The organism is Desulfosarcina widdelii (genome assembly GCF_009688965.1).
In the GTDB taxonomy this organism is placed as follows: domain Bacteria; phylum Desulfobacterota; class Desulfobacteria; order Desulfobacterales; family Desulfosarcinaceae; genus Desulfosarcina; species Desulfosarcina widdelii.
Map to the genome: position 1 here is coordinate 4,778,405 of NZ_AP021875.1, position 115,343 is coordinate 4,893,747.

A 115,343-nucleotide genomic window follows, 5' to 3' on the forward strand; every position below is an offset into this window, starting at 1 on the left:
TGGCCGGCGAAACCGGCAACCCCATTTACAAACTGATGTTTAACGATTTTTCAGTAATGTTCGCCACCCTGGCCGCAGCCTACTTTTCCAGGTTCCAGGCACGCGCCGCATCACGCAGCTATTACCGGGAACTTGCGGCAGCCATACCGGTCGGTGGAAAGCGAGTAGAGGCGGTGGTGATGGCGGCTATGGAAGAAAGTGTGACCCTTTGGAAAAGAATCGGTCGGGAAGAGGGATGATCGATCTGGCCAAGAATTGGGATGTGATCGTCGTCGGCGGCGGGATCACGGGTGCCGGTATTTTCCGGGAGGCCGTGCGTGCGGGCCTGAAGACGCTGCTGCTGGAACAGCGGGATTTTGCCTGGGGGACTTCGAGTCGCTCCTCCAAGCTGGTTCATGGCGGGCTTCGCTATTTAAAAGAGGGCCGGTTTTTCCTGACCCGCGATGCGGTCCGCGAACGCGAGCGGCTGCTTGTCGAGGCCAAGGGGCTGGTGACGCCCATGGGCTTTCTGGTTCCCGTCTACAAAAATCGCGGGCCGGGCCGCTGGACCCTGGAAGCCGGACTGTCGATTTACGATTTGATTGCCAAGCGGCGACAGCACAGCTATCTGGGTGTGGACGAATTTGTTAAATTGGCACCCCATATCGACCGCAAAGAGTTGGTCGGGGGCTTTCAATTTTTCGATGCCCAGGTGGACGATGCCCGTTTGGTGCTGCGCCTGCTTTTCGAGGCGTCGGCCGACGGCGGTACGGCCATGAATTATGCCCGTGTGATCGCATTAGGGCGCGATGAAAGCGGCCATGTCAACGGCGTAACCGCCGAAGATACCCATACCCACCAAACCGTATCCCTTTCGGCCAAGGTGGTCATCAACGCCACTGGCTGTTGGGCCGAGCGGCTGCATCCCTCTCCCCAAAAGAATCTGCATCTGCGCCCCCTGCGGGGAAGCCACCTGATTTTCCCGGCCCATGTATTGCCCGTGGAACAGGCCATCAGTTATGTTCACCCGGACGACGGCCGGGCCGTTTTCATTGTTCCCTGGGAAGGGGCCGTGATCGCCGGAACCACCGATCTGGACCATGACGACAGCCTCTCTTTCGAACCGCGGATTACCGAACAGGAAGTGGCGTATCTGCTGGAGGGCCTGCAGGCCCTGTTCCCGGCCCTGGACGTGTCGGCCCGGGATTGCATCGCCACGATTGCCGGTGTCCGGCCGGTGCTCAGCGAAGGAAAACGCGATCCTTCGGAAGAGTCCCGGGAACATGTCGTCTGGGTGGACAAGGGGCTGGTGACCATTACCGGCGGAAAGCTGACCACTTTTCGTCAACTGGCGCACGATGCCCTGAAGGCCGCCAAGCCGTTTTTAGGGGCCGAGGTAACATTCGACGAAGACGCGCCGGTGTTTGCAACCATGCAGCCCCGGCCTGAATCGCCGGTTCCGGTTCCGGACGACCAATGGGCATCGCTATACGGGCGCTATGGAGATTCCGCCGCTAAAATCGTTACTCAAGCGTCGCCGGCAACTTTGGAATCGGTACCTAACACAAATACCCTGTGGGCCGAAATCGTTCATGCAGCCTCTCGGGAAAAGATTGTGCATCTATCCGATTTGCTGCTGCGGCGAGTGCGGATCGGCCTGCTGACCGACCAGGGAGGGCGTGCTCATCTGGATCGAATCCGGCACCTGTGCGCTCCGCAACTGAATTGGGACGCCGCCCGATGGCGAAAAGAAATTCGAAATTACCGTGAAGTCTGGCAATTCGCCCACGGCATGCCCGGCCGTCATGCCGTGTCCCGGGGGCGGGTGAAATCTTTTTTTTACCGGCTTGGCTCGCGTTTGCGGGAACGTATGATTTGAAACGATGACTGAAAAAGACCTTCTCCTTTCCATCGACAATGGCACCCAGAGCCTCAAGGCCCTGGTCTTCGATGCCTGCGGCAATCTGCTGGCCAAAGAACAGGTGCTGTTCACCCCCTATTTTTCGGACCGGCCCGGTTGGGCGGAGCAGGACCCCTTCGTGTTTTGGAGTGCTTTGTGCCGGGCGTGCCAAGGACTTCTTGCCGATTCGGGAATCGAAAAATCGCGGCTCGCCGGGGTTTCGGTGACCACCCAGCGGGGAACGGTGGTCAACCTGGATAAGGAAGGCCAGCCGCTCAGGCCGGCCATTTTATGGCTGGATCAACGCAAATGCCACGGTCAGCCGCCTTTGGGGGGGGCTTGGGGCCTGCTGTTCAAAGTGGCCCGCTTAACCGACACCCTGACCTATTTCCAATCCGAGGTCGAAGCATCCTGGATCGCCAGAAACCAGCCCGATGTCTGGTCCCGCACCCATAAATTCCTCCTGCTTTCAGGGTACCTCAACTATCGGCTGACCGGCCGCTATGTGGATTCCGTCGGGAGTCAGGTGGGTTATCTGCCTTTCGACTACAAGCGCCTGCGCTGGGCCCGATCCTGGGACTGGAAATGGCGCTGTGTCCCAGTGCGACCGGCGCAGCTTCCGCAACTGGTCCCGCCGGGGCAAATCTTGGGGGCGGTCAGCCGGACCGCCAGCCGGGAAACGGGAATTCCCGAGGGCCTGCCGGTGGTGGCCGCTGCAGCGGACAAGGCATGTGAAGTGATCGGTTCCGGCAGCCTCGATCCATCGGTGGGCTGTCTGAGCTACGGCACCACCGCCACGGTCAACATCACGCATCGGCGCTACATCGAGCCCATTCCGTTGCTGCCGGCCTATCCCAGCGCCATCCCCGGATTCCATGCGGTGGAGGTCCAGGTATTTCGCGGGTTCTGGATGGTCAACTGGTTCAAGGAGGAGTTCGGCCTTCCGGAACAACTGGCGGCGGAAAAAACCGGGGTTGCACCGGAAGACCTGTTCGAAAACCTGATCGAAGACGTTCCTCCCGGCTCTCTCGGTCTCATGCTCCAGCCGTTCTGGACACCCGGCATCCGAAAGCCGGGACCCGAGGCCAAAGGGGCCGTGATCGGTTTCGGCGACATTCATACCCGCGCCCACCTGTACCGCTCCATTCTGGAGGGACTGGCCTATGCCCTGCGGGAAGGCAAGGAGCGCATCGAGCAGCGCAGCAAGATACCCATTTGCAGCTTGCGTGTGTCCGGCGGCGGCAGCCAGAGCGATCTGGCCATGCAGTTGACGGCGGACGTTTTTGGCCTGCCCACCACCCGGCCCCATCTTTATGAAACGTCCGGACTGGGGGCCGCCATCGACAGCGCCGTCGGACTGGGATTGCATCCGGATTTCGAGACCGCCGTAGCCGCCATGACCCATACCGGGGATCGATTCGAGCCCGATGCTTCCAACCATAAGCTCTACGATGCGCTGTACCGCAAGGTTTACAAACGGATGTATCGCCGCCTGCAGCCGCTTTACCAGAAAATTCGTGAAATTACAGGATACCCCGAATAGCCTGCCGATGCACCGTCCCAGAATATCAGGCTTTTTACTCAAGCGCCCATGATAAAATAGTTTCCATCCGGAAATAGGAAAATTTGGTCGAGATCGAGGCGCACGACCAATTTTAGCTCGGGTTTTACCGCAGACATAGGGTTGATATTTCGAGGATAAAATTTTTCGCGCAACGAAGATGTCGGGCAAATTGGCCATTCCCGGATGAGCACTTAGAACTTGATTCCCCCGGTTGCCTTACCTATGATGGCGAGGATTCACCAAACCGTTCCAGACCCCATTGAGCGGGAACCGCCATCATGCTTAAAGAACTGCTGATCAAAAATTTTGCCATTATCGACGACCTGAGCATTCGTTTCGGGGATGGACTGACCGTGTTGAGCGGTGAAACCGGTGCCGGAAAATCGATCGTCATCAATGCGGTCAACCTGCTTTTGGGCGCCCGGGCCAGTGCTAAAATGATCCGCGACGGTTTCGAGACCGCCGAGTTGTCCGCATTTTTCGAAGTGCCGGAGAATTCTCCCGCAGCAGGCGTTATGGGTGAAAACGGCTACGCGCCCGAAGACGGCCTGATGGTGCGCCGGGTCATCTCCAGAAATGATCGCCATCGTATTTACATCAACGACCGCATGGCCACCATGCAGATGCTGGCCGCCATTACGGAGAACCTGGCCAGCATTTCCGGCCAGCACGCCAGCCAGGGACTGCTGAAAGAGGAATCCCACCTGGCTATTTTAGATCGATTCGGCGGGCTGCTGCCGCAAGTCCATCGGGTTTCGGAGCTTTACGGCGAAATGGTGCCGCTGTGCCAGTCTCTGGATGACCTGGTGGGCAGAAAAGAGAATCAGGAAAAAGAGATGGAGCTGCTGCGGTACCAGGCAGCCGAAATCGCCGACGCCGATATCGGGATCGGCGAGGACGAGTCTCTAGAAAAAGAGCGCCTGCGGCTTAAAAATGCGGTGTTTTTGCATCAGGCCGTATTTTCTGCTATCGAATCCCTTTACGGTGCTGACGGCGCCATCCTGGAGCAGCTCGGTGAAGTCCGCAAGCAGTTGGAAAAGGCCGCCGATCTGGATGAGGGGGTGGCGCCGGCAGTCCAGGGAATTGCCGACGGCCTTTTTGCCTTGGAGGACGTGACCGAAACGTTGCGTTCCTATCTGGGAACCCTGGATACCGAATCGGAAAGTCTCGACGCGGTGGAGAGCCGCCTGGATCTGATCAATCGATTGAAACGAAAATACGGTGGATCGTTGGAGGCGCTTTTCCGGAAACGGGATGCCATCGACGCTGAACTGGCGGCGATTGCCGACATCGACGGTGAAATCCAGCGGATACAGACGGCGCTGAAGGCATCCCACGACCAGTTGACCGACTGTGCCCGGAAGCTGTCATCCGAGCGCCAGAGGGTGGCCCGCCGCTTTGCCAAATCCGTCGAGAAGGAACTGGCCGGCTTGAAGATGGCCGGCACCCGTTTCGATGTCGAATTCTCCCGGACTCCCTGCGGCAGGCAAACCTCTCCCTGGCTTTGTGCCGATGGTCACCTGTTGTCGGCTGCCGGCATCGATCAGGCGGTTTTTATGATCGCCCCCAATGTGGGCGAGTCTTTGAAGCCGTTGACCGCGATTGCCTCGGGTGGGGAGCTTTCCCGGGTGGTTCTGGCGCTGAAGGCCATCCTGGCGGAAACGGATGCGGTGGGGACGGTGATTTTTGACGAGGTGGATGCGGGCATCGGCGGCGCCGTGGCCGAAACGGTGGGGAAAAAATTGAATGCCTTGGCCGACAAACACCAGTTGATCTGCATTACCCATCTTCCCCAGATCGCCCGTTTCGGCGGCCAACACTATTTTATTGAAAAAAGCGTGAAGAAGGGTCGGACGACCACCACCATCCGGCCGATGGACAAGGAAGAGCGCATCCGAGAGATTGCCCGCATGCTGGGCGGGGAGACGATTACGCCGACAGCGCTGGAGCATGCTAGGTCTATGATGACGGCGTCGTAAAAAGTCCGATATCCGCGTTACGCTTCATCCATCGTCATTGCGGATTACATCCAGGTACGCTGCCTGCGGCACCAGCGATAGCGCTATTATCGGGACTCGCAAGCCTTGATCTCGAACTTTTTACGACGCCGTCTGGAATGAGACTTGTGAGTTTGTCAATGAGGCTTGACAATACAGCCATTGTGATCAAAGTTTAGAAACTTTTATAAGGAGAAGGCAATGCCCATATACGAATTCAAATGCCAGGACTGTGATGAATATATGGAAATCCTGGTCATGAACAAGCAGGATGAAGTGGAAATGGTATGCTCGAAATGCGGCTCCGGAAATCTGGAGCGGATTCTTTCTTCCACCAATCACGCCATTGCCGGGGGTGGAGCCGGAAAGCCCGCCCAATCCGGCGTAAGCTCCCAGACCCGGACTTGCAGTTCGGGGTCATGCACCACCTACACCATTCCCGGACCGGCGTAGGGTTACCCGCAGTGAAAAAACCGTTGTTAATCGTTTTTACGTTGCTTTCGGTGCTGGCTGCGGCGAGTGTTGCGCAGGCCGAACGGATGAGCGTCAAGGCCGATATCGCCAACGTTCGTTCGGGACCGAACACCAGCGATGCGGTCATCTGGCAGGTGGAGAAGTATCATCCCCTGAACGTGGTGCGCAGCCAGGGGGACTGGTGTCTGTTCGAGGATTTCGAAGGGGATCGTGGGTGGATTCACCGCTCGTTGCTCGTCGCGACCAAAACCGTAATCGTCAAGAAAAACAAATGCAATGTCCGTTCGGGACCGGGCACCGGCAACGCAATCCTTTTTACCGTGGACAAGGGCGTTCCCTTTAAGGTGCTCGAAGAGAAAGGAAAATGGCTGCATGTAATTCACGCCGACGGCGACAAGGGGTGGATTCACCGGTCACTGCTATGGTAAAGAGCCGAACGAAAAAGGAAAAGATTTGAAATCGCAGCAGGGAAAAACACGCATCGTCGGTTTGGGTTCCGCGCTGGTGGATATTCTGGTTCACGAAAGCGATGATTTCGTTAGCCGCATCGGGTATCCCAAGGGCGGCATGACCCTGGTGGATATGGAGGAACTGGAAAGAATTCTTTCGCAGCTATCCGCAGCCCCGGTCCAGGTTCCCGGTGGCTCGGCATGCAACACGGCGGTTGGTGTCGGCTGCCTGGGAGGCCACGCCCGTTTTGTCGGTAAACGGGGCAATGACGATCCAGGGCTTTTTTTCCAGGAGGCCCTGGTGCAGCGGGGGGTGGAGCCGGTTTTGCTGCCATCTGCGTTGCCTACCGGCAGGGTACTGTCCATTATCACGCCTGACGCCCAGCGAACTATGATCACCTATCTGGGCGCGTCGGCAGATACCCGGCCCGATGAGATTATCGAAGATCATTTTGCAGGAAGCGCCGTCGTTCACGTGGAGGGGTATATGTTGTTCAACCCCGATTTGATGACGGCGTCTCTGTCTGCTGCCAAAGCGGCCGGCTCGCTGATTTCGTTGGACCTGGCCAGTTTTACCGTTGTCGAGCAGTCCCGGGATCTTTTAAATGAACTCATCGAAAAGTATGTGGATATTCTTATCGCCAACGAAGACGAGGCCCTGGCCTACACCGGCGAAGAGGACGAGTTGAAAGCGCTGGACCGATTGGCCCGGCATGTCGAGATTGCCGTACTGAAAGTCGGCGCAAGGGGCAGCTTTATTCAGGAGTCCGGCCGGGTCTACCGCATCGCTGCCCAGGGCTCCAACGGGGCCATCGACACCACCGGCGCCGGAGACCTCTGGGCATCCGGTTTCCTATACGGCATGGTAAACGGTTTCGACCATGATAAAAGTGGCCGAATTGCTTCCGCATGCGGATATGAAGTCTGTCAGGTGGTCGGTGCCGATATCTCCGCCGACGGTTGGATGCGAATCAGGAAAAAATTGGAGGGATAATGGCCAAAGTGACCGTAACACGCAAACAGTTATTGAAAGAACCGGATCAGTTTATCACTTTTTCGGGCAAGTTGATCGCTTTCGGGCGATCCCATCTGAAAACGATTCTAATCGGCGCCGGGGTTTTTCTGGCCTTGATAGTGGCTGCCGCAGTGGTTGGCCAGATTTCCAACCGTAACGAGAGCAAAGCTTCCCGGATGGTCGAACAGGCGTTGGCCAAATATTCGGCTGCTCTGCGGGATACCGATGCCAAGACGGCTTATGACCGGGCGAAAGACGATTTTGCGGAGATTTTCAATCGATACGGATCCAAAAGCGCGGCAAAAATCGCACGGATCGTATATGGCGATATCAGTTACAATGCAGGAGACGCCGAAACCGCCATTGCCATGTACTCGCAGGCCCTGGATGACTTGGGCGACGCTTCGTCACTGAAAAATATCGTGCTCAGCGGTTTGGGGCATGCCTACCTGCTCAAAGGTTCACACGCCGATGCCATTCGCTGTTTTGAACAGCTTTCCCGGGACGAGGAAATGACGATGAAACGCGGCGCGCTGTTAAACCTGGCCTGGCTTTATGACAAAGCCGGCGAAAAGGAAAAGAGCAGAGCCAGTTATGAAGCCCTTTTGGCTGATTTCCCCAACACGATGTACGGGGACCTGGTAAGAGAAAAAATCAACAGTTGACGGTAATTGACAGATAACGAAGAAGCTTACGGGGCAGACAACAAAGTGCGGCAAACGGAATCCGGCTTGCTCGGTTTCGTTTTTAGAAAAATCCGGGACTTCATCTTCCTTTTATTTTCTCCAACAATTTATATTTCTTGATTTTTTGATTCAGGCCGCTTTTGCCGATGCCCAATAGCTCCGCCGCGTGGGCCTGTACGTAATTGGCTTTTTTCAGGGCCCGGATAATCATGTTTCTTTCCACCAGGGCCAGGGTGTCGTAAAGATTGGCATCCAGGGGGATGCCGTCCATATGCAGGGTACTGTGGGCGTTGTCGACGAAGTCCTTGGGCAGATCCGAAACCTGCACGATTGCTTCGGGACTCATTACGATCGCACGCTCGATGACATTCTCCAGTTCGCGCACGTTCCCCGGCCAATCGTACTCGTAAAACAGCCGCTCCACCTCCCGGTCGATTCCGGTTACGGGTGGCTCCGTGTTGCGTTCTTCGCTGTATTTACCGATGAAGTGGCTCACCAGTGGCCGGATATCCTCCAGCCTTTCACGCAGTGGCGGAAGGGTGATGGGGACGACATTGAGCCGATAGAACAGGTCTTCCCGGAATGAACCCCTGGCCACCTCTTCCTTCAGGGATTTGTTGGTAGCTGCAATCAGGCGGATGTTTACCGATACCGGTTTGACACCGCCGACCCGTTCGATTACACGCTCCTGGAGAACACGAAGCAGTTTCACCTGCAAGTCCAAAGAAAGCTCGCCGATTTCATCCAAAAACAGGGTCCCGCTGTCCGCGATTTCAAAGCGCCCTTTTTTCATGGACACCGCACCGGTAAAGGCCCCCTTTTCATGGCCGAACAGCTCGCTTTCCAACAGGGTTTCGGTCAGGGCGGAGCAATTTACGGCCACAAAGGGTTTGTCTTTTCTGGGACTGTTGACGTGCAGAGCCCTGGCCACCAGTTCCTTTCCCGTTCCGCTGGCACCCTGGATGAGTACCGTCGCCGAGGCCGGGGCGACCTTGCGGATGACCTGGAAAACATTCCGCATGGCTTTGCTTTTCCCGATGATATTGTGAAAACTGTAGCGATCTTCCACGGCGCTTCGAAGTTCGCGGTTTTCTTTGACCACGCGGTACATGGAAACGGCCTTGTTGACATACAGGACGAGCTGTTCATTGTCGAAAGGCTTGAGAATGTAAGTGTAGGCCCCTTTCTGCATGGCCTCCACCGCTTTTTCGACAGTGCCGTGGGCGGTCATCATGATCACCGGCAGATCCGAATCCTGCTTCTTGATGCATTCGAGAAGGGCAATACCATCCATGGCGGGCATCTTCATATCGGTAAGCACCAGATCCACGTCGGACCGGGATAGAATGTCCAGCGATTCGGGACCGCTGTTGGCGGTAAGGGTTTCAAAACCGGCATCTTCGAGCACGGCCGAAAGAATCAGGGTATAGTTTTTTTCGTCGTCAACGATAAGGATGGTTTCCATTACGACCTCTATTTATCCAACGGGAATTTGACTGTAACCCGAGCGCCTTTTTCTTTACGGTTGTCAACGCGAATCTTGCCGTCATGGGATTCGATGATATTTCTGACAATGCCCAATCCCAGTCCGGTTCCTTTCTCCTTGGTGGTAAAAAAGGGGTCCCAGACTTTTTCCATGACCTGAGGCGGTACGCCGCCGCCTTCGTCTTCGATCAATACCCAAATAGCCTTGTCTTCCTTTTCGATGGTTACCTCAATGACACCACCGTCTGGCATGGCCTGCATTCCATTGATCAGCAAGTTAAGAAAAGCTTGGTAGAGCATGTCCCCGTCAGCCATGATTTCGGGAATTTCGTCAGCGAAAGCTGTTTTGATGCTGTAGCCATTCTTAATTATCTGAGGCTCGAGGAACTGGATATTTTTCGTGATTATCCGATCGATTCTGCAAGGAGTGCGGTTGGGGGGCGTGGGCCGTGCGTAGTTTAAAAAGTCCGTGATGATGTTGTTCAGCCTTCGCGCTTCGGCAACAATGATATCGGCGATGGCGTTGAGCGCATCTTCGGGATCCATCTTTTTCTTCAACAGCTCGGCCGAACTGCTGATAATGCCCAGCGGATTCCTGATCTCATGGGAAACCCCGGCAACCATTTCTCCCAACGAGGAAAGGTGTTTGGATTTGGCCAGTTGATCCTTGAGGCGCAAGCGCTCGATGGCCCGCTTTTCGATAATCCCCTCGCCTCGCTTGACCACATAAATCAAGGTCAGCAGCAAAATTCCCATCACGATGCTGATGGTGGCGATAACCAGCACCTGGTATTTGAATATTTTACGGTAATCGAGGGACAAATCCTGTCTGATTTCTATTACACCTAATACCGGTCCGGAAATTGGAGACAGCGGACGCTCTGCCCGCAGCGGCGCAAAGGTGACAATTTTGATCTCTTTGGGGATGCCCAGAAAAATCTCCCACAGCGTCCCGCTTTGAACCAGTTTGGAGGTCGATTTTCCTTCCAGTGCATTGTTGTAGGAGCTGCCGCCCAGATTCTCGACTCCCACCAGTTCCGACGAGAAACTATAGGCTATGATGTCGTTTTTGCTATAGATATTGACCATTTCGACATTGAAGCTGTGCAGTGTGCTGCGAACGACACTGTCCATCCGCTCAAACTGCTCCTGATTCCTCAATTCAATTTTCCCATATTTCAGTCCCACGGGCAGGATAAACTGTAAAAAGACCTGGTGGTTCAGGTTTTCGATGAGCAGCAGCGCGTATTCCTCGCTTTTCTGGTATTGCATTGCGCGTACCCAGTGGGTGTTGAGCACGGAAAGGATGATGGTGCCGATGAAAATGACGATCAGACTGGTAAAAGTAAAGTATTTTACCAATCGAAACGGTTTGGCCCGCTCTGCTGGTTTTAGATTTTTCATAATGGGATTAAAGTTTACGATATCTATGCCGATTTGTAAAAATATCAAATGCTGACAATGCCATGGCATATAAAAAAACTCGAATGGCATGTCAATTGACCATTTAAGCATCGAATTGTCAAAAAAAGAAAGCGGATCACCATTGATTTTTACTCAGGTCTTTCGACGAGAGCAACCAGGTGCCCCTTAAGCACCAAAATGAAAAACCCGGGACCGTAGCCGGAAAAGATAAAAGGCCCCTGACACAAGATAAGGGTAATTATGAATAGGGTTCCACAATATAGCTTAAATAAACAAAATTATATATAAAAGTTGTATAATTTTGCTTGACAACGGTCTTTTTTATGTCTTGAATCATATGAAACGGTCAGCATCCCGGTTTAAAAATGTGTAGAATCTTCTTTGACAAGCGGACACTGTGATTGCTTTTTTGATTCCCACAAGACGATGGTTCAAATGGTGAAGAATTCATTAAAAGAAATAAGAGAATCCCTTCTGATGAGTAAATCGGAACTGGCGAGAGAAGCAAACGTATCTCCCATAACGATCACAAGGATTGAAGAGGGAAAACCGTGTCGGCTGGAAACCAAAAGAAAGATTTTGTTGGCTTTGGGTTACGGCCTTTCAGATAGTAAAAAAATTTTTGGTGAATAAAGAGCTGATCATGTTATTTGGAAAAAAAGACCGACTCATAGGCCTTGACATTGGATCCCGCAGTATCAAAGCAGCGGAAATTTCCGAAACCAAAAAGGGGAAGACCCTTGAACGGTTCGGAATTATCGACATTGCTCCCGGCCTGATTGAAGATGGCGCCATCAACAACGCGGAGCAGGTTTCCGATACAATTCGGCAGTTATTTAAAAATTACGGCATTAAAGGCAGTAATGTGGCGCTCTCTGTTGGCGGTTACTCGGTGATCGTAAAAAAAATCAATGTCCAGTCCATGTCGGAAGATCAACTTCAAGATACTATCAGTTTTGAAGCGGAACAATACATTCCCTTTGACATCGCGGATGTCAATCTGGATTTCCAAATCCTCGGCGAGAATGAAAGCAACCCCAACCAGATGAGCGTATTGCTGGTTGCCGCCAAAAAAGAGATGGTTAATGACTATGTCAATCTTGCCCAGATGGCCGGGTTGACCCCATGTGTCATCGATGTGGACGCGTTTGCCCTGCAGAATATTTACGAATTCAATGCCACTCCGGAAAAAAATGAAAATATCGCTCTGATCGACATCGGTGCAAGTAAAACCTCATTGAACATTCTAAAAGGCCAGACTTCCGTTTTCATGCGAGATGTATCGTTGGGTTGCGGCCAGATCAACCAGAAAATTTCCTCGTTGATCGACTGTTCGATAGAAGAAGCTGAGCAGATCAAGTTTGGAGAACAGTCCGAGAAAATTACAGCCGGAGACCTTTCGGACATCATTTCCTCCGTTGTTTCGGACTGGTGTACGGAAATCAGGCGGGCCCTGGATTTTTTCTATTCGACTTATCCGGACGACCAGATCAAAAGGATAATTCTCAGCGGTGGCGGTGGTAACATTAAGGAATTCAGGCAATTGCTGTCTGTGGAAACCTCGGCCGAAGTTGCGACAATCAATCCCTTTGAAGGGTTTTACATAGATGAGAATCGGTTTGATGTGGAATTTCTAAAACGGATTGCTCCCCAGGCATCGATTAGCATGGGGCTGGCAACGAGAAAAGTTGATGATAAATGATACGCATTAATTTACTCCCATTTCGAGCCGCACGGAAAAAAGAAGATATCAGGCGACAAGTATCCGTGTTTGTGTTGTCACTGGTTATGGTGCTGATCGTTGCCGGTTGGTGCAGCTATTATTTGTCCGGCAAGATAAAAGCGCTGAACAAACAGATTCAGAGCACCCAGGAACAAGTCAACAAGTACAATAAAATCAACCAAGAGATTGCTGATATCAAGAAAAAGCTGGAGCTTTTAAACAAGAAGATCGATGTCATTAAAACCCTGGACATCACCCGCAAGGCCCCTGTCGAGTTGCTCGACGACATGTCCCGATTGATCGTGGAAAAACGAATGTGGTATACTGACTTAACCGAAAAAGGGGGGCAGGTAACCGTTGTGGGAATCGCCTTGGACAATCCTACTGTCGCGGAATTCATGACGCGATTGGAAAAGTCCAAAAGCTATCAAGATATCAGATTGGTTTCCATTAACAAAAACGATTCCATCAAGGGATTGGCCCTGAAAACATTCAGAATCAAATTTTCGAAGTCGCTTCCAAAGACACAACCTAAACAGGTATCGAAGAAATGAAGAAGGGTACAGCGGTTTCAACCGAAAAAGTCAATCCGGTTTTTGAGAAGCTTGAGCAGCTTACCAAAATACAGCGAATCGGAATATGGATCGGCGTCCTGGTCCTGATTGTGGCGGCATTCGTTTACTTTTCCTACCTTCCAAATTTCAAGCAAATCGATAAGCTCAGAAATAAACTGGCAAAAATTGAAAAACAGCTTGAAGTTGCCAAAAAGAATGCACGGGAATTAAATGCATTCAGAAAAAAAATGCAGGAAGCTGAAGATCAATTCAAAATTGTGATGCAGGCCCTGCCCGAAAAAGAGGAAATTCCAACACTGCTTACCGGGATATCCAGAGCGGGGAAAGACGCGGGCTTGGAATTCATATTGTTTCAACCCAAGCCGGAGAGAAAAAAAGACTTCTATGCGGAGATTCCCGTAGCGATCAAGGTGATCGGCGGTTATCATGGGGTGGCCACGTTTTTCGAAAATGTCGCTGAATTGAACCGAATCGTCAACATCAGGGATGTGCACATGGTCCCGGATAAAGGTAGCGAGAAGCTGCTTACCAATTGTTCGGCGGTCACCTATAAATTTCTTGAAGAGTCCGAGCAACCAAAAAAGAAAAGTAGAAAATCCAAGAGGAAGAAGAAGTAAAGCCATGCGAATGCAAAATAGACAATCATTTAGTTTTGTTCTTCTTTTTCTGATGATATTTTTTCTCTCCTGGGGGTGTGGAGGGAAAGAAGAACCAGCCAAAGCTCCGGTGGTCAGTAAGAAAATTGCCGTCAAGAGCAAGGATCAAGCACAGAAAGAAGGCGAAACCGTAAAAACGGAGACTTCCGCGAAAAAGCCGGAGAAGGCTATGGTCGGGCAGGAGGGTCAGGCAACAACGCGCATCTATGACCCCAAGCAACGCATCGATCCGTTTGCACCGGTTTTCGGGACCAAAAAAGAAGATACCGAATCGAAAGAAAGAAAACGAAAAAAACGGATTCCGCAAACGCCGCTGGAACGAATCAGCCTGGATCAGTTGAAACTGGTGGCCATTATTCGGGCCTCGACAGGTAATCGTGCCCTTGTTGAAGATGCCATGGGTAAGGGATATATCATCCGAAACGGGACCTATATTGGCCTGAATTCAGGGATGGTTACCCAGATCAATGCCAACAGCGTGATTGTTGAAGAAGAGGTTGAAAACCTTAAAGGGGATTTTGTTCTTCAAAGCACCGAAATAAAACTTCAGAAACCAGCTGGAGAGTGATATGCACAACTTCAGGATCAAGCTTTCAAAAAAATTGGCACTTGTTTTTTGTGTTGGATTGGTTGTTGCCTTTACCTATGCAGGATGTGCAACCCAGCAATCTGGTTCTAAAGCAGGTGCGACCGGTGTTGATTCTTCTCAGGCATTGGAGATAACTTCCGTTGAAGTGTCTGAAACGTCCGATTCAATGGCGGTGGTCATCGACGGACCTGACCCGTTGACCTACACGTCGGTGAAACAGCCGGCGCCTCTGGGAGTAATTCTCTATTTTCCCAATACCCGTCTGAATGTTTCACAAACCGACATGCAGTCTAACGGTGATCCCATCGTATCGGTTCATGCCGGCCAAATCGAAACCCAACAGACCACCACAAGGATTGAAATCCTGCTGAATACGGATGTTCCCTATAATGTGGTGCAAAATGGAACTTCTTTGGCCGTTCGTTTTGATAAGCGTTCGGTTGCTTCAACCGAGGCCGAAACCAAGGCGACTGAAAAATCCGCTTTGACAACCCAAGAAGACGATGCCACATCTTCACCCGTGTTGGTGTCGTCAGGAGCCAGTTCGACTCAAGCTTCAGGTGTTTATCAGGGCACGGGCATACCGATTGGAAAAGAAGATCAGATATGGGTGAATCGAATTGATTTCCTGGGAGAAACCGGAGGCCGGTCCACATTGTCCATCGAAACGACGGCCAAGGTCGATTACAAGATAGAGAAAGTGTCCGACAAACTTCTCGAGCTGCGTTTGATGAATGCCAACATTGCTGAATTCAGACAGCGCCCGCTGATTACCACTCGCTTTGAAAGCGCCGTCAATCGGATTATGCCCATTCAGCTGCCTTCCATGAAGGATTTTTCACTGTTTTCCATCGAATTGAGAGAGCCTGTACCCTATTACACCGAGCAGGTTGGCGCATTGCTGCTGGTTCACTTCGACGCCTCTTCCATACCGCCTGCGCCTGCTGATGAAAGCAATCTGCCGGACTGGAAAAAAGCCCTTGTAGAAACCGTGGGGCCGGCGGATGTGGTGGCCTCTTATTCTTCAGGATCGGAAAAAAACAGTAAAATCAATACTCCCGGGGAGGCTTTGACCGGGGGAGACCGGCCCGATACCGCCGAATCGGAAGATCTGCTTTTAGAGGCCGACCAGGCCATGGTGCTAACAAAGAAGGTGAAAAAATACACCGGTGAAAAGATCGCGCTGGATTTTTTCCAGACAGACATCAAAAATGTCTTCCGGATTCTGCGGGAGGTCAGCGGAAAAAACTTTGCGATTGACAAGGATGTCCAAGGAAAAGTTACCCTTACGCTGGACAAACCTGTTCCCTGGGATCAGGTCATGGATCTGGTGCTGCGGATGAACCAGCTGGGCATGGTGGTTGAGGGTGATATTGTAAGAATTGCGACCCTGGCAACCCTTAAAAAAGAGAACGATCTCCGCAAGGCGCAAATTGCCGCCATGCAGAAGGAAAAAGAGCAGATCAAGGCACTGGAGCCGCTGCAAACGCGTTACATTCCGATCAGTTATTCGGATGCTGCCAAAGAGGTGGTTCCCCACTTGCAAAGTATTGTTACAAAAGATCGCGGGTCGGTTACCGTTGATACGAAAAACAATCAGATTATCATCACGGACACCGCTGAAAAAATCGCCCAGGCAGAAAAGATCGCCAGACAGATCGACAAGGTCACCTCTCAGGTGGTGATCGAAGCCCGAGTCGTTGAGATCACCGAAAGTTATTCGAGGGATCTGGGATTCACATGGTCGGGAGATGTGGGGCCCATTGCACTTAACGACAAGGTTTCTCTCGGTGGATCCGTGGCCATGAATTACCCCGCCTCTTCGACTAGCGGTATCGGGTTCAGCCTTACTCGCGTTCTGGATACTCCATTTGCCTTGGATGCAGAGCTTTCCGCAATCGAATCCAACGGAAACGGCAAGATCCTTTCAGCCCCCAAAATTGTTACGCTCAACAATAAAAAAGCGACAATCAAGCAGGGTCAGGAAATCGGCTATCTGGAGAGGGATTCAGCGGGCGGGTCCTCCGTAAAGTTCAAAGATGTGGATTTGCTTCTCGAAGTTACCCCCCATGTGACTCCTGACAACCGCATTTCTCTAACGATATTGCTGAAAAAAAACGATGTTACCGATTTTGTAGATGGGGGCCCCGTTATTTCCACCAACGAGGCCAACACCCAGCTTCTGGTCAACGATGGCGATACGATCGTGATTGGCGGCATCATTAAATCCTCGGAAACCAAAACAAAGACAGCTTTTCCGGGCCTTCACAAGATTCCGGTGCTTGGGTGGTTGTTCCAAAATAATATCGATGATAAAGACGATAACGAATTGCTGATTTTTCTGAATCCAAAAATTGTTCAACTGGAACAGCGTTCATCAGAATTATAACTGTATTTTCAAATGACACTTTTCGTCAGGTAATTCAGGAGATCATTTCACAACGACTCGCTTGACTTTCTGCAAAAATACTGAAGCCGGAGGCCGGATGATTGACATCCGAACTCCGGCTTCAGTTTTTTACCTTGCTGCCCCTAAAATCCTAACCCCCGTAAAGAACCGCCAAAATGGTGGCCTGGCCGCTGGCGGCGGCAATCAAGTGAGGTGTGGTGGACAGGTAGTAGGCGCTGTCCCCGGGCTCCAGATTGAAATGATCGTCTCCGATGTCCAGTGAAACCGCTCCTTCCAGCACATAGATAAACTCCTCACCGTCATGGACGGAGCGCTGCTGGTCCGGCGCTTCCTCCAATTGGACAATCAGGGATTCCATGTGGCGGCCTTTTACTTCCGGGGCCAAGCTTCGGTAGGTGTAGGCCTGTTTTTTTCCCTTCTGGGAGGTGGATCGGGAGACGATTTTCTGGTCTCCCTTACGGGTGATGGCATATAGTTTTTCGCCCACCCCGGAAACCAGGCGGCCGAAAGCGCTGTCCAAGGCTTTTGACAGCTTGATGGCCGTGCCCAACTGGGGTTGGACTTCGCAGTTTTCGATACTGGCGAGCAGTTCCACCTCGAAACCGGTCATGTGGGACAACTCATCCAGGGAGATGCCCTTGGACTCGCGGATGGTCTTGATGCGCTGCCCGATGTCTTCGCGTTCGCCCTCCGATGAGGCACAACTGTCGGTAGATTTGTCGATTCGACCGGTAAGATCTTCGAAGTAATCCACGTTAATGTGGGGTTTTTTCCCGCTTGTTTCCATGGTAATGCTCCTGCTATTGATTTTTTTATTCTTTGACAGCGGCGTAAAAAGTCCGATATCTGCGAACCGTGTTCATCCCTCGTCACTATGGAGTACCCATAAGTACAACCCGTTACTCGGGAACCGCAAGCCTTGATCTCGAACCTTTTACGACGCTGAAACGATTTTTTGTGTGTTCAACTTCTTGTCAGGGCCGATAGCGCTCCGGCAGTACGGCCTTTCCTCCCCATTCGGCAGGAACGTTCTGACCGGCAGATTCGCCGAATTTTTCCTTGATTTTTTTCAACCCCGGCCGGGCAAATTTCAGATGCCCCTCCTTGAGGGTACGGCCGTTGATTACCGCCTCGCTACGCAGCCGGTGGCCCACGGTGCGTTCCAACTGGCGTCCCAGCCACAGCACCCGGTCCACATTGTATCCGTGCTCGATGCCCATCTCATCGATCTGCACGAGCATATCTTCCAGGCATGTCAGCCCCACATAGCGGGGGTCCTCGTAGTAATACTCGCCCGTGCCGGGCACCGGGCAATCGTCCAGGAAATTGGCCGGCTGACCGCCCAGACCGCCCAGGGTGCCCTCAAAATGGCAGATGCCGGCTTGCAGGGCGGCCAGCACAGAAGCCGAGGCCACCCGCTTGGTTTCATGGAAATGCGCAATATGCACGGAAGTATCCGGAATCTCGTCCAGAATCATGGAAAAGTAGCGGTAGACTTCCGGTGCCGATGCGCTGCCGTCGTGGTCGGCGTGCTCAATGTCCGTTGCGCCGATCTCCAGCCATCGCTTGGTGAACTCCACGGCATCCTTGAGTTCGGTTGCTCCGGCAATGGGGCTGCCCCAGATGGTGCTGACGGTGCCGCACATTTTCAAACCGGCATCCCGACATTTACGGATGGCGCTTTCGCACTCTTTCCAGTACGCGGGCAAGGTGGTCCCGGAATTGGCGAAATGGTGTTCTTCCTCGGTGGAAACCATCATCAGACAACGGTCCGGCCCCACGCCCTTTTTGGCCAGTTCGATGGCCCGATCCACGGACGGCTCGCGAATGGTTACCGCCGTGATGGTGATTTCGTCCGGGTCGACGCCCCGTTTTTTGCAGCGGGCCTTGAATCGGTCGCTGCGCAAGTGGGCCAGCACCTCCTCGGCGTCGCTGAACTGGGGCATCAGGTAGGGATTGCCCAGGTTGGTCACCTCGATATTCCTGCAGCCGGCAAAAATCATTTCTTCCGCGTAGAAAATCTTGGCCCGGGTGGAGACGAATTTTTCCAGGTGCTGGAACCCATCCCGAACGGTGATGTCCCCCAAGGTCACTTTCTTAGGCATTCGCGGAAAGATTTTCCAGTAGTCGTATTCGGTCATGATATCCTCCTTTTTATAATCCCTTGTAAACCGGTTTGCGCTTTTCCCGAAATGCGGCCAGGCCTTCAAGGCGATCTTCGGTGGGTATGCAGACCCAGTAGGCGTTGGATTCGATGGCCAGACCGGTGGAAAGGTCCGTTTCCATGCCGTAGTTGATGGCGTACTTGGCCTGTTCGATGGCCACGGGGCCGGTTTCGCAGATCTCGGCAGCCATCTCGCGGCAGGTGGCGATGAGGTCTTCGGGCTTACAGATCTTGTTCACCAGGCCAATCTCAAGGGCTTCGTCCGCGCCGATCCGTTTTCCGGTAAAGATCAGTTCCTTGGCTTTGCCTTTGCCCACCAGACGCGGCAGACGCTGGGTGCCCCCGGCGCCGGGGATGATGGCCAAGCGGGTTTCGGTTAGTCCCATGGTAGCGTTCTGCGAGGCAATGCGGATATCCGAAGCCAGGGCCAGTTCCGTGCCTCCGCCTAAGGCCACACCGTTGACCGCGGCGATCACCGGCTTGTTGAGCTGTTCAATTTCGGTAAAGAGGTTGCGAATGGTATAGATGTATTCCTTTACCTGAATGGGCGACAGGGTCGCTCTTTCTTTCAGATCGGCTCCGGAGCAGAAGGCCCGATCGCCGCTGCCCGTGACGATTACGACCCGCACGTCCGGGTCGAAACGGATTTCGGCGATCTTGGCTTTGAGGGCGTGCAGCAGGGCAAAGTTGAAGGAATTCATCACTTCGGGCCGGTTCAGCGTGATTACGGATACGCCTTCCTGCTGTTCGCTGAGCAAAATGGATTCGTTCATACGATTCTCCTTTATGGTCCCGATTCCTGGCGGTCAGCAGCCGATGTATCGGGAAATGACGAGGCGCTGAACCTCGGAGGTGCCTTCGCCGATGTCCAGCAGCTTTTGATCGCGGTAGAACCGTTCCACGTCGTATTCCTTCATCAGTCCGTAGCCGCCGTGAATCTGTACGGCGTGGTTGGCCACACGGCCCATGAGTTCGGAACAGTAGAGCTTGGCCATGGCGGCTTCCTTTTCGAACGGCCGTTTTCGGTCCCTGAGCCAGCAGGCTTTGTAAAGCAGGTTGCGGCCGCACTCGATCTCCATGGCGCTGTCGGCCAGCTTGAAGGCCACGGCCTGAAATTTGGAGATGGGTTGGCCGAACTGCTCGCGCTTCTGGGCGTATTTGAGGGCCGTGTCGTAGGCCCCCTGGGCGCCGCCCAATCCCATGGCCCCGATGGAAAGGCGGCCGCCGTCCAGGGTCTGAAGCATTTGATGGAATCCGTCCCCCTGACGTCCCAGAATGTTTTCTGCCGGAACCCGCACGTCGTCGAAATAGAGTTCGGCCGTGTTGGAGGCGCGCCACATCATCTTTTTTTTCATGGGGACGGCTTTGAAGCCCTTGGTGCCGCTTTCAACGATAAAGCAGGTATATTCGGGTTTGCCGTTGGCGCGGGTGCCCGTAATGGCCTGCACGGTTACCCCCAGGGTCATTTCGCTGGCTGCGTTGGTGATGAAAATTTTGGAGCCGTTGATCACCCATTCGTTGCCGTCGCGCACCGCAGTGGTTTTGGAACCGCCGGCATCGGAGCCGGCGGTGGGTTCGGTAAGGCCGAATCCCCACAAGGCCTCACCGGAGCAAAGTTTGGGAAGATATTTTTTTTTCTGCTCTTCATTGCCGAAGTAATACAGCGGTCCGATGCCCAGCGAGTTGCCAGCGGCAATGGTGGCCGCCTGGGATCCGTCTACCCGGGCGATCTCCTCTACGGCGATGATGTAGGAGATGTAGTCCATGGCCTGGCCTTCGTAGGCTTCCGACACGAACATGCCAAACAGACCGATTTCCCCCATTTTGCGGGTGAGGTCGGTCGAAAATTCCTCCGCCTCGTCCAGATCCAGAGCCACCGGCGCAATTTCACTCTGGGCGAACTTGCGCACCTCCTTGCGAATCATTTCCTGTTCTTTGGTCAAGTCAAAATCCACAACGGCCTCCTTTCGGTCTCAAGGGATGTCGGTTTTTCCCTGTTTCAGCCCGGTTATGATGAACGTTTCGTAGATGTCGGCGATCTCCCCCACCTTCAGGCGGCCGCCAGGGTTGTACCAGGTGGCACCGGCCGTGCAAAGTGTAAGAATGGCATAGGAGAGGATTTTTACGTCAACGTCGGCAAAGACGCCTTCTGCGGTTCCCTGCCGGATGAGGTCCTGGAAAATCGTTTCGTACTCGTCCCTTTTTTTAACGATGGCGCGATAGTGTTCGGAGGTGAGGCCCCGCAGTTCGCTGTTGGCGATGAAGTTCTCCTTCTGCCGTTCCAGATGAAAACGGACATGGCTGCGCACCGCCGTTCGCATACGCTGTTCCACGCCCGCCACCGCGGCCAGACGGTCCTTCAGATAGGTGGTCAAATCGTCCATGGTGGACTTGAGAATGTGGTAAAGCAGGTCTTCCTTGCTGGCATAGTGATAGTAGATGCTGGCCTTCTGGATGCCGCTGCCCCTGGCGATGTCGCTGATGCTGGTGGCAAAGTACCCCTTTTTGAAAAAAAGATTTATGGATACGGATTTGATGGTCGCTTTCATGTCGGTCATGGGGGCGGCTCCCGTGATGACGGGCATCGATTGACGGTAATCCGCGACGGATAGCGCAGTAGTGAGTTTACCGACCGGTCGTTAGGCAGTCTCTTTTTACGTGCCGGGCTTCCGGTTGTCAAGCCAAAAATCCATTTGAACGGGCAAAATTGTTGGTGATTCGGCCCGTCTTTTTGTGTATCATGCCAATCATGGACGAAAAGCAGAAAAAACATCGCGTTTTCAAGGAAAAGGGAAAAATTGGACAGGTGACGCACTGGGATCTGGATTACCTGTCCAGGGAAGAAATCAATGATCTCTATGTGCAAAAGCGAGAGAAAAATCACCGGGAATCGCATCCGGAACATCGGTCCGGCGGCAAAAAACTGGCGTTGATGCTCATCGGGATGGGGCTTGCTTTGCTGGCAGGCGCGCTTTTTCTGGCATCCCGGCTCTGATGGAACGATGAATCGAAAGTTCGAGACAGGAGAGAAACGATGATGGATGTTTTGTTCCAGCCCATTACGATCAACCAGCTTGAGATAAAAAACCGGATCTACCTGCCCGCCATGCATCTGGGCATGGCCGCCGATTACCAGGTGACCGATCAGTTGACGGCCTTTTATGCCGAACGCGCCAAAGGCGGTGCGGGCATGATCTGTGTGGGCTATGCCACCGTTGACGAGTTGTCCGGCAACACCCAGAATATCGGCGCCCACGAGGACAGCTTTATCCCCGGTCTGAGCCGGCTGGCCGAAGCCATCAAGGGCAACGGCGCCCGCAGCGCCGTCCAGCTCAACCACGCCGGCCGCTATAACTTCTCTTTTTTTTTGAACGGAAAGCAGCCCGTTGCGCCTTCACCGGTGGCGTCGCGGATGACCCGGGAAACCCCCAGGGAAATGACCCTGGACGAGATTCAGGCGACCGTCGAGGCCTTTGCCGCAGCCGCCGGCCGTGTCAAGGCCGCCGGTTTCGATTCGATCGAAGTGCTCAGCGGGACCGGGTACCTGATCAGCGAATTTCTGTCCCCGCTCACCAACCAGCGGTCCGACCGGTATGGCGGCAGCCTCGAAAACCGGATGCGGTTCGGTTTGGAAATCATGGCCGCCATACGCCGTGTTGTGGGCGACGAGTATCCATTGATCGTGCGCATGAACGGCAACGATTTCATGCCTGGTGGCAACGGTTCGGCGGAATTGCGGGAATATGCCAAGGCCCTGGCCGCCGGTCCCGTCGACGCCCTTTGCATCAACGTGGGCTGGCATGAAGCGCGGGTCCCACAGATTGTCGCCGCCGTGCCGCGTGGGGTGTTTGCCTATCTGGCCAGAGGGATCCGGGAGCTTGTGGATGTGCCGGTGATCGCCAGCCACCGCATCAACGACCCGGCCACGGCCCGTGAGATGATCGCCGACGGCATGTGCGACATGGTGGCCATGGGGCGCAGCCTGATTGCCGATCCCTATCTGCCGGAAAAGGCCAAGTCAGGCCGGGAGGCGGACATCGTTCATTGCATTGCCTGTGCCCAGGGATGTTTCGATCATCTGTTTCAACTCAAGCATGTGGAATGCATGTGCAACCCCCGGGCTGGACACGAAAACGAGCTCGTGGCAGAGAAGGCGGTTCAACCGAAGAATATCATGGTCGTCGGCGGCGGCGCCGCCGGCATGAGTGCTGCGCTGGCCGCTCACAGTCGGGGCCATCGGGTGACGATCCATGAGCGTTCCAGCCGTTTGGGCGGTCAGCTTTATCTCGCAGCAGCCCCTCCCGGAAGAGAGGAATTCGCCTGTCTGGCCCGGGATCTGGCCCGGCAGGTTACACTGGCGAAAATTCCCGTGGTGCTCAATTGCGAGGCCGACGCCGCCTTGATCGAAGAAAAGGCTCCCGAAGGCGTCATTCTGGCTACGGGCGCTGCTCCCCTGGCTCCGCCGATTCCCGGCAGCGACCAGCCCCACGTCGTTCAGGCCTGGGATGTGCTGGCGGACCGGGCCCTTACCGGAAGACGGGTGGCCATCATCGGCGGAGGTGCCGTCGGCGTGGAGACGGCGCTTTTTCTGGCCGAAAAAGGTACCCTATCCGGAGAAGGCCTCAAATTTTTACTGGTGAACCGCGCCGAGGATCCGGAGACCCTTTTTCAGATGGCCACGCGGGGCACCAAGGAAGTGATCCTGGTGGAAATGTTGGACAAGGTTGGCAAGGATATCGGTAAGTCCACCCGTTGGGGAATGATGCAAGACCTCTCGAGAATCGGCGTAACCACCGTTACCCAGACCACGGTGGTCGCCATCACGGCCGACGGGCTCGAAGTGGAAAAGGACGGCAAACGGGAAACGATTGCCGCGGACAGCGTAGTCATCGCTGCCGGTTCCGGTTCAAACAATCCCCTCCAACCGGTGGTGGAAGAGAAAAATATCGCCTTTCAGGTCGTCGGGGATGCCGGCAGGGTGGGCCTGGCCTTTGATGCGGTGCATCAGGGGTATAAGGCGGGCATGACGATATAAGTCATTGTTTATTGCGGTTCCAGCACCTCGCGAACCGCATGGGCAATGGATTCCATGGTCAGGGGTTTCATCAGAACGCGGCGAATACCGATGGATTGGGCCCGCTGGGGGTCGAACACTTCGGAGAACCCTGTGCATACGATGATGGGGGTGCTCGGCCGGATCTCCAGCATTTGACGGGCCATCTTGTCGCCGGTCAGACCGGGCATGTTGTAGTCCGTCACCACCAGATCGAACCGAAAGGGATCTGTTTTGAAGGTTTCCAGGGCTACGGTGCTTCCGACGACAGCGGTTACCCGATAGCCGAGACGCCGCAGCATCTCCCTGCCGATTTCGACCAGGTCCTTTTCGTCATCCACCAGCAGGATATGTTCGTTACCGCGCGGTATGCTGATCGGCTTTGCACCGTTTTCCGAGGCATCGTCTCCGGATACCGGTAAAAATACAGTAACGGTCGTGCCTTTACCCACGACGCTGTCCACAGCGATTTCTCCGCGATGGCTTTTCACGATACCGTGAACCACTGCCAGCCCCAAACCGGTTCCCTTGCCCTTTTCTTTGGTGGTAAAATACGGATCGAAAATTCGTTCGAGAATCGCCGGACTGATGCCTGTTCCCGTGTCGGAAACGACAAGCCTGACGTATGAACCCGGCTCCAGGTTCAAGGCGCCGACATCTTCGGCTTCCCCAATGGCTCTCTGTTCCAGGGAGACGCTCAGAATGCCGCCGGTTTCCAGCATGGCATGATAGGCATTGGTACACAGGTTCATGATAATTTGATGGATCTGGGTCGGATCGCCCATAACGGCGCGGTCCGCTTTGATTTTGGACTGAACCCGGATATCGGCCGGCAGGGAAGTCTGCAAGAGCTTGAGGACTTCTTTGACAATGGGAGAAACTTTGACCGGCGCCTGAAGCTGCTCCTGCATGCGACTGAAGGAAAGAATCTGTTCCACCAGGGCCTTGGCCCGGAGACCGGCATGGTGGATGGCTTTGAGTTTGGGATAAAGCGGGTGAGCGGTATCGTCGACATCCTGCATGCCCAGTTCGGAATAACCCAGCACGGCGCTTAAAATGTTGTTGAAGTCGTGGGCGATGCCGCCGGCAAGGGTGCCCAGGGCTTCCATTTTTTGGGCTTGTCTGAGCTGCCGTTCCAGTTTTTTCTTGTCTTCTTCGGCGCGAATCTGATCGGAAAGATCGATCAGGCTTTCAATAAAGCATTCCCGACCCTCCAGCGTCGTCCGCGAAACGGTTTTGAGCACCGGTACCCGACTGCCGTCGGCCGCGATCAAGAAGCGTTCCGATTGGTCCATCTCTTTGACCGAGGTCATGGGGCAGTTTTCTTCCTCTGAAGGGCAGAGCACTTCATGACAGATCTTGCCCCTGATCGATTCGGGATCGCTGCCCACCATGGCGGCGGCAGAGGGATTTACATAAACCAATTTATGGGTTTCGACGTCCACGATAATGATGCCGGTAGGAAGGGTATCCAGAATTTTTCGAAAACGGGAGGCATTTTCCCGAATCTCTTCGGCGGCTCGAACTGCTCGCAATGCTTCGCAACTGTATGACGCCAGGATCGTTCCGATTTCCCGGTCCTGGTCCAGGAAGGGCGCCGGTGTTTTGCTGTGCAGGGCCATGATGCCGGCAACACCGCCGAACTCATCGGGCAGGGGAAACAAAAGGGCCGAGCCATCCGTGTAGCCGTGCCAGCCACTGCCGTTCACCGTTTCGTCTTCGGCAATGTCATTTTCTAAAATGGGCTGGTTGCCGGCAATAGCCCGCTGGAAAAGCGATTTTTCCGGCAGGGGGAACGGAATGAATTCTGCTGCATGGCCGGGGTCCAGCGTGTGGATCAGCCGCAGACCGTTTTCTTCCTTGAGGTAAATGCTCCCTCCGGCAGCCAGCATGTGCTCCCCGAACGCTTCCAGCAGCTTGCCTCCGAATTCAACGACGTCGCTGCAGAAAGACAGGGATCGGGTCGTATCCACAATGTGACGCAGCCGGGCGTTGATCTGGGAAAGGTTCATGTTGGCCTGCCCCAGTTCGGCCGTTCGTTCTTCCACCAGTTGCTCCAGACGCAGCCGATAGGCCTGGTTCTCCTTCTTGAGCCGGGCTTTTTCCAGGGCCGCTTCCACTGCGTGGGTAAGCATGGAAAGATCCTGGATGGGTTTGAGGAGGTAATCCCAGGCCCCGCAGTGCAGCGCCTCAACGGCATCGTTGATCATGCCTGTGCCGGAGGCGACGATCAGCGGTGTCAACGGCGATTGCCGATTGATGGTTTCCAACACCTGGATTCCATCGACTTCAGGCATGCGCAGATCCACTATAACCAGATCCGGCTGTTCGTTTTGATAGATGTCCAAACCTTCACGCCCATTTTCTGCGGTTAAAATGTCGTACCCGCAGTCTTCCAGATGGGCACTGAAACTGTCGCGAATGGCTTTTTCGTCGTCGATAACCAGAATACGCGAAGATTTCATTAATTCATCCTTCCTGATAATGGGGCTTCACGGCATCCGGGCTCATGATTTTCCGGCTTTCGGCAGGCGGATGACGAATCGGGTACCACCGCCATCGACTGCATGGGCGTCCATTTTCCCGCCGTGGTTTTCCGTGACGATAAAATAAGAGACCGACAAACCCAGGCCCGTACCTTTGCCAACCGATTTGGTGGTGAAAAACGGCTCGAAGATCCTGCGGCGGGTCATTTCTTCGATACCCGGCCCGTTGTCCTCGATCTCCAGGCACACCCACCGATTCTCCTGGTGAACGCGCAGAACAAATGCAGGCGGACGCTTCTTTTCCGGCTGGGAGGCCATGGCCTCGGCGCCGTTTTTCAGAATATTCAAAAATACCTGCTGCAGTTTGCTGGCCTCGCACGGAACTTCGGGCACATTTGGATCATATTCCCGAATAATTTCTATTTGTTTAAAATCATATTGTTTTTTCATATCGTAATCGGTGCGGGCCAGATCGACTGTTCGATCCAAGAGGACAGCGAGGTCGTGACTGGAGACGACCCGATCGCTTTTGCGGGCGAAGCTGAGCATGTTCTTTACGATGGCCGCAGCCCGGTCTCCGGACTCGCGGATGTTTTCCAGCATGTTGGGCAGTTTGCGCAGCTCCATGTACTGCCTTATGGCTGTCATCGTTACTCCGGCTGTTTCGGCTGCCTTCCTGTTGGCCGGAAGATCGCCCAGCAGGCGATTTTCCAAAACGGCGGTGTTTTGAAGGATGCCGGCCAAAGGGTTGTTGATTTCATGGGCCATGCCCGCAGCCAGACCGCCCACGGAAAGCATTTTTTCGCTCTGAATCATCATCTCTTCCAACCGTACCCGCTCGGTTACGTCGTCAACGCGGATCACCGCGCCATCGACGCCATTGGCAACCAAAGGAAAAACGGTCACGTCCTCAAATCGGATTTCACTGTGCTGACGGCGCGGTATTTTTGGATCGTGGATCACCTGGCGATTCCGGATCGCGGTTTGGATGCGGGCCACTTCATCGATAAGAAAGGGAAACACATCGGCCAAAGGCTGTGCGTGCGCCTTTTCGAAGGGCATCCCCGTGACCCGTTCGGCCTGTTTGTTCCACTGGGTCACCCGACCGTCGGTATCGACGCCGATGAGTACCGACGGCATGGAATCGATGATGTTGGACAGGTAGTTGCGCAGCTGCCGCATTTCCTCCACGGCCTTTTTACGCTCGGTGATGTCCTGATAGGTACCCAGCACACCGATAATTTTTTCCTGGCTGTCGCGCATGGGCACCTTGCTGGTCTGCAGCCACCGGGATTTTCCGATGGGCAAAGGCCACTGTTTTTCGATATTGAGACGGGGCTGTCCCGTTTTCATGACGGCCTGATCGTTCTTACGAAAGACGGTGGCCAGGTCGGACGGAATCCATTCAAAGTCGTCTCTGCCGATCACTTCCTCGGGATTGGAAAACCCGGCATCTTCGGCAAACGGTCGGTTGCAACCCAAATAGCGCAGATCTGTATCCTTCCAGAAAACCCGTACCGGGATGGTATCGAGCACCAGCCGCAGCATGCGGTTGGCATCCGTCAGGGCTTCTTCGGCCCGCTTCCGTTCGCTGATGTCCAGAAAGGAACCGATGCTGGTCTGGGTGCCGGGAATCAGCCGCACCTTGAGCAGGGTCGGTATGACATTGCCCTGCCGATCGATCAGGCTGCATTCATACTGGCTCGGGGTATTGAGCGAGTCTTTTCTGCGATTGAAGTGGTAGACTTTTAAACGCTCGACGTCCTTGGGCGCGATGAGTTGGGTCCAGCTCATTTTACCCTCGATTTCGATGCGGTCATAACCGACCATTTGGGCAAATTCCCGGTTGACCATGGACAATGTTGTATCCGCCTCGCTGAGCACTGTTCCGGTGCCGGTGTTTTCGAACATCGCGCGATAGCGTTTTTCGCTGTCCTGGATGCGCGCTTCGGCCTCCCGCCGCGCGGTGATATCCGTCGCCAGGGCGACCACTGCCGGTTCTCCGAAGTCCTCGATATCGCAGGGGAGTTTGATCACCTCCAGCCATCGCGTAGCCCCGGAATGGTCCTGGAAGGGTTCTTCGCGAACGAACAGGGTACTGCCGCTGTCCATGGCCCGGCGGTCGTCAGCCAGATACCGGGCGACCTGATCCTTGTCGGGATGAATATCTGTCTGAAGCTTGCCGATCAGTTCCTCGACGGGCATGCGATAACGGTCCGCCACGGCCTGATTGACCATGAGAAAACGTCCCTCGGCATTTTTCGCGAAAATCATGGAGGGAACGATATCCATGATGCGCCGCAACATGCGTTCGTTGCGGCGCAGCTCTTCTTCGGCCTGTTTGAGGGCCGTGATATCGGTGTACATGGCCACCGCCCCGGTTTGGGTGCCGTCGAGCATGATGGGAGACCCGGCGACAATGACGTGAACTGTCCTGCCGTCTTTTCGATAACGCACCCCTTCGAAAGATTCGACGCGCTGGCCGGAAAGTACGGTCTGGACATTTTTTTCCACCTGCTGGCGGGCTTCCCGGCCTCCAACGAGATCGTCCAGTTTTTTGCCCAGGGCTTCGTCGCGGCGATAACCGAAAATTTTTTCCGCTCCGGGATTCCAGTCGAGCACCCGGTGGCGGGGATCAAGGGTGACGATGGCATCGGGGGCGTGATACAGCACCGATTCCAGAAAACCCCGTCGTTTCCTGATTTCTTCCTGAGCCTGTTTTTGTTCGGTCAGATCGATAATAAAGCCATCCAGGAAAAAATCTCCGTTGGGCAACTGCCGGGGTTTGGCCACCACACGATGCCAGTTGGGTCTGTCGGCGGTAATGTGCACCTGGATCACTTCATCTATCACCGAAGCATTTTCGATGGCCTCGACCTCGGCCCGGAATAAACGTTTTCGGTCTTTAGGAGCGATTTTATCAAAAAGTACATTTGCATCGGACAGAATTCGATCGACGGGTTCTCCGAAAAATTGCTCGGCATTGCCGGAGATATAGGTTGTTTTCCGAGTACCGTCCGGGGTGATGCGAGCTTGGAATAAGATGCCCCCGGGCAGGTTGTCGCTGAGGACCTGCAGCCGGTTCTCCATCTCCCGGGCGGATTGTTCGGCCAGTTTTTTTTCGGTGGTGACCTCCGCCAGAATGATGATCCCGCCGATGGTTCCCTTATGGGTCCGCCAGGGACGCAGAATTCGCCGCACCCATTCCACGGAACCATCCGGGCGGGTATAGGCCTCTTCCTCGTTTGTTATGGTCTCTCCATGAAGGCAGCGGTAATGTTGGGTTTTCCAGCGCTCGGGCAGAGGATCGAACACGTCGTAGTGATTGCGGCCAATGAGATCTTTATCGGGGAGCGCGAAATCGGTGATCCAACGGCGGCTGTAATGTAGATAGTTCATCTTCAGGTCGCACATGGCCACGGCCACCGGTGTGTAGGCGACAAAGAAGCGCAGCAGTTCTTCACGCGCTTTCAAGTCATCGAGTTTCTTACGCTGACCGGTAATGTCGTGGATGCTTTCGATGGCGCCGATCGGATTTCCATTGTCGTCACGAAGGGGACCGGCCACGTTCCTGAAAATCCCTTTTTTCAGCAAAGGATGACGATTCATGGTTTCCGAAACCAGCATATCGCCCCTGCGTTCCATATTCACATAATTTTGGGCCAAACGGTCATCCCAGTCGCTCACCAGATCGAGCATGACCGGTCGCCGCTCCCCGTAAAAAGGGAGGGCATATTCAAAATTTCCCTTTCCCAGCATGTCTTCGGCTTTGGTGCCTGTCAGTGTCTCCATGGCATGGTTCCAGGCGATGATCCGTTTTTCATGGTCGATGGCCATTATGGGGTCCGGAAAACAGTCGACGATCCGATGCATCTGCCAATTGTCTTTACGAAGCTCCGCGGCGGTTCTTTTCCACCTGCGTAGATCGATAAACAAGACGATGCCGAACAGCGCCAGTGCCGGCAGCACAATCAGGTTGAGCCAGAAGATAGCGGCGTTCATGGTTTACACCTTCCTTTTACAGCCTTGGGAGCATGCCGGCTGTGTTCACTCAGGCGGTCTTCGCAAACGGCAGGTCGATCCGGCGGTAACCGCCGGTCATAGGGCGTGAATCCAAAATGATACTATATCTTTATTGGCTGTTCAGGTCAAAAAGTTAAGCCTCTTCGGAAATATTTACGGTGGGGATTGGTGCCGGTTGGAAAAGGATCACGTGCGAATCCGTTGGACGGCGATCAAGGAGATCAACGCCATGGCGGAACCGGCAATAAAGGGAATGCGGTAATCGACGATCCACAAATATCCGCCGATGGCCGGTAGAAAGACTGCGGCGATGTGGTTGATGGTGAATCCCACGGCCATGGAGGGGGCCACGTCCCGCGGATCGCCCATTTTCTGGAAGAAGGTGTTGATGGCCATGCTGAAGTTAAAAAAAATATGGTCGAGGATATACAGGCCGCCGGCCACCCATTTGGAGTCGGTGGCGGCGTAGGCCAGAAAAATCACGATCAGGCTGGCGTACTCCAGGCTGAGGACCCGGCGTTCCCCGAAGCGGATGATAGCCCTGCCGATCAACGGGCTGAGAAAGAAATTGATGCTGTTGTTGACGACGAAAAGGATGGTTACGGCCTGCACCGAGTAGTTGAATTTCTGCACTAACAGAAGCACCGCAAAGGCGATGAATATCTGGCGGCGGGCGCCGGCCATCAAGGTGAGAAAATAGTAGAGCCAGTAGCGCTTGCGAAAGATCATGCGCTTGCGCTGGGAGACCATGCCGACAGCGGCCGGCTTGCGGGAAAAGCCCCACAGGGCGACGGCCGCGATGAGCCCTCCGATGATCACATACATGGTGGCAAAATCAAGCACGGCGGCCATGAAAAAAATGAACAGCCCGACGATGATGCTGGAGGCAGCCGAGATGCTGCGCAGCTTGCCAAACACCCAGGGCGAAGCATGCTTGTCGAAGTATTGCAACGTCAAGGACATATTGGTCGTTTCGTAGTAGTGAAACCCGAAACTCATCAACAGGGTCGTCAGGGCCAGTCCGACAAAAGAGGGGAAAAAGCCGGTGGCTGCAATACCCAGCCCCAGCATCAGGATGGAGAAGGCGGAGAGACGGTGTTCAGGGATGAGTCGGATGACAAAAATGGCCAGCAGGGCCAGAAATCCGGGAATTTCCCGGACAGACTGGATGATGCCGATTCCATCGCCATCCAGTCCGGCAACTTCCACGGCAAAATTGTTGAACAGGGTGGTCCAGGCCTGCAGGCCCACGGTCGAGGCGATGGTGAGCATCACCAGGTAGAGATACATGGGATTTTTCTTGACGTGTTCCATGGCAGCGGTGACCTCCTGCGGCTATCGGACCGGCAGCGGGTGGATCGATCTACCACCGATGGTGTCGGGTTGCAAGAATCGGTTGGCTCCTGAAGGATGTGGGTGTTTTATGGGGTTTCGGCGGGCCGATATGCAGCGACAATATTACCAGTGCGGGTTTCAAGCTCGACCCAGGCCTGGCGCAAGGCCACCAGTGCCCTTGCCAGGTTGCTCTGGGCGGTGGTCAGGTCTTTCTGGGCTTCATTGAGACGCACCAGAGAGCCCTGGCCGGCATTGTACTCCTTTTCTACAAGATCCCGCGTGCGTTGGACCAACGCCGCATTTTCCCGCTGAAGTTTTACTTGGGCCTGGGCGGAGGTCACCAGGGCTGCCGAGCTGCGAATGTCCGAGGCGGCGGAAAGGATTTTTTCTTCCAAATTTTTTTCCAATTCCACCTTGCGGTGGCGGGCTTCCCGAACCCTGGCGCGGGTCAGACCCCCGGCAAACAGGTTATAGGAAAGTCCGACCCGGACGCGGTTGCCGAAATCGTCCTGCCCGAATCCCGGATCATCGGTTCGTTCTCCTTCCAGACTGCCGGACAGTACGATCGAGGGGTAGTAATCGGACTGGGCGATCTTCACCTGTGCATCCACCTGTTTGACCTGCCAGCGCGCCTGCTGGATGTCCGGGCGACGGTCCATGGCCGTGGCAATCAGGTCTTCCACCAAAGGCTCGCTTAGCTCTGATTGCGTTTCCGGGTCCAGGCGGGCCAGGCCTACATGCGCCGGCAACCGGGAGTTGGGCAGCCCCAGCAGGGCTGCCAACCCATACAATGCGGTATTGTACTGATACTCCTCGTTGATTCGGCTGGTTTTGGCCTGATTCATGCGCACCTGGAAATTGAGCACATCGCTCAGCGAACCGGTTCCCACCCGTTCGCGGGCTTCGGCATCGTTGAGCTGCCGCTGGTTAAACCGTTCATCGGCCCTGGCGATGGCGATGTTCTCCAGCGCAAGCTGGGCAGAGAAATAAGAGAGCGCCACGGCGGAGATCAACAGACGCCGGGCATCGTTCAAGGCCGCCTTGCTGGACTGTTCGCCATGGCGTGCCGCTGCTGCTGTAAATTTGCGTTCGAATCCGTCAAACAGGGCCCAGGAGGCGGTCAGGTCGGCATTGTAGTACTCCTCGGGATCATCGATGGTGGCCAGGGGGTTCAGGAGTCGTGCCGTTGCGAGGTTCTCCTGGTAGGCATTTTCGGAAAGTTCGACCCGGGCGCCGCCGGCATTGGCATCGAGGCGGGGCCAATAGGCGGCACGGGCCTGGTCCACCTGTGCTTTGGCCTGGCGAACGCGGGCCGATGCGGCATCGAGACCTGGATTGTCCGCCAGCGCGATCTTAACGGCAGTGGCCAGATTCAGGATGTCGATGCGGCTCCAGTCCGTCGGTCCTTCGCTGTTGACCTCAGGATTTTCAGTGGCCGCTTCTATGGCCGGGCTAAACGCAAGAAAGAAACAGACAAGAACAATGGCCGGGCACAGGATGGTTTTTCTCATCATTTTCCTCATTGATCGATTTCCAGTCTCTATGGCATCGAAAGGTCGATGTTCTAATTTCTTGTGCTAATTGCAGACGTCCACGGACGGTGAGCAGGGACCTTTCGGTTCTTCGACCAGTGGATCGACATGTCGATTTCTGGCCGGCTCCACCTCCAGACGCCTGGGCCACCGGCCATGTCGAACACGATGCACGACCAGTCGCAGGTCGCTTAAAATGGCCAGCAGGCTGGGTATGAGAACCAGCGTAAGAACCGTGGCAAAAGCCACCCCTGCGGCAATGGAAAGCGCCATGGGAATGAGAAATTTGGCCTGAAAATCGGTTTCCATGATCAAGGGCGCCAGGCCGCCCACGGTGCTCAATGTGGTCAGGAAAATGGCCCGAAACCGCCGCACGCCTCCCTGCAGGATGGCATCGAAAAAAGGTATGCCGCAAGCCAGGTTCTCGTTGATGCGTTCGATCAGCACGATGGCGTCATTGACCACCACACCGGTTAGCGCCACCATACCGAACATGCTCATCATGGACAGATCGTACCCCAACAGCAGGTGACCGAGGACCGCCCCGATGATGCCGAAGGGCACCGTGAACATGATCACGAAGGGCTGGGCATAGGAGCGGAACATGGTGGCGATGATGATGAAGATGCCCAGGACTGCCAAGGGAAAACCGATTTCGAGGCTGCCGAAGGATTCGCGCATTTTTTTCTGTTCGCCCTGAAGGGCCACGTAGAGGTTAGGATAGCGGTTTTTCAATTCCGGAAAATAGTTGACCGACAGTTCGGCGAAGATTTCGTTGGCATTGGCTTTCTTGGTGTCCACGCCGGCACTTACCGCGACCCGGCGCATGCCGTCGGTACGGGTGATGGTCGAGTAGCCGGGGGCAAAGCTCACATCGGCCACGGACATGAGCGGCACCTCGAAACCGCCGGCGGTGCGGATGCGCACCTGTTCAAAGTCCGAGATCCGGCTGCGCTCGTCGGCCGTGTAGCGTACCTTGACGCGAACGTCATCGCGGCCGCGCTGCAACCGCAGGGCCTCGTCTCCGTAATAGCCGGCATAAACCTGCCGGGCCAGATCCTCCACGGTCAGGCCCAGGGTACGGGCTTCCGGTTTCAGGGCAAGGCGCATCTCGTTTTTGCCCGGCGAAAAGTCGCTGCGGATCTGGTAGACACCGTCGAATTGGCGCAGTCGGCTCATCAGGTCGTCGGCCGCGGCCAGAATGACGCTCATGTCATGACCCTGCAGCCATACCTCTATGGGATCGCCCGGCGGGCCGGCTTCCATGCCGGTAAAGGTCAAAGATTTGATTCCGGGCAGAATGCCGATCTCTTTTTCCCAGGCCACCATCAGGTCTTCGGAATGAATGCCGCGATGTTCGGAATCCAGCATAATCGCCTGCACCGATCCGTAGTTGGGGCCGATGTCGGGGATATCGCTCAGGGTCTGGCCCACCAGGGTCAGACGGTTTTTGACCAGGGGGTCTCCACTGCGCGTCGGATGGGTTTTCTCCAGACGCATCAGGGCCGCTTCGATCTGGGCGATGGCCCGCCGGGTGACATCCGGTGGCGTACCGCTGGGAAATTCAGCCGTCGCGGTCATGACGAATCCGTCCATCTTGGAGAAAACCTCGAATTTGATGATGCCGCTCTGCACCAGGCCGATCGTGAGCATCAAGACGGCCATAGCCGTAGCCAATGAGATGTAACGCCAGCGAAGGGCTTTGCTCAAAAATGGCATATAGATCCGGGCGACGAATTGCTCCATCCAGCGGGAGGTCGTTTCCTGGACCCGGGACAGCCGTCTTACCAGTCGATGCCCTCTGGCCGGGGATCGATTGGGATCGGGCAGGTGGCTCAAGTGGGCCGGAAGCAGGAACAGGCACTCCACCAGGGAGACCACCAGGCAGGCGATCACCACGGCCGGCAGGATGGAGATGAATTTGCCCATGATGCCGCCCACGTAAAACAGGGGAATGAAGGCCACGATGGTGGTCAGCACGGCGGCCACCACGGGCATGCCCACCTCGCTGACCCCGTCGACGGCGGCCTTCAGGGCGGGCTTGCCCTGTTTGCGATGCACGAAAATGGCTTCGCCCACGACGATGGCGTCGTCAACGACAATGCCCAGAACCATGATCAACCCGAAAAGCGAAATCATGTTGATGGTGCCGCCCATGCCCCAGAGGATCAACAAGGCGCCGGCGATGGAGATGGGAATGCCCATGCCGGCCCAGAAAGAGAGGCGGGTGTTCAAAAAGCACCACAGCAACAAAAAGACGATGGAAAGGCCGATGATGCCGTTTTTCAGGAGCAGATCGATGCGCTGGCGCAGCATCTCGGTGTTGTCGTAGAGCATCCGGATCTTAGCGCCTTCAGGCACCTGCTGCTGTTTTGCCGCAATGTAGGCGTTGACGGTCTTGGAAATTTCCAGGGCGTCTTCTTCGGGGGTTTTGTAGACGATTAAAAGCACCGCCGGTTCGCCGTCGATTGTGGCGGCAATGGGATCTTCGGTAAAACCGTCATTGATTTCGGCCAGGCGGTCCAGGGTGATCACATCGCCTTCCGGTCGGGCCAGGACCACGATGGAGGCCAGTTCCGCGCCGGTGTATTTCCGGCCCATGGTACGTACACGGATTTCCTCTTCGCGGGTGCGGATGGTGCCGCCGGCCAGGTTCAAGTTGCTGCGGCGCACCGCACCGGCCACATCGTCAAAGGTAAGTCCATACTCGCGCAACTTTTCTTCGGAAACCTCGATGGCAATTTCATAATCGCGCGCACCGAAGGTTTCCACCTGGGAGATATTGGGCAACTGCTGGATTTCGTCTTTTGTCTGTTCGGACCATTCCTTGATGCGGCGCTCGGACATGTCGCCGGACAGGTAGAGCAAGGCCACCACGTCCTTTAGCAGCAATTCGCTGATCACCGGTTTTTCCGCATCCGCCGGAAAGGTGGAGATGGCGTTGACCTTGGTGCGCACCCGCTCAAGCACATCGTCCACATCGTAGTCCTCGCGGACTTCGATGTTGGCCGAGCCCAACCCTTCAGACGATTCGGTGGTGTACTGCTTGATGCCCTCGAGACCTTCGATGGCCTCTTCGATCTTGCGGCTGATGCCTTCCTCCACCTCTTCCGGGTCTGCTCCGGGGTAGGGCACCGCAATGGTAATCATATCCAGGGAAAACTCCGGAAATGTCTCGCGGATCATGTTGGCTGTGGCGATGTAGCCGGCAACAAAGATCAGCACCAGTACGATATTGGCGAAGACCGTGTTGCGGGCAAAGGCGGCAAGCATCTGTTTCATGAGGTCGACTCCTTGTCAGCCGTGTCGACAAAATCCAGCAGGCTGTTTTCCAGGGGATCGATGAGCCGGGTGACGATCACCCTGTCGCCGGTGCCGATTCCCTGACTGACATAGACATGTTCTCCCTCGATACGTGCAACGGCCACGTCCACCGTCTTCAATCGGTTTTCGGCGGTTGCCAGGTAGGCCTTGTTCTCGAAGCTTACCGCCTGGCGGGGAAGCCGGACGACCTGCTTCATGGTCTGTCCGGGGATGTCGACCTGGCAGAACATTCCTTCCACAAGGGGAAGGGGGCTGCTGCCGCCGTTACCGGCCGCCTCGCCGGAAATCCTCACCGCCACCGTCAGGGTTCGCGTCTGCTGGTCGAATTTGACGATGCGGTGGAGCGTTCCCGTCCAGCGCGATCCGTTTTTGTCTTCGGTCCAGCGAATGGTGCAGACCACCGGTTGGAGTCCGGCGAACCAGGCCGTTGGAGCGCTGTCGCCGGAAGGCGCTTTAAACTGCAGCCACTTGCGGGCATCCCTGCTGTCCAGGGGGACCTGGATCTCCAGCAGGCTGTCGTCGGCCAGGGTCAGCACGTGCTGGCCGGGAGAGACAAACTGCCCGGTCTCCAGGGCTACCATCTTAATGCGGGCATCGAAGGGCGCTTTCACCGTGGCTCTGGACAGGTTGGCCGCAGCCACCGCAAGGCGGGCTTTTGCCGACACCAGACTGCTTTCAGCCTCTTTGATCTGAAGCGGATAGAGGCTTACCGCCTGTTCCATCTGGTCCGCCTGGTCCAAGGCGCTGTTGTAGCCTCGTTCGGCCTGATCCACGCCGGAGCGGGTGCCGACCCGGTCCACATCGTACAGGCGCTGGACCCGATCGAACTCGGTTTTGGCCAGCTGGGCGCTGCGCTGCAGGGTTTTCAACCGTTGGGTATCGATGGTTAGCTGCTTTTTCAGCCGCGCTACGGTATTCTGCCATTGAGAGACCCCCGCTTTGGCCTCCCGAAGGCCGGCTTCATAGTCGGCGGGGTCGATCCGAAACAGGATCTCGCCGGCGGGAATGACCTGTCCGGTTTTCAGATTGGGATGGACGTGGATCGCCTTGCCGGAAATTTCCGGTGCAAGGGCCACTTCGGTGACCACCCGGGCCTGCCCATAGCCGGTGATGACGACCGGATAATCCCTTGGCTTTGCGGTCAAGGTCTCTACCTTGATCGCCTGCTCTTCGCTTTTGGCCTCGGCAGGGGGCTGTTTCAGGCTGGCCAGTCCCTTCATTCCCACCCATCCGACCAGTAGAATCAGGGTGCAAACGACTATGCGGACCATGACATGTTTTTTCGGACGGTTGATTGCGTTGTTTCCCATTTTAATTGCCTTGCCTCAGGTTGAAAGATGGTTGTTTTTTTCCAATACGTCTTTGACCCGATCCAGCACTTCGCACCACATTTGAGTGGTTTTCGGCCCGACCGCCTCCACCAGCCTGACGAAAGCACCCAATACTTTTTCCTCGACCCGGCTGATCTCTTCAATGGCTTCCGTTGATACCCGGATGACGACTTTGCGCCGGTCCTCGCTGCTGGGCGTGCGGGTCAAAAGCCCCCGTTCCACCAGCCGGTCCACCATGGTGGACACCGAAGGCGGCGATACACTTAACAGGGCCGCCAACTGGGTTACCGATACCGCTTCGCGAACCCGGATCATCAGGACCATGTTCATCTGTGAGGAGGATAATTCGCCAAAACGGTGGTCGTCGCCTTCTGCCATGCAGGCTGCCGTGATGGTCTGCTGCACCAGGTCATGAACCTTCCGTCCGGTGGTGAAGATGTAGCGGGCGCTTGCCAGGGTATTTGGATCTGTCATCGATGCCTCCGTATTTTTCGCATCCATCCGGCTTTTTGGTTACAGATATCCGTTAGGAGGCTTCATAATAAGGAAAATAAAATATTTATCAAGTTAATATTTAGTTAGATTAATAATTTTTTGTCTGCATGGGAGCACAGGCAGAGGCTGTCGAATATTATTCTGCTATGATAATAATAGGATACAAATATTTTTCGAGGAATGCTTGGCAACCAGGTAACGAATTGTAACAAATCGTAGTGACTTGTTTTCGGTGCCGGGATTTGCCTTGGTTTTAATCTGGCTTGCGTGTTAAAGAAAGTTCATCGGGGGCCGATATTGTGGGAAACAGTTGCGTTCACCCTTACGATTTCCCGAATGGAAACCCTATGTCCCCGAACAAGAAGATGCCGCTGACGCTTTGCGTAACCAGCGGTAAAGGCGGTGTGGGCAAAACCAGCTTTACGGTCAATTTTGCCCTGGCCCTCGCCCGTAATGACAACCGCGTTCTCGTGGTGGACGGCGACATGGGGCTGGCCAATGTGGATGTGCTGCTTCGGCTGTCGGTCAAGCACAATATCCGGGACGCCCTGGAAAGCGGCGCCGACCCGCGCCAGGCACTGATTTTCGCACGCCCCAACCTGGCCGTTCTGCCGGGTGCCTCCGGTGTCCCGGAAATGGTGTCGCTGGGCGTCAAGCAGCAGGCCCGGCTGGCCGATTTCATCAAATCGGTCTCGGTGGATTTCGATTACGTCCTCATCGACACCGCTGCGGGCATTGGCTCTTCGGTATTGTGGTACAATCGGTATTCGGATCACAACATTTTTATTCTGAGTCCGGACCCCACCTCCATGACCGATGCTTATGCCCTGATCAAGCTTTTATCCAGGGATCACGGAATCGGCCGGTTCAACCTGGTACTCAATTTTGTCCGCGGCGCGCGCGAAGGCAGTCACACCGTGGATACGATCAAGCGGGTGACGCAGCGATTTCTCAACCTTGAGCTTGCCCACCTGGGCAGCATCCCGGAAGACAGGGCCGTCCGCCAGGCGGTGCTCGACCAGTTGCCATTCGTCGAGCAGACGCCGGGAAGCAAAGCGGCACGAGCCATCCACGAAATGGCGCAACGAGTTCATACATTGCTCTGATGATCATCGAACAAGCCATTCTTCTCCGCAGTCTCGCCCGATTCAGCGCTGGTTTTTGCGGGTTCGCGGTCATTGCTGCCGGATCGCAGGTGTTTGCCGCGAAAGGCGCAGGCGGTGGTGCGTCCACGAGTTTTTTCTGGATCGCCATCTGGCTCGCCGTGCTGATGGTCCTGGTTTTTCTGGGCTACCTGCGCCAGAATCGGATGGTTAAAAGCAAAACCGCCGAACTGCGGCGGGAGCTTTTCGAACGCCAGATGGCCGAAAAGGAACTGCTGGCATCGGAGCAGCACCTGCGGCAGTCGCTGACGGAAAAAGAGTCGCTGCTCAAAGAAATTCATCATCGGGTAAAAAACAACCTGCAGATCGTCTCCAGCCTGCTGTACCTGCAGGAAGAGTACATGCAGGATGCCAAAGGCGTGGAGATCCTGCGCGAAAGCCAGAACCGGGTCAAATCCATGGCCTTGATTCACGAGCAGCTATACGGCACGACGGATCTGGCGAAAATCGATTTTGGCCGCTACATTCAGGGGCTGGCCGCCAACCTGTTCGATGCCTATGGCATCGAGCCGGCCCGCATCCGACTCGACGTCCGCGCCGAAGATATCTTCTTGGGGGTGGACATGGCCGTGCCCTGCGGATTGATCATCAACGAACTGGTATCCAATGCGCTCAAGCACGCCTTTCCGTCCCGGAAAACAGGAATGATCGAGATTGCCGTTGCCACCCATAGCGGTGGCCGACTGGAGATTGTGGTGGCCGACGACGGCATTGGTCTGGCCGTTCCCCATGACGATGCGGAAAAAAGAACGTTGGGCTTGCGGCTCATTGACACGCTTGTTGCGCAGCTTGACGGCACAGTGGATGTTCAAACCGATCATGGCACCCGTTTCGGCATTATGCTGAACGCACCCGGGCAAACCAAAAAGGAGCAGTGAGATGACACCGGCGACGATTCTAGTGGTGGAAGATGAAGGTATTGTGGCGCAGGAGATCAAAAGCCGTCTGGAAAAATCCGGGTATACCGTATGCGCCGTCGCCCATGACGGGAAATCCGCCATCGCCCATGCCGGCGAGAAGAAGCCGGATCTGGTTCTCATGGACATCCGGCTCAAAGGGGAAATGGACGGCATTGAAGCAGCGGGAATCATCGGCGAGCGCTTCGGCATCCCCGTGGTCTACCTCACCGCCTACACGGACCCGGATACCCTGGAGCGGGCCAAGGTCAAGGATCCTTTCGGATACGTCGTCAAACCCTTCGAGACCCGCAGCCTGATCGTTTCCATCGAGATCGCCCTGCACCGCCACCGCAGCGAAGCTGAGCGCATTTACCGGGAAAAGCTCCAGGCCGTACTGGAAACCGCGGGGGCGATCTGCCATGAGATGAACCAGCCCATGATGGCCATCTCCGGCCACACGGAACTGCTCATGGATACCCTTGACCCTGGTGACCCTATCTACCTGAAAATCGAGAAGATCAAATCCCAGGTGGAGCGCATGAGCGCCATCACCCAGAAACTCATGGGCATCACCCGGTACGAAACCAAGGACTATGTCCAGGGCGAGCGTATCGTGGATATTGAAAAGTCGTCGTTTACTTTTGACTAATTGCCGTTGCGGCTTTTACGGGAACGTTCGTTCTGACGGTTGGCGGTCCGCAGCAGACGCAGCAGATGCCGATAATAATGGAAGCTGGCCAGAAAAAGGGCTCCGCCAATGGCTGTGTAGACAATGGCAAGCGCTGCCCTCGGAATCGGTGAGCGGCGCAGGGTGATGCCCAGGACGATCATGAAGGCGATGATCAGGTAGCTCTTCCAGGCCTGGAAGGCAAAGAAGCATCCTTTGTCGGACAACTGCCGCAGCCGTCGGATGTTTCTGCGGGCAATGCCGCTGAATCCCCATTGCAGGGCCGCAACAGCCACAACCAGTCCCACCAGTTCCAATTCGATACCCAGGACAAGGCCTTCGGTACTGAGCCAGTTCATCGCGGCGAAGCACATCGAAAGGCCGACGACACTCCACAACACGCCGCAGGCGGCAAACAGCCAGCACTTGGGGACATCCGGTTTCAGGCGCGCCAGGATCATGGCTGCCCCTTTCGAAAGGTGTTTACCATCCGCTCCAAAGTAAGATCCAGGTCCGCCGGATCGTATCCCAGGCGGTACGCCCGCTGGCTGTTCAGGGAAACATCCGGCGAGCGGGGTGCCGCCGCTGCCACTTCCCTGATTGAAACAGGGCGAATGTTGGCGTCCTTGCATTCCATAATCACCGCCAGGCGCCGTCCCATCTCGTAGCGGGAAATCCGGCGTCGGCCCCCCAGATTCAGGATCCCTGAGGTTTTCCCCATCACGGTGAGAATTCCGGCCGCTGCGCTTTGTCCATCCACCGGCGTCCGAAATTCATCCGCGAAAAGATTCATGGAAGTCCCCGTCTCAATGGCCTTGAGCATTTCAAAACTGAAGTTGCCTCGAAAACCGCCGGACAGGCCGATCATCAAGGGCAGCCTGCAGATCAACGCCTTGGGCCAGCAGGCCATCACGCGCTGTTCCGCTTCGACTTTCTGACGGCCGTAGGCGGCTATAGGCGTGGTTGCATCGTCTTCGGCGTATGGCGGACGGGTGCCGTCGAACACCAGGTCCGTGGAGGTGAACACAAAGGGAATCTTCCATCTTGCGCATTGGCCGGCCAGGCTTTCCGTTGCCGTGACATTGATCCGCCGGGCTTCGTCGATGTGGCGTTCACAGAAGGCGGGGTCGCTTGCCGCAGCGGCGTGGATTACGGCCTGAGGGCGAATGCGATCGAAAAGAGTGGCCATAACATCGCTGTCGGTCAAATCGCCCGTTACAGGGGTTGCGTCGTAAACAGTCACCCGATGTCGGCAGCCGACGCCGTAGACAGACCATTCGGAAGCGGCCAGACGGCAGAGGTGCCATCCGAGAAAGCCGCTGGCACCGGTGATCAGCAGTCGACGGGGATGATTACCTGCAGACGACATCGACCGCTTCACCCGCCAGCCACTGGTTGATGTAATGAACGGTTATCCGGGTGTCGCTTCCAGCTTGTCCGGCCAGGGATTCCAGACGATCCAGATTGTCCAGCACGATTTTGCGATTGCCCATCAGGGCGTAAATTTTCAGGCTGCGCTCAAGGCAGTCCAGGGCGCTCTCATTTTGGCCTGATCGCTCGTAAATATCAGCCATGGCCAAAAGGTCCGCGGCCATGCCACGGGAAAAGCCAGCCCCCCGATCCAGATCCAGGGCCTGTTGAAACAGGGCCATGGCCTTCTCGTCGTCACCGGAGCGCATCAACACCCTCGCCCGGGTAAAGCGAATCGTGGCCGCGGCCGGGGACTCTGCTTCGGCAGCGCTGGAATCGGCCTGGTCCAGCAGGGTCAACGCATCGTCATAGCGCATTTCCTTCATTGCCAGCACGGCCCGATGGTTGAAAAGCATGGTCGAGACTGAACCGCTTAGCGTGGAAATCAACTGCGCTTCGTCCAAAAGCGTCTCGGCCCCGGACAGGTCATCCGAATCGATGAGCAACGCGGCTTTGCCGGACAAGGCCCGGGCCGTTACCGTCTGGTCGTCGCAGCGCCTGGCAGCGGCAATGGCGGCATCGTAAAACAAAAGTGCATTTTCCCGGTTGTCTGCCAGTCGATGTAGATGGGCCAGGCCGATGAGGCTGCGGGCCACGCCTTGCGACTGGTCGTGAAGGCTGAAATGTTCGTAGGCCGTCTGAAAATGTTCCAGGGCTTTGCGGCTGCAGCCCCGATGATACCAGTACATCCCCAACTTCAATTCTCGATCTCCCTGACCGGAGCGGTCGACGGAAGTTGTTGTTTTAGTTGTGGCGGCGCAGGCCCAAATGCCCGTTGCGGCCAGCAGCAAGATTACTACAAGGATTTTTCTCATTGTTTGTTTTCCCATGAAATACCGGTTCCCTGAGATTGCGCTACAATTCGATTAACCGATAGTACAGCATTCCCCAATATTCGTGAAGTGCCATGGCGGAGGTATGCAGGGCCCCCGCATTGGGCAGCAGGTGCCGCGGGCCGTAGTAAGCGCCTTGCGCTCCCAAAAAATTGGCGGGAAACGGCGTGACCGGCAACTCGGAGGCCTCGAAGGCCATGCAGGCGCGTTTCAGGTGCGAGGCCGCGGTGAGTAAAATGGGTTTCGAAAATCCGCGCCGGCGGCAAATGGCGGCACTCAGGCGTGCGTTCTGGGCCGTATCCCGGGCCTTGTCTTCGATGATAATATGATTGTACGGCACGCCCAGATCCACCAGAAATCGTCGGACAATCGTGGCTTCGGCAGTCGAGTTATCTTCGTAAACCTTGCCGCCGGTGACGATAATGGGTAGTCGCAGCCGCCGGTAAAGCCTTACGGCGGTTACGATCCGGCCCATCATCGCCTGCGTTGGCGCCCCATTTCCGCTGAGATCCGGAACTTCTCCGATCACACCTCCGCCCAAGAGGATGATGACGTCGCCCGATGGGTGTTCGGGGAAAGAGAATTCCGACTCCAGTCCCTGCATCAGCCCGTTGGCTACCGGCGCAGTGGAAAGAGCCCAAAGAGCCAGGCCGATCAGAACATTGACCATGCCGATGCGCCAGCGTCGGCTGCGAATCAGCAGCAGGCCGATAATAATGATTGGTATGATGAAAATCCCCGGGGGAAGCAGGAAAGGCGCAACGATTTTTTTAACGGCGAACATCATCGCTCCCTTCAAGTGCGCAACACCCGTCCACAGCGGGTATTCTTTATGCAGGCGCCGTCGCTGACCACCTGACGTCCATTGATGAATACATGGCGGATGCCCTTCGGCCGGCCGGTTCCTTCAGGTGAAGTCGTGTCGTTGACGGTTTCCGGATCGAAAATGACCAGATCGGCAGCCTTTCCCGGAACAAGCGTACCCCGATCAACCAGCCCGAAGCGCCGGGCGCAGGCCCCGGTCATGCGAAAGACTGCATCCTCTATGGCAAAAAGCCTGCGTTCGCGGCAGCAGGTCCCCAGGATTTTAGGAAAGGTCCCCAATGCAGAGGGATTGGGAAGCCCTTGCCCCTTGATAATCGCATCGGTTTCGAAGAGACAGCAGGGATGTGCCAGTACCGCGTCCAGGACGGCTTCATTGCCGGGTTCTCCACTGTAAGCATGAAACAGCATGGTGGCCTTTCCTTCCGATGCGCGGCTCAAGTGGAGCAGGGCTTTGAACGGCGAAAGGTTCCATTGGCGTGCCACCTGATCCATGGTCATGCCGTTGAGGTGTTCCCATCCGGGGACGACGGCATCCAGGATCTGAAAATCGGGATAGGTAAAGCCCACCAGGCGGAAGCCGATTTCCAGTTCCAGCCGCAGGCGGGCCAGCAGCCAAGGATTTGAGAACCCGTGGGGAAGGGTTTTGAGAAACCAGGCGGGCAGCAGAACATCGATCAGGGTGTTCCCGGCGGTGAAAGGAAACGCGTCGATCATCACGTCTACACCTTCCGAACGGGCTTTGTCCACCATTTGCAAGGCTTGCCGGGCCGACGGCCAACTTTTTCTGCCGACGAAAATAAAGTGGGAAATCTGCAGCGTCGCCCCCGTTCGGCGGGCCACATCCAGCGTCTCCCGCAGGGCTTTCAGGTTGTGGGCTTCCCGGGTTGTAATCGGATAGACCGGAGATATCCGGCTGTAGGCTTTCATATGAACCGTGACCGGCTTCTGGGCTGCGGCGGCAGTCCTGCAGAAAGCGTCGATTTCTGCGTCCGGGGCATACATCCCCGGTTCGTAGCCCAACCCGAAGCTCAAACCGCAGGCTCCCTGATCGAGCGCATCCTCCAGGACCCGCTGGCAGCCCGTGAGTTCTTCGGCAGGCAGAGCGCCTTTTTTGTTTTCCGAAGCGGCCATGCGAATGGAGGCATGGCCGACCAATTGGGCCAGGTTTACGATGGGTTCGTTTTGTGCCACAGCGTCCAGAAAGTCGCCGACCGTTTGCCAGGCAAAAGGAAATTCCCGGCCGGTGAAAAGAATCGCCTCTTTTTGCCGTTGGCCCATGTTCTGCTGTGTTGGCGCAGGGGCGGGAGAAAAGCCGCAGTTGCCTCCCACCACAGTCGTCACACCCTGCTCCACCAGGCAGGCAAGGATGGAGGATTGGTCGGGCAGGGCCAGTATCCAGTCGGCATGGGCGTGCATGTCGATGAATCCGGGGCACAGGACCTGGCCTTCGGCATCTACGACGGTGTCTGCCTCGGGCAGGTTTTCCCGTGGCGTAAAAATATCCCGGATGCGGTCGCCGTCGGCCATCAGATGCCCGGCGTAAGCGGGCTTGCCGGTTCCGTCGATGATCGAAGCATTTTTCACCAGCAGCGTTGTCATTTTTGTCTCCCCGAGCCCTGTCGCGCGATTGCCATAGACACAGGGGTATTATACTGCATTTGAAAATACCCGGTCAAACAATGCTGGTAAAAGATTCAATGCGTTGACATCAGGCCTTGGCGTTTGGTATGAGGAAACAAGTATTCGAGAACTGTCTGAACGAAAGGCAATCACCGTGAACTGGCGTATGACCCTCGCCGCGGCGGCCGCAACGGACTCGGTCCCTTGACGGACGGCGCCAGCGAACCAATCGACTGAATCGCCGTACATCATTGGGCCGGACCCGACGCCGGCCCCGTTTGCTCAACCCCCCGGGCCGGATGGCCTCAGGGGGTTTTTTATTTCAGGACCGATGAAAAGGCTTTTTGTTAACCTGCGAGAAGGAGAAAACCATGACGGACGAAAAGACGATCCGATTCGCCGAACGCATGTCCCAACTGCCCCCCTACCTGTTCGGCATGATCAACAAAATGAAGATGGAGCGCCGCTGGAACGGGGAGGATGTCATCGACCTGGGCATGGGCAATCCGGTGGACCCGGCGCCGGAAACGGTCATCGAAAAGCTTTGTGACGTGGCTCAGGATCCCAAGACCCATCGCTACCCCGTGGCCGGCGGCATGCGCAACCTGCGTCGGGAAATCGCCCTTTATTATCAGCGCAACTATCAGGTGGATCTGGATTCGGAGAACGAGGTCATCTGCACCATTGGATCCAAAGAGGGCATTTCTCACCTTTGCCTGGCCCTGGTGGGGCCGGGAGATACGGTGCTGGTGGCGGCGCCGGCCTTTCCCATTCACGTATACGCCGCCGTTATCGCCGGCGCCAGCGTGATCCGGGTACCCATCGCTTCGGAGGACGAATTCGTCGCGCGCATCACCACCATGTGCGAGTCGTTGACCCCGGGGCCCCGGCTGCTGATGCTCAACTATCCCCACAACCCGACGGGAACCCTGGCCTCCAGGGACTTTTTCGCACAGATCGTGGACCTGGCCAAACGCTACAATTTCATGGTGGTCAACGATTTCGCCTATGCCCGCATCACCTTCGACGGCTACACGGCACCCAGTTTTCTCGAAGTCCCCGGCGCCATCGATGTCGGGGTGGAGTTCGGCTCCTTTTCCAAATCCTACAACATGGCCGGCTGGCGGGTGGGCTATTGCGTTGGGAACCCGAAAATCATCGAGGGACTGGGCCGCATCAAGGGATATTATGACTACGGCATCTTTTCCCCTATCCAGATTGCCGGCATCGTGGCCATGCGCGACTGCGAGGAAGACATCGCCGCCCAGGCCCAGCTCTACCAGAGCAGGAGGGATGTCATGTGCGAGGGGTTGGAACGCATGGGCTGGCCGGTGGAAAAGCCCAAAGCCGGTATGTTCGTGTGGGTGAAGATTCCGGAACCCTGGTGCCAAATGGGGTCGCTGAAGTTCGCCGTCGAGATGATGGAGCGGGCCAATGTGGCCGTGACCCCCGGTGCGGGCTTCGGCGAAGAGGGCGACGGCTACCTGCGGCTGGCCTTGGTGGAGAACGAAAACCGCATCCGCCAGGGGCTCAAACAGATGCGGCGGGTGCTTTCCGAGATGGAACCGGAGGTGGCGGCCGGTCAGTAATCGGTGTCGGTTTGGGTTGTCATTGGTGATAATAAGAATTTCTAATTATTACAGTTTTGTGTTGTTGACATGCGGATGTCTTATTCGTTATCCATAATTGCTCGCCAAAGATCCACCATTCCATCAGGTACCCACCATTCAACAAGGAGGCGTCCCATGCAACGCAAAACCACCGTAATATCGATTCTTGCCCTTGCTATGATCTTTTTTCTTTTTCCGCTGAACGCAGTCGGCCAGGAAGATTGTAAGGCGGTCTATGGCCAGGGAGACACCACCCTGCGCCTGGCCACCGGCAGCCCCGGCGAACTGGGGCTGGTGGAAGTTCTGGCCCGGGCCTTCAACGAGAACCATTCGGTGCGGCTGTGCTGGAAAAAAGCGGGATCGGGAAAATCGCTCAAGCTGCTTCAAGCGAAAGCCGTCGATGTCATCATGGTGCATGCCCCGGCAGCAGAAAAACAGGCCGTTGCGGACGGCTGGGCCATCAAACGCAGCCTGCTGGGCTCCAACGAGTTTTACATCGTCGGCCCCACGGCCGATCCGGCCGGCATTGCCGGTGCGAAAACGGCGGCCGATGCGTACAAGCGCATCGCAGATGCCCGATCGACCTTTTTCTCGCGGGGCGACAATTCCGGTACCCACAAAAAGGAGATGTTCATCTGGAAAACGGCCGGCATCCAACCGGCGGGTGACTGGTATCAAATCACCAAGACCTTCATGATGGCCACCTTGAAAATGGCCGATAAATCCAAGGGCTATTTCATGACGGACAGCAGCACCTGGGTGGCCGCCAAAAAGGAACTGGGCAACCTCAAGATTCTCTTCCGCGGCGATCCGGTGCTGATCAATACCTACCATGCCCTGTGCCAACCGGATGGTGCCACACCGGCCCAGCCCATGGCGGCCGCGTTTGTCGACTTCCTTGTATCTGATGAGGGGCAGCAGATCGTCCGCATGTACGGCGTGGACCGATACGGCGAGGGGCTTTACAACGATGCCGCCTACGCCAAGCAGTACGAGCACTGATGGTTGTGGGCGACTCGGTTCAAAATAGCACATGTTCTATGTGTTGGGTTTTTTGACCAATTATGGGCAGGGTTCATGTCAGGATGGGATTGTCGACCTTGATATCAAAAAAGGGAAAATTTGATGAACTCGTAAAAAGTGACTGGCTCGTCATGCCGGACTCGATCCGGTATCCAGAACGTATTGATACAAATGGATTCCGGCCTTCGCCGGAATGACGCTATATTGGCAGTTTCGATTTTTACGAGACTATCAAATTTGCCCGCCTCAATGTCAACTTATCAGGTCAAATTGACCTGATAATCAATGGTTAACCGAGAATATAGAAGAGAAATGCTATATTGTGGCATATTAAATAATGGAATCGTTGAAACGGCTCTTTGCTATCTGCCTGACAATATCTGGAATCAAATAAACGGGAAAATTGCAATTACTACGCTCAACAGCGACGCTTGTCGCTTAGCACAAAAAATCTGTAAACATGACGAAATAGTTGTCCTGTCTCCTTGGATATTTACCTACATACCAGCAGGAGCTTGCGAGGCTGATAGAGAATTTAGATATTTCATTTTCTGTATTTTACATGAAATTGCCCATGCTATCTTAAAACATTCTCCTCCTGAGGAGTTGTCGTCCAAAGAAAATGAGGAGCAAGAAGATGAAGCCGATAAATATGCAATAGAGTGGTTTAATAAATATGTATTGGAAAATGCCAGAAAAGGCTTAACCCAAATCAATATTGAAGAAATCAGAGAGATACAAGAAGAATATCAGAGAAAGACAGCACAGCTTATAAATTGGGGCTAACAATAAGTATAGGAGACCACCGGGGCCATAGCTCTTGGAAAGGTTTTTTAAAGGAGGTATTTTATCTGGTTTATTGTAGTCGGTGGAATGCCCCGGTGGCGACTGGACTTCAGCGCTGATTAGGTTCCACACCGCCCAACAATCCGGCCGTTAGGAAACATTTGGTTTTGAGGTCAAGGTCAGGCTTTAGGATCGAGGAGGATATATGATTTCACGTAATCTTGGAAAATCAGGTATTTCGGTATCGGCTGTTGGACTGGGCTGCATGGGTCTTTCCGAGTTTTACGGGCCGCCCGCCCAAGAGTCGGAAGCCATTCGTTTACTCCACCGGGCGGTAGACTTGGGCGTTACACACTTTGATACCGCGGAACTTTACGGTCAAGGGCGCAATGAGCAGTTACTGGGCAAGGCATTTGCCGGGCGCTGGGATCAGATCGTACTGGCCACCAAGTTTGGGCCCCAAAGGGATCCGGCTACGGGTGCCTTTTTAGGGGTGGATGGCTCTCCGGCCAATGTCCGCAGTTCCTGCGAAAAGAGTCTTCAGCGACTGGGTACGGACAGGATTGATCTTTACTATCTCCACCGTGTGGATCCATCGACTCCGATCGAAGAGACGGTGGGAGAGATGGCGAAGCTGGTTGAAGAAGGTAAAATCGGAGCAATCGGGTTGTCGGAGGCTTCGCCTGAGACGATTAGACGGGCAAGCACCGTTTTTCCCATTACCGCCCTTCAGACAGAGTATTCGATTTTCAGTCGGGATATCGAGCGGGACATTCTTCCCACCTGCTTGGAGCTGAACATTAGCCTGGTCGCTTATTCGCCCTTAGGCCGGGGAATGTTGACGGGCCGCTATAATTCGGCCAGCGAGCGGCCTACCAACGAGACGGATTTCCGTGCCCAGATGCAGCCTCGATTTAAGCCGGGCAATATCGAGGGCAACCTCAAACTGGTCGAGGCCATCAAGGAGATTGCTGCCCAACGGGGTTGCGTTGCAGCGCAGGTTGCTTTGGCCTGGGTATTGGGCCAGGGGGATCATGTCGTTGCTATTCCCGGCACGACCCGGCTCGCCAATCTGGAAACCAATTTGGGGGCGCTTGACTGCCGGCTTACCGATGAAGACCGCGGCGTGCTCAATAATCTGGCCGACAAGGTTCTGGGGGACCGGTACGATCCTGAAGGAATGGCGTCGGTCAATCAGTGAGCCTTGAGCCGTAGTCGCACCAGAGTAATCCATTGACATAAAAACAAATAGAATGTGGAAAAATGATTTTTGTAGACAAGCCATATATTTCTGATTTTTTAAGAAAAACAATTAAACAAAACGGATTTCCTGTTGTCAAAACGGAAATTGCAGAAAAACTTGGTTTCAATAACGGATTGAATATGCTTGATGAAGAGAAAGCGATTCAACAAGCAAAGTCCTCAGAAAATATCCTGATCTACACGACATCTGAAAACGCTATCGGATGGATTGCCAAACATTTGTCGTCCACAAAACTTCCCAAAAAAATCGAATTATTCAAAGACAAGGCAAAGTTCCGAACCCTGATCGAGCCAATGTATCCTGATTTCTATTTCAGAGAAATACAACTATATGAATTGGACGATTTGTCTTTGGAAAATATTCCTATGCCATTTATAATTAAACCTGCCGTTGGTTTTTTTAGCATGGGCGTATACAAAGTCACGGGCCCCGGAAAATGGGAGCAAGTAAAAGAAGCTATAAGAACGGAGGTGCACCGGGCCAAAGACTTATATCCAACGGAGGTTCTGAACACAAAGTCATTCATTATCGAACAGTGCATTGAAGGCGAAGAATTCGCAGTCGATGCCTATTTTGACGCTAAGGGTGACCCGGTTATTCTCAATATTCATAAACACATATTTTCTTCCAACGAAGATGTAAGTGATCGTGTCTATATTTCATCGAAAGAAATCATAGAAAACAATATTGACCAATTTTATGCATTCCTGAAGGAAATCGGGAGACTATCTGGTGTGAGAAATTTTCCTGTCCACGCTGAGATCAGACGGGATCGTAACGGTTCAGTATTGCCAATCGAGATCAATCCAATGAGATTTGGCGGCTGGTGTTCAACCGCCGATGCGGCCCACCTGGCCTATGGATTCAATCCTTATGTTCTTTATTTTTCACAAAAACGACCGGAATGGAAAGAAATTCTAAAAAATAAGGAAGGAAAACTTTACAGCATCGTTGTCCTTGACAATTCTACCGGAATAGAAGGAACTCAAATCGCTTCATTTGACTATGATCGATTGCTGTCCAATTTCGAAAAGCCACTTGAATTACGGAAAATCGATTACGAAGAATATCCTGTTTTCGGATTTTTGTTTACTGAAACAAAAGAGCAAAACATCTTCGAATTGGAAAGAGTCCTCAAATCGGATTTAAAAGAATTTATTACTGTCAGTGAATAAGATCTGTCTGCATCATCCGGCTTCAGGAGGACCAAATAGATATCTGGCGATTTCAGGTTATGGAAAAAATAAATACAAAACCCCAGTCAGGAATCGTTAAAGGAACTCCGAGAAATAAAGATAGCGTTCGGATGTTCATTGACGGCAGTACGCGGGCATACACGGCCCTCAGAACGGCCGCCATTGGATTGGGGACATATCAGCCCGGTTGGCGGTGGTCTTTGCATGCAGGGCCACAGACCGGCAAGGAATCGGAGAATCACATTGGCTATATCATCAGTGGCCGCATGATGGTTAGCGATACATCCGGGAATCAGGTTGAGATCGAGGCGGGATGTGCATTCGAAATCGAACCGGGGAGCGATGCTTGGGTGATCGGCGACGAGCCGTGCGTTGCGTTGGACTTCATACCCTTACATGATCCATCCGACCCGGCCGTTACGTGAAAGAGAATGCAGAATGAAAATCCATCATTTGAGAAGCGCCACCTGCATCATTGAGTCCAATAGGCATTTCGTACTCATCGACCCGATGCTTGGGGCTAAAGGCTCCATTCCTCCGTTCTCTTATATCCGTTATAAACCAAGAAGAAATCCACTGGTAGACCTGCCGCCGAATGCCGCTTCCATATTGGAAAAAGTTACCGACTGCCTGATTACCCACAGCCAGAAATTCGGTATCAAGGCGTTGCAGCATACCGACCACCTGGACATTTCGGGCGAGAAGTTCCTTCGTGAAAAAAACACACCTATTGCAACGCTTGCACGCGATGCAGAAGTATTGAAGAAATATGGTCTGAACATTCAAACCGAGTTGGAATATTGGAAACCGGAACCCCTGTTCGAGGGAGAGATTACAGCGATTCCCGCCCGGCATGGCCACAGCTGGATCCATAATTTCATGGCAAGCGGTGCCGGATATTTTCTCCAGTTTCCCGGTGAGCCATCCATCTACATCAGCGGCGATACGGTTTACACGGCCGATGTTGAGCGGGCGTTGACCGAACTCAAGCCGGACATTGCGATCATGGCGGCGGGAACCGCAACCCTGGACATCAGCAAACCGATCCTGATGGCGATGGATGAACTGCTTCAATTTGTTCGTACCGCTCCCGGAATAGTTATTGCGAATCACCTCGAAGCCCTGAACCACTGCCCAACCACCCGTGAACAATTGAAACAAGCGTTAAAAAACAACAACCTGCTTTCCAAGGCGCATATTCCCAATGATGGAGATGTGCTGACCTTTTAAAAAGAAAGGCTCCGATATGGGAAAAAAGCGTTTTGTGGATTTGAGCATCAGCATCGAGGCAGACCTTCCCAGCGACCCGCCCATGATGATTCCAAAGATCGACTACCTGACCCATGAAATGGGTGCCGAGCAGATGAAGCTGTTTTTTCCGGGTGTCGAAAAAAAAGATTTGCCCGGAGGTCTCGGTTGGGCCGTCGAGCAAATCACGCTTTATACGCATACCGGGACCCATCTGGATGCTCCGTATCACTACCATCCGACCATGGACAACGGGAAAAAGGCGCTGACCATTGACGAAATTCCGTTGGAGTGGTGTTTCAACGACGGAGTGCTGCTCGACTTTCGTCACAAAGCAGACGGAGAACGGATTACGGTCGAAGATGTCGAAAACGAGTTGGAACGCATCGGATATGAAATCAAACCGCTGGACATCGTTCTCGTCTGGACCGGTGCCGACGCTGCCTGGGGAACGGAGCAATATCTGGTCAAAGGGGCGGGGATGAGTCGTGAGAGTACTCTTTTTCTGACCAAAAAAGGGGTGAAGGTCGTGGGAATCGACACCTGGAGCTGGGATCGCCCCCTGCCGTTTCAGGCCGCAGACTTTCAGCAGTCGGGCGACGCCAAAGTGATCTGGGAGGCGCATTTCGCCGGCATCGATATTGGATACTGCCACATGGAGAAGATGGCCAACTTGTCGGCTATCGGCCGGCCGCATGGATTCAGCGTGTGCTGTTTTCCGGTCAAGATCAAAGGCGCCAGCGCGGGTTGGACGCGGCCGGTGGCGATTGTCGAAGAGTGATCGTCGTCTGAAAAAGGGTTGACAAGGTGATCGTCGAGTATTAATTATTGACCGACTGGTCGGTATTGGCGATCATTTTTACGTGATATAAAAAATTTTATAGACCCGAACAGGAAGCAGCTCGTGGCACGTAAAGCGGACCCCAATCGAAGGAAAGCGATTCTGGATGCAGCCGGGCAGATGTTTGCCCGCAAAGGATACGCAAATGCCCGGATCATCGAGGTGGCCGAAACCGCCTCGGTGGGCAAGGGCACTATCTACGAGTATTTTCGAAGCAAGGAAGATCTGTTTTTTGCGGTGTTCGAAGCGACCATGCAGGGCGCCGAAGATACCATTGCCGCCATAGCAACCGTGTCGGACGAACCCTTTTCGGAGCGAATGCGACAGCTATCGGACGGTATGATTCAATCCTGGCTCGGGCAGCTCGAGATGTATGCGCTCGTGATGGAGTTCTGGTCGGCCACGGCATCCTCGCCAAGCCGTAAGCGGTTCAAGGAGGCTTTCCAGAAAGGCTACCGCGATCTACGGATCGTTGTCGGGGATTTGATTGAAGCGGCCCAGGCCAATGGCGAGGTGTCGGCCGAAAGCGACGCCCAGGCCGTTGCCTCCGCCCTGATCGGTACCTGGGATGCCCTGCTGCTGCAAGCCTGGCTGGATCCGGATTTCGATGCCCTGGCCACTTCGCGTTTGTTTTTGAAGGTGGTGTTGCGAGGCTTGCAGCCGGCGACATCTTCCTGAATCGATGTAGTGATGGATTCTTCTGAAGTCAAAGGAGTTCATTAATGAGCACCCACCCAAACGGGGAGGTTGGTATGCGATGGGCATTGATTCTGATGGCAGCCGGATTTTTTCTGGCAACCCTTCCGGCACTGGCCCAGGACCCGCCGGATGCGGCCGCCATTATCGAAGCCGGTTTCAATCATTACCGGGGCAAGGCGTCCGAAGCCGAGGTTGAGATGATCATCCATCGTCCCACCTGGGAGCGAAGCATGCGCATGGTGGGTTGGACCAAAGGCACCGACAAAAGCCTGATCCGGATTACGGCCCCGGCCAAGGATGAAGGCAACGGTACCCTGAAAAACGGCCACGAGATGTGGACCTACAATCCCAAGGTCAATCGGGTGATCAAGCTGCCGCCGGCCCTGATGTCCCAGTCCTGGATGGGGTCGGATTTCTCCAACAACGACCTGGCCAAAAGCGACAGCATTCTCAACGATTACACCCACAGTCACATCGGCACCGAAACCCACGAAGGCCATACGGTCTACGTGATCAAGTCGATGCCCAAGCCGGCCGCGCCGGTGGTCTGGGGCATGCAGATTCTCAAGGTTCGGGACGACGATGTGCTGCTTTCCCAGGAGTACTTCGATGAGGACCTGGTGTCGGTCAAACTCATGACCGCCGATCAGATCCAGCCCATGGGTGGGCGTCTGTTTCCCAAAATCTGGAAGATGCACGAGACCGACCGGCCGGAAGAATACACCCTGTTGAACTATCATTCGGTGGCGTTTCTGGATGATCTGCCCGAGTCGACTTTCACCATCAACGCCCTGAAAACCTTAAACCGGAGGTAAGATGGTGCCCGTTGACGTCAAGATGGCCTGGCGCAATATCTGGCGCAACCCCCGCCGTACCCTGTTGACCATTGCGGCCATCGCCTTTGCCTGCGTACTGCTGGTCTTCATGCTGTCGTTTCAGTTCGGCAGCTACGACACCATGATCAACGCCTCGGTTAGGATCCACACCGGTCATTTGCAGGTTCAGGCGCGCGGCTACCAGGCCGATCAGAAGATCCGTCAGGTGATTGCCGATCCTCGGCCGGTCCAGCAGGCCCTGGATGCCATGCCGGAGGTGTTGGCCCATGCTCCCCGCGCCCGGGCCTTCGCGTTGGTCTCGTCGGCGGACCGGGCTTACGGGGTGATGGTCGAAGGAATTGTACCAGAGGCAGAGGCGCAAGTGTCGACCCTGCCGAAAATTATCCGCCAAGGGGAGTACCTGTCGGACGATCCGGTGGAGGAAGGGCTTCCCGACGCGCTGATCGGCAATCTACTGGCCCGCAACCTGAAAGTGGCGGTCGGCGATGAGTTGACTGTCCTGGGACAGGGCCGCGACGGTTCCATTGCCGCCACGGTGGTGCGCGTCCGGGGTATCTACAGTTCGGGCATGGACGATTTCGATCGCAGCGCCATTCAGATTCCGCTGGCGGATTTCCAGGCGATCTTTACTATGGACATGGCTGTTCACGAGATCGTGGTCGTGGGGCGCCGCCTGTCGGGCGCTCCCGTCATCAAGGCAGCCCTGCAGGACAAGTTGGCGGGCCTGGCGGCGAAAGCGGATCTGGTGGTGCTGGACTGGGAGGACCTGATGCCGGGGTTGCGGCAGGCCATCAACATGGACCTGGTCAGCGGCAGCATTTTCTACCTGATCCTGATCATGGTGGTCGCCTTCAGCATCCTGAACACGTTTCTGATGGCCATTTTCGAGCGTACCTACGAGTTTGGCGTGATGATGGCGATGGGGACCAAGCCGCAGCGGCTGACGCGGCTGGTCCTGGCCGAATCAACCGGCATGACCCTGGTGGGGGTGGCTGCCGGCATGGTGTTGGGCTGCCTGGTGACGTTCTATTTCATGCATCACGGAATCAATCTGGGCGCCAATGAGATTTCTCGTCAGTTCGGCATTCCGGACACGCTCTATCCGCGATTGACGGCAATTTCCATCACGGCCGGCCCCTTGGCGGTATTGCTGATTACCCTGCTGGCGGCTCTTTATCCGGCCTTGAAAATCAGAAAGTTAAAGCCGGTGGAAGCCATGCGCCAGCGATAGGCCGGTTTCGTAACTACAAAAAGAGGACTGCGATGAACGTCCAGATTGCCTGGCGCAATATCTGGCGCAACCCGCGCCGTACCGGTGTGATCCTGATCGCCGTGGTCATCGGCGTGTGGAGCATGATTTTTCTGGGCGCCCTGATGCGCGGTATCCTGGCAGGAATGATCCACAACGGCATCAACACCCTGACCGGCCATATCCAGATTCAGCAGACCAGCTATCCGCAGGACCCTTCTATCGACTACCGCATCGCCGACCCCGCCGGCATTGAACCCATTCTGGCGGAGAGCTTGCCCGCAGGCAGCCAGTGGACTCAACGGGTGCGGGTCAACGCCGTGGTCAACAACGCACGCCACAACAAAGGCGCCATCCTGGTGGGCATCGATCCGGAAAAGGAGGCCCGGTTGTCGTTTATCGGTACGGCCGTTACCCAGGGCAGCTACCTGAAAGCCGGGGAGGCCAACGCCGTGGTGGTGGGTCGGGCCCTGGCTGAGCAGTTCGAGACCGGGCTGGGACGCAAACTGATCGTGATGTCGCAGGATGCCGAGGGCCGCATCGCCTCGCGGGCCTTTCGTATCCGGGGCATCTTCCAGGCGGAAATGGAGGCCACCGAGAAAAGCTATATTTTCGTGCCCCTTCCAGCCGCCCAGAAGATGCTGAAAATAGGGGAAGCGGTGTCGGAAATCGCCATTTTACTGCCCGACCACGACCAAACCGAAAAAGCTGATCGAATGCTGAAGAAAGAGCTGGCCGGCCGAGATCTGGCAGTGCGATCCTGGACAGAGGCGCTTCCGCTGCTTCAAGCCTACCTGAAGATGTACGATTCGTTCATTCTGATCTGGTTTGTTGTGGTGTTTGTGGCCATGGGCTTCGGCATTCTCAACACCACCCTGATGGCGGTGTTCGAACGCATGCGTGAGTTCGGTTTGCTCAAGGCCCTGGGAATGCGTCCCGGCCGTATTATCACGGGGATTTTGACTGAATCCCTGTTCATCCTGATGATGGGCCTGGTTGTTGGCAACATGCTGGGACTGGCAAGCTGTTGGGCCCTGTCGTTTCACGGCATCGACCTGTCGGCCCTGGCCAAAGGGGTGGAGTACGCCGGCATGTCGCGGCTGATTTTTCCGGTGATCTGGGCCAAGGACGTGATCAGCGCCAACCTGGTGGTGCTGCTGCTGGGTTTACTGGTCTGTCTCTATCCGGCGATCAAGGCGGCTCGCTTCACGCCGGTGGAAGCGATGGTACACAATTGAAAAAGAGAGTTCCTTCGACTTTTCAGTACTTGGAGAGTTTAAAGAAATGAACAGCGAGAATACCATAACCGCCATCGTATCCTGCCAAGGAGTATCCAAAACCTATCGACAGGGAAAGGTGAGTGTTGCCGCCCTGTCTGAAATCGACCTGGTGGCCGAAACCGGTGAGTTTCTGGCCCTGGCCGGGCCTTCAGGGTCGGGTAAGACGACCCTGCTCAACCTGATCGGCGGGTTGGACGTCCCCGACGACGGCCAGATTAAGGTTGGCGGCCAATCTTACGACGAACTGAGCGACGCCCAGATGGCGGACCTTCGTCTGCACCACATTGGATTCATCTTTCAGGCCTACAACCTGATTCCGGTGCTGTCGGCCGTGGAGAATGTGGAGTACGTGATGCTGCTGCAAGGAACGCCAACTGCCGAGCGCAGGCAGCGGGCCAGGGAGATCCTGGATATCGTCGGCCTGGAGGGAAAATACGACCGCCGCCCGGCCGAGCTTTCCGGCGGCCAGCAGCAGCGTGTGGCCGTGGCCCGGGCCATCGTCTCCAGTCCCGATATCGTTCTGGCCGACGAACCCACGGCCAACCTGGACTCCAAAACCGGCGAAAGCCTGTTGGAGCTGATGCGGCAGATGAATCGCGAACGAGGTGTGACCTTCATCTTTTCCACCCATGATCCCATGGTCATGGAATATGCCCGGCGAATCGTGCTGCTGCGGGACGGTCGCATTACCGAGGACAACCGAAAGGCCTGATGTCGTCTGATGGAAGCTACTCTCCAACATAGCGCATGGCGGCTGCTGGCCGTACTGCTGGCACTTTGCTTTCTGGCGGGAGTTCCGAACTGCCGGCCAGCTTTCGGGGCCGAGACCGAAAAAACGGACGGATTTTTCGAGGTGGGCGTTGGATGGGGCGGCCATCTGCGGGCCATCGGTACCGTGAGCTGGTTGGACGAGAACTCTGTCTACCAATTCGTGGATGACGATCCTTACTTCGATGGCCAGTTGGAAGGGCGTCTGAAAAACCGGATCGATTTTGGCAAGCGCTGGTCCATGGAGACCCACTATGAACTGGTGGCCTTAGGGGGCGACACTTACGAGAACACCCTTGAACTGGGCACATTGCCGCCAGTTCTCTCCGAGATATCCGTTGCCGAGCAGATTGTCGACGATAACCGCCGCCTTTTGGACCTGACCCATCTCCTCACCGAAAAGGATCGTTATCTCGCTTATCACAGGATAGACCGTCTCAACGTCTCCCATTCTGCGGGTTGGGGGACCCTGCGCCTGGGCCGCCAGGCCCTGACCTGGGGCGACGGCCTGATTTTCAACCCCATGGATCTTTTCAACCCGTTCTCGCCCACCGCGGTGCAGCGCGACTACAAGGTGGGCGACGACATGGCCTATTTGCAGCTCCCGCTTAACACGGGAGAGTTGCAGATGCTCTATCTGCCCCGGCGGGACCCGGACACCGGCGACGTGGAAGAGGACGTAGCCTCATACGCTGCCAAATATCATATCTTCGTCGGAGCGATGGAAATGGACATCATGGCCGCGCGCCACTACGCGGACACCATAGCCGGGCTGGGCGCCAGCGGCTACTGGGGCGGTGCCGCCTGGCGCGTCAATACCGTTTACACCTGCCTCGATGAAGGCGACGGCCGGAATGATATCCTTCAGGCAGTCGCCAACCTGGATTTTGCATGGATCTGGGGCGGGAAGAATTACTACGGCCTGGTGGAGTTCTTTTACAACAGTCTGGGCTACACGGACGACTACGAGCGGGTTCTCGACGATACGGATCTATTGGACCGGATCGAACGCGGCGAACTTTTCACCGTTGGGCGCTACTATTTGTCGGGTCAGGTGCAGATCGAACTGCATCCTTTGCTCCAGTTATATACGACGGCCATCGTCAATCTATGCGATCCTTCAGGAGTTCTCCAACCGCAATTGGTTTGGGATGTGACCGAAGATTTCCAGGCCATCTTTGGCGCGCAGTGGCAATGGGGCGGCAGCGGCAGTGAGTACGGCGGCTACGAGGTTACCGCTGCCAACACCACGGTGCGCCTGGCGCCGGCTGATCGGGTTTATCTCTGGCTGACCTATTACTTCTAACTCTCAGATATTGATCACCTTGTCGGCCAGTTGCATGGCGGTGACGATGTCCAGCATATTGGTGGTCTGGCCTACCTGCTTGCGCTCCAGCAGATTGAAGTGATCCAGGCAGGTACCGCACACGAGGATGGTCAGGCCGGTGGCCTCCAGATCCTGAATGTCCGCAAGGGTGCCGGCGCCGTCGATGGTGAGTTTCACCCCGCTGTTGACGAACACCAGCCGCCAAAGTTCGTCGCCCATCTCCTTGAGGGTTTTGATGAAATTGATCATCAATTTGGCGCCCAGTACATCGTCACCCGTGCCCATGCAGTCCGATGCCACCATGACCATGATTTTGGTCGGGGCGCCTTCCGGTGCCTCGGCCACGGGTTCGGTTTGCGGTGCATCCGCTCCCCGGGTGGCAGTGATCGTATAAACATCTCCATCCTGTTCGACTGCGCTGGTATATCCCTGGGATGCGAGAAAACGGGTCACGTTTTCCCGGGACGGATCGTTGTCCACAAGAACTTCCATGCGTTCGGGGTGTTCGCTCTCTATGGCAGCCTTGGTTGCAAGAACCGGTGCCGGACAGGCCAGCCCCCTGGCGTCTACTTTGCTCATGATCTCTCCAGTTTTAGAATAGAAGCATCCATACACAACTCAATTCAACCTTCGGCTTTTTCGTAATCCGACCTCGCTTTTCTCACATCACCTGAATTCTTCCGACCGGGGATTCTACCACCTCACCGAAAATGGACGCGTATTCGACGCCTTCGCTTTGCAGGTGGTCCACCAAATCCCTGGCCGAATCGGCGGCCACGGCGATGCATAACCCGCCGGATGTCTGGGGATCGTAGAGAATGTCCCGCATGGACGGATCGATGCCTTCGTCCAGGTCCACCATGTGTTCGCGGAAGCTGCGGTTTTTGTGGGCGCCCCCCGGCACCATGCCCATGGCCGAGAATTCCAGGGCTTCATCGATAACGGGCAGTTTTTCCACCACGATCTTCAAACCACAACCCGCACCCTCGAGCATTTCCGCAAGGTGGCCGATGAGCCCGAATCCGGTAATATCCGTGCAGGCATGCACCGGATATCTCTGCATCACGTCGGCGGCCGTGCGGTTCAGGGTCGCCATGAGGGCGGCGATCCTGCGGGTGACTTCATCGGAAGCCAGGTTGCCTTTGATGGCCGTGTTGACGATACCCGTTCCCAGCGGCTTGGTAAGCACCAGCCGGTCGCCGGCCTTGAGACCATGTTTGGCGAGAATCCGGTCAGGATGGACGAAACCGGTAACGGAAAGCCCGTATTTCAGCTCGTCATCCTCCACGCTGTGGCCGCCCAGCAGCACCGCTCCGGCTTCGCGGACTTTGTCGATGCCCCCCTGGATCACCTGCCGCAGGATGGAAAGATCCATTTTCTTCAAAGGGAACCCCACCAGGTTCATGGCGGTTTTCGGCTCCCCGCCCATGGCGTAGACATCGCTCAGGGCGTTGGCGGCGGCAATCTGCCCGAACCAGTAAGGATCATCCACAATGGGCGTGAAAAAATCCACCGTCTGGATCAGGGCCAGTTCGTCGGATATTCGATACACCCCGGCATCGTCGGCCTTTGAAAGACCCACCAGAACGTTGGCGTCGGTTGGAAATTCCAACCCGCATAAGGCTTTGTCCAGGTCCCCTGGAGGCAATTTAGAAGCTCAACCGGCCCCTTTGACCGTTTCGGTCAGGCGCATCGGATTCAGGGGAGGCTTATCGGCTGCCATAACCGTTCTCCTGGTCAAAAATTGAATAACAGCGCGCGGGATGGGTGCATCGTTTAGCATTATGCATCGGGAGGGCCGGCGGCGGCACTGAGTTCGGCCATCAACCGGTTCAGATCCAACTGGTAGCGCTCGGCCACTTGCTGAACGGTGTCGAACAACGCCTGGCAGCAGATGCATTCTCCTGCCCGATGATCCCACGCTTTGAATACCGCTTCAGTTGCCCGGTGGCGGCTGACAATCTCCAATACCGTCATCCCGGGTTCAATACAAGACAATCCCTGATCCATCAACCACCTGCCCTTGCCGGATTGAACGACGATAACCGTCGATTGCGGGAAAATTAACCCTGCTGGCCGTTGAAAGCAAATTGCTAAATTGAATAGGATGATTAAAACTCATAGAAAAATTCTATTTGCTTTTTTTGGATTTAAACCCAACGTTGTTAATCAACTCATCAAAGGAAGTAACGCCGTGAAAAATAGATTGATAACAGCAATGGTTATCGGTGGGGTTTTAATGGCGGGGTGTTCGAAAACCAATCAAGCTGCCGCAGGCTCCGATACCTTTCCCTTGAAAGATTGTCCGGATCGACCCAACTGCGTTTCCAGCATCGCCAGAAATCAGGCCCGTTATGTCGCGCCGTTTGCCTATGCCTGTGACCGGCGGCAAGCCATTGACGTCCTGGTGCAGATCCTGGCTGAGCAGCCACGGACGACCATCGTCGAAAAGAGAGAAGACTACCTTCATGTGGAATTCAGATCGAGAATTTTTCGCTTTGTGGATGATGTCGAGTTCTACTTTCCCGCTGACCAGCCGCTGGTCCATGTCCGGTCGGCATCGAGATTGGGCTACTCGGACATGGGCGTCAACCGCAAGCGGGTGGAAGCGCTTCGCGCGAACTTTTCGGAAGCTTTGAAGAAACGTTCCTGACCCCAGTCGGGAGGACATTTTCCTGCCGAACCCTCGCTTTCTTATTTAAATGGTTTGCTGCCTCACCCGTCGCCCTTGGCTTTCAATTCTTCCCAGGCTTTCATGGCCCGGCGCTGGTGGGGAATGGTAATGGTTCCGCCCACGATCAACCCGATGAACAGCGCCTCTTCGAGTTCTTCGCTGCTGACCCCTTCTTCGTGGCAGCGGATTACGTGGTATTTGATGCAGTCGTCGCAACGAAGAACGAAGCTGGCCACCAAACCTAAAAGTTCCTTGGTTTTTGTCGGCAGGGCCCCTTCCCGGTAGGCCTGCGCGTCCAGGCTGTAAAAGCGCTTGGTTCCCAAGCCGGCATATTTCATCACCAGTTCATTGAGAGATTCCCGCTCCTGCTGAAATTTTTCGATGTCGCCCATCTGATCTTGTCCTTTTCGTCTTTTTAATGTGTGGCACGCATACCACGGTTGTGGGTTCAAGGAAATGCGGATGTTTATGAATTCCTCACGGGTAGCTGCGGGCCTGTTCAAAATGCGTACGTGGCGGATGGGATGAGGCGATCAGCTCACGTTCCCAATGCTTCTGCAACCAGTTCAACAGGGTGGCGGACGGCAATGCGGGCACCGGTCCTGGAGAGCATATCGGAAATCTGGATCATGCAGGCCGGACATCCCGTGGCCACAACATCGGCGCCGGTTTCCTGGATGTGGGCGGCCTTTTTCTCGCCGATGTTTTTGGAGATGTCATAATACTGCAGGTTGAAGCTGCCGCCCATGCCGCAGCACCAGTCCGGCTCGACCATCTCCTTTAACCGGTAGCCCGGGGCGGCGTCGATGACGGCACGGGGCTCCGTGAATACACCGAGGCTTTTTTTCAGGTGGCAGGGGTCGTGGTAGGTCACCGTGCGTGGTTTGTCGTTTTTACCTGCGAGTGGCTTGAGACCGGCTTCTTTAATCAGGAATTGGTTGATGTCCATGGTCCGGTCGGCCATCCGTTTGGCAGCCTCGCGGCTCTTGGGTCCGGCCATTTTGGGCCAGACTTCGTGAATGGTGGACGTGCAGGTGGCGCAGGCGGTCACCAGGACGTCGAATTCGCCGGCATCGAAGCGTTCGAGGTTGTGCGCCAGCAGTTTCCGAAAGGTGGGCAGGTCGCCGCTGGAAAGGGCCGGGATGCCGCAGCAGCCCTGGTTGTCGGGCAGATAGACGCCTACATCGCAATGGTCCAGCACCTTGAGGGTAGCTTGGGCGATGGAGGGAAACAGCTTGTCGATGAGGCAGCCAGTGAACAGGGCCACTTTGAGGCCGGATCGGCCGGTTTTATCCAGAAACGGAACCTGATTGTGAAAGGGGACCTTGGCCAGGGGGCGGAAGTGGCGGTCCTGGATCAGGGGCGACATTACCCGGGCGCAGGAGGTCCCGACGATCTCATTGACCGGACGGGTGAACAGCTTCTGAAAGCGGGCACCCCATTCGGCCAGCCGGTCGAAAAGGGCCGGGTTGGCCAGCATCCCCTTTAGGATCAGCCGCTTGGCCGGCGGCAGGCCCATATATCCGGCGAGAATCGCGCGGGCCTTGAGAAAAATTTCCTGGACATCGACCCCGCTGGGGCAATTGGCGGCACAGGACCCGCACAGCAGGCATTTGTTGAGCCGCTGGTAGACCCCTTCGGGATCATCGAACATGGACTCCATCAAGCCGCCCAGCAAGGCCAGTTTGCCACGGGCCACATCCGCCTCGCGACCGGTTTGATCGAAAACCGGGCAGACCGACTGGCACATTCCGCATTTCATACAGACCACGAGCTGATCTTCCAATTCCCGCATGAGGCGGACGAGTTCTTCCATCGATGCCATAGCGCTACTCTTTCACGGCGATAATTTTGCCGGGGTTGAGGATGTTTTTGGGATCCATAGCCCGTTTGATGCGTGATGAGAAGAGAATTGTTCCCGCACTGGTCTCTTTTTCCAGATAGCGGGACTTGGCCGTGCCGGTGCCGTGTTCACCGGAGAGGGTCCCGCCCATTTTCAGGGCTTCGTCGAAGATATCGTCGATGGCCTTTTCCACTCGCTCCCATTCTTTCGTGTCGCGTTTGTCCGTGAGGATGGTCGGGTGCAGGTTGCCGTCCCCGGCGTGGCCAAATGTGCCGATGGTCAGATTGTAGCGCTTGGCGATGGCCTGGATGGCGGCCACCATGTCCGGGATGCGGCTGCGCGGTACGGTCGCGTCTTCCAGAACCAGAGTAGGTTTGAGCTGGGCCAGGGCCGACAGGGCCGCACGTCGGGCCGCCCAGACGCGGTCGCGCTCGGCTGCATCCTGCGCCACGCGGATGGAGGTCGCTCCCATGGATTGGCACAATGCCTCCACGCGGGCGGCATCTTCTTCCACCTGGGCCTTGTGTCCGTCCAATTCCACCAGCAGCATGGCCGCCGCATCGACGGGCAGGCCGGCCTTGCTGAAATCCTCGACGGCGCGGATCGTAAAATTGTCCAGAAACTCAAGGGTAGCCGGAACGATGCGCTTGGCAATGATGCCGGCTACGGCTTCCGAAGCTTTTTCCAGGGATTCGAAAACGGCAATCATGGCCTTGCGATGGGCCGGCAGCGGGATCAGTTTGAGGATGATTCCGGCAAAAACGCCCAAGGTCCCTTCGGAGCCGACCATCAACCCGGTGAGGTTGTATCCCGTGGCACATTTGACCGTTCGTGATCCCGATTTGACCAGGTTGCCCTCCACGTCGAAAAAGCTCAGGCCCATGACGTAATCCCGGGTGACCCCGTATTTGAGTCCGCGCAGGCCGCCGGCGTTTTCGGCCACATTGCCGCCGATGGTGGAGACGGCCTGGCTGCCCGGGTCGGGTGGATAGAATAGGCCTTTGGCCTCCACGGCGGCGGCCAGCTTGGCCGTGACCACGCCGGGCTGGACCACGGCGTACATGTCCGTCTCGTTGATTTCAAGGATGGACTTCAATCCGTTGGTGACGATGACCACGCCGTTTTCCAGGGGTACGGTGCCGCCGCTCAGATTGGTGCCGGCTCCGCGAACGGTCAGCGGCAGGCCGTTGTCGTTGCACAGGCGAACCGCCTTGCCTAAAGCTTCGGTTGTGGTGGGCCGCACGACGATCCCGGGCCGAACCGGATCGACGACGGCGGCGTCGTAAGCGTAGGTGTGCAGGTCGGCGGCATCGGTCCAGGCGTTGTCCTTGCCCACGATGGTTTTGAATTTTTGGACGATGGATTCGGCGATCATGGATTGCGATCCTTATTTTCTTATAATTACAATCAACTCCTTAGGCCCATGCACCCCAAATACCAGAGTGAATTCGATATCGGCGGTCTTGGACGGACCGGAGATCAGCAGGGCATTGGTGGGCATGCCTGCGGCCCAGTTCTCGGCCGTCATCATGGCGTTCATCGAATCGTAGATGGCATCGGCGTCCAGAACGGCCACGTGGACCGGCGGCACCAGGGACATGAGCCGCGGTTCTTCCGGCGTGGGCCAGAGCACCACGGCCCCGGTGTCGGCCACACCGCCGCGGGTACTGGTTACGGCCACGTCGACGGTCTCGAAAAGATCCTTTTTAAAGGTTTCCACTTCCTGGATATACGGAACTCGTTCCGGAAAGCCTTTGGCATCGGCGGGCCATGCCGATTCGATTTCCGGACCGATGGGGCTTTTCGGGCCATACAACAATCGCTTCCAGCCCTTTTCCCGGCCCAATTCCTCGAGCCTCTTTGGCCAGGCGGCGGCCTCCACGAGATGGACCTCGGTGCGCACAGCAGTCATCAACGCGGTCAACCGTTCAATCTTTTCATCGCGATCGAGGACCGGTTCCTGCGGCAGCGGTGCATCCGGTACTTCGGTCTGTTCCGTACCGGATGCATACAGGCGTTTGAAGATGCGTTCCCGGACCGGTTGGACGACAGGCGTGCTATTCATTTTTCACCCCCTCATTGCGCACCCGTTCGTGAAGGCTACTACGGGCCACACGCGGAGCCGTGCGGATCGATGTCCACTGCTTCAACGGACCGACCTTTGGCAGGTGTTTTCCCATGGCACCGGCCAAGCGGGTGCCCATTTCATTGAGCACCGGCAGGCGGTTGGCCAGCTCCCAGCCTTTCCACACCATGGTTTCCGCCAGGTTCTTTTTGTACCCGCCGCCAGGAACCACGGCGGCCTTTTCCTGGTCGTAGCTCTCGTTGCGCAGGCGGCGGATCAGATCGGGAATGGGAATCTTTACCGGACAGACTTCGCCGCAGGCGCCGCAAAGGCTGGATGCCGTGACCAGGACGCCGGTCCGTTCGAGCCCCTCCATCTGCGGCGTGAGAATCTTGCCGATGGGGCCTGGATAGACGTGCCCGTAGGCATGGCCGCCGATGCGCACGTATACCGGGCAGTGGTTCAGGCAGGTGCCGCAGCGGATGCAGAGCAGGGTCTGGCGCAGTTGGGGATCGGCCAGGATGCTTGCGCGGCCGTTGTCCAGAATCACCAGGTGGACCTCCTTGGGGCCGTCCTTTTCGCCCTTTTTGCGCGGGGAGGTGATCATGTTGACATAGGTGGTGACGATCTGCCCGGTGGCCGATCCGGTTAACAGCCTCAGCAGGGGCGGCACGTCGGAAAGCTTTTCGACTACCTTTTCCAGGCCCATGACGGCGATATGCACATCGGGGGCGGTGGTGCACATGCGGCCGTTGCCTTCGTTTTCCACCAGCAGCAGGGTCCCGGTTTCGGCAATGGCGAAATTGACGCCGGAAAGTCCCACCGTGGCGCCGGCGAAGCGCTTGCGCAGCGCCTGCCGGGCGATGGCAGTCAACTCTTCCACGTCTTCGGTGTAGGGCGTGTCTGCCAGTTTTTCGTGAAAGATGGCGGCCACCTCGTCCTTATTTTTGTGAATGGCCGGCACGATGATGTGCGAAGGCGTTTCGTGGTTGAGCTGGATAATGAACTCGCCCAGATCGGTCTCCACGGCTTCGATGCCGTTTTTCTCGAGGAACCGGTTCAGGTGCATCTCCTCGGAAACCATGGATTTCCCCTTGACCACCGACGTTGCATCGTGGCGGTGCAGGAGATCCAATACGATACCGTTGGCCTGGTCCGTATCTTCGGCCCAGTGAACCTGGATGCCGTTTTGGGTGCACTTTTCTTCGAGTTGCTCCAACAGCTGGGGAAGCTGTTTCAAGGCCCGGCGCTTGATGGCGTTGCCGGCAGCGCGCAGTCTCTCCAGCTCGTCGTTGTCCGTAAAAACGGTGCGGCGTTTGTCGACCAGGATGTCCATGGCATTGCGTAGATTTTTGCGAAGCTGGTCGTCTTTCAGGGCGCCTTCGATGTTGCTTTTAAAATCGAACCTCGTCTTAGCGTCCATTGGTTCTCTCCCAGATGAATTCGGCCAGGTGTTTGCCGTCGATGGCCACACCCTCATGGTCCATGGCACCGGTGATGTTCATCAGGCAGCCGCAGTCACCGGCGAGCAGTGTGGAAGCGCCGGTTTGCCGGATGTCGGCAACCTTGTCCTTGACCATGGCCGCGGAAATCGCCGGCTGCTTGACGGCAAAGGTGCCCCCGAAGCCGCAGCATTCGGTCTCGCGGGCAAGCTCCACCAGGGTTACGTTTTTCAACTGCCCGATCAGGTCCTTGGCGTACTGGACCACCTTCATTTCGCGCAGGGCGTGGCAGGAGCTGTGCCAGGTGACCGTGACCGGATCGCCCCGATCTTCGAATGTCGCGTTCAATACCGTGACCAGGTATTCGAACAATTCGTACACTCGGCCGGCGAAGCGGTGGGCAGCGGCTTCCTCTTCACGCCCGGCAAACAGCGCCGGGTAGTGATGCTTCATCATGCCGGCGCAGGAGCCGGAGGGAACCACAATGGGATAGGGTTGGGAAAACACCTGAATCTGTTTGCGGGCCACGGCCCGGGCTTCTTCGATAAATCCGGAATTGTAGGCCGGCTGGCCGCAGCAGGACTGATCCGGCGGAAAGATAACGTTCGCCCCAAGAGACTGAAGCAGTCGGATGGCCGCCATTCCGGCATCGGGATAGACGGCATCCATCAGGCAGGTACCGAAAAAATAGACGCTTCCGGGCAGATCGGGAGACATTGAATTTTTCACGGCTTTTTCCCAGTGTAGGGTATCGGCTCTCGAAAAACGGCTTTTTAGAAAAGATACATGGTCAGGCGGCGGCAAGCAATCCCCAATAGTATTGGTCCCACCAATAACGGGGTCCGATTATTATTAACGGCAGAATCGTGTCAACAGGGATTTTTCAGACGAATCGGCCGTTAACGGGCTTCGCTGTCGCCTTGGCGGTTTGTCCTTGGGGTTCTCGCCACCGAGGCGTTTATAAGCGAATCGTTGCTCAGCGAAAGGCGATAATGAAGGTGTGAATTCCTTCGTGGGTTGTTATTGCTGTTTCAAGAACGGGGCAAAACGGCAACATGAAGAGAAATCGAAATACTGTCAGTAATATTCGAATATGCCGTTTTCACAGGATGCGGCCCTTCTTCCCATACACGGTTTCAACGAGTTCCTGGTTGCTTTTTCCCGAGGCGTCTATGCCGAGTTCTTTGACTTCGTCTTCCAAGAAATAGGAATATTCGGAAACCAGGGGATAACAGGTTTCATAGGACTCGAAATAATCGCTGTCCGAAGCCGCCTCTTTAAACGACGTCGTTACGTCTTCGATCAGCTTGACGGCCCTGCCGAGGAATTGGTTTTTTAAGAACGATCGTCGTGTTCGATCCATGAGGGCCTTCCTGTTTTGCGGTTAATGATCGTGGTAGCAACAGTGGTGCATCTCGAGATCTGTTTCTGGGGAAAAATGCAATTCCCCGGCAGACCACCACCACGGCCGGATCACCCGATAAGCGGATTCGTCGGGATCAGTGCAGATCTCGGGCAGCCGGAAGCCTTCGGCTGTCAGGCGATCATTGACCATTTGAACGTAGACTTCCCTGCTTGGCAAAGGACGGTGGTTCCCGTTGCCGTCATCATTCATCTCAAAGCCGGTAACCAGATGGAACAGTTCGATGTCGCTATCCAGCGTTTCTTTGCAGCAATGGTTCTTGTCTATATCGAATCGGGTCCATTTTTTACGGGCAAAAACAGCGGCATAAGGGGAAGTTTTGAAGGCATATCCACAAACGGAAAACAGTTTGTCAAAAAAGAAAAATGCCAGATCCCACCCGGGAACGTCGCGATCGATTCCTCCCGGAACAACGGCTTCGACTTTTCCGTTTTGCGCCGTTTCGATGTAAAATCCGTCCACCCGCACGTCCCGCCACCGGTTGGGTGCCATGCCATCGAGTTCAATAAATTTTCTGTTTGTATCTGTTCTAAAGTCTAAATATCCCACGACAAAACAACTGTCGTCGATACGCCCCTGCCCGGCAAGAGTGGGGGTGCCCGTGTGATCGAAAAGCGTCCCTAAACGCAGCAGTGTTTCCGTACAGGAGTAGCTGTCCAGCAAGGGATCGTCGGCAGCGGGAAAATACTTGACGGCCAACCGGCCCGTTACCGGCGTAGCGCCGGGAGAAACCGGGGATGTGCAATGCTCTTCGTCATGGAGCGTACGAGCCTCTACGAGGGCCAGTTGATAGGCCCCCGTATTCTCTTGAAACCACAGGTTCCAGCCGGGTAATCCTTCGCGACTGTTGAAAAAATTGATCTGAGACAGCTCAAAATGCTTCCGTGCGCCCTCATCATGAAAAAGAAAATGAAAGAGGCGGTAAAAAAATTCCTCACCGATGCGAACGGGATCGACACTGTTTCCGACAGCCACAATTATTCAGTCCCTTTACGATCCGACCGGTATCCGGGCCACCTGTCCATGAAGTAGTCCTGAATGTTCAGCAGGACGATGATCATCACCAGAAATGCGGAGGGGTTCTCGGACGGATGGGACACGCCCGAACAGACGCCCAGCACGACTGGCGCCCACCGATAGTAGCACCACGCAAAGACAAGGCCTGCGATGATGGCAATGCCGGTGGTAACGATTCCTTTCAACCAAAGCTTCATGGATGAAAATGCACTGCCGAAATATAGATTCAGGATAATGGTCGGAACCAGTATGAAATTGCCCATGGTTACGGTGTGGCTGTATCGCCACCCGAAATTGGCATCGTTTTGACCGCCGATGTAGGCCTCGTCCCACAGATAGTCCATGATATAAAGCTGTATCTTAAAAAAGATAAATCCGAGTGCCAACCCGCCAAGAATAACGAAAATAACTCTCCAGGGCTGCTTATTGACCAGTGTCCAGGGACGGCCCTCCCACAACTGCAACGTAATGAAAATCACGATAACGGTACAAAACAGGATGCCCAGTCCGTATTCGGCACTGTTGGTGTGGGCGATCTGCTTCCACCACGGCGGTACGGCGGTGTATATTTGTGCCGGGTAGAACATGGATCCGATGTGCGGATGAAAGAATATCAGGAAAAGGGGAATGGAGAGCATTGCCATGAGCAGCCAGTTCGCCAGTCCCTGACTCGGTTGGGGGTCATTTGGCCAGATGTCCTTGCCGACGCCGACCAGCAGCACCGTGGTGAGCCACAAAAAAGGGACGGAAAGGCAGATGAATGACCATGAGGTCGTCTCGCGGGTAGACATGACATCCTGGCCCAACTGTCCGTATGTCGCAAGGCTGTTCCAGTTGAAATAGGTAACGCCGTAATTTCCGATGATGAAAAAAAGAACCCCGAAAATGAGGGCGAAGTAGAACAAAAGCGAAGTAGCCGTGAATATACCACCTTTTTTCAAGGGGTGCGACTCGGCCAGAAATCGATCGGTAAAGGGCCAGAAATCGAAAAATTCAACGTGCCACATGATAATGAGCAACATCCAGATGACAAGCGAAAACCCCAAAAGCGGCGTGTAGAGCTTGAATACTCCGCTGTTGGAAAAGAAAATCCACCATAAAGCGACGGCAGTAATCGCCAGAACGATTAAATTTACAAGACCGGAGGTCCACAAGCCCCACCGGGGAACCAGGGTTCGTGCGGCCATCCAGCTTTGATCAGCACTTCGTTTCTCCATAACATGACCTCTATTCTGGACAGGAAAACTTGGAAAGGTGCCATCTCTGTAGGGTCGATCGGCAGGTTCGCCGCCGGACCTGCCGATCAGGCACCTTTCCGTATGGATCGTCAACGGGCGGTGCTCAAATCAGAACACGACCACATCTCCGTTCCCCGTATAGATATTTGACGTGTTGGCCTTTGCCAGTGTGCCGACTTTTTTATAGGACCGAAATTTGTCCGTACCCTTTACAATCGGAAGCCCCGCCTTGACCGCTTTTTCCGCCCAAATCCAGCCGGTGCAATGGTTGCAGGCGATTTTATCCATATCGTACTGCTGGACTCCGGCAATAATATCGTCCATTTTTGGGTCCCAATTCTCAAAAGGAGAGATGTGCAGTCCGCCATAGCAGCCGTACATCTGTTTTCCATCCTTGAAATTGCGACGGGCATAGTTGATCAGGGTCAGGATTCCGGGATGGCAGCATCCTGTTACCGTGACATACCCTTTATCTTTAACTTTGAAATACATGACGTTTTCTCCCCGCACCTGAAGGGTTGCAGGAGCGTCGAAGAAGACAACCGCGGCACCGTCCTGAAGCTTGTAAAGTTTGTCGGGTTTGGTGACAATGAGTTCTCCTGTATGGGGGAAGGCGTTTTTCGGGCAACCCGGCGTTTTGGAGAAATCGGCGCCTTTCAGCAGCGCAAAGCTTTTTTCCATGGATGTGGAAGGAAAGTACATCTTGATGTCGGGTTGATGCTTCAAGGTGCTCTCAATACCAAAGTAGTGATCGATGTGATCGTGAGAGATCACCATGGTATCGATTTCCTTGTTCTTGAGCATCTTGTCGACACCGCTTTGCGCGAAGACATAATCCATCCAGTCGTTGCTCCAGCCGCTGTCCATCAGATATTTGGTTTTTGTGCCGTCAAGGGCTTCAACCTCGATCAGGGCCGCATATCCACCAAGGTTTTCTTCGTTATAGGCAACATCGTACTGGTTGGTGTTGATACCACCGGCAGCCTTGATATCCTTGCCGAGGGTTGCATTGTCGAACCAGCTCGTTTCGGACACGCATTCGACTTTAACGCTTTTTACCTCGCCGAAATCTTCCTTTTTTCTCTTCGCGTATGCACTTGTCGTCATGGTGCCTACGCCGCTGCTGATGGCCAGTCCCGCTGAACCCGCGGCCAAACCCTTCAAAAAATTACGTCGTTTCATTCAAAAACCTCCTTGTCCATCATGTAGGTGAAACACTCCGGGAGAGTGTCATCGGAAAGCTATTTTGCGAAAATGCTCATAATCTCTTGCAGTCCCAAAGTCAACGATTCGTTTTGTGCGCTTTACGGAAAGTTGCACCATGTCGGTTTTGTTTGGATGAATAATAAAAAGGCTGCTGCAAATGCCATACCGGTACAAAACTTCCTCTCCGCAGCCCCAGAAAATCACCTGCCATTTGGGAATATGCTAAAAAAACCTCGACAAATACCAATCTCGAAGCTATCTATTCCGTATCAACCATTCTACATGTAGAACTTTTGATACGGAGATTTGCAATGGAACCGCTTGACGAGAAGTTGGTAAAACGTCCCGAAGGTTCATCTGCGGAGACGAAGAGCTCAAAGGGCAAGAAAACGGATACTGAAAATCGGCTGGAAAGTTTGAGAAGAATTTTCGATAGCATCCATGACGGCGCCGTTGTTATCGACGCCCAGGGATATATCACCCATTTCAACAGGGCCTACGCGAAATTTCTCGGCATCGATTCCAGTTATCCCATAGGCAAGCACTGCACCGAAGTGATCGAAAATACACGTATGCACATTGTCGCCAAAACCGGTAAGCCGGAAATGAACCGGACCCAGCAGATAAAGGGTCAGGAGATGATGGTCCAGCGGATCCCGATCCGTTGTAACGGAAAAATCATCGGCGTTTACGGCCAGGTGATTTTTCAGAACGTCAAGAAAATAAAAAAACTGGCGGCCAGGCTCTCCATGCTGGAGTCAAAAGTTAAATTGTATGAAAGGGAACTCATCGATCTTCGATCGACGCGTTACACCATGGACAGTATCGTGGGGATCAGTCGTGCAATCAATGGATTGAAAAAAGAGGCGCTTAAGGCCACAGCCAATCGGTTTCCAGTGTTGATTACCGGTGAAAGCGGAACCGGCAAGGAGCTTTTCGCCCAGGCCATCCATCACGCCAGTCCGCGCAAACTCCACCCGTTTATCCGGCTGAACTGCGCGGCCATTCCGGGAGAACTGTTGGAGTCGGAACTTTTTGGCTATGAACGAGGGGCTTTTACCGGCGCTAAGCACGAAGGCAAACCGGGAAAATTCGAACTGGCGCACCGGGGATCGATATTCCTCGATGAGATCGGAGAACTGCCGCTCAGCATGCAGCCGAAATTGCTGCGCGTATTGGAGGAAAAAGAATTCGAACGAATCGGCGGCACAAAAATCATCCGATCCGATTTTCGCCTGATTGCGGCAACCAATCGAAATCTTGAAGACATGATGGCCAAGGGACTTTTCCGGCGGGATCTTTTCTACCGCCTCAACGTGATTTCGCTTCAGATTCCGCCTCTGCGTGAGCGCAGGGAAGATATCGTTCTCCTGGCAAGACATCTTCTCAAACAAATGATAGAAGATGCGGCCTTCGCTCAAATCAGCATGGATGCAGACGTGGAAATGATGCTTCAAAATTATGACTGGAAAGGAAACGTCCGGGAACTCACCAACGTCCTCGAGCGGGCACTCTCTTCGGTGGAAGGAGATGTTATTCAGCCGGACGATCTGCCGTTCTACTTGCACCGCCGTCAGAAAAAGATGGCCTCGGCGATTTCCTCTTTAAAGCAGGCCCAGGTCGAGGCCGAAAAAGAGGCCATTCAGACAGCCCTGGAAGAAACAGGTTACAACAAGGCTCATGCAGCGAGACTGCTCGGAATTCACCGCACGCTCTTGTATAAAAAGGCTGAACGATATGGCCTCGCGCTATCTCCCAGGAAACAATTGTAGCAAAATTGATACAGCCAAAAGCGTGCTAGGCCGGAATTAAATAGGGCTGACAGAAGATGGGATAAAAACAGAATTGAAATGGCCACAAAAGAAAGAACGATCCTGCAACTGACCGTCAGCAGGATCGTTCCTGTTGGATGCAATTAGAAATTTTCCCGAAACCCCATTGGGCCTGCCTGGAAGATACGACGATCCATCATGATGGGTGACTTCTTTACAACGGGAACGAAATCCATATGCGCAAATATGTCCGTTTCGATATCGATGCCCGGTGCGATCTCGGTTAACGCCATTCCCTCCTCAGTGAGTTCGAAAACGCATCGCTCGGTAATATATAATACTTTCTGCTTTTTTTGGCGGGCGTACTTCCCGCTGAAAGTGATGTGTTCGACCCGGTCCAGGAATTTTTTGAACTTCCCTTCCTGAACGATTTTTATTTTGCCGTCCTCAATGGCAACCTTCAGGCCTCCGGCGGTAAAAGTCCCCATAAATATCACCCGATTGGCATTTTGGGTGATATCGATAAAACCGCCGGCACCGGCCAGCTTTGGCCCGAATTTACTGACATTCAGGTTTCCCTCCTTATCCGCCTGGGCAAGTCCCAGAAATCCAATATCAAGCCCCCCGCCGTGATAAAAATCAAACTGGGCAGGCTGCCCGATGATGGCATCCGTGTTGGTGGCTGCACCGAAATTAAGGCCGCCAGCCGGAAGTCCACCAATGACACCCGGTTCCGCCGTAAGGGTAATTTCCGCCAAAATCCCCTCTTCGTTGGCCACCGGTGCCACGCCCTCCGACATACCGATTCCAAGGTTTACGATATCGCCGGGTTGAAGCTCGAAGACGGCCCGTCGGGAAACGATTTTTCGTTCGGTCATTTCCATCGGTGGAATCGATTCCATGGGAATCTTTATCTCACCGCTGAAAGAAGGGTCGTATTCCACGGCGAAGGTCTGCCAGTGATTTTCTTTTTGGGACAAAACCAAGTAATCAACCATGATTCCTGGAATTTTGACGTCTTTGGGCTTGAGCGTGCCCCGCTTGGCGATGCGTTCGATCGCCACAATTACAATGCCCCCGGAATTATGCGCGGCTGTCGCAATCTCCAATGATTCGAGGGTCAACGCCTCTTTTTCGATGGTAATGTTTCCGTCTTCGTCAGCAGTCGTTCCCCGCAGGATCGCAACGTTAATCGGCCGGTTTTTATAGGCCAAATACTCTTTCCCATCGAACTCGATAAGTTCGACGATCTCTTCAGTTGTAATTGCATTGATCTTTCCGCCGGTATCGCGCGGATCGACAAATGTTCCCAGGCCCACGTGACTGATGGTTCTTGGTTTGTGGGCGGCGATATCCCTGTACATGTGAGAAATAATACCCTGAGGCAGGTTGTATCCGATCACCTTGTTTTCAATGGCCAATCGGGCCATCCCGGGAGCAAGGCCCCAGTGACCGCCGATAACCCGTTTTACCAGGCCGTCATGAGCAAAGTGGTTCAATCCCTTTTTGTCGCTGTCTCCTTGTCCGGCTGCATACATGATGGTCAGATCCCTCGGCTTTCGATGCTTTACATACGAGGTCTCGATTGCTGAGAAAATTTCTTCCGGTATGGCGGTTGCTACAAAACCGCCGAAAGCGATGGTGTCTCCGTCCTTGATTTTACCGACCGCCTCCGTTGCCGGAATGAGTTTACTTCTCTCCAATTGTGGCATTTGATAACTCCTGAAAAAGTAATCTAACAAAATAGCTGTTCGTGCTATTTGGCTCATCACATCCAAATCCCATGCCATACTGTTTATGTCTGGTCGAAACAGGTTGGCCGGCAAAAAAGGAGAACGTTCACATGCATTTCTTATAGAGCGTTTGGCGTAAGCTTTGCATTGTGTGTTATATGGCGAGCAATTGCAAAAACGCCGGAAAGCGAGTCACTAACACCTCTCTGCCAAATAAATTTGCGGTGACGCAAAACCGTTTATAACAAAGGAGAAATGATATGCTTGAAGTAAAAGATTCCGTTGCGGTTATTACAGGAGGAAGCGGCGGCATCGGGATGGCTCTGGCCAGATACTGGGTTAAAAAACAGGGAAAAGTGGTTTTGGCCGATGTGGTTCCCGAGGCTCTTGAAAAAGCCAAGGAGGAGTTGGGCGGCAGCATTGTCACCATTCCATGCGATGTTACCAATGAAGAGGATTGCGGGCGATTGGCGGACAAGGCCATTAATGCGTTCGGGCAGATCAACCTGGTTGCCCCTTTTGCAGGAATCATCATGGATGGTTTGATGCTTTCGACTGATCGTGAAACCGGCAAGGTGAAAAAGAAAATGTCACTCAAGCAATTTCAGAATGTCGTTGACATCAATCTCACCGGCGTTTTTCTCACCGTACGGGAGTGCACCGAACGCATGGTGAACAACAATTGTAAGGGGCTTGTCTGTCTTATTTCTTCTACCGGCGCATTGGGAACGGCGGGTCAGATTAACTACTCTTCTACGAAGGCAGCCATGTCTGTAATGCCTAAGGTTATAACCGCCGAGTTTTTTCGTCGTGGCCTGTCCGGCAAAATTCGATGTGTCGCAGTAGCACCCGGCTATGTGGGTACACCCATGGTCAAGAATATGGACCAAAAGGCGCTTGAGAACATTCTGCACGAGGTTCCCATCGGCCGTTTAATCGAACCGGAAGAGGTTGCCGATCTGGTGGGTGCGATTTATCAAAATGAGGCCTTGGCTGGAGACACGTACTTTATCCATGGCGGCCTGCGGCTTGGTTCCAGGGGGTAATAAACCCCAACGTATGCAACTATGGGGTAAAAAAGAGGCCGGAGAGGCTAAAAGCGAGCCGCCGGCCTTTTTTTAAAATAAATCAACCACTGCCGTTTCATTGGAGACCCGGCAAAAAAATCAGTCTCTCTGGCACAGCTCCACTAAAACACCGGCGGTGGCTTTGGGGTGCAAAAAGGCGATCTTGGCCCCGCCGGCACCTATCCTGGGCTCCTGGTCGATGAGTTTGACGCCCTTTTCCTTTAGCTCGGCCAGCGCCTCTTCGATGTTTTCGACCCGGAACGCCACATGCTGGATGCCCTGGCCCCGTTTTTCGATATATTTGGCCACGGGGCCGTCCGGCGCCGTGGACTCAAGCAACTCGACTTCGCTTTCGCCCACCGGGAAAAAAGCCGTGGTGACTTTCTGTTCGGCAACGGTCTCGGCACCTTCGAAATTCAGGCCCAGCACGCCGGACCAGAAATCCTTGCCATCCTCGATGCTGTTTACCGCGATTCCCAGATGATCGATCTTCAAAATCTTCATGCAATTTGCCTCCTTCTAAGGTTTATCGATTCCTGTTCTGAACATATGTTTATTTAAATTTTTCCATTACCCGTTTGAAGCCCGGCAATGCCTTGACAATGGTCTGATCGTCCACGCAAAAGGCGATGCGGAAATGGCCTGGCCCGGCAAACCCGCTGCCAGGCACCACGAGAATCAACTCTTTTTGCAGCTCCCTTACGAAGGCCACATCGTCGGCGATGGGCGTTTGAGGAAAAAGGTAAAAAGCGCCCGGTGGTGTGGTGAAGGTATAGCCGGCATCGGCCAATCCCTCGCAGAAAATATCCCTTTTGCGTTTGTACTCGTTGATATCCACGCTCATCCCCTGCATGCAGGCCACCACCCGCTGCATCAGTGCCGGCGCATTGACAAACCCCAGAATCCGGTTGGTGAGCGCCATGCCAGCCATTAATTCCTTTTTATGCGTTGCGGCGGGGTTGACCGCGGCAAAACCGATGCGTTCGCCGGGAATGGAGATGTCTTTGGAATAGGATGTCGCCAGGATACTCTGAGCGTAGCTCTGGAAAATGGAGGGTACCCGGGCGTCGTCGAAGACGATTTTGCGGTAGGGTTCGTCGGAAACCAGATAAATGATGTGACCGAACTGGCCGCTTTTCTGCTCGAGCAGTTTCCCCAGGGCATCCAGGCTGGCCTTGTCGTAAATCTGACCGGTCGGGTTATTGGGCGAATTGATCAGAACGATCTTGGTTTTCTCGGTAATGGCGTCGGCAATAGCATCCAGGTCTAACGTGAAATCCGGCCGGGTGCCTACCATTTTCAACACCCCTCCGTGATTGTCGGCGTAAAAACGGTACTCCACAAAGCAGGGCGTGGGCGTCAGCACCTCGTCACCGGGATCGAGCAGGGCCTTGAAAATTACGTTCAGGGCGCCGGCGGCGCCGCAGGTCATGATGACGTCATCGCAGCTCATGGTCACACCCTGTTCAATGGTGAGGTATTCGGCGACGGACACACACACCTGGGGATACCCGGCCTGGGGCATGTAGCAGTGGTCTCCGAGGCCGCATGAATCCACCGTATCCCGCAAAACTTCGTTGAACTTTTCGGGTGGTGGGAGGTTGGGGTTTCCCAGGCTGAAGTCGAATACATTGTCGGCGCCATGTTCGGCCTTGAGCCTGGCGCCCTCTTCAAACATTTTTCGAATCCATGACGATTGGGTCATGATCTCTTCAATTTTACGGGCAACGGTCATCGGTCGGTCTCCTGTTCCGTCGGTGGGGTTGCGGGGGCAACGGGTTGAATCTTTCGGTCAGTCCTGCTGTGGCGAAAACCAACTTATGGAGATCCTGAATAAAATTCAAGCCATAATTTCAAATCGAAAAGCGGTCAGCCATCCCGTTTTACTGTACGCCCACCCTCCGATCACGGTATACATCGGCGGTGTTACATTTTTGTAACTGGCGGGCTCGAATTCATTTTTCGGTGTTAAAAAAGTGCCAACCGGTCGGACCAAAGAAAGCGGGTTGGCGATACGAATGACTAATAGAATCGAAAGACAGGATTCCCATCCATTTCGATTCCGCTCCCGCCAAATAAAGGGATCGCAAAGCCAATAAGGGACAGCCTCATAGAAAAGGCCCTGATCCACATTGGAAGAATGCTGCGATTGATACCCGGCAACGGGATTTGTGGTCAAAAATTACGTTTTTGCAATATCTTGGTATTTTTATACTGATTTTGTAATTTTAATGGCGTTTAAAACACAAAAAAGTAAATACGATATCGAATGATCAGTTTTGGAATTTTTATTTTTTTTTATTTATCAAATAGTTATGTAATTTTTTGCTGCAATTGGCACAGCGGTTGCTCAGTAGGAATGGCAAAGACGTCAATGCCCGGGATTGCTCAACTCATTAATCAGGAGATGCTTCCATGAAAAAAATCGAAACAATAATTAAACCGTTCAAACTGGACGATGTCAAAGATGCCCTCAACAAAATCGGCGTTTCAGGTATGACCATCAGCGAAGTCAAGGGCTTCGGGCGCCAGCGCGGCCATAAAGAAATTTATCGCGGTGCCGAGTACCAGACCGATTTCATTCCCAAAGTCAAAATCGACATCGTCGTGGACTCCGATCTGACGGACAAAGTGGTTGCCACTATTTCCGAGGTGGCCAATACAGGTAGTGTCGGAGATGGCAAGATCTTCGTCCTGCCTGTTGAAGGCGCCTACCGCATTCGTACCGGGGAATCCGGCAAGGATGCCATTTAGCTTAAATACGAATTGTTCAAATTTTAAAATATAATTTACTTTCAAGGGAGAAAAAAATGAAACTGAAAGCATTTGTCCTGCTGATCCTGGCCGTTTTGATAAGCGTTCCGTTTGCTCTGGCGGCGGATCCCGAACCCACGGTGCTGACCAATAAAGATGCCATCGATCTGGTACAGACCCATGCCAATTACCTGTGGACCCTGGTGGCAGCCTGTCTGGTGTTTTTCATGCAGGCCGGATTTGCCATGGTGGAAGCCGGTTTTACCCGCGCCAAAAACTCCATCAACATCATGATGAAAAACCTCATGGATTTTTCCATTGGCTCCATCGCCTTCTGGGCCATCGGGTTCGGCCTGATGTTCGGAGCCTCCGCTACCGGTTGGTTCGGCACCTCCGGTTTTTTCCTCAGCGATTTCACGCCGGATGGCGATCCCTGGGTCCTGGCCTTCTGGATGTTCCAGGTCGTTTTCGCCGCCACGGCCGCCACCATCGTTTCCGGCGCCATGGCCGAGCGCACCAAGTTCACCGGCTACATTCTTTACAGTATCGTCGTTTCGGCCCTGATTTACCCGGTCTTCGGGTCCTGGGCCTGGGGCAGCCTGTTTAACGGCAGCGGCTGGCTGGAAGGCTTCGGCTTCATCGATTTCGCCGGATCCACCGTGGTCCATTCAGTGGGCGGATGGGCGGCTCTGGCTGGCGCCATCGTCCTCGGCCCCAGAATCGGTAAATATACCAAAGACGGGAAAGTCAAACCTATCATGGGTCACAATATCCCTCTGGCAGCACTGGGCGTTTTTATCCTGTGGCTGGGATGGTTCGGCTTCAACCCCGGATCCACTACTACCGCGGATACCAGTATCGCCATGATTTTCGTCAACACCAACCTGGCGGCCGCCGCCGGTGCCGTGCTGGCCATGATCGCCTCCTGGGCTAAATTCGGCAAGCCTGAAGTCGGCATGAGTCTCAACGGTGCCCTGGCCGGTCTGGTGGCCATTACCGCCGGTTGTGCCAATGTCCTGCCCGGAAGTGCGATCATCATCGGTGCCATTGCCGGTGTTCTGGTGGTCTTTTCGGTCTTGTTCTTCGACAAGATCAAGGTCGATGACCCGGTCGGCGCGGTTTCCGTCCATGGCGTGAATGGTGCCTGGGGTACCCTGGCCGCCGGAATTTTCAACATCGGCGGAACGTCCGCCAGTATTATCGGGGTTCAGTTGCTGGGCATCGCCGCCTGCTTCATCTGGACCTTTCCCATGGCTTTCATCATGTTCAAACTTATTGACAAAGCCATCGGTCTGCGGGTTTCCCCGGAAGAAGAACTGGAAGGATTGGACCTTGCCGAACACGGTGGCATCGCCTATCCGGACTTCGGTGTCTCCACCCATGGCGGCATCTCTTCAATCGGCGGAACGCCTTCGTCCGGGGCCCCCGGTTACAGCCCTTCCGCCAAACCGGTAACCCAGTCGTAAACGCTCCAACACGAGTCGGATGATTATCATCGCACGGTAAGCCATCTGTTCCTCCCCGCAATCCACCCTGAAGCGGCCGGTCCTGCTGCTTCGGGGTGGATTTGCTTTAAGCCGGGCGTCTCGCCTTTTCCTTAAAATTGCGATTGTTTATCATTGCCGGGGAGCAGTACCTGTGCACGGGGTTGAAATTCCCAATGTGCCACAACTGCCTGATCAGTAAGCGGCATAAGGCTGTCCGAATGACTCTGCAAGTTTCTGAGATTTTCCTCTTAATTCCAATTTTGTAATTATTTGCTCAAAAATATTTCAATTTTGTAATTGTGATAGCAAAATCGATATCTTTGAATACAAGCATAACTATTTTTTATTAAAAGATATATCTACATAATCGGCAAATGGCACGCCGGTTGCTCTACAAATTGATTGTTCGAAACAACAATCAAGGTAGAGATGTGAACGATCCCCGCCCCCACAACCTGTACGCCGATGTTTCCGTGGCCCTGAAAGAAGGGCGTGAACGGCTCATCAACGATCTGGTGGCCGGCAAGGCCCCGACGTTTCTCGACGACCATGCCCGGCTCATCGACGACTATTTTCACCAGAGCTACGAAAAAAGCGTGGTGGGTCCCACCATGGACATTGCCAAAAATCCATATGCCGTTGTGGCATTAGGGGGATACGGACGCGGCGAGCAGTGTGTCTATTCCGATGTGGACCTGCTGTTTCTGTTCGAAAAGAAGGTTCCCCCCGTGGCCGAGGAATTGGTCCGTGAAATCATCTATCCCCTGTGGGACATGGGTCTGGATGTGGGGCACGCCACACGCTCCATCAAAGAGTGCCTTTCCATGGCGCGCCAGGATTTCGAGGTGCTGACCTCCATTCTCGACGCCCGTTTCATCTGCGGCATGTCGCCCCTTTTCATGAAACTGATGGACAAGATCCGCGCCAAGTTCATCAACCTCAAACCGGATGCGATTATCTCCTGGCTGGTTGAATCCAACCGGGAACGGCACCGTCATTTCGGCGACTCTTCCTATCTGCTGGAGCCCAACTTCAAGGAGGGCCAGGGGGGGCTGCGGGACTATCACACCATGCTCTGGATCGCCAAGATCAAATCCGGAATCAAGCACCGCCGGGATCTGGAGTATTATGGCTATTTTTCCCACGAGGATTACAAGCGCCTGTCCGGCGCCCTGGCGTTTATCTGGAATGTAAGAAACCGCTTCCATTTGATGATGGGTCGAAAAAGCGACCGGATTCATCTTGAACAGCAGCGCAAGCTGGCCGAGGTGATGGGGGTGCCTGCGTTCAACGGCCATTTACCCGTGGAGCACCTGTTGGGTGAGCTGCACAGCCACATGGAGTACGTCAAGCAGCAGCATGAGATGTTTCTGTACGAGATGGAACAGAGCAAGCGGCTCAAAAGAAAGAACAAGGGACTGAAGGTTACCGAAGTCAAGGGCCTCAAATTCAACCGTGGCATGCTCAACTTCGCCTCTCCGGAAAAAATACTTAATAATCCGCAGTTGCTGATGGACATTTTTGTGGAAAGCGCCGCCCAGAAGGCGCCATTGAACAGCGAAGCCAAAAGACTGGTGCAGGATTTCGGTTATATAGTCGATGCCCGCTTCCGATCCGATCCGCAAGTGGTGAAACAGTTCGAGCGCATCCTGATCCGATCCAGCCGGGCCTTCGAGGTGTTCAATCAGATGCTCAATACGGGTTTTCTGGCGCGGTTCATCCCGGATTTCAAACCCGTCATCAACCGTATTCAGTTCGACCAGTATCATCTTTACCCCGTCGCCCGGCACCTTCTTTTCACCATCAGAATCCTCAAGGAAATCGACGGCGACGCCCTTCAGCCGAATGATCCGCTGGCAACCAGTCTTTACAAGGAGTTGAGAAAAAAGAAACTGCTCCTGTGGGCGGCACTCCTTCACGATATCGGCAAAGGGGAGCCCAAAAGCGGCCACTCCGAGCGCGGCGCGATTCTGGCCGAGAAAATTATGCTGGAAAAAGGCGCCGCCCCGGTGGACGCCAAAATCGTGGCCTTTCTGGTCGAGCACCACCTGCTGTTGATTCAGACGGCCACGCGGCGGGACGTCAACGATGAAGAGACGGCCCTTTCCATGGCCCGAACCATTAAAAAGGTGGAGCTGCTGAAAATGCTCTACCTGCTTACCGTTGCCGACTCCATGGCCACCGGGCCCAAAGCCTGGAACGACTGGACTTCCAGCCTTTTGCGGAACCTGTTCTTCAAGGTGCTCAATGTTCTCGAACGCGGCGAACTGGCCTCCGGCCGCGCCGTCAGAAGCGTCGAGAAAAAAAGACAGGCGGTCATCGCCGCCATGGCAGGGGAAATGGAGACGGACCGGTTGGAGACGCTTCTCAACTTCATGTCGCCCCGCTACATGCTTTACATGCCGGCAGCAAAAATTCCTGGACATCTGAAGCTGTACGACAGACTCGGGGACCAGCCCTTTGTGTGGCAGATCGAACAGTCACCCGGTGCCGACACCCGTACCGTGACCATCTGCGGCAAGGACCGGCCCGGTCTGATTTCAAGAATCGCCGGGGTATTCACCCTGAATAACATCAACATCCTCGATGTTCAGGTGTTTACCTGGCGCAACAACATCGCCCTGGACGTGTTCGAAGTGACGCCGCCGCCGGATCCGATTTTCGAGGACGAACGCTGGGAGCGGGCCGGCCGAAATCTCGAAGAAGCCCTCACGGACCGGTTGGATCTGAGTCGGGAACTGGTTCGCAAAGACAGCGATGCCACCCCTATCCAGCCTTATACTGCCGATCGCCCCACGGAAATCGTGGTGGACAACGACACCTCCAGTTTTTTCACCATCGTCGAGGTGGTGACGTTCGATTTTCCCGGTCTCCTCTTCCGGGTGACCGATGCGCTTTTCAAGTGCGGCCTGGATATCTGGGTCGCCAAAATCGCCACCAAAGTGGACCAGGTGGTGGATGTTTTTTATGTCAGGGATTTCGACGGCCAGAAGGTGGACGCACCGCATCAGGTCGAGGCCCTCAGAGCAGCCATTGCGGAGATTCTCCCGGGTGAAGATCCGCTGCAGGCTGAGGCCTGAATCCCTGTGTTTGGGGAGGAGAAGCGACAGAAAAACATGAATCTTAAAAAAAACAAGGACCAATCCCTATGAAATTGAAATCGATCTGGCTCGCGACACTGCTTGGATTCATCGCCACCCCCGCTTTCGCAGAAGACGCGATCAATGCGGGCGACACGGCCTGGATCATCGTTGCCACGGCCCTGGTGATGATGATGACCCCGGCCGGACTGGCCCTGTTTTACGGCGGCATGTCCCGGTATAAAAACCTGCTCAACACCCTGGCAATGACATTCGTCGCCTACTGCCTGGCCAGCGTGATCTGGATGATGTGGGGCTATACACTGGCTTTCGGGACGAGCAAGGGCGGCATCGTCGGCGGCTTCGACCACTTCTTCATGTCCGGCATCGGCGTCGGCAGCGTTTCGGGCTCCATTCCGACCCTGGTGTTTGCCCTGTTCCAGATGACCTTTGCCGCAATTACCGTGGCCCTGGTGCTGGGGTCGGTTGTAGACCGCATGAAATTTTCCTCATGGATCGTTTTTACCATCCTGTGGGTCACCTTCATCTATTGTCCCATCGCCCACTGGGTCTGGGGCGGCGGCTGGATGGGAGAGATGGGAGCCCTCGATTTTGCCGGCGGCAACGTGGTGCACATCAACGCCGGCGTGGCAGGGTTGGTGCTGGCCCTGGTGTTGGGCAAGCGCATCGGCTATGGCAAGGAGGCCATGTTCCCCTCCAGCATTACCCTGACGGCCCTGGGCGCGGCCCTGCTGTGGTTCGGCTGGTTCGGATTCAACGCCGGCAGCCAGCTGGCCGCCGATGGCGTGGCCGCATCTGCTTTCCTGGTGACCAACACCTCCGCGGCTACGGCGGCCCTAGTGTGGATGTTCTGCGAATGGAGCGCCACCGGAAAACCCACGGTGCTGGGTATCGCCTCGGGCGTGGTGGCTGGCCTGGTGTCCATTACCCCGGCTGCCGGCTTCGTCAATCTGCCGGCATCCCTGGTCATCGGTCTGGGAGCCGGAGCCCTGGGCTACTTTTCCGTTGCCGTGATCAAACAAAAAGTAGGATATGACGATTCCCTGGATGCCTTCGGTGTCCACGGCATGTGCGGCATCTGGGGCGCCCTGGCGACCGGCCTGTTCGCCAATCCAGCCATCACCGAAGGTGCGGCCGGCCTGTTTTACGGCAACCCTGGCCAGTTGTGGACCCAGATCGTCTCAATCATCGCCACGGCCGTTTTCACCGCCGTCGGGACCCTGATCGTCGTTTTCGTCACCAAAGCGATCACCGGCGGCCTGCGGGTCGACGGAGACGAAGAGATTCAGGGTTTGGACAATGCCCTGCATGGCGAACGCGGATTCGAAATCATGTAACCCGCATAGAAATTAGAAAGATTTTTATTGCTTTCACGACCAAATTTAAGAGGAGGTAGAAAAATGAAAAAAATCGAGGCCATCGTCAAGCCATTCAAGCTGGACGATGTGAAAGAGGCCCTCAACGAGATAGGCATCCAGGGGATGACCATTTCGGAGGTCAAAGGCTACGGGCGCCAGAAAGGCCATAAAGAGATCTACCGGGGCGCCGAGTACGTGGTGGATTTCATCCCCAAGGTGAAAATCGAGATCATCGTCGATTCCGAGCGTGCCGACGAGGTGGTGGAGGCCATTAAAAATTCGGCCAACACCGGTAAAATCGGCGACGGAAAGATTTTTGTCTTCAACGTGGAAGAGGTGATCCGGGTGAGGACGGGCGAAAAAGGCAAGGATGCCATTTAAACAGGAAAATAGATAAATATCTAACAACCTATTATTGGAGGAAATCATGACCCCAGAACAAGTATTGGCAATGGCAAAGGAAAACGGCGTAAAGGTACTGGATATCCGCTTCATGGATTATCCGGGCGTGTGGCAGCATTTTTCGGTGCCCATCGGCGAATTGGAAGAGGGCAGCTTCGAAGACGGTTTTGGCTTCGACGGCTCCAGTATCCGCGGCTGGCAGCCCATCAACGCCAGCGACATGCTGGTGGTGCCCGACGCAAGCACAGCCAAAATCGACCCCTTTTTCAAGGTTCCGACGCTCGTGCTCATCGGCAACATCGTCGATCCGATCACCCGGGAAGCCTACTCCCGCGACCCCAGAAACATCGCCCGCAAGGCCGAAGCTTACCTCAAGAGCACCGGCATCGGCGACACCGCCTTCATCGGACCGGAAGCCGAATTCTTCATTTTCGACGACATCCGCTACGACAGCCAGCGGAATTCATGCTTCTATGCCGTGGACTCCGTGGAGGGTATCTGGAACACCGGCCGCTGCGAAGAGCCCAACCTGGGCTACAAACCGCGCCACAAGGAGGGCTACTTCCCCGTGCCGCCGACCGACAAGTTCCAGGACCTGCGCACCGACATGATGCTGACCCTGGAAAACCTGGGCATCGACGTGGAGTGCCAGCACCATGAAGTGGCCACTTCGGGACAAGCGGAGATCGACATGCGCTTCAAGCCCCTTTTGCAGATGGCCGACCAGCTCATGTGGTTCAAATATGTTCTCAAGAATGTGGCCTACAAGGCCGGGCACACCGTCACCTTCATGCCCAAACCGCTATTCGAGGACAACGGCACCGGCATGCACACCCACATCTCCATCTGGAAAGACGGCAACCCCCTGTTCGCCGGCGACAAATATGCCGGGGTTTCCCAGGAGGCCCTGTACGCCATCGGCGGCATCCTGAAGCACTGCCGGGCCCTGTGCGCCATCACCAACCCGACCACCAACTCCTACAAGCGTCTGGTGCCGGGTTTCGAGGCTCCGGTGAACCTGGCCTACTCCAGCCGTAACCGCAGCGCGTCCATCCGGATTCCCATGTACTCGGCATCTCCCAAGGCCAAGCGTATCGAGTTCCGTACGCCAGATCCTTCCTGCAACGGCTACCTGGCCTTCTCCGCCATGCTGATGGCCGTCATCGACGGGATCGAAAACAAGATCGATCCGGGCGATCCGCTGGACAAGAACATTTACGACCTGCCGCCCGAGGAGCTGGCCGAAATCCCCTCAGCACCGGGTTCCCTGGATGAAGCACTGGCCGCGCTGAAGGAAGACCACGACTTCCTGCTCAAGGGCGACGTCTTCACCCAGGATGCTATCGACATGTGGATCGATTACAAAACCGCCAACGAAGTCAACCCCGTGAAGCTGCGTCCGCATCCCCACGAGTTCTTCCTGTACTACGACATCTAATTTGACCGATCCCTCCCGACAGTAATCGGTCTCCCTGAAAACGGCGACCCGCGATTTGCGGGCCGCCATTTTTATTGCGACAAGATCTACTTTTTTCGGGTCACTTCCATGGTGATGAGTACATCCACATCCTTGCCCACAACGCCCATCTTGTAGAATTTACCGTTGCCCACATGATAGCTGAGCCGGTCGATGGTCATACGGGCCTCAAATCCGGCGACTTCCGACTTGGCGTCAAACGGATGCGTGGTAACGCCCAGCAGGGTGAAGGGAACCGAAACGCTCTGGCTGACATCCTTGACCGTCATTTTGCCCTCCACGATATACTGATTGTCCTTGACATGCTTCACGGCCGTGCTGCTGAAAGTCATCTTGGGGTATTTTTTGGAATCGAAGAAATCGCCGGAATTGAGATGGCCATCACGTTTGCTGTTGCCGGTATTGATGCTTTTAACCTTGACTTCGAAGTCGAAGCGGCTGCCGGCAAGGTCTTCTGGTGAGAAGTTTACCGTGGCGGTAAAGTCTTCGAAATACCCACGGGTTGTAGAGTAGATGTGGTTGACGCTGAAGTAGACGCCGGAGTGGGCCGGGTCAACTTCCCATTGGGGGGCGGCAGCCTGGACCTGGGCTGCGAAAACGAAGAGAAATATCGTGGCGACGGTAAATCGGATAAATGCTTTCATAAAAGTCCTCCTGTCGGTACGTGCCCATTTGGCACGGGATCGGTATTGGCCATGTAGTTTACTGCCGCGATGCACGGGGCAAATAAGGAATATCGGGCAGCAGGTATTAAAAGCCGAAGGTTTCGGTAATAATCAAGCGGGCGGAAAAGCCGAGGGCTTTAAGTTCTGTGGTGAGCGCTGTCATCATTGAGGGCGGGCCGCACAGAAAAACTGCCGACCCGCGACTGCAGCCGCTGAGCAAGGATTGCAGCATTATCCGGTTCAATCGTCCCGATGGCGTTCCGCTGTCCGCATTTTCCGTAAAAATAGGAACGCGGCGCAGACCTGTCAATTTTGCGGATAGATGTTGGAACTCCTCGGTAAAGACTAATTGTGTTCGTGTGCGGTTGCTCCAGATCAGGGTAATGGGACGCGGGTCGCCATGATCGGCCATGAAGCGCAGCATGCTCAGCATGGGGGTAATGCCGATGCCTCCGGCGATCATGATCAGTTCCTGCTGCCCCGAAGCTTGCAGAAGATGGCCGAAACGGCCGAAAGGTCCCTGAAGGTAGGCCCGATCGCCGATGGCCAGGGTCTCTACCTGCCGGGTCCAGTCCCCGCAGTGGCGGATGGCGAACTGGATCGTGCCGGGCCGACTGGGCGTGGAGGCCAGGGTAAAGGGATGGGGTTCCCGGGACAGGATTTGACTGGTAAAGGAAACGAAGGCGAACTGGCCGGGGAAATAGGCCATGGCGGCGCCTTTTTCCGGTGCGACTTCCACACAGGTGCATTCCCGGCCGATATTCTCGACCCGGGTAACTGAAAAGGGGGTTCGGCGGGTGCGCAGCCAGGTGCTGCGGATCCACAACCAGAACAGGGTGAAGACGCCGGCGGCCGACAGAACGGCCAGGCGGGGCGGCGGGTTGTCGGTAAAGGTTTCGCTGACATAACGCACATGCACGATCAAAAGGGCCGCGGTGATCAATCCGGCGATGCGGTGGCCCGTCAGCCAGTGGTGAAAGGCGATTTTCAGCGGCCGCCGCCACTGGGTACAGGCAAACTGCGCCAGAAGGACGACCAGCAACCCCACGCCCACCCATTCCGGCCAGTAGCGCATCTCCAGAGGGATCAGCAGTTTGCCTTCGGCAAGCAGCACGCACAGCGGGTGGATCAGGGCCATGATAACAATGGCCCATGCGTGCCAACGGTGCTGACGGATCAGGCCGGGAAGGGAAAAGATGCGGTCGAGAAGCTTCAGCCGACCGGCCAGGGGAAGCTGCAAAAGAATCATCAGACCGGCGGCCATGCCCAGCATTTTGCCGGCGCGCAGGCTGATTTTTGCAGCTCCGAATTTGTACCACATGGACGGCGACTCAAAGTGAAACGGGATGGCCAGGGCACCGGCCAGCAGCAAAAGAACCAGAAGGACACATGCGGTGGCCGCCAGGTAGCGGATCCTGGCGGGAAGTATTTTTGCTGTTGAATCGATTTTATTGCCTCAAGGCGGGTTACGGGTCGTCAGGCGAAAGGCCCTTTCCGGTTATAAGGCCGGAAAATCGCGTGAAACTAAATAGATATGGTTGCTGCCGTTGCGAAATACAACCAAAGATAACGCATTTGTTATACCCATGAGAAACCATATCACTATAGGTTTCCGAGGACAAGAAGTCAGGCCTGCGTCACACCCGAAATAGGCTTCCCGGCTTTGTCCCGATAAAAAAGGAGGGCGGTTGGTAGGCCTTTCAAGGCATGGAAAGGGACAAAAGGTCCATGCTCCAAACGGCTTTTGATATTTCAGGAATTGTTTTCGATAACGGAGTCGGTCACCTCGATCAACGTGTCGCTGTGCATGGAAATACCATCGTAGACCGGGTACCATGAGCCGCCGATGTTGTCTGCGATTACCGAATCGTCGATGACGATATTGCCGCTATGATCGTTGGAAACGAAGAAGATGGCTGACCCGTGCTCATTGACCTCGTTGTATTCGATCAAAGAGCCAAGGACGGTTAAGGTCATCGTATTGCCGTCGTTGTAAATGGCGCCGCCGCTACCGCCGCCGGGTGTTCCGGACTCGGCCGGGTTGGCGCCGTATCCGATGGCGCGATTATAGGAAAAAAGGCTGTTGATGATGGTCCAGGAGACGCCGATGCTGCTGATGGCGCCGCCATTGGAGCCTACATTGCCATAATCTTCCATGCCGCCAAAGGTGCAGTTGACGATATAGACGGGAAGGCCCTCATATTGGCTGAACACCCGGATGGCGCCGCCACCCAAATCGGGGCCCGTATCCGCGCAAAAATTGTTGAAAAAGCGACAGTTGACCGCTTTGAAGCGCCCGCCGCGCACCCATATCGCCCCGCCGCCATCGTATTCGGTTTCCGCGGAGGAATTGCCATTTACAAAGGTGATGTTCTGCACCGTCAAACGAGGGTGGTCCTGGTTCTGGCAATGGGAGGTGGTCCAGACCTGATCGGAGTCGCAGGTATTCATGTATAATATCCGCGTGGTTCCCCCGCCGCTGAGCGATACCAGATTTCCCCCCGTCGATGACGACATCCGGGTCCTCATCGTTGAATACCTTGGCCGGACTTGAAAGCGTAATCGTAATCGGATCGGGGCCGCAATCGAATACAATGGTTCCCCCTTGGGCAACGGCGTCGAAAAAGGCTTCGGCGCTGCAACTCTCCGGCGTCCCGCTGCCGACAACATGATCGGGATAGGATACATCCTCAGGGCTTGCCTCAGCCGGAATCAATGCTTCTCCATCCGGGTTGCCGGCTGATGGGCCGTCTTCCGGATCGACCAGCGAAAAGCTGGCGCTCTGATCCGCTGAAGGTGACGTACTCCCGCCGCCAGAACCACCGGAGCCGCAGCCTGCCAGAAGGATGAATACCGATGCCGTAAATAGCGTGCCAAAGGCAAGTCGCATGGGTCGCCTCACATTTGCCCTCTTTAGTAGGTGGTACAGTCGCTTTTTTTGGGATCTTAATTGAAAAAGCAAACCCCGGGCCAAAGGTAAACGATGACGACAGCAAAACGTATTTCTTTATATTTCGGAGGGTAAAGAGAGAATTTCGTTCCGTTAAAAAGAAAAGCGGACGTTGTCGGACTGAAGTGGGTAAGGATTGAAACTATCGGTTACGCTTTTCTGCACACGATTTTAAAATGGATAAGCGTTTATTTTTTTTTCAGCAGCTCTTCCAGCGCGGCAAAAGGCTTGTGTGAAAAATCAGATGTGGACGATTCTGTGGATGCAGAACTTCCATCGTAGGCATCGGCAACTTCAAGGCGACCGTGCTCGTTGTCGTGGCAGTAAATGCACAGCAGTTCCCAGTTGCTGCCATCGGGCGGGTTGTTGTCGTGGTTGTGGTCCCGGTGATGGACGGTCAGTTCCTTCAGTTGTTTGCCGCTGAACTCCCGGCCGCAGCGTCCGCAGACATGCGGGAACAGCTTCAGAGCTTTTTCGCGGTAGGTTTTTTCCCGTTCACGCATATGGCGGCGGGCTTCGGCAACGACGTTGGAGAGGTTGTCGGAACCTTTCGTTTTTTTGTCGGAAGGCATGACGGCACTCCTTACTGACGCCGCTCGCACACAGAGCATGGGAGCGGAGCGCGGACTCCTATCATTTCATAGGCAACCGTGAATATTAGCATTTATTATACCATCTACAGGAGTCGGGAACAAGCCGTCGATCCTCCTTCCAGGTTTCTCTATCTTCGGTTCGGACACTTTTCAATTGATTTTCTTATATAATCCAGTAAGCTGAAACGTCTGTATTGAGTGAACGCGCTTTTTATTCTCGACCAACATTCATTAATGTTTGAAACGACTCGGTTTAGTCTGCATGGCAACAGCGCGCTTCCAAAACCTGCTCAGGCATATCCCCTTTCGCATCTTCATGCCGGTGGTGATGACGGTCCTGCTGTTTATCCTGACGATCTTCCAGTTGATCCTGCCAATGATGCAGGAGCGCCTGATGGACGGCAAGCGGGAGGTGATCCGGGAGCTGGTGGTGTCGGCCTGGAGCAGCCTGGAAGGGTACGCCAGGCAGGAGCGACAGGGCTTGTTGAGCCGCGAGGCGGCCCAGCAGCAGGCCAAAACCCACCTTCGGGGGCTGCGTTACGGACCGAACTTCAAGGACTATTTCTGGATCAACGACATGCACCCCCGGATGATTATGCATCCGTACCGTCCGGATCTGGAAGGCAAGGATATTTCGACTTTTGCGGACCCCGCCGGGAAACGGCTGTTCATCGCCTGCGTCGAGATTGTAAGGGCTAAGGGTGCCGGATACGTGGACTATCAGTGGCAATGGATGGACGATCCAACCCGGATCGTGCCCAAGATTTCCTATGTGATGGGATTCGAACCCTGGGGCTGGATTTTGGGATCGGGTATTTACGTGGAGGATGTCCACGCCCAGATTTCGGCAATCACGCGCAAACTCACCCTGGTCTGCAGTTGGATTCTTTTTGCGATCATCCTGCTTTCGGTGCTGATCGTCGCGCATGGCGCAAAGGTCACCCATGAAAAAAAGCAGGCCGAGGAAATGGCCCTGCTCAAGCAGGAGCAGCTTTTCCAGGCCGCCAAAATGGTGTCCCTGGGCACGCTGGTTTCCGGGGTGGCCCACGAAATCAACAATCCCATTACGTCGGTCATGCTCAATGCCCCCAATCTTGGCCGCATGTGGGAGTCCGTTCTGCCCATTCTGGATCGCTACCATATGCAAAACGGAGACTTTCCGGTGGGCGGCACCGTATACAGCCGCATCCGCGACCGGATTCCCCCGATGCTGACCAGCATTACTGACGATGCCCGCCGGGTTCGGGACATTGTGAAAGACCTCAAGGATTTCGCCAGGGACAACCCATCGGAATCGATGGAAGATGTGGATGTGAACGAGGTGGTCCACAAGGCGGTGGGGTTGACCGCCAACCTGATCAATAAATCGACCCGGCACTTCAAACTGGATTGCCAGGTCGATCTACCGCCGGTTTACGGAAATGCCCAGCGGATCGAACAGGTGACGATCAATCTGGTGGTCAACGCCTGCCAGGCGCTGCCGGATGCCGAGCGGTCCGTCACGGTGGGCACCGGATTCGAGGCGGACCGGAACTGCGTGTTTATAGCGGTGTGCGACGAGGGGGTGGGCATCCCCGCCGAAGCCTTGATGCAGATTACCGATCCTTTTTTTACCACCCGACGGGAACAGGGCGGTACCGGACTCGGGCTGGCCATTACCGACCGTATTGTCAGGGATCACGGCGGCACCCTGACGTTCGACTCGACCCCGGGCAAGGGAACCCGGGTGCGTGCGATTTTTCCGCTGGCAAAAGAACCCCAACAACCGAACAGGCAGGTAGATTAGCATGACAATGGCGCTGCATCCCTCTCGACCGATTCTGATTGTTGACGATGAACCTTCCATTCTGCTGGCCATCGATACCACCCTTCAAATGGCCGGTCTGAACCATACGATCACCTGCCAGGACAGCCGTCGGGTGATGGACCTGTTGGCCGACACCCCGATAGAATCCATGCTCCTGGACCTGAATATGCCCAATGTCGACGGCCACCGGCTGCTGGACGACGTTCGACAGGAATACCCCGATATACCGGTGATTATCGTCACCGGTGCCGTGGATGTGGAAACCGCCGTGCGATGCATCAAAGCCGGAGCCTTCGATTACATCGTCAAACCGGTGGAGGCGGATCGTCTGGTCACGGCCGTCAACCGGGCGATCTCCTTTCAGGAACTCAGGCGGGAAAACCAGTCGCTGCGGCGGCACATGCTGCGCGACGATCTGGAACATCCGGAAGCCTTCAGGAACATCATTACGGCCAACCCGAAAATGCTGACCCTTTTTCAATACGTGGAGTCCATTGCCGCCACCTCGCAGCCGGTTTTGATCCGGGGCGAAACCGGCGTGGGCAAAGAGCTGATTGCCCGGGCCATTCACCGGCTGAGCGGGTTGAAAGGACGCTTTGTCGCCGTCAACGCAGCCGGTCTGGACGACACCATCTTTTCGGATACGCTGTTCGGCCATGCAAAAGGGGCGTTTACCGGTGCGGACAGTCCCCGTGGCGGCCTGATCGAGCAGGCTGACGGGGGAACCCTGTTTCTCGATGAAATCGGCGACCTGACCCAAGCCTCCCAGGTGAAGCTGCTGCGGTTGCTGCAGGAAGGGGAATATTTTGCGCTGGGCGACGACCTGCCGCGATCGTCCAACGCGCGAATCATCGCCGCCACCAACCAGCGCCTGTCCACGCTGTTGAAGGAAAATCGATTTCGCAAGGATCTCAACTATCGATTGCAGACCCATCGCATCGTCGTCCCGCCGCTAAGGGAGCGCCTGGAGGATGTTCCCCTGCTGGTCGATCACTTTATCGCCGCGGCGGCCTCCAGTCTGAACAAACCGAGGCCATCGGTACCGGACGCGCTGATGACGCTGCTGACCGGCTATTTCTACCCGGGCAATGTTCGTGAACTGGAATCCATGATTTTCGATGCCGTCAGCCGGCATCAATCCGGCCCCCTTTCCATTGCATCCATTCAAGCCCATATCGACCGGGAGCAGACTGCCGGAGGAAGTGGAATGTCGTCCCCGGCTGTCTACGATTCCGGCGACCCACCCATCAGCTTTTCCCATCGCCTGCCCACCCTCAAAGAAGCGGCGCAACTGCTGGTTGCAGAGGCCATGCGTCGCAGCGGCGGAAATCAGTCCAAAGCTTCGAAAATGCTCGGCGTTTCTCAGCAGGCGTTGAGCAAGAGGCTGAAAAAAGCCAGCGATTGACGCCCACGCTCCAACAACCAACGTTGTGAATACAATAAAAATTGTGGATGTCGTTGACGGGCTATTTCCTGAGCATAGGAGCCGGACTGCGAGACCTTTTTTATGTTTTTTGCCGGTGGGTTAACAACTATGGTTGTGATTTTGTCGAAAGAAAAATATCGGGATAGTTTTTATTTATTTGAAACCATTGATGATTTATCAGTTATTGGTTTGTGGCACAAGTTTTGGAGGATGATAAGAGTTGAACAGCATTCATTCGTTGACAGTTGGATTAATCAATAAAAATCATTAATGGCGGTTGGGAAAGGAGGGCGGCAAATTTTATGGATCCTGAAATGACGCTACCGCTTTCGAGCAAGCAAGCAAAGACCCATGAGTTTGTCAATTCCCTTTCTTCCGTAAGGTCCCTGGCTGAATTGCTGGCTGAAAACCCGGGGCTGGATGCAGGCGATCGCAGTCGATTCATCGGCATGATTCGCGATGAAACCGAGCGCTTGATCAATTTGATGGCCTATTTGAACCTGGAATTCGATGCAACCACATCATGATAATAAGTAACCGCGTTTAGCGGTTGGCATCGAAACCGGAGAATGCGATGAGCGAAATCAAGCTGTCTTTTTTGGATTGCCTGTTGGCACCTGGCGCGATGCTGTTTTTAATAACCGGCACCCAGAACGATACCGAAGAAAAGAAGCAACCGGTTTTAAAGCGCCTACGGGAAAAGATTGCGTTCGCCAGGGCGCAGCCCCTGGACATCTATCTTGGTGCGCGCCACCTATTATAACGAATTTGCAATAAAGCTAAATTCCTCGCATTCGTACACCTGTTCGTAAAACCGGTGAAGCACCGAGATGGTCGCTGCGCCCGGATCGCAAGGCGCGAGAAGCGTGAATAGCCAAAGCCTATTCACGCGCCGAGCAACACCGTGAGCCGGGATGCAGCGGCAAGCGAATGCCATCGGATTTACGAATAGGTGTACTTAATCTGCGATGGATCGTTGAAGATTGCCTCGGCTACCGGCCAGCCAGGCAATCTTCTTTTTTTGTAAGCGTTCACAGGGTGCCGCATCTGCTTTGTTCCCGGGCACTGAAGTTTGACCAAACCGTCTTCGTGCACGGCGCTTCACATCCTTGGCACCCTCTAAACGCCTACGGGGCAGGCAGTTGCGGCACATTGGGCATTTCAACCCCTGAACGGGTACCTTTTTAGAGCAGGCGTTCCCGGAAACGGGAGGGACTGTCCAGGTAAAGATCCATGGCATGCTGGAAGCCGAGGTCGGCAACCAGTTGCAGGCCCCGTTTGCGGTATCTGTACTGACGCAATTCGGGAACCATTGCCTGAGGGTTGTTGGCAAAGAGATCCGACCATTTTAACCGACGATTCTCGCAATACCGTCTGAGGACGCGATCAACCAGGCCTCCGACCACCGACTCTTCCAGGGCCATCCATTCTTCAGCGATATTTCGGGCTGCCGCGAGACTCTCCGGCGGCCGGTTCTGAAAATGGGTTGAAATTTCGCGGTCTGTCGCCCGACCCAGCAGGTAATGCAGCGTCTCTTCAGCGGGAATGGCCATCAGGGTGTACAGATTGTCGGTGTCGTTCTGCCAGATGGTAAAAGGCTTGCGGGCCAATTCGAACTGTCCCGGCGCCACCATCTCTATTTCCAGATCCACTGCGCCCAGATGGTTGGAGTAGATGGCGCCGGAAATGATGGTTTTGATGCTGTTCCCTGATTCTGCGGTAAACCTGCAAGTTGCGCGAAAATCTTTTGCCAGGCGATGAACCAGAAAGGCGGAAATGCCATCTTGCGATATCGCCGGATAGCTTTTTTCAGGGCTGGTGATGGCGCTGTAAATATTGTCCATCCCGTTCATTCCGAAAATCGAATCGGTGATGTCCAGGCAATACCGTTGATACGCCGTTCCGAGACCGTCCTGCGATTGGGGGATGAATTGCAAGCGGACTTGTATCTCCTCGATGTTCAGTCGAAGCTGTTTTTTGAAGCCAACCTTTTTTTTGATCCGCGACAACAGATCCTTTCGCCCGAACAACTGTCGCCGGATATGCTGCTCGATTTCCACATCCGGATCGGTCGTGTAATCCCTGAATACCAGCAAGGGCCCCTTTCGGGACGGTAAACCAGCAATCCGGGTGATCTGCTCGAGATCGTCGCCCGTGCCTGCAAATGCGTAGCTTAACGGTTCAACGGTCCAGGCCGTCAACCCCACGATACCCATGGTCATCAATTGTCGCCGGGTCAGACCGTATTGCTGTCCAATGGTCGGCTTGCGTGGTTCCATAAATGTTTTATCGGCAACTTCTTATAAATCAGTAGACAAATTGGCGCATCCATTTATCCCCGCCGCTGTGGTTTTCCTAAGGACACGGCGCGCCGTACCCTTCACTTGGGTATTCATGTACGGCGATGACGCCCATTTACCCTTTCGATTTTTAAGAATCCGTCAAGACGATTCATGCGCAAATTTGGTTCCCAAGGTGAAATTAGCGAAACAATCAACATAGCAATGTTGGCGGGAAAATCAAAATACTCTATTGTGACAGATAGTTATATAGTTGGCACGTCCGTTGCTCAACTACAATGCAACACACCGTCGGTCGGTTCCGAAATTGCTGAGGGTTCAGCAAAGGGTGTGTGGATAGCGGGAGGCGATTTGGCCTCCCCGGGCAGAACTGGGGTCCGTAAAAAACAGTAGGAGGGAAGCGAGATGAAAATTACAAGAAAAACAATTACCGTCGGTTTGGTTGGTGCCTTGCTTATGGTTCTGGCGACCACCGGAATAGCGATGGCAGCGGACAGCATTACCGGCACGGTGACGGAAAAAGGAGAGATCATCGTTCTCGATGCTGCTGACAGCAGCTACGTGCTGGAAGGGAGCGACAAGGCCCCTGACATGATCGGCAAGAAGGTCAAGGTGACCGGAACGATTGCCGAAAAAGATAACGTAAAAGTGATCAATGTATTATCGATGGAGGAAGTTACCGAATAGGGCTGAAACGGTGGTCGGTCCCAAGGGCGTAACATTGGGCCTACGCCGTTCTTAAAAAGGTCGCCTGCACCCGGGAAGGACCCCGACCGGCAGCGGGCATGATTGTAAAAAGAAAAAATGGCGGGGAAGGCGGCCAGTGCGCTGCCTTCCCCGCCATTTTTATTGATTTGAAATCCTTAAGGATTCTTTCCCAACAGATTTTTTGCATCCGCGGAAAATCGAAGAAATGGACCTGAAGGTGGTTTTTTGACAATCGTTATGTCATAATTAGTATAAATTTTAATATTGAGCGTTGTATTCAAAATCCGATGCTTGTACCAGACGAAAAAGAAGCTCAAGAACGACCCGATCCCGGGTCGTTGCTTTTTGGTGCTTCCCATTCGGACAAGCTGTCTGCAAACTTCAACCAGTTAGGAAAGGGAGTGTATCATGACCAATGGAATCCTTGCGATAGATCCGCCTGCCAACGAGCCCGTTTACCAATACCGGGCGGGCAGCGACGAACGCAAACGGATCAAAGACGAATTGCAGCGGCTGAAAGCCACGGAAGTGGAGATCCCCCTGATCATTGGCGGCAAGCCCGTTAAAACCGGGAACTTGGGACGCTGTGCCGTTCCACACGACCACAACCAACAGTTGGGTGTCTTTCATCAAGCCGGCGAAAAAGAGGTCAACATGGCCATCGAAGCCAGTGCTGCGGCGTCCGAGCAATGGGCCTCCATGGACTGGCAAGACCGACTGGCAATTTTTTCCAAAGCGGCCGATCTCATTGCCGGTCCGCGGCGAATGGCCCTCAACGCGGCCACCATGCTCGGCCAGGGGAAGAACGTATTTCAGGCGGAAATCGATGCCGCCTGCGAAATCATCGATTTTCTGCGATTTAACACTTATTACGCCACTCAGATCTACCGTCAGCAGCCCGGTTCCGGGTCGGCCGAATGGAACCAGATGGAATATCGGCCCTTGGAGGGCTTCGTTTTTGCCGTCACCCCGTTCAATTTTACGGCGATTGCCGGAAACCTGCCCTCGGCGCCGGCCATGATGGGCAACACCGTGCTGTGGAAGCCGGCTTCTACAGCCGTCTATTCCGCCTGGATGCTCATGGAGATTTTTATGGAAGCCGGTTTGCCGCCCGGCGTGATCAATTTTCTGCCCGGCTCCGGATCACAGGTGGGCAACCCCATAATGGCTAGTCCGAACCTGGCCGGCATTCATTTCACCGGGTCCACGGCGGTTTTCCAGGGATTGTGGAAAAAAGCGGCTGAAAACTTGAGCCAATACCGGAGTTATCCGCGCATTGTGGGCGAGACCGGCGGCAAGGATTTTGTTTGCGTACATCCCAGTGCTGACCTTGACGCGGTGGTTGCGGGCCTTGTCCGTGGGGCGTTCGAATATCAGGGGCAGAAATGCTCCGCGGCTTCCCGGGCCTACATCCCCGAATCGCTCTGGCCCGGCATCAAAGAAAAACTACTCACTGCCATGGCGTCCATCAAGGTGGGGCCGCCGGAGGATTTTTCCAACTTTGTCAACGCCGTGATCGACCGTAGCGCCTTTGACACGATCACCGCAGCCATCGACTATGCCAAGGAGCATGACGCGGCGGAAATCATTGCCGGCGGCGGCTATGATGACAGCACGGGCTTTTTTATCGATCCCACGGTGATCGTAACCGCCGATCCCCATTTCAAGACCATGGAAGAGGAGTTATTCGGGCCCGTGCTGACCATCTATGTTTACGCCGACCCGGACTATGAGGCCATGTTGGACCTGTGCGACAAGACCTCTCCCTATGGACTCACCGGTGCCGTCTTTGCCAAAGAGCGCTCGGCCATTGCCGTGGCCAGACGGAAGCTGGTGAATGCCGCCGGAAATTTTTACATCAACGACAAACCCACCGGCTCCGTGGTCGGAAAGCAGCCCTTTGGCGGCGCCCGGGCCTCTGGAACCAATGACAAGGCGGGAAGCATCATGAACCTGTACCGCTGGGTCAGTCCCCGAACCATCAAAGAGAATTATTTGTCGCCCACGGACTACCGCTATCCCTATATGGAGGAAGCGTAAGGCTTATGCTGAACCGTTGGATGGCCATCGATTGTCGAACCGCCGCCGGATCTGCGAAAAAACGTCTCCTCGGTTGGTTCGGCGACGATTATTCATAAATTTTCACAAAACGCTTTCAGGGAGTTGAGAATGGAGTTTTTAAAGACGCTGCGCATCGAAAAGGAAAATCAAGGGGTCTCCACAGGACAGAACTGGCTCGACGGAGAAAGCGGTCCGCCGCTGGACGTGTTTTCTCCGGCCGATGGCAAGCTCATCGCCCGGGTGCTGACCGCCACGGAAGCCGCCTACGAAAAAGTCGTCGAAAAGGCGCATCAGGCATTTTTGAAATGGCGGATGGTCCCGGCTCCCAAACGGGGCGAAATCGTTCGCCAGATCAGCAACCAGCTCCGGGTTTACAAGGATGCCCTCGGCGCGTTGGTATCCTACGAAACCGGAAAATCCCTTCAGGAAGGCAAGGGCGAGGTCCAGGAGATGATCGATATCTGTGACTTTGCTGTGGGGCAATCCAGGCAGCTATACGGGTTTACCATGCATTCGGAGCGCCAGGAGCATCGGATGTACGACCAGTACCATCCGCTGGGTGTGGTGGGTGTTGTTACCGCCTTCAATTTCCCGGTGGCCCCCTGGTCATGGAATGCCTCGCTGGCAGCGGTGTGCGGCGATGTCGTCCTTTGGAAGCCTTCGTCCAAATCGCCCCTTTCGGCCATTGCTGTGCAGCATATCCTTTCCGACGTGATCAAGGATAATGCCGATGTGGTTCCCGAAGGGTTGTTTTCCCTGGTGGTCGGCAGCGGACGGGCCGTGGGCGAAAACCTTTTGAATGACCGGCGGATTCCGCTGGTTTCCCTTACCGGCTCCACCCGGGTCGGGCAGCATGCCGCCCAGGCGGTTTCCGCTCGCTTCGGACGGACCATCCTGGAACTGGGGGGCAACAACGCCATCATCGTAACGCCTTCCGCGGATCTGGCCATGGCGGTCACGGCCATCGTTTTCGGCGCCGTGGGAACCGCCGGTCAACGCTGTACCTCCACCCGCCGAGTGATCGTGCACGATTCCATTTACGACAAGGTCGCCGGATCCTTGGCCAAGGCTTATGAAAGCATCCGTATCGGCGATCCCCTGGATCCGAAAAACCATATGGGGCCGCTGATCGACAAAGGGGCCGTGGAGCAATACCGGCAGGCATTGGACCAGGTAACCGCGCAGGGCGGAAAGATTCTTTACGGCGGAAAGGTGCTGGAGGGAGACGGTTACGCGTCGGGATGCTATGTGCAGCCCACCTTGTGTGAAGTGCAAAACGACTATCCCATTGTCCAGTCGGAGACCTTCGCGCCGATTCTCTACCTGATCCGCTACAGCGGCGATGTTTCCGAAGCCATCGCGATCCACAACGACGTGCCCCAGGGATTGTCGTCGGCCATTTTCTCCAACGACATCCGCGAGACCGAGCAGTTTCTCTCTGCCGCGGGCTCGGACTGCGGCATCGCCAATGTCAACATCGGCACTTCCGGCGCCGAGATCGGCGGGGCCTTCGGCGGTGAAAAAGAGACCGGGGGCGGCCGGGAATCGGGCTCCGACGCCTGGAAGGGCTACATGCGTCGGCAGACCAACACGATTAACTATGGGCGCGACCTGCCCTTGGCCCAGGGAATCGAATTCGACATCTGACGACCATATCAAAATTTTCATACAGAAAGGCCAACCACCATGTTTCGGGGTTGGCTTTTCTGTTATAAATTGCCATTCAAAAAGCAGATATCTCATTATGAAAATGGGGGAACATTTCAACTACTGCTGGTAGGACCATATTTGTCAGGCGTAGTCAGAACATGAATTTTAATGCATCAAATATAGTCTGAATTTTTGTAAATAGACGTGCCAAGCGCGCAGCAGCACGCTTGACACGGCAGTGCTTCTTGAATACACTTTTTTTATTGGCAAGGGATTTGCCCGGTGCCATTGCAGTGCTCGCTTTACTTCCGCCGTTTTGTTCCAATGCACCCTGCTCCATCTGTACCTTCGACTATCGAATTTTTATTGCTTTCACTGCTCAAAACTTCTTCTTCCCCGTTTGCTGACCGACTGATGCCATCGGGCGAAATAAGTTCCGGCGTTAACCCACTGTTTAAAAGGAGGCGCCATGAAAGCAATTCACCAACTAATCGAAGAGCAGGTTCGGCGATGGGAGATTCTCAGAAGGGAAAAAAGCGAGGCCAAGTCCCTTCCGGTGATCACCATTTCGCGTGAACCAGGCAGCGGAGGGAAGTTTGTGGCAAGGGCGGTGGCCGAGCGACTCGGCCTGGACGTATTCCACCAGAAGCTGATCAACGCCATGGCCGAAAATGCTGATACCAGTACACGGGTGATCCGCACGCTGGACGAAAGAGGCGTGTCCATGCTGGAAGACTGGGTTTCGGCGGCTATCAGCGACCGTCATCTCTGGCCGGACGAGTACGCCAGCATGATGATGAAAGTGATCGGCACCATCGGACGGCATGGTCGGGCCATTATTGTCGGTCGGGGCGCCAACTTTGTACTGCCGCCGGAAAACCGCTTTCGGGTGCGGATTATTGCTCCACTTGAAAAACGGGTCTCTTGTGTGGCGGAAGACTTTGGCATTTCCAAGCAGGAGGCCAGAAAACGGGTTCTGCGCACCGAATCCGACCGCAAGGCGTTCATCCGGAAGTATTTTTATAGTGACATCAGCAATCCGGCGAACTATGATATGGTGTTGAATACAGGAACTCTTTCCGTCGATTCAGCGGCAGCGGCGATTTGCAGTGCGGTTGGCTGACCGGGCCGGAACGGGGAAACATCGGATAAAAACGGTGCATGATCGGAAGAATTGACAATTCGTTATCGGCGCTCCCCGCTTTAGGGGCGGCTGGCGTTTCAAATGGCCAGCCGTCCGGCCGGATCGGTGCGTCTGTTGAACCCAATGCAGGGCAGTCCGACCAAAAAGGGAATACAACCGGCGATCCGACGCTGACCGAAAGCGAAGAGCAGGAGGTCCAGCGCCTGAACCGGCGCGACCAGGAGGTACGGGCCCATGAACGGGCCCACATGGCCGCAGGAGCGGGCGTTGTGCAAGGCGGCGCCAGTTTTACCTTTACGCGTGGGCCGGACGGAAAAATGTACGCCGTGGGCGGCGAAGTCAAGATCGATACCTCGACGGAAAACGACCCGGACCGGACCATCCGCAAAATGCAGCAGGTGAAGCGGGCAGCCCTGGCGCCGGCAGAGCCGTCGGGCACCGACCGGTCAGTTGCGGCCCGGGCCGGTCAGATCGAAGCCCAGGCGCGGCAGGAAAAAGTAAAGCAGGAGAATGCGGAGCAAAAGGAAGACCAAAACAGCCTGCAAGATGCGGGCTCCCTGCCGGTTGCGACGGCCAGGCGTCCGTACCAAAACGAGATGACCGGGCAGGCATTGAATATTATGGCGTAGCCCCCCTGAAATTTTTAAGATACGCCGGGTTTGGGCCCTTTTTTTACCACCAACCCGTAGAGTTGGGAGAGCAGCATTCCGGAAAGCATCAGCGCACAGCCAACCAGCCCTCTGACAGACATCACTTCCCCTAAAATCAACCAGCCCCCCACCGCGGCAAACACGGCTTCGAGACTGAGCAAAATGGCGGCATGGGCCGGATGGGCGTTCTTTTGACCCACCACCTGAAGGGTGTAGGCCACGCCTACGGAGAGGGCGCCGCCATAAAAAATAGGCAGCGCTGCTGCGACGATGTCGTCCATGCGGATGGTTTCGATAGCCATTGCCGTAAGCAGACTGGCCCCGGAACAGAACATGAACTGGATGAAAGCCAGGCGCAGGGAATCGGTTTTCGGGGATGCCCAGCCGATGAGATGAATATGGCTGGCCCACATGAAGGCGCCGATCAATTCTAGCAGATCTCCGAAAGAGATGCGAAAGTCTTCGTTGACGCTTAGTAGATACATGCCCACTGCTGCAATCAAGGCACCGCCCCAGGTGCCAAGGTTGGTTCGCTGGCCCCACAACAGTCCCATGATGGGAACGATGACCACGTACAGTCCGGTGATGAATCCGGCCTTTCCGGCGGTGGTGTAAACCAGACCGACCTGCTGCAGGGAGGCGCCAGCGAAAATCGCCAGTCCGGCCAGTGCCCCGTAAACCATCAATCCTTTGTTCTGGATCTGCTGTTTTTGACGTAGCTCGCGCCTGCGGCAAATGAAGGGCACCAGCACCATGGCGCCAAGGAAAAAGCGGATGCCGTTGAAGGTAAACGGGCCCACATGGTCCATGCCCAGGCGCTGGGCCACGAAAGCAAAGCCCCAGATGGTGCCGCAGAGCAGGAGAAGCAGATCGGATTGGATGTATTTTTTTATGGTCATGAAAAGGCTGTCACTTATTGGTTGCCGAATCCATTCTGCCCTCCACAGTCCGGGCACTGCCAGGTAATTCCGTTGCAGGACATGCCCCACACATTTTCATTCATGCAGTCCTGGCAGATCATGAAGCCACAGCGGCAGGACCAGCAAAAAGGAACGCTTTTCCCGCAGCAGTGGCAGGTTCGGGGGGCTTTGCGGCGTCGCCGGCTCCGGAGATTGGTCCGGGTTTCCGTATCGTTCATGACTGATTGCTAACTGGTTGAAGTCTTGTTGTTTTTTCCGGTTGATGCTACGATGCCCCTGTTCCAATGAAGGTCACTACCTAATCCAGGAGCTATTTCGTGTCAACTGAATTGAAGACCAATCGGAAAGCCGATCAGCCTACGCTGTATCTGATCGACGGCAGCGCTTACATTTACCGGGCCTATCACGCAGTGCGCGGGCTGACCAACAGCCGTGGCCTGCCCACCAACGCCACCTTCGGGTTCACCCGCATGCTGATCAAGCTGATGCAGGACCGTTCTCCCGGATACGTGGCCATGTTTTTCGATGCCAAGGGCCCCACCTTCCGGCACGAACGCTATGCGGAGTACAAGGCCAATCGGCCGCCCATGCCCGACGACCTGGTGCAGCAGTTGCCCTGGATCCACAAGGTCACCGAGGCGTTCAACATCCCCGTTTTCGAAATGCAGGGCTACGAGGCCGACGATCTTATCGGAACCCTGGCCCGCCATGCGGAAGACGACGGGTTGCGGGTCGTCATGGTCACCGGAGACAAGGATTTCATGCAACTGGTCACCAATCAGTGCACCATCTGGGACCCCATGAAAGACAAAGTGCTCGATCCGGCCGCCATCCGCGAGTCTTTCGGACTGGAGCCCCGGCAGATGATCGACGTCATGGGGTTTTCCGGAGACAGCTCGGACAACATCCCCGGCGTTCCGGGCATCGGCCAGAAGACGGCGGTCAAGCTGGTCCAGAGCTTCGAAAGCATGGACGGGGTTTATGAGAACATCGACACCATTTCCGGCAAGAAACAGAAGGAAAACCTGGTCAACTTCAAGGAGCAGGCTCAACTGAGCCGCGAACTGGTGACCATCGACCGACACGCCCCCGTCGAATTCGATCTTGAGGCACTGAAAACCAGGGGGCCGGACGACCAGGCGCTGACGAAGCTTTTTTCCGAGTTGGAGTTCCGGCAGCTTCAAAAAGAGTACGCCTCACAGGAGGAGAAGATCGAACGGCAGTATACGGCCATCATGGACCGCGATGCCCTGGACGCCCTGGTCAGGCGCCTGGAGGCGGCCGAGCGGTTTGCCCTGGACACCGAAACCACGTCCCAGGATCCCATGCAGGCGCGCTTGGTGGGGCTCTCTTTTTCCCTGCAACCGGCTGAAGCCTGGTACATTCCGGTGGGGCACAATTATCTGGGGGCGCCCGAACAGCTTTCCCTGAACACCGTCCTGAAACGTCTGGGGCCGGTGCTGACCAACCCCAAAATCGAGAAAATCGGCCAGAACATCAAGTACGACTGGATGGTGCTGCGCCGCCACGGGGCGGAGCTGGCCGGCGTGAGCTTCGACACCATGGTGGCCTCGTACCTGATCGCTCCCGGCAAGCGAGCCCACGGATTGGATCAGATCGCCCTGGACTACCTGGGGCACAAGAACATCGCGTACGCCGATGTGGCCGGCAAGGGCAAAAGCGCCGTTACTTTTGACCAGGTGATGGTTGAAAAAGCGGTCCCCTACGCTTGCGAAGATGCCGACATTACCCTGGCGGCTTACGAGATCTTCGTTCCGCTTCTCGAAAAAAACAAGGTGGCCGAGTTGATGAAAACGGTGGAGATGCCGCTGCTGCCCGTTCTGCTGGAGATGGAAATGACCGGGGTATGTGTGGATCGGGATCGTCTTCACGACCTGTCCGAATCCTTTGCCGACCAGCTATCCCTGCTGGAAAAACAGATCCACGAAATGGCTGGCGAGGCCTTCAATATCAACTCTTCCCAGCAGTTGGGCCATATTCTCTTCGAGAAGCTCAAGCTGCCGGTCCAGAAGAAGACCAAGAAGAAGACCGGGTATTCCACCGACGTGGAGGTGCTGACCACCCTGGCCCGCAAGCATGAACTACCGGCCCTGGTACTGCGCCACCGGACCCTGGCCAAGCTCAAATCCACCTATGCCGACGCACTGCTGGAACTGATCCACCCCGAGACCGGACGCATCCACACCTCCTTCAACCAGACCGTGGCCGCCACGGGACGGCTGAGCAGCAGCGATCCCAACCTGCAGAACATCCCGATCCGCACCGAGGAGGGTCGAGAAATCCGGAAGGCCTTCGTGCCCCGCAAGGGCTGGCACTTCCTTTCGGCCGACTACTCCCAGATCGAACTTCGCATTCTGGCCCACTGCTCCGACGACCCCATCCTGATCCAGGCCTTCAAGGAGGACGAGGACATTCACACGCGCACGGCCTGCGAGGTCTTCCAGGTTTTTCCCCAGATGATCACCGACGACCTGCGGCGGCAGGCCAAGGCCATCAACTTCGGCATCATTTACGGCATGAGCGCCTACGGGCTGTCCCGCGAACTGGAGATCGGCAACAAGATGGCCCAGACTTACATCGACAACTATTTCGCGCGCTACAAGGGGGTCAAAGCCTTTATCGACCAGACCATTGCCGACGCCCGTGAAAGCCGTCAGACCAGTACCCTGCTGGGGCGCATCCGCCAACTGCCGGAAATCACCAGCAGCAACCGCAACCTGCGGCAGTTCGCCGAACGCACCGCCATCAACACACCCATCCAGGGAACGGCCGCGGACCTGATCAAACTGGCCATGATCAACGTGCATCAAGCGCTGCGCAACAAGGGCATGCGAACGGCCATGCTGCTTTCCGTGCACGACGAAATCATTTTCGAGGTGCCGCCCGAAGAACTTGAGGCCGCCCAGGCCCTGGTCCGCAAGGAAATGGAAGGGGTTTGGGATCTGGCCGTGCCATTGAAGGTTAACATGGCGTATGGGCAAAACTGGGCTGAAGCCCACTGATGAGGGTTCCGTAAAAAGCCCGATATCGGCGAACCGCTTCGTCCCCCGTCAGTGCGGAGTACGTTCAGGTACGCCTTCCTCCTCGGGACTCGCAAGCCTTGATCTCGGGCTTTTTACAGAACCGTCCCCCCACCCTGCCAGCCAGAATAGGATTGGAGACTTGCCATGAGAAGATCCACAAAAATTATCGAAACGCTCTTGATTGCCATGCTCATGATCGGTTGCGCCGGGCCGCGAATCACCCTTTTCTCGGACGCTTCGGATCCCCTGCGCGAGATGACCCTGGAAGGCACGGCCGAAGAGCGGATCGCGTTGATTCCGGTCACCGGCATCATTTCGGACAAGCCCAAAGCCCAGTTCATGCGAAAGACTCCCGGCGTGGTGCAGGAAGTCGTCTCACACCTGCACCTGGCCGAAAAAGACGACCGGGTCAAGGCCATAATCCTGAAAATCGATACCCCCGGCGGCACCACCACGGCCAGCGACATGCTCTACCATGAGATCGTCTCTTTCAAGGAGCGGACCGGAAAGAAGATCGTGGTCTGCATGATGAATGTGGCCACCTCCGGCGGTTATTACATCTCCTTGCCGGCCGACGTGATCCTGGCCCATCCCACCACCGTTACCGGTTCCGTCGGCGTCATCCTGATGCGACCCGAAATATCGGGCCTCATGGATAAGATCGGTGTGGGCGTGAAGGTCAACAAATCCGGGATGAACAAGGACATGGGCTCGCCCTTTCGGCCCATCACACCGGCGGAAGAGAATCTGCTGCAGGAACTGGCCGACCGGCTGGGCCAGCGTTTCGTCGATCTGGTGAAACAGCACCGTCACCTGGACGGCCAACGGTTGGCCCGTGTGGCCGATGCCCGGATTTTTCTGGCCGAGGACGCGCTGGCGGTGGGATTGGTGGACAAAATCGGCTATCTTCAGGATGCCGTCAATGCGGCCAGCCAACTTGCCGATCTTGATGAGGATGTCCGGGTGGTCACCTACCGCCGGACGCACTACCCCGACGACAATCTGTACAATACCCTGACCAGCGAGGCGGTGACCGCCTCGATAGCGCGCCTGCTGGACACCGGTCTGATAGGAGATTTGCTGACCCTTGACGCCGGTTTTTACTACCTGTGGCCCCAGGCGCTGGGAGCGTATTAATTTTATTTTCCGGCATCAAGTTTGTTGATCCGGAATGCTCGCTTCCCGTAAGCGCTGTATAATTCTTCCCAGCATTGCTTTGCAAGCTTCATATTGATCCGACCGTTCCCCGGTGGCCTCATCCATGTACAGGGATCGGTTGACTTCAATCATAACGCTTAATACCCGCTTATCATGTTGCCAATAATGGGTGGGAACCAGAGCGCCGTCGGAAGGCTTGTTGATTCGGAAGCTGAGCCCTTCGTCGTTGACGGCCTGCTTTGCAGCCTCGATCAGGAAGCGCGGTGTGTGTGCCGGGTCCGTGCCGATGCAGATGTCCGGTCGGTCCGGATTCTGATCGAATTCGAACGGCAGGGGGATCGATGGGAAGCTGTGGCAGTCGAGGATCAGTGCGGCACCATAATGATCGAGTTCCTTGCCGGTGGCATCGTTCAGCTGCTTGTGGTGGGGTAAATAAAATCGCCGGATCAGTTCATCCCGATCCTCCAAAGAGGGCGTGTTCCGTAACCGTTCTCCGCTGGACGTCTGCTCGTAAATGACCCCCATCCCGACCCATGCCATGATCTCCAGCGCGTCGTCGGTAAATCGTTCCGGATCGACGATCAGTCTGGAAACGGGAAAGGCGACAATCGTATCCTCGTCACCGGCGTGACACCCGAACAGATCGTCGGTGTGCGTATCCGTCATCACCGACAGCTCATCCATCAGCGCTTGATCGTCAAGAAGAAGCGTTGACCGGAGATCGACCGGGATGTCGAATGAAGCGTGTGGGATGTGGAAGATCATAGGAAGACAAACTTTCTACACGGGATGAAATCACGCTTACAATATCACATCGCTCATGTTTTCAAAACGACCTACTGTACGCCCTCATTCTATTACTTCTTCTTAAAATTTATGACTAAACTTTGCCTGGAATTCGACCGATAGCATTTAAAAGATCGCGCGGAACACGATCCCCAAAAAATTGACGGAAACAGAATTTTCCCAAGCCAAATGAAGGAGGTTCAGAATGAACCCTTACCCCTTCAAATTGGTTGGCGGTTAGTGTTCGGAGATCATTAGGAAAATCCCCCAGCCCCAATTTGTAGAAATATACAATGTGTACCAGTCTTTTCCATCGTTGTAAATTAGTCACGCCCTTGTTGATCTTACACTGTCTGTAAAGCTATCCCAATCTGCAAAAACACCATTATCCTTTGTATGTTCGGACACATGCGGTAAGTGAGTCCGTGCATGGTACGGTTGCAGCTATTCGTAATGATGTGGGCAGCATGGGTAGGTAAGTGTATAAGAATACGTAGGATTTATATTAAGGAAGGCTTGTCCGCTTGTATACGGAGGCTTGTTCCCATAACTCAAGTTCACAGAAAAACAGTCGATCAGGATGTCAGAACAATATTGGGGAGGTGGACGATGGCCCAGACCATCAAGGACAAACTTAGTGAACTTGAAAAGCAGAATCGTCTCCTGACAGACAACCTCGTGGATGCCGTCTGGGTAGTCAATGCTGGGAATTTGATCTGTGAATACGTTACCCCTTCAATCCAGAGTATAAACGGATACGCTGCTGAAGAACTCACAGGCAAACCAGTCACAGACCGACTTGTACCAAAGTCCCTGAAAAAGGCTATGGTGTTGTTGGAAACGTCTTTGATCGACTACGAACACGGTAAACGGGGTACACGAACATTTGAAGTCGAATTGACGCACAAGAAAGGCGGTTCCTACTGGGTTGAGATACGGGCAACACTTATGGAAGAGGCTGGTAGACCGCTCAAAATCGTAGGTGTCACAAGGGATATTACCACCCGGAAAAAGTATGAACTGAAACTGGAAGAACAGAACCGTAAACTGGCCGAGGCCTTGGCTGACAAAGAACGCCTACTGAAAGAGATCAAGGTTCTGCAAAGCATGTTGCCCATCTGTAGCGGCTGCAAAAGAATCCGTGATGATGACGACAAATGGTGGCCCCTCGACGCATACGTCAGGGAACATACGGATACGGACTTCACCCATACGATTTGTCCAGACTGCAAGGATGTGTTCTACCCCGAACTGGGAAAGAAAGAACTGTAGGTCATGCCAATACAACGACACACAGATCAAGCCAAGCGCCTAACCATCCTGACGGCAACCGGTGAAGTATTGGTAGATGAAATTGTGGAAGTGGTGAGCGCCTTCAAAGACGATCTTCCAGCCTTAAACATCCTGTGGGACTTTCGTAAAGCATACCTAACCGAGTCTTTTGAATCAGAATTTACAAGGGGAATTGCAAAGTTGGCCAAGACCTCCGTTGGTCTGAGGCGTGACGGCAAGACAGCTTACGTAGCCTCTTCCGACTTGGTGTTCGGCATGTGCAGGATGTTCACGACACAATTGGGTTTAGAAGGTGCGTTGCACTCTACCATGGTATTTCGTGAAATGGATGAAGCCCTGAAGTGGTTATGTGATTAGACGCAAAGTTTCGTAATAAATTTTAGAATGTTATTTAAAATAGAAAATATGGGCCTTAAAAACGACGTTTTAAAGACCATAATAATTACAATAGGGTCTATTTCGCTTTCCATAGCGATCACCTATTCATTATGTATGATCTGGGGTGAAAACCAAGTAATCAGGGTTGACTATACGCTTTTGATATCATTTATAGCACCCCTAATAATTACCCCAATCGTATGTGCCGTTTTTATCAATTTGAATAACAAACTCAAAGAAACCGAACGGCAACTTAAAGATGAAATTCATTGGCGCCGTCTTTTGATTAAGGAATCAAGGGACGCCATTGCTGTTATAGACCAAAACGGAAAAGTTTTTATGGCAAACACTCAATTCGCTGACATGCTCGGTTATTCGGTGGAGGAAGTTCATCAGCTTCATATATGGGATTGGGATACTCAATTAAACCAAGAACAATACTTGGGATTAACTGAAGATGTCAGTAGTGTAGGTCTTAATTTTGAGACACAACACCGTTGTAGGGACGGCAGGATCATAGATGTTGAAGTCAGCAATAATGGTGGGGTTTATGGAGGAAAAAAGCTGATACTTGGTATATGCCGGGATGTCACCGATAGAAAAAAGGCGGAATCGGAAAAGAGCGCTCTTATTGATAAACTTGAGAAAGCTTTGGCCGAAATAAAAACACTACAGGGTTTTATTCCAATTTGTGCAAGCTGCAAAAAAATTCGGAGTGAAAAGGGCTACTGGGAACAGATTGAGCAATATATTCAGGACAGATCCGATGCCCAATTCAGCCATAGCCTCTGCCCGAAATGTGCAAAGGAATTGTATCCTGATATGGATATCACCTCCGATCAATAAAACTGTTGAATCTGACTACCACCGTATTTTTCAATTCGACTCGGCAAATGATGGGCATGTTCAGATTGCATGGCTGTTCTCGCTAAAACCAGCCCAATGTGAAGAGGGCCAGTAGAGAAATCTCCAACAATCCTGAAGCAATTGGTCAACACCCAAAACGGCAGGTTACAATACCTACGTTCAAGTTTGACCTGATACAATATTTCAACCGGCTATCATAGTGCTTGTAGCTAAAGAGATTTCGTACTCAGCTTTCTCGTCCTGATAAAATTATCCGCAGCAACCCACCTACCCAATTTCATTCATGAGCACATCGTGGACCTCTCGGTCCTCGATCCCAAGGTACCGCATGGTAATTGCCGGACTGTTGTGGTTGTATCGCTTGCACAGGATCTCAAAACCAACTCCATGCTGAATCCGTTGCTGGTAACCCCACGTTTTGCGTAGCGTGTGGCACCCATAATTGCCCCGCAGGTTGATCGCTTTGCACCAGTTCTTCACCAGCTTACTTACTGCCTGACTCTGGATGTGGCTGTTGCCCTTCCTGCTGGCGAAGACGTAGTCATCGTCTGCTGGTTGTACCGTCTCCAGATACAGCTGGAGAGCCTTGTACACGGTCTTGTTGACCACCAGAATATTGTCCTTGCCCGTTTTCCCTTCCTTGATGGTCAGTGAGTCTCCCGGTTTCAGGTATCGGACATCCCGCACCTTCAACCGGACCAGATCACCGGCCCGTAGGCCGTTGTTGATGCCCATGACAAAGAGCAAGTGATTACGGGCATTGGACTCGGTGAGCTTGGAAATCGCCTTGATGTCCTTGATCCTGCGTATAGGATCGACTGCGATGCGTTCGCCTTTCTTGGGGTGGTTGTTCGTGGCATGTCCTCCGGTAGGTGAGTGGATGACAGCCTTGCCAAGCAAGGTCCGTCCCAAAGTCGTGTAATTTGTCTAATTATATACTAACTCAACATTCGAAGTCAATCGATTTTGCACAGCAAAGGGTAAAATCGAGGAAAACCCTTACCAGACATACATTTGCACCAAAATCATGAATGTTGACTTTTATACAGGACTCAACATTCGACTTACTGAGAGACGTAACAAGGGGGTTAAAATTCCCAGCCTATACTTGGGTATGGGTCGAGATGATTCAATCGTTCCATCGGATTCTCAGACTGAAGTAGAGGTGTTTTTGAGGTCAGGCATTACCCACATTTACCGATATGGTCATGGGGATGGTTTGAAATGAAGCGGAACGTTTCGGGGGGAGCAGAGGTCTCCCAGACCGAATGCCGGGGAACTCCCCGTGAGTGCCGGGAAGGGCAACGCACCTGCCGGTGCTGATGCCGGGAACCATACCCGTATTCACGGGGAATGCGGGGATGGGAAACAGTGCAGGAAGCAGTATGCTGACTGTGCTGTTTACCGGCATTTGTGTGGCGTACTGCATTCCGGTGCTGTTTGTTATTGATGCAGTACGCATATAGGGGTTTTCCAGTAATGGTAGATATTGGTAAGTAGGAAAACCCTTAATAGTAGCTTTTTCTTATCAGCCTCTTTTTAGAGGCTATAAGTAGAAAAAGCTTATATGCTTTCTCCTCTACTAAGTCTCTAAAGAGACTATTAGGAGAAAGCTATTAATTATTATATGACTCTCTATTCCATAGAGAGTCTATAAGTAGATAGTAGTTAATAGTTAATATGAGTCTCTATTCCATAGAGACTCTATTACCTAAACTGAGCGATTTTGGCTTTGAACGGAAGAATCCGGGTAAAACACGGTAGAAAAATCGGGATCGGCTGAGAATTTGAGACAATTTCCCCGGACAAGCCATCCTGACCGGATTGGTTATGGGAATATACGCAACGGATCCTGTTTTAGCGCGCACCCCTCCAACGGTTTTTATCCGAATTTTGTTTTCCTGCCGGTTATTCGATAACCGGCGCTGTGCGGCACCGTTCGAACAACTCCGGCAAGCGAAGGCTTTCCAGGCAAGTCCTAGTTACCTTTAAGACCGTTTGCTCACTGTGGAAAACGATTTTACCTGCGATATCGATCAGCCGTCTACGTACCGTGGAGGCATAGGAACCGATCGATAATACTGGCACACTGACATCTTCTTTAAACGATTCGAGCAGAAAATGACCGACCAGCATCATATAATACCAGGCTGCATTGGGAGCGAATCGTTTGAAAGGCAGTTGTTCGTGACCAAAATCCTTCAGCGCCCGGTTGGCCAATTCGTCGCTGCCGCGTTCATGATAGCAGGCAACGAGTCCATTGGTGGTCAGATATTCCACCGCTCCGGCTTTTTCCAGCATACTGTCGATCGCCTGGCCTTGACCGATGTTGGTGACGATGATGGTGTCAGGCCGAAATCCCGGAAGGTAAAGCTGTTTGCTGTCATCGTGCATCAACCGACAAAAAATCGCGCGCCGGAACCGTTTCCAGTTGCCTTGCCGGATACCGAACTCGGCATATTGCCAGGCTTTCTTCTTGCCGGATTCGTATCGTTTCCATTTGGACGCATCCCAGTTGTCCGCTATTTGCTTGATGTCTTTATACACCTTGCCGCCGCAGGCATAACCGACATGAAGCGTTTCGCAAATCTCGAAGATTTTCTGGTCGAA

The 115,343-nt window shown here is 54.7% G+C and carries 101 protein-coding genes (2 of these 101 running past the window's edge); 55 read left to right on the top strand and 46 right to left on the bottom strand.

The window, feature by feature from the left end; genetic code table 11:
* The 8 genes from GN111_RS21985 to GN111_RS22020 all read left to right on the top strand — a co-directional run.
* Positions 1-239, top strand: the 3' portion of a protein-coding gene (locus tag GN111_RS21985) for a GntR family transcriptional regulator (RefSeq protein ID WP_155305816.1). Its footprint begins 466 nt before the window's first position; only the last 239 of its 705 coding nucleotides appear in the window; its start codon lies off the left edge, out of view; its stop codon occupies positions 237-239.
* Complete coding sequence (locus tag GN111_RS21990; protein WP_155305817.1) at positions 236-1,858, top strand: glycerol-3-phosphate dehydrogenase/oxidase; 1,623 nt, start codon at positions 236-238, stop codon at positions 1,856-1,858. Before GN111_RS21985 ends, GN111_RS21990 begins: the two co-directional genes overlap by 4 nt.
* Before the next feature lie 4 nt (positions 1,859-1,862).
* Positions 1,863-3,422, top strand: a complete 1,560-nt coding sequence (locus GN111_RS21995; protein WP_155305818.1) for an FGGY-family carbohydrate kinase — start codon at positions 1,863-1,865, stop codon at positions 3,420-3,422.
* Positions 3,423-3,721: 299 nt separating this feature from the next.
* The gene (gene recN, locus GN111_RS22000) at positions 3,722-5,422 is read left to right on the top strand and encodes a DNA repair protein RecN (protein ID WP_155305819.1); all 1,701 of its coding nucleotides are present in this window, start codon (positions 3,722-3,724) and stop codon (positions 5,420-5,422) included.
* A gap of 219 nt (positions 5,423-5,641) precedes the next feature.
* Positions 5,642-5,893 carry an FmdB family zinc ribbon protein gene (locus GN111_RS22005; RefSeq protein ID WP_155305820.1) on the top strand — a complete coding sequence of 84 codons (252 nt, stop codon included), beginning with the start codon at positions 5,642-5,644 and terminating at the stop codon, positions 5,891-5,893.
* 11 nt (positions 5,894-5,904) lie between these two features.
* Positions 5,905-6,342 carry an SH3 domain-containing protein gene (locus GN111_RS22010; RefSeq protein ID WP_231715524.1) on the top strand — a complete coding sequence of 146 codons (438 nt, stop codon included), beginning with the start codon at positions 5,905-5,907 and terminating at the stop codon, positions 6,340-6,342.
* Between the two features lie 25 nt (positions 6,343-6,367).
* Complete coding sequence (locus GN111_RS22015; RefSeq protein WP_231715525.1) at positions 6,368-7,357, top strand: adenosine kinase; 990 nt, start codon at positions 6,368-6,370, stop codon at positions 7,355-7,357.
* Entirely contained in the window at positions 7,357-8,043 is a 687-nt protein-coding gene (locus GN111_RS22020) for a tetratricopeptide repeat protein (protein ID WP_155305822.1), read from the top strand. The genes GN111_RS22015 and GN111_RS22020 overlap by 1 nt, the downstream gene beginning before the upstream one ends.
* Positions 8,044-8,143: 100 nt before the next feature.
* Here the strand turns inward: GN111_RS22020 and GN111_RS22025 are convergent, their stop codons facing one another.
* Together GN111_RS22025 and GN111_RS22030 are read right to left on the bottom strand one after the other, a co-directional pair.
* Positions 8,144-9,529: a sigma-54-dependent transcriptional regulator gene (locus GN111_RS22025; protein WP_155305823.1), complete on the bottom strand. Its 1,386-nt coding sequence runs from the start codon at positions 9,527-9,529 to the stop codon at positions 8,144-8,146.
* A gap of 8 nt (positions 9,530-9,537) precedes the next feature.
* Positions 9,538-10,953, bottom strand: a complete 1,416-nt coding sequence (locus GN111_RS22030) for a sensor histidine kinase (RefSeq protein WP_155305824.1) — start codon at positions 10,951-10,953, stop codon at positions 9,538-9,540.
* A 447-nt stretch (positions 10,954-11,400) separates the two neighbouring features.
* On the opposite strand from GN111_RS22030, the gene GN111_RS22035 reads away from it, so the two are divergent.
* From GN111_RS22035 to GN111_RS22060, 6 genes are all read left to right on the top strand, one after another.
* Entirely contained in the window at positions 11,401-11,607 is a 207-nt protein-coding gene (locus tag GN111_RS22035; protein WP_331457672.1) for a helix-turn-helix transcriptional regulator, read from the top strand.
* A complete protein-coding gene (gene pilM / locus GN111_RS22040; RefSeq protein ID WP_331457673.1) occupies positions 11,510-12,676 on the top strand; it encodes a type IV pilus assembly protein PilM in 1,167 nt (388 codons plus the stop codon). The genes GN111_RS22035 and pilM overlap by 98 nt, the downstream gene beginning before the upstream one ends.
* Positions 12,677-12,741: 65 nt before the next feature.
* Positions 12,742-13,251 carry a PilN domain-containing protein gene (locus GN111_RS22045; RefSeq protein ID WP_170302407.1) on the top strand — a complete coding sequence of 170 codons (510 nt, stop codon included), beginning with the start codon at positions 12,742-12,744 and terminating at the stop codon, positions 13,249-13,251.
* Positions 13,248-13,889 carry a type IV pilus inner membrane component PilO gene (locus GN111_RS22050; RefSeq protein WP_155305827.1) on the top strand — a complete coding sequence of 214 codons (642 nt, stop codon included), beginning with the start codon at positions 13,248-13,250 and terminating at the stop codon, positions 13,887-13,889. Before GN111_RS22045 ends, GN111_RS22050 begins: the two co-directional genes overlap by 4 nt.
* 4 nt (positions 13,890-13,893) lie before the next feature.
* Complete coding sequence (locus tag GN111_RS22055; RefSeq protein WP_170302408.1) at positions 13,894-14,496, top strand: pilus assembly protein PilP; 603 nt, start codon at positions 13,894-13,896, stop codon at positions 14,494-14,496.
* A gap of 1 nt (position 14,497) precedes the next feature.
* Positions 14,498-16,906: a type IV pilus secretin PilQ gene (locus GN111_RS22060; protein ID WP_155305829.1), complete on the top strand. Its 2,409-nt coding sequence runs from the start codon at positions 14,498-14,500 to the stop codon at positions 16,904-16,906.
* Between the two features lie 151 nt (positions 16,907-17,057).
* On the opposite strand, the gene GN111_RS22065 is transcribed toward GN111_RS22060, so the two are convergent.
* The 5 genes from GN111_RS22065 to GN111_RS22085 all read right to left on the bottom strand — a co-directional run bounded on the left by GN111_RS22065 (position 17,058) and on the right by GN111_RS22085 (position 21,649).
* Positions 17,058-17,714, bottom strand: coding sequence for an XRE family transcriptional regulator (locus tag GN111_RS22065; protein ID WP_155305830.1), 657 nt, complete (start codon positions 17,712-17,714; stop codon positions 17,058-17,060).
* 187 nt (positions 17,715-17,901) lie between these two features.
* Positions 17,902-19,068: a hydroxymethylglutaryl-CoA lyase-like TIM-barrel protein gene (locus GN111_RS22070; protein WP_155305831.1), complete on the bottom strand. Its 1,167-nt coding sequence runs from the start codon at positions 19,066-19,068 to the stop codon at positions 17,902-17,904.
* Between the two features lie 13 nt (positions 19,069-19,081).
* On the bottom strand, positions 19,082-19,864 hold the full coding sequence (locus GN111_RS22075; RefSeq protein ID WP_176603300.1) for an enoyl-CoA hydratase-related protein: 783 nt from the start codon (positions 19,862-19,864) through the stop codon (positions 19,082-19,084).
* 33 nt (positions 19,865-19,897) lie between these two features.
* The gene (locus GN111_RS22080; protein ID WP_155305832.1) at positions 19,898-21,046 is read right to left on the bottom strand and encodes an acyl-CoA dehydrogenase family protein; all 1,149 of its coding nucleotides are present in this window, start codon (positions 21,044-21,046) and stop codon (positions 19,898-19,900) included.
* An 18-nt stretch (positions 21,047-21,064) separates the two neighbouring features.
* Positions 21,065-21,649 (bottom strand): TetR/AcrR family transcriptional regulator, encoded by a 585-nt coding sequence (locus GN111_RS22085; protein WP_170302409.1) that lies wholly within the window; start codon positions 21,647-21,649, stop codon positions 21,065-21,067.
* A gap of 191 nt (positions 21,650-21,840) precedes the next feature.
* On the opposite strand from GN111_RS22085, the gene GN111_RS22090 reads away from it, so the two are divergent.
* Together GN111_RS22090 and GN111_RS22095 are read left to right on the top strand one after the other, a co-directional pair.
* Positions 21,841-22,086: a hypothetical protein gene (locus GN111_RS22090; RefSeq protein WP_155305834.1), complete on the top strand. Its 246-nt coding sequence runs from the start codon at positions 21,841-21,843 to the stop codon at positions 22,084-22,086.
* Between the two features lie 39 nt (positions 22,087-22,125).
* A complete protein-coding gene (locus GN111_RS22095) occupies positions 22,126-24,126 on the top strand; it encodes an oxidoreductase (RefSeq protein WP_155305835.1) in 2,001 nt (666 codons plus the stop codon).
* A gap of 8 nt (positions 24,127-24,134) precedes the next feature.
* Here the strand turns inward: GN111_RS22095 and GN111_RS22100 are convergent, their stop codons facing one another.
* The 7 genes from GN111_RS22100 to GN111_RS22130 form a co-directional block, all read right to left on the bottom strand.
* Positions 24,135-26,609, bottom strand: coding sequence for a response regulator (locus GN111_RS22100; RefSeq protein WP_155305836.1), 2,475 nt, complete (start codon positions 26,607-26,609; stop codon positions 24,135-24,137).
* A gap of 42 nt (positions 26,610-26,651) precedes the next feature.
* Positions 26,652-30,632 (bottom strand): PAS domain-containing sensor histidine kinase, encoded by a 3,981-nt coding sequence (locus GN111_RS22105; RefSeq protein ID WP_155305837.1) that lies wholly within the window; start codon positions 30,630-30,632, stop codon positions 26,652-26,654.
* A gap of 207 nt (positions 30,633-30,839) precedes the next feature.
* Positions 30,840-31,967, bottom strand: coding sequence for an MFS transporter (locus tag GN111_RS22110; RefSeq protein WP_155305838.1), 1,128 nt, complete (start codon positions 31,965-31,967; stop codon positions 30,840-30,842).
* A 107-nt stretch (positions 31,968-32,074) separates the two neighbouring features.
* Positions 32,075-33,502: a TolC family protein gene (locus tag GN111_RS22115; RefSeq protein ID WP_170302410.1), complete on the bottom strand. Its 1,428-nt coding sequence runs from the start codon at positions 33,500-33,502 to the stop codon at positions 32,075-32,077.
* Between the two features lie 63 nt (positions 33,503-33,565).
* On the bottom strand, positions 33,566-36,802 hold the full coding sequence (locus GN111_RS22120) for an efflux RND transporter permease subunit (RefSeq protein WP_155305840.1): 3,237 nt from the start codon (positions 36,800-36,802) through the stop codon (positions 33,566-33,568).
* A complete protein-coding gene (locus GN111_RS22125) occupies positions 36,799-38,154 on the bottom strand; it encodes an efflux RND transporter periplasmic adaptor subunit (RefSeq protein ID WP_155305841.1) in 1,356 nt (451 codons plus the stop codon). Before GN111_RS22125 ends, GN111_RS22120 begins: the two co-directional genes overlap by 4 nt.
* 15 nt (positions 38,155-38,169) lie before the next feature.
* The gene (locus GN111_RS22130) at positions 38,170-38,649 is read right to left on the bottom strand and encodes a MarR family winged helix-turn-helix transcriptional regulator (protein WP_170302411.1); all 480 of its coding nucleotides are present in this window, start codon (positions 38,647-38,649) and stop codon (positions 38,170-38,172) included.
* Positions 38,650-39,017: 368 nt separating this feature from the next.
* Here GN111_RS22130 and GN111_RS22135 point away from each other — a divergent pair, with 368 nt between their 5' ends.
* From GN111_RS22135 to GN111_RS22145, 3 genes are read left to right on the top strand one after another with little or no spacing between them, the layout of a single operon-like run.
* The gene (locus GN111_RS22135; protein ID WP_155305843.1) at positions 39,018-39,776 is read left to right on the top strand and encodes a MinD/ParA family protein; all 759 of its coding nucleotides are present in this window, start codon (positions 39,018-39,020) and stop codon (positions 39,774-39,776) included.
* The gene (locus tag GN111_RS22140) at positions 39,776-40,711 is read left to right on the top strand and encodes a sensor histidine kinase (RefSeq protein ID WP_155305844.1); all 936 of its coding nucleotides are present in this window, start codon (positions 39,776-39,778) and stop codon (positions 40,709-40,711) included. The genes GN111_RS22135 and GN111_RS22140 overlap by 1 nt, the downstream gene beginning before the upstream one ends.
* A gap of 1 nt (position 40,712) precedes the next feature.
* Positions 40,713-41,381, top strand: a complete 669-nt coding sequence (locus GN111_RS22145) for a response regulator (protein ID WP_155305845.1) — start codon at positions 40,713-40,715, stop codon at positions 41,379-41,381.
* Here GN111_RS22145 and GN111_RS22150 read toward each other — a convergent pair.
* From GN111_RS22150 to GN111_RS22170, 5 genes are read right to left on the bottom strand one after another with little or no spacing between them, the layout of a single operon-like run.
* A complete protein-coding gene (locus GN111_RS22150; RefSeq protein ID WP_155305846.1) occupies positions 41,378-41,860 on the bottom strand; it encodes a hypothetical protein in 483 nt (160 codons plus the stop codon). The two genes, GN111_RS22145 and GN111_RS22150, sit on opposite strands and share 4 nt — an antisense overlap.
* Positions 41,857-42,768 (bottom strand): SDR family oxidoreductase, encoded by a 912-nt coding sequence (locus GN111_RS22155; protein WP_155305847.1) that lies wholly within the window; start codon positions 42,766-42,768, stop codon positions 41,857-41,859. Before GN111_RS22155 ends, GN111_RS22150 begins: the two co-directional genes overlap by 4 nt.
* Complete coding sequence (locus GN111_RS22160) at positions 42,752-43,684, bottom strand: tetratricopeptide repeat protein (RefSeq protein ID WP_170302412.1); 933 nt, start codon at positions 43,682-43,684, stop codon at positions 42,752-42,754. Before GN111_RS22160 ends, GN111_RS22155 begins: the two co-directional genes overlap by 17 nt.
* A 40-nt stretch (positions 43,685-43,724) precedes the next feature.
* Complete coding sequence (locus GN111_RS22165; RefSeq protein WP_155305849.1) at positions 43,725-44,489, bottom strand: YdcF family protein; 765 nt, start codon at positions 44,487-44,489, stop codon at positions 43,725-43,727.
* An 8-nt stretch (positions 44,490-44,497) separates the two neighbouring features.
* Entirely contained in the window at positions 44,498-46,126 is a 1,629-nt protein-coding gene (locus GN111_RS22170; RefSeq protein ID WP_155305850.1) for an N-acyl-D-amino-acid deacylase family protein, read from the bottom strand.
* Positions 46,127-46,518: 392 nt separating this feature from the next.
* Between GN111_RS22170 and GN111_RS22175 the strand changes: the two genes are divergently transcribed.
* The 13 genes from GN111_RS22175 to GN111_RS22235 all read left to right on the top strand — a co-directional run bounded on the left by GN111_RS22175 (position 46,519) and on the right by GN111_RS22235 (position 60,253).
* Positions 46,519-47,736: an aminotransferase class I/II-fold pyridoxal phosphate-dependent enzyme gene (locus GN111_RS22175; RefSeq protein ID WP_155305851.1), complete on the top strand. Its 1,218-nt coding sequence runs from the start codon at positions 46,519-46,521 to the stop codon at positions 47,734-47,736.
* 156 nt (positions 47,737-47,892) lie between these two features.
* On the top strand, positions 47,893-48,759 hold the full coding sequence (locus GN111_RS22180) for an ABC transporter substrate-binding protein (protein ID WP_155305852.1): 867 nt from the start codon (positions 47,893-47,895) through the stop codon (positions 48,757-48,759).
* Between the two features lie 306 nt (positions 48,760-49,065).
* The gene (locus GN111_RS22185; protein WP_155305853.1) at positions 49,066-49,566 is read left to right on the top strand and encodes an ImmA/IrrE family metallo-endopeptidase; all 501 of its coding nucleotides are present in this window, start codon (positions 49,066-49,068) and stop codon (positions 49,564-49,566) included.
* Positions 49,567-49,771: 205 nt separating this feature from the next.
* Positions 49,772-50,767 carry an aldo/keto reductase gene (locus tag GN111_RS22190; RefSeq protein WP_155305854.1) on the top strand — a complete coding sequence of 332 codons (996 nt, stop codon included), beginning with the start codon at positions 49,772-49,774 and terminating at the stop codon, positions 50,765-50,767.
* Between the two features lie 62 nt (positions 50,768-50,829).
* Entirely contained in the window at positions 50,830-52,005 is a 1,176-nt protein-coding gene (locus tag GN111_RS22195) for an ATP-grasp domain-containing protein (protein ID WP_155305855.1), read from the top strand.
* 417 nt (positions 52,006-52,422) lie between these two features.
* Positions 52,423-53,256, top strand: coding sequence for an MBL fold metallo-hydrolase (locus GN111_RS22200; protein WP_197740398.1), 834 nt, complete (start codon positions 52,423-52,425; stop codon positions 53,254-53,256).
* Between the two features lie 16 nt (positions 53,257-53,272).
* Positions 53,273-54,055 (top strand): cyclase family protein, encoded by a 783-nt coding sequence (locus tag GN111_RS22205; RefSeq protein WP_155305856.1) that lies wholly within the window; start codon positions 53,273-53,275, stop codon positions 54,053-54,055.
* A gap of 123 nt (positions 54,056-54,178) precedes the next feature.
* Positions 54,179-54,793, top strand: coding sequence for a TetR/AcrR family transcriptional regulator (locus tag GN111_RS22210; RefSeq protein ID WP_155305857.1), 615 nt, complete (start codon positions 54,179-54,181; stop codon positions 54,791-54,793).
* Positions 54,794-54,837: 44 nt separating this feature from the next.
* A complete protein-coding gene (locus GN111_RS22215; RefSeq protein ID WP_155305858.1) occupies positions 54,838-55,629 on the top strand; it encodes an outer membrane lipoprotein-sorting protein in 792 nt (263 codons plus the stop codon).
* Between the two features lies 1 nt (position 55,630).
* A complete protein-coding gene (locus tag GN111_RS22220) occupies positions 55,631-56,881 on the top strand; it encodes an ABC transporter permease (protein WP_231715527.1) in 1,251 nt (416 codons plus the stop codon).
* A 32-nt stretch (positions 56,882-56,913) separates the two neighbouring features.
* Positions 56,914-58,137: an ABC transporter permease gene (locus GN111_RS22225; protein ID WP_155305859.1), complete on the top strand. Its 1,224-nt coding sequence runs from the start codon at positions 56,914-56,916 to the stop codon at positions 58,135-58,137.
* Positions 58,138-58,183: 46 nt separating this feature from the next.
* Positions 58,184-58,891 carry an ABC transporter ATP-binding protein gene (locus GN111_RS22230; protein ID WP_155305860.1) on the top strand — a complete coding sequence of 236 codons (708 nt, stop codon included), beginning with the start codon at positions 58,184-58,186 and terminating at the stop codon, positions 58,889-58,891.
* Between the two features lie 9 nt (positions 58,892-58,900).
* Positions 58,901-60,253, top strand: a complete 1,353-nt coding sequence (locus GN111_RS22235; RefSeq protein ID WP_155305861.1) for a hypothetical protein — start codon at positions 58,901-58,903, stop codon at positions 60,251-60,253.
* Positions 60,254-60,256: 3 nt separating this feature from the next.
* On the opposite strand, the gene yedF is transcribed toward GN111_RS22235, so the two are convergent.
* The 3 genes from yedF to GN111_RS22250 all read right to left on the bottom strand — a co-directional run bounded on the left by yedF (position 60,257) and on the right by GN111_RS22250 (position 62,251).
* Positions 60,257-60,853: a sulfurtransferase-like selenium metabolism protein YedF gene (gene yedF, locus GN111_RS22240; RefSeq protein WP_155305862.1), complete on the bottom strand. Its 597-nt coding sequence runs from the start codon at positions 60,851-60,853 to the stop codon at positions 60,257-60,259.
* Positions 60,854-60,935: 82 nt separating this feature from the next.
* Positions 60,936-61,967, bottom strand: a complete 1,032-nt coding sequence (selD, locus tag GN111_RS22245) for a selenide, water dikinase SelD (protein WP_155308108.1) — start codon at positions 61,965-61,967, stop codon at positions 60,936-60,938.
* 89 nt (positions 61,968-62,056) lie between these two features.
* A complete protein-coding gene (locus GN111_RS22250) occupies positions 62,057-62,251 on the bottom strand; it encodes a hypothetical protein (RefSeq protein ID WP_231715528.1) in 195 nt (64 codons plus the stop codon).
* Positions 62,252-62,468: 217 nt separating this feature from the next.
* On the opposite strand from GN111_RS22250, the gene GN111_RS22255 reads away from it, so the two are divergent.
* Entirely contained in the window at positions 62,469-62,927 is a 459-nt protein-coding gene (locus GN111_RS22255) for a DUF1499 domain-containing protein (protein ID WP_170302413.1), read from the top strand.
* Between the two features lie 62 nt (positions 62,928-62,989).
* Here GN111_RS22255 and GN111_RS22260 read toward each other — a convergent pair whose 3' ends face one another.
* The 10 genes from GN111_RS22260 to GN111_RS22305 all read right to left on the bottom strand — a co-directional run bounded on the left by GN111_RS22260 (position 62,990) and on the right by GN111_RS22305 (position 73,158).
* Positions 62,990-63,340 carry a carboxymuconolactone decarboxylase family protein gene (locus GN111_RS22260; protein WP_155305865.1) on the bottom strand — a complete coding sequence of 117 codons (351 nt, stop codon included), beginning with the start codon at positions 63,338-63,340 and terminating at the stop codon, positions 62,990-62,992.
* A 146-nt stretch (positions 63,341-63,486) separates the two neighbouring features.
* Positions 63,487-64,773, bottom strand: coding sequence for a (Fe-S)-binding protein (locus tag GN111_RS22265; RefSeq protein WP_155305866.1), 1,287 nt, complete (start codon positions 64,771-64,773; stop codon positions 63,487-63,489).
* Between the two features lie 4 nt (positions 64,774-64,777).
* Positions 64,778-66,166: an FAD-binding oxidoreductase gene (locus GN111_RS22270; RefSeq protein WP_155305867.1), complete on the bottom strand. Its 1,389-nt coding sequence runs from the start codon at positions 66,164-66,166 to the stop codon at positions 64,778-64,780.
* Positions 66,167-66,178: 12 nt separating this feature from the next.
* Positions 66,179-66,856 carry a LutC/YkgG family protein gene (locus tag GN111_RS22275; RefSeq protein ID WP_155305868.1) on the bottom strand — a complete coding sequence of 226 codons (678 nt, stop codon included), beginning with the start codon at positions 66,854-66,856 and terminating at the stop codon, positions 66,179-66,181.
* On the bottom strand, positions 66,849-68,279 hold the full coding sequence (locus GN111_RS22280; RefSeq protein WP_155305869.1) for a LutB/LldF family L-lactate oxidation iron-sulfur protein: 1,431 nt from the start codon (positions 68,277-68,279) through the stop codon (positions 66,849-66,851). Before GN111_RS22280 ends, GN111_RS22275 begins: the two co-directional genes overlap by 8 nt.
* Positions 68,269-69,027 carry a (Fe-S)-binding protein gene (locus GN111_RS22285; RefSeq protein ID WP_231715529.1) on the bottom strand — a complete coding sequence of 253 codons (759 nt, stop codon included), beginning with the start codon at positions 69,025-69,027 and terminating at the stop codon, positions 68,269-68,271. The genes GN111_RS22280 and GN111_RS22285 overlap by 11 nt, the downstream gene beginning before the upstream one ends.
* 373 nt (positions 69,028-69,400) lie before the next feature.
* Positions 69,401-69,661, bottom strand: a complete 261-nt coding sequence (locus GN111_RS22290; RefSeq protein ID WP_155305870.1) for a hypothetical protein — start codon at positions 69,659-69,661, stop codon at positions 69,401-69,403.
* 21 nt (positions 69,662-69,682) lie between these two features.
* Entirely contained in the window at positions 69,683-70,696 is a 1,014-nt protein-coding gene (locus GN111_RS22295) for a hypothetical protein (RefSeq protein WP_155305871.1), read from the bottom strand.
* Between the two features lie 2 nt (positions 70,697-70,698).
* On the bottom strand, positions 70,699-71,955 hold the full coding sequence (locus GN111_RS22300) for a hypothetical protein (protein ID WP_155305872.1): 1,257 nt from the start codon (positions 71,953-71,955) through the stop codon (positions 70,699-70,701).
* Between the two features lie 129 nt (positions 71,956-72,084).
* Positions 72,085-73,158, bottom strand: coding sequence for an MBL fold metallo-hydrolase (locus GN111_RS22305; protein ID WP_155305873.1), 1,074 nt, complete (start codon positions 73,156-73,158; stop codon positions 72,085-72,087).
* Positions 73,159-73,493: 335 nt separating this feature from the next.
* On the opposite strand from GN111_RS22305, the gene GN111_RS22310 reads away from it, so the two are divergent.
* Entirely contained in the window at positions 73,494-74,954 is a 1,461-nt protein-coding gene (locus GN111_RS22310; protein WP_155305874.1) for a sigma-54 interaction domain-containing protein, read from the top strand.
* Between the two features lie 143 nt (positions 74,955-75,097).
* Here GN111_RS22310 and GN111_RS22315 read toward each other — a convergent pair whose 3' ends face one another.
* A complete protein-coding gene (locus tag GN111_RS22315; RefSeq protein ID WP_231715530.1) occupies positions 75,098-76,666 on the bottom strand; it encodes an acyl CoA:acetate/3-ketoacid CoA transferase in 1,569 nt (522 codons plus the stop codon).
* A 281-nt stretch (positions 76,667-76,947) separates the two neighbouring features.
* Between GN111_RS22315 and GN111_RS22320 the strand changes: the two genes are divergently transcribed.
* The gene (locus GN111_RS22320; protein ID WP_155305875.1) at positions 76,948-77,733 is read left to right on the top strand and encodes an SDR family NAD(P)-dependent oxidoreductase; all 786 of its coding nucleotides are present in this window, start codon (positions 76,948-76,950) and stop codon (positions 77,731-77,733) included.
* 120 nt (positions 77,734-77,853) lie between these two features.
* On the opposite strand, the gene mce is transcribed toward GN111_RS22320, so the two are convergent.
* Positions 77,854-78,258, bottom strand: a complete 405-nt coding sequence (mce, locus tag GN111_RS22325; protein WP_155305876.1) for a methylmalonyl-CoA epimerase — start codon at positions 78,256-78,258, stop codon at positions 77,854-77,856.
* Between the two features lie 49 nt (positions 78,259-78,307).
* Positions 78,308-79,489: a pyridoxal phosphate-dependent aminotransferase gene (locus GN111_RS22330; protein ID WP_155305877.1), complete on the bottom strand. Its 1,182-nt coding sequence runs from the start codon at positions 79,487-79,489 to the stop codon at positions 78,308-78,310.
* A 680-nt stretch (positions 79,490-80,169) separates the two neighbouring features.
* Between GN111_RS22330 and GN111_RS22335 the strand changes: the two genes are divergently transcribed.
* The 6 genes from GN111_RS22335 to glnA all read left to right on the top strand — a co-directional run bounded on the left by GN111_RS22335 (position 80,170) and on the right by glnA (position 88,294).
* Positions 80,170-80,508 carry a P-II family nitrogen regulator gene (locus GN111_RS22335; protein ID WP_155305878.1) on the top strand — a complete coding sequence of 113 codons (339 nt, stop codon included), beginning with the start codon at positions 80,170-80,172 and terminating at the stop codon, positions 80,506-80,508.
* 56 nt (positions 80,509-80,564) lie between these two features.
* Positions 80,565-81,974: an ammonium transporter gene (locus GN111_RS22340; protein WP_155305879.1), complete on the top strand. Its 1,410-nt coding sequence runs from the start codon at positions 80,565-80,567 to the stop codon at positions 81,972-81,974.
* A 452-nt stretch (positions 81,975-82,426) separates the two neighbouring features.
* Positions 82,427-85,075, top strand: coding sequence for a [protein-PII] uridylyltransferase (gene glnD, locus GN111_RS22345; RefSeq protein WP_170302414.1), 2,649 nt, complete (start codon positions 82,427-82,429; stop codon positions 85,073-85,075).
* Between the two features lie 68 nt (positions 85,076-85,143).
* Positions 85,144-86,433 (top strand): ammonium transporter, encoded by a 1,290-nt coding sequence (locus GN111_RS22350; RefSeq protein ID WP_155305881.1) that lies wholly within the window; start codon positions 85,144-85,146, stop codon positions 86,431-86,433.
* Between the two features lie 63 nt (positions 86,434-86,496).
* Positions 86,497-86,835, top strand: a complete 339-nt coding sequence (locus tag GN111_RS22355) for a P-II family nitrogen regulator (protein ID WP_155305882.1) — start codon at positions 86,497-86,499, stop codon at positions 86,833-86,835.
* Between the two features lie 46 nt (positions 86,836-86,881).
* The gene (glnA, locus tag GN111_RS22360) at positions 86,882-88,294 is read left to right on the top strand and encodes a type I glutamate--ammonia ligase (RefSeq protein WP_155305883.1); all 1,413 of its coding nucleotides are present in this window, start codon (positions 86,882-86,884) and stop codon (positions 88,292-88,294) included.
* A gap of 86 nt (positions 88,295-88,380) precedes the next feature.
* Here glnA and GN111_RS22365 read toward each other — a convergent pair whose 3' ends face one another.
* The 4 genes from GN111_RS22365 to GN111_RS22380 form a co-directional block, all read right to left on the bottom strand.
* The gene (locus GN111_RS22365; RefSeq protein WP_155305884.1) at positions 88,381-88,977 is read right to left on the bottom strand and encodes a YceI family protein; all 597 of its coding nucleotides are present in this window, start codon (positions 88,975-88,977) and stop codon (positions 88,381-88,383) included.
* Between the two features lie 106 nt (positions 88,978-89,083).
* Positions 89,084-90,319: a ferredoxin reductase family protein gene (locus tag GN111_RS22370; RefSeq protein ID WP_155305885.1), complete on the bottom strand. Its 1,236-nt coding sequence runs from the start codon at positions 90,317-90,319 to the stop codon at positions 89,084-89,086.
* Between the two features lie 431 nt (positions 90,320-90,750).
* Positions 90,751-91,515, bottom strand: coding sequence for a hypothetical protein (locus GN111_RS22375; RefSeq protein WP_197740400.1), 765 nt, complete (start codon positions 91,513-91,515; stop codon positions 90,751-90,753).
* A 621-nt stretch (positions 91,516-92,136) separates the two neighbouring features.
* Positions 92,137-92,520 (bottom strand): YajD family HNH nuclease, encoded by a 384-nt coding sequence (locus GN111_RS22380; protein WP_155305886.1) that lies wholly within the window; start codon positions 92,518-92,520, stop codon positions 92,137-92,139.
* Positions 92,521-92,803: 283 nt separating this feature from the next.
* On the opposite strand from GN111_RS22380, the gene GN111_RS22385 reads away from it, so the two are divergent.
* The 4 genes from GN111_RS22385 (at position 92,804) to GN111_RS22400 (ending at position 96,537) form a co-directional block, all read left to right on the top strand.
* Positions 92,804-94,327 (top strand): cache domain-containing protein, encoded by a 1,524-nt coding sequence (locus GN111_RS22385; RefSeq protein WP_155305887.1) that lies wholly within the window; start codon positions 92,804-92,806, stop codon positions 94,325-94,327.
* 1 nt (position 94,328) lies between these two features.
* Positions 94,329-95,753 (top strand): sigma-54-dependent transcriptional regulator, encoded by a 1,425-nt coding sequence (locus GN111_RS22390; RefSeq protein ID WP_155305888.1) that lies wholly within the window; start codon positions 94,329-94,331, stop codon positions 95,751-95,753.
* Between the two features lie 323 nt (positions 95,754-96,076).
* The gene (locus tag GN111_RS22395; RefSeq protein WP_155305889.1) at positions 96,077-96,301 is read left to right on the top strand and encodes a hypothetical protein; all 225 of its coding nucleotides are present in this window, start codon (positions 96,077-96,079) and stop codon (positions 96,299-96,301) included.
* Between the two features lie 47 nt (positions 96,302-96,348).
* On the top strand, positions 96,349-96,537 hold the full coding sequence (locus GN111_RS22400) for a hypothetical protein (RefSeq protein WP_155305890.1): 189 nt from the start codon (positions 96,349-96,351) through the stop codon (positions 96,535-96,537).
* A 421-nt stretch (positions 96,538-96,958) separates the two neighbouring features.
* On the opposite strand, the gene GN111_RS22405 is transcribed toward GN111_RS22400, so the two are convergent.
* A complete protein-coding gene (locus tag GN111_RS22405) occupies positions 96,959-98,053 on the bottom strand; it encodes a hypothetical protein (protein ID WP_155305891.1) in 1,095 nt (364 codons plus the stop codon).
* A 426-nt stretch (positions 98,054-98,479) separates the two neighbouring features.
* Here GN111_RS22405 and GN111_RS22410 point away from each other — a divergent pair, with 426 nt between their 5' ends.
* The 3 genes from GN111_RS22410 to amaB all read left to right on the top strand — a co-directional run bounded on the left by GN111_RS22410 (position 98,480) and on the right by amaB (position 102,490).
* Positions 98,480-98,761 (top strand): DUF5818 domain-containing protein, encoded by a 282-nt coding sequence (locus GN111_RS22410; RefSeq protein ID WP_155305892.1) that lies wholly within the window; start codon positions 98,480-98,482, stop codon positions 98,759-98,761.
* A 429-nt stretch (positions 98,762-99,190) separates the two neighbouring features.
* The gene (gene pruA, locus GN111_RS22415; RefSeq protein WP_155305893.1) at positions 99,191-100,822 is read left to right on the top strand and encodes an L-glutamate gamma-semialdehyde dehydrogenase; all 1,632 of its coding nucleotides are present in this window, start codon (positions 99,191-99,193) and stop codon (positions 100,820-100,822) included.
* Positions 100,823-100,951: 129 nt separating this feature from the next.
* A complete protein-coding gene (gene amaB, locus GN111_RS22420; protein WP_155305894.1) occupies positions 100,952-102,490 on the top strand; it encodes an L-piperidine-6-carboxylate dehydrogenase in 1,539 nt (512 codons plus the stop codon).
* A gap of 154 nt (positions 102,491-102,644) precedes the next feature.
* On the opposite strand, the gene GN111_RS22425 is transcribed toward amaB, so the two are convergent.
* Positions 102,645-102,833 (bottom strand): hypothetical protein, encoded by a 189-nt coding sequence (locus GN111_RS22425; RefSeq protein ID WP_155305895.1) that lies wholly within the window; start codon positions 102,831-102,833, stop codon positions 102,645-102,647.
* 129 nt (positions 102,834-102,962) lie between these two features.
* Between GN111_RS22425 and GN111_RS22430 the strand changes: the two genes are divergently transcribed.
* Together GN111_RS22430 and GN111_RS22435 are read left to right on the top strand one after the other, a co-directional pair.
* Positions 102,963-103,616 carry a cytidylate kinase-like family protein gene (locus tag GN111_RS22430; RefSeq protein WP_155305896.1) on the top strand — a complete coding sequence of 218 codons (654 nt, stop codon included), beginning with the start codon at positions 102,963-102,965 and terminating at the stop codon, positions 103,614-103,616.
* 38 nt (positions 103,617-103,654) lie between these two features.
* The gene (locus GN111_RS22435; RefSeq protein ID WP_155305897.1) at positions 103,655-104,266 is read left to right on the top strand and encodes a putative metalloprotease CJM1_0395 family protein; all 612 of its coding nucleotides are present in this window, start codon (positions 103,655-103,657) and stop codon (positions 104,264-104,266) included.
* Between the two features lie 14 nt (positions 104,267-104,280).
* Here the strand turns inward: GN111_RS22435 and GN111_RS22440 are convergent, their stop codons facing one another.
* On the bottom strand, positions 104,281-105,186 hold the full coding sequence (locus tag GN111_RS22440; protein ID WP_155305898.1) for a DMT family transporter: 906 nt from the start codon (positions 105,184-105,186) through the stop codon (positions 104,281-104,283).
* Positions 105,187-105,200: 14 nt separating this feature from the next.
* Positions 105,201-105,425 carry a hypothetical protein gene (locus GN111_RS22445; protein WP_155305899.1) on the bottom strand — a complete coding sequence of 75 codons (225 nt, stop codon included), beginning with the start codon at positions 105,423-105,425 and terminating at the stop codon, positions 105,201-105,203.
* A 99-nt stretch (positions 105,426-105,524) separates the two neighbouring features.
* On the opposite strand from GN111_RS22445, the gene polA reads away from it, so the two are divergent.
* Together polA and sppA are read left to right on the top strand one after the other, a co-directional pair.
* Positions 105,525-108,230, top strand: coding sequence for a DNA polymerase I (polA, locus tag GN111_RS22450; protein ID WP_231715531.1), 2,706 nt, complete (start codon positions 105,525-105,527; stop codon positions 108,228-108,230).
* A gap of 165 nt (positions 108,231-108,395) precedes the next feature.
* Positions 108,396-109,388 (top strand): signal peptide peptidase SppA, encoded by a 993-nt coding sequence (gene sppA, locus GN111_RS22455; RefSeq protein ID WP_155305900.1) that lies wholly within the window; start codon positions 108,396-108,398, stop codon positions 109,386-109,388.
* A gap of 15 nt (positions 109,389-109,403) precedes the next feature.
* On the opposite strand, the gene GN111_RS22460 is transcribed toward sppA, so the two are convergent.
* Positions 109,404-110,174 (bottom strand): N-formylglutamate amidohydrolase, encoded by a 771-nt coding sequence (locus tag GN111_RS22460; RefSeq protein WP_155305901.1) that lies wholly within the window; start codon positions 110,172-110,174, stop codon positions 109,404-109,406.
* A gap of 630 nt (positions 110,175-110,804) precedes the next feature.
* Here GN111_RS22460 and GN111_RS22465 point away from each other — a divergent pair.
* From GN111_RS22465 to GN111_RS22475, 3 genes are read left to right on the top strand one after another with little or no spacing between them, the layout of a single operon-like run.
* Positions 110,805-111,467 (top strand): PAS domain-containing protein, encoded by a 663-nt coding sequence (locus GN111_RS22465; RefSeq protein WP_170302415.1) that lies wholly within the window; start codon positions 110,805-110,807, stop codon positions 111,465-111,467.
* Between the two features lie 3 nt (positions 111,468-111,470).
* Complete coding sequence (locus GN111_RS22470) at positions 111,471-111,845, top strand: hypothetical protein (RefSeq protein WP_155305903.1); 375 nt, start codon at positions 111,471-111,473, stop codon at positions 111,843-111,845.
* 27 nt (positions 111,846-111,872) lie between these two features.
* Positions 111,873-112,712, top strand: a complete 840-nt coding sequence (locus GN111_RS22475) for a PAS domain-containing protein (protein WP_155305904.1) — start codon at positions 111,873-111,875, stop codon at positions 112,710-112,712.
* 288 nt (positions 112,713-113,000) lie between these two features.
* On the opposite strand, the gene GN111_RS22480 is transcribed toward GN111_RS22475, so the two are convergent.
* Both GN111_RS22480 and GN111_RS22485 read right to left on the bottom strand, forming a co-directional pair.
* The gene (locus GN111_RS22480) at positions 113,001-113,633 is read right to left on the bottom strand and encodes a site-specific integrase (protein ID WP_231715532.1); all 633 of its coding nucleotides are present in this window, start codon (positions 113,631-113,633) and stop codon (positions 113,001-113,003) included.
* A 1,008-nt stretch (positions 113,634-114,641) separates the two neighbouring features.
* Positions 114,642-115,343, bottom strand: the end of a protein-coding gene (locus GN111_RS22485) for an IS1380 family transposase (protein WP_155305905.1). It continues 702 nt past the right edge of the window; the window shows 702 of its 1,404 coding nt (coding positions 703-1,404); the start codon falls outside the window, past its right edge; its stop codon occupies positions 114,642-114,644.

Coding starts and splice junctions, on each gene's coding strand:
- GN111_RS21990 (WP_155305817.1), top strand. CDS start 236: ATGATCGATCTGGCCAAGAATTGGGATGTGATCGTCGTCGGCGGCGGG.
- GN111_RS21995 (WP_155305818.1), top strand. CDS start 1,863: ATGACTGAAAAAGACCTTCTCCTTTCCATCGACAATGGCACCCAGAGC.
- recN (WP_155305819.1), top strand. CDS start 3,722: ATGCTTAAAGAACTGCTGATCAAAAATTTTGCCATTATCGACGACCTG.
- GN111_RS22005 (WP_155305820.1), top strand. CDS start 5,642: ATGCCCATATACGAATTCAAATGCCAGGACTGTGATGAATATATGGAA.
- GN111_RS22020 (WP_155305822.1), top strand. CDS start 7,357: ATGGCCAAAGTGACCGTAACACGCAAACAGTTATTGAAAGAACCGGAT.
- GN111_RS22025 (WP_155305823.1), bottom strand. CDS start 9,529: ATGGAAACCATCCTTATCGTTGACGACGAAAAAAACTATACCCTGATT.
- GN111_RS22030 (WP_155305824.1), bottom strand. CDS start 10,953: ATGAAAAATCTAAAACCAGCAGAGCGGGCCAAACCGTTTCGATTGGTA.
- GN111_RS22035 (WP_331457672.1), top strand. CDS start 11,401: ATGGTTCAAATGGTGAAGAATTCATTAAAAGAAATAAGAGAATCCCTT.
- GN111_RS22050 (WP_155305827.1), top strand. CDS start 13,248: ATGAAGAAGGGTACAGCGGTTTCAACCGAAAAAGTCAATCCGGTTTTT.
- GN111_RS22055 (WP_170302408.1), top strand. CDS start 13,894: ATGCGAATGCAAAATAGACAATCATTTAGTTTTGTTCTTCTTTTTCTG.
- GN111_RS22060 (WP_155305829.1), top strand. CDS start 14,498: ATGCACAACTTCAGGATCAAGCTTTCAAAAAAATTGGCACTTGTTTTT.
- GN111_RS22065 (WP_155305830.1), bottom strand. CDS start 17,714: ATGGAAACAAGCGGGAAAAAACCCCACATTAACGTGGATTACTTCGAA.
- GN111_RS22070 (WP_155305831.1), bottom strand. CDS start 19,068: ATGACCGAATACGACTACTGGAAAATCTTTCCGCGAATGCCTAAGAAA.
- GN111_RS22075 (WP_176603300.1), bottom strand. CDS start 19,864: ATGAACGAATCCATTTTGCTCAGCGAACAGCAGGAAGGCGTATCCGTA.
- GN111_RS22085 (WP_170302409.1), bottom strand. CDS start 21,649: ATGACCGACATGAAAGCGACCATCAAATCCGTATCCATAAATCTTTTT.
- GN111_RS22090 (WP_155305834.1), top strand. CDS start 21,841: ATGGACGAAAAGCAGAAAAAACATCGCGTTTTCAAGGAAAAGGGAAAA.
- GN111_RS22095 (WP_155305835.1), top strand. CDS start 22,126: ATGATGGATGTTTTGTTCCAGCCCATTACGATCAACCAGCTTGAGATA.
- GN111_RS22100 (WP_155305836.1), bottom strand. CDS start 26,609: ATGAAATCTTCGCGTATTCTGGTTATCGACGACGAAAAAGCCATTCGC.
- GN111_RS22105 (WP_155305837.1), bottom strand. CDS start 30,632: ATGAACGCCGCTATCTTCTGGCTCAACCTGATTGTGCTGCCGGCACTG.
- GN111_RS22110 (WP_155305838.1), bottom strand. CDS start 31,967: ATGGAACACGTCAAGAAAAATCCCATGTATCTCTACCTGGTGATGCTC.
- GN111_RS22115 (WP_170302410.1), bottom strand. CDS start 33,502: ATGATGAGAAAAACCATCCTGTGCCCGGCCATTGTTCTTGTCTGTTTC.
- GN111_RS22120 (WP_155305840.1), bottom strand. CDS start 36,802: ATGAAACAGATGCTTGCCGCCTTTGCCCGCAACACGGTCTTCGCCAAT.
- GN111_RS22125 (WP_155305841.1), bottom strand. CDS start 38,154: ATGGGAAACAACGCAATCAACCGTCCGAAAAAACATGTCATGGTCCGC.
- GN111_RS22130 (WP_170302411.1), bottom strand. CDS start 38,649: ATGACAGATCCAAATACCCTGGCAAGCGCCCGCTACATCTTCACCACC.
- GN111_RS22135 (WP_155305843.1), top strand. CDS start 39,018: ATGTCCCCGAACAAGAAGATGCCGCTGACGCTTTGCGTAACCAGCGGT.
- GN111_RS22140 (WP_155305844.1), top strand. CDS start 39,776: ATGATCATCGAACAAGCCATTCTTCTCCGCAGTCTCGCCCGATTCAGC.
- GN111_RS22145 (WP_155305845.1), top strand. CDS start 40,713: ATGACACCGGCGACGATTCTAGTGGTGGAAGATGAAGGTATTGTGGCG.
- GN111_RS22150 (WP_155305846.1), bottom strand. CDS start 41,860: ATGATCCTGGCGCGCCTGAAACCGGATGTCCCCAAGTGCTGGCTGTTT.
- GN111_RS22155 (WP_155305847.1), bottom strand. CDS start 42,768: ATGTCGTCTGCAGGTAATCATCCCCGTCGACTGCTGATCACCGGTGCC.
- GN111_RS22160 (WP_170302412.1), bottom strand. CDS start 43,684: ATGAGAAAAATCCTTGTAGTAATCTTGCTGCTGGCCGCAACGGGCATT.
- GN111_RS22165 (WP_155305849.1), bottom strand. CDS start 44,489: ATGATGTTCGCCGTTAAAAAAATCGTTGCGCCTTTCCTGCTTCCCCCG.
- GN111_RS22170 (WP_155305850.1), bottom strand. CDS start 46,126: ATGACAACGCTGCTGGTGAAAAATGCTTCGATCATCGACGGAACCGGC.
- GN111_RS22175 (WP_155305851.1), top strand. CDS start 46,519: ATGACGGACGAAAAGACGATCCGATTCGCCGAACGCATGTCCCAACTG.
- GN111_RS22180 (WP_155305852.1), top strand. CDS start 47,893: ATGCAACGCAAAACCACCGTAATATCGATTCTTGCCCTTGCTATGATC.
- GN111_RS22185 (WP_155305853.1), top strand. CDS start 49,066: ATGGTTAACCGAGAATATAGAAGAGAAATGCTATATTGTGGCATATTA.
- GN111_RS22190 (WP_155305854.1), top strand. CDS start 49,772: ATGATTTCACGTAATCTTGGAAAATCAGGTATTTCGGTATCGGCTGTT.
- GN111_RS22195 (WP_155305855.1), top strand. CDS start 50,830: ATGATTTTTGTAGACAAGCCATATATTTCTGATTTTTTAAGAAAAACA.
- GN111_RS22200 (WP_197740398.1), top strand. CDS start 52,423: ATGATCCATCCGACCCGGCCGTTACGTGAAAGAGAATGCAGAATGAAA.
- GN111_RS22205 (WP_155305856.1), top strand. CDS start 53,273: ATGGGAAAAAAGCGTTTTGTGGATTTGAGCATCAGCATCGAGGCAGAC.
- GN111_RS22215 (WP_155305858.1), top strand. CDS start 54,838: ATGAGCACCCACCCAAACGGGGAGGTTGGTATGCGATGGGCATTGATT.
- GN111_RS22220 (WP_231715527.1), top strand. CDS start 55,631: ATGGTGCCCGTTGACGTCAAGATGGCCTGGCGCAATATCTGGCGCAAC.
- GN111_RS22225 (WP_155305859.1), top strand. CDS start 56,914: ATGAACGTCCAGATTGCCTGGCGCAATATCTGGCGCAACCCGCGCCGT.
- GN111_RS22230 (WP_155305860.1), top strand. CDS start 58,184: ATGAACAGCGAGAATACCATAACCGCCATCGTATCCTGCCAAGGAGTA.
- GN111_RS22235 (WP_155305861.1), top strand. CDS start 58,901: ATGGAAGCTACTCTCCAACATAGCGCATGGCGGCTGCTGGCCGTACTG.
- yedF (WP_155305862.1), bottom strand. CDS start 60,853: ATGAGCAAAGTAGACGCCAGGGGGCTGGCCTGTCCGGCACCGGTTCTT.
- GN111_RS22250 (WP_231715528.1), bottom strand. CDS start 62,251: ATGACGGTATTGGAGATTGTCAGCCGCCACCGGGCAACTGAAGCGGTA.
- GN111_RS22260 (WP_155305865.1), bottom strand. CDS start 63,340: ATGGGCGACATCGAAAAATTTCAGCAGGAGCGGGAATCTCTCAATGAA.
- GN111_RS22265 (WP_155305866.1), bottom strand. CDS start 64,773: ATGGCATCGATGGAAGAACTCGTCCGCCTCATGCGGGAATTGGAAGAT.
- GN111_RS22270 (WP_155305867.1), bottom strand. CDS start 66,166: ATGATCGCCGAATCCATCGTCCAAAAATTCAAAACCATCGTGGGCAAG.
- GN111_RS22275 (WP_155305868.1), bottom strand. CDS start 66,856: ATGAATAGCACGCCTGTCGTCCAACCGGTCCGGGAACGCATCTTCAAA.
- GN111_RS22280 (WP_155305869.1), bottom strand. CDS start 68,279: ATGGACGCTAAGACGAGGTTCGATTTTAAAAGCAACATCGAAGGCGCC.
- GN111_RS22290 (WP_155305870.1), bottom strand. CDS start 69,661: ATGGATCGAACACGACGATCGTTCTTAAAAAACCAATTCCTCGGCAGG.
- GN111_RS22300 (WP_155305872.1), bottom strand. CDS start 71,955: ATGGAGAAACGAAGTGCTGATCAAAGCTGGATGGCCGCACGAACCCTG.
- GN111_RS22305 (WP_155305873.1), bottom strand. CDS start 73,158: ATGAAACGACGTAATTTTTTGAAGGGTTTGGCCGCGGGTTCAGCGGGA.
- GN111_RS22310 (WP_155305874.1), top strand. CDS start 73,494: ATGGAACCGCTTGACGAGAAGTTGGTAAAACGTCCCGAAGGTTCATCT.
- GN111_RS22315 (WP_231715530.1), bottom strand. CDS start 76,666: ATGCCACAATTGGAGAGAAGTAAACTCATTCCGGCAACGGAGGCGGTC.
- GN111_RS22320 (WP_155305875.1), top strand. CDS start 76,948: ATGCTTGAAGTAAAAGATTCCGTTGCGGTTATTACAGGAGGAAGCGGC.
- mce (WP_155305876.1), bottom strand. CDS start 78,258: ATGAAGATTTTGAAGATCGATCATCTGGGAATCGCGGTAAACAGCATC.
- GN111_RS22330 (WP_155305877.1), bottom strand. CDS start 79,489: ATGACCGTTGCCCGTAAAATTGAAGAGATCATGACCCAATCGTCATGG.
- GN111_RS22335 (WP_155305878.1), top strand. CDS start 80,170: ATGAAAAAAATCGAAACAATAATTAAACCGTTCAAACTGGACGATGTC.
- GN111_RS22340 (WP_155305879.1), top strand. CDS start 80,565: ATGAAACTGAAAGCATTTGTCCTGCTGATCCTGGCCGTTTTGATAAGC.
- GN111_RS22350 (WP_155305881.1), top strand. CDS start 85,144: ATGAAATTGAAATCGATCTGGCTCGCGACACTGCTTGGATTCATCGCC.
- GN111_RS22355 (WP_155305882.1), top strand. CDS start 86,497: ATGAAAAAAATCGAGGCCATCGTCAAGCCATTCAAGCTGGACGATGTG.
- glnA (WP_155305883.1), top strand. CDS start 86,882: ATGACCCCAGAACAAGTATTGGCAATGGCAAAGGAAAACGGCGTAAAG.
- GN111_RS22365 (WP_155305884.1), bottom strand. CDS start 88,977: ATGAAAGCATTTATCCGATTTACCGTCGCCACGATATTTCTCTTCGTT.
- GN111_RS22370 (WP_155305885.1), bottom strand. CDS start 90,319: ATGTGGTACAAATTCGGAGCTGCAAAAATCAGCCTGCGCGCCGGCAAA.
- GN111_RS22375 (WP_197740400.1), bottom strand. CDS start 91,515: ATGTCGTCATCGACGGGGGGAAATCTGGTATCGCTCAGCGGCGGGGGA.
- GN111_RS22380 (WP_155305886.1), bottom strand. CDS start 92,520: ATGCCTTCCGACAAAAAAACGAAAGGTTCCGACAACCTCTCCAACGTC.
- GN111_RS22385 (WP_155305887.1), top strand. CDS start 92,804: ATGGCAACAGCGCGCTTCCAAAACCTGCTCAGGCATATCCCCTTTCGC.
- GN111_RS22390 (WP_155305888.1), top strand. CDS start 94,329: ATGACAATGGCGCTGCATCCCTCTCGACCGATTCTGATTGTTGACGAT.
- GN111_RS22395 (WP_155305889.1), top strand. CDS start 96,077: ATGGATCCTGAAATGACGCTACCGCTTTCGAGCAAGCAAGCAAAGACC.
- GN111_RS22400 (WP_155305890.1), top strand. CDS start 96,349: ATGAGCGAAATCAAGCTGTCTTTTTTGGATTGCCTGTTGGCACCTGGC.
- GN111_RS22405 (WP_155305891.1), bottom strand. CDS start 98,053: ATGGAACCACGCAAGCCGACCATTGGACAGCAATACGGTCTGACCCGG.
- GN111_RS22410 (WP_155305892.1), top strand. CDS start 98,480: ATGAAAATTACAAGAAAAACAATTACCGTCGGTTTGGTTGGTGCCTTG.
- pruA (WP_155305893.1), top strand. CDS start 99,191: ATGACCAATGGAATCCTTGCGATAGATCCGCCTGCCAACGAGCCCGTT.
- amaB (WP_155305894.1), top strand. CDS start 100,952: ATGGAGTTTTTAAAGACGCTGCGCATCGAAAAGGAAAATCAAGGGGTC.
- GN111_RS22425 (WP_155305895.1), bottom strand. CDS start 102,833: ATGGAGCAGGGTGCATTGGAACAAAACGGCGGAAGTAAAGCGAGCACT.
- GN111_RS22430 (WP_155305896.1), top strand. CDS start 102,963: ATGAAAGCAATTCACCAACTAATCGAAGAGCAGGTTCGGCGATGGGAG.
- GN111_RS22435 (WP_155305897.1), top strand. CDS start 103,655: ATGATCGGAAGAATTGACAATTCGTTATCGGCGCTCCCCGCTTTAGGG.
- GN111_RS22440 (WP_155305898.1), bottom strand. CDS start 105,186: ATGACCATAAAAAAATACATCCAATCCGATCTGCTTCTCCTGCTCTGC.
- GN111_RS22445 (WP_155305899.1), bottom strand. CDS start 105,425: ATGAACGATACGGAAACCCGGACCAATCTCCGGAGCCGGCGACGCCGC.
- sppA (WP_155305900.1), top strand. CDS start 108,396: ATGAGAAGATCCACAAAAATTATCGAAACGCTCTTGATTGCCATGCTC.
- GN111_RS22460 (WP_155305901.1), bottom strand. CDS start 110,174: ATGATCTTCCACATCCCACACGCTTCATTCGACATCCCGGTCGATCTC.
- GN111_RS22465 (WP_170302415.1), top strand. CDS start 110,805: ATGGCCCAGACCATCAAGGACAAACTTAGTGAACTTGAAAAGCAGAAT.
- GN111_RS22470 (WP_155305903.1), top strand. CDS start 111,471: ATGCCAATACAACGACACACAGATCAAGCCAAGCGCCTAACCATCCTG.
- GN111_RS22475 (WP_155305904.1), top strand. CDS start 111,873: ATGTTATTTAAAATAGAAAATATGGGCCTTAAAAACGACGTTTTAAAG.